This is a genomic window from Paenibacillus sp. FSL R7-0189, from assembly GCF_037969925.1.
Taxonomy (GTDB): domain Bacteria; phylum Bacillota; class Bacilli; order Paenibacillales; family Paenibacillaceae; genus Paenibacillus_AQ; species Paenibacillus_AQ odorifer.
Genome location: NZ_CP150223.1, coordinates 5,767,146 through 5,882,488, shown reverse-complemented (window position 1 = coordinate 5,882,488; position 115,343 = coordinate 5,767,146). Strand labels below are relative to the sequence as shown.

87 protein-coding genes and 1 pseudogene (2 of these 88 cut by a window edge) are annotated in these 115,343 nt (G+C 43.4%); 73 read left to right on the top strand and 15 right to left on the bottom strand.

Features of this window, described 5'->3' with window-relative positions:
- From MKY63_RS25765 to MKY63_RS25745, 5 genes are all read left to right on the top strand, one after another.
- On the top strand, positions 1-384 hold the final stretch of the coding sequence (locus MKY63_RS25765; RefSeq protein WP_339810281.1) for a discoidin domain-containing protein. It extends 2,268 nt beyond the left edge of the window; the window shows 384 of its 2,652 coding nt (coding positions 2,269-2,652); its start codon lies beyond the left edge, outside the window; the stop codon is at positions 382-384.
- Positions 385-669: 285 nt separating this feature from the next.
- The gene (gene ppsA, locus MKY63_RS25760) at positions 670-3,285 is read left to right on the top strand and encodes a phosphoenolpyruvate synthase (protein WP_339810278.1); all 2,616 of its coding nucleotides are present in this window, start codon (positions 670-672) and stop codon (positions 3,283-3,285) included.
- Between the two features lie 91 nt (positions 3,286-3,376).
- Positions 3,377-3,985 (top strand): TetR/AcrR family transcriptional regulator, encoded by a 609-nt coding sequence (locus MKY63_RS25755; protein WP_076133162.1) that lies wholly within the window; start codon positions 3,377-3,379, stop codon positions 3,983-3,985.
- Between the two features lie 173 nt (positions 3,986-4,158).
- Positions 4,159-5,484, top strand: coding sequence for an amidohydrolase family protein (locus MKY63_RS25750; RefSeq protein ID WP_339810274.1), 1,326 nt, complete (start codon positions 4,159-4,161; stop codon positions 5,482-5,484).
- A 138-nt stretch (positions 5,485-5,622) separates the two neighbouring features.
- Entirely contained in the window at positions 5,623-7,443 is a 1,821-nt protein-coding gene (locus MKY63_RS25745) for a M20/M25/M40 family metallo-hydrolase (RefSeq protein WP_076316424.1), read from the top strand.
- A 17-nt stretch (positions 7,444-7,460) separates the two neighbouring features.
- Here the strand turns inward: MKY63_RS25745 and MKY63_RS25740 are convergent, their stop codons facing one another.
- Positions 7,461-8,270 carry a MerR family transcriptional regulator gene (locus MKY63_RS25740; protein ID WP_076316425.1) on the bottom strand — a complete coding sequence of 270 codons (810 nt, stop codon included), beginning with the start codon at positions 8,268-8,270 and terminating at the stop codon, positions 7,461-7,463.
- A 357-nt stretch (positions 8,271-8,627) separates the two neighbouring features.
- On the opposite strand from MKY63_RS25740, the gene MKY63_RS25735 reads away from it, so the two are divergent.
- A complete protein-coding gene (locus MKY63_RS25735) occupies positions 8,628-10,064 on the top strand; it encodes an amino acid permease (RefSeq protein WP_076223656.1) in 1,437 nt (478 codons plus the stop codon).
- On the opposite strand, the gene MKY63_RS25730 is transcribed toward MKY63_RS25735, so the two are convergent.
- Positions 10,061-10,693 (bottom strand): LysE family transporter, encoded by a 633-nt coding sequence (locus MKY63_RS25730; protein WP_038571226.1) that lies wholly within the window; start codon positions 10,691-10,693, stop codon positions 10,061-10,063. The genes MKY63_RS25735 and MKY63_RS25730 overlap by 4 nt on opposite strands.
- A 119-nt stretch (positions 10,694-10,812) precedes the next feature.
- Positions 10,813-11,334, bottom strand: a complete 522-nt coding sequence (locus MKY63_RS25725) for a DUF3231 family protein (RefSeq protein ID WP_076274527.1) — start codon at positions 11,332-11,334, stop codon at positions 10,813-10,815.
- Between the two features lie 702 nt (positions 11,335-12,036).
- Here MKY63_RS25725 and MKY63_RS25720 point away from each other — a divergent pair.
- On the top strand, positions 12,037-12,345 hold the full coding sequence (locus MKY63_RS25720; protein ID WP_038571232.1) for a WGxxGxxG family protein: 309 nt from the start codon (positions 12,037-12,039) through the stop codon (positions 12,343-12,345).
- Positions 12,346-12,796: 451 nt separating this feature from the next.
- Here MKY63_RS25720 and MKY63_RS25715 read toward each other — a convergent pair whose 3' ends face one another.
- On the bottom strand, positions 12,797-13,345 hold the full coding sequence (locus MKY63_RS25715; protein WP_038571236.1) for a TetR/AcrR family transcriptional regulator: 549 nt from the start codon (positions 13,343-13,345) through the stop codon (positions 12,797-12,799).
- Positions 13,346-13,528: 183 nt separating this feature from the next.
- Here MKY63_RS25715 and MKY63_RS25710 point away from each other — a divergent pair, with 183 nt between their 5' ends.
- The 3 genes from MKY63_RS25710 to MKY63_RS25700 all read left to right on the top strand — a co-directional run bounded on the left by MKY63_RS25710 (position 13,529) and on the right by MKY63_RS25700 (position 16,372).
- On the top strand, positions 13,529-14,530 hold the full coding sequence (locus MKY63_RS25710) for an NADP-dependent oxidoreductase (RefSeq protein WP_076274528.1): 1,002 nt from the start codon (positions 13,529-13,531) through the stop codon (positions 14,528-14,530).
- A gap of 234 nt (positions 14,531-14,764) precedes the next feature.
- Positions 14,765-15,517: an SDR family NAD(P)-dependent oxidoreductase gene (locus MKY63_RS25705; RefSeq protein WP_076274529.1), complete on the top strand. Its 753-nt coding sequence runs from the start codon at positions 14,765-14,767 to the stop codon at positions 15,515-15,517.
- A 282-nt stretch (positions 15,518-15,799) separates the two neighbouring features.
- Positions 15,800-16,372, top strand: coding sequence for a TetR/AcrR family transcriptional regulator (locus MKY63_RS25700; protein ID WP_076099173.1), 573 nt, complete (start codon positions 15,800-15,802; stop codon positions 16,370-16,372).
- Between the two features lie 219 nt (positions 16,373-16,591).
- Here MKY63_RS25700 and MKY63_RS25695 read toward each other — a convergent pair whose 3' ends face one another.
- On the bottom strand, positions 16,592-18,301 hold the full coding sequence (locus MKY63_RS25695) for a glycoside hydrolase family 2 TIM barrel-domain containing protein (protein ID WP_076274530.1): 1,710 nt from the start codon (positions 18,299-18,301) through the stop codon (positions 16,592-16,594).
- A 149-nt stretch (positions 18,302-18,450) separates the two neighbouring features.
- Between MKY63_RS25695 and MKY63_RS25690 the strand changes: the two genes are divergently transcribed.
- The 4 genes from MKY63_RS25690 to MKY63_RS25675 all read left to right on the top strand — a co-directional run bounded on the left by MKY63_RS25690 (position 18,451) and on the right by MKY63_RS25675 (position 22,756).
- Positions 18,451-19,293 carry an AraC family transcriptional regulator gene (locus MKY63_RS25690; protein ID WP_076274531.1) on the top strand — a complete coding sequence of 281 codons (843 nt, stop codon included), beginning with the start codon at positions 18,451-18,453 and terminating at the stop codon, positions 19,291-19,293.
- A gap of 114 nt (positions 19,294-19,407) precedes the next feature.
- On the top strand, positions 19,408-20,190 hold the full coding sequence (locus MKY63_RS25685) for an ABC transporter ATP-binding protein (RefSeq protein WP_036677157.1): 783 nt from the start codon (positions 19,408-19,410) through the stop codon (positions 20,188-20,190).
- Between the two features lie 296 nt (positions 20,191-20,486).
- Positions 20,487-21,170 (top strand): MarR family transcriptional regulator, encoded by a 684-nt coding sequence (locus tag MKY63_RS25680; RefSeq protein ID WP_076274532.1) that lies wholly within the window; start codon positions 20,487-20,489, stop codon positions 21,168-21,170.
- A gap of 233 nt (positions 21,171-21,403) precedes the next feature.
- Positions 21,404-22,756 carry an MATE family efflux transporter gene (locus MKY63_RS25675; RefSeq protein ID WP_038571252.1) on the top strand — a complete coding sequence of 451 codons (1,353 nt, stop codon included), beginning with the start codon at positions 21,404-21,406 and terminating at the stop codon, positions 22,754-22,756.
- 130 nt (positions 22,757-22,886) lie between these two features.
- On the opposite strand, the gene MKY63_RS25670 is transcribed toward MKY63_RS25675, so the two are convergent.
- On the bottom strand, positions 22,887-23,864 hold the full coding sequence (locus MKY63_RS25670; protein WP_076274533.1) for a biotin--[acetyl-CoA-carboxylase] ligase: 978 nt from the start codon (positions 23,862-23,864) through the stop codon (positions 22,887-22,889).
- A gap of 247 nt (positions 23,865-24,111) precedes the next feature.
- Here MKY63_RS25670 and MKY63_RS25665 point away from each other — a divergent pair, with 247 nt between their 5' ends.
- From MKY63_RS25665 to MKY63_RS25590, 16 genes are all read left to right on the top strand, one after another.
- Positions 24,112-24,663: a biotin transporter BioY gene (locus tag MKY63_RS25665; RefSeq protein WP_036677150.1), complete on the top strand. Its 552-nt coding sequence runs from the start codon at positions 24,112-24,114 to the stop codon at positions 24,661-24,663.
- A 119-nt stretch (positions 24,664-24,782) separates the two neighbouring features.
- A complete protein-coding gene (locus MKY63_RS25660) occupies positions 24,783-26,216 on the top strand; it encodes a helix-turn-helix domain-containing protein (RefSeq protein WP_036677148.1) in 1,434 nt (477 codons plus the stop codon).
- Between the two features lie 161 nt (positions 26,217-26,377).
- A complete protein-coding gene (gene deoD, locus MKY63_RS25655) occupies positions 26,378-27,085 on the top strand; it encodes a purine-nucleoside phosphorylase (RefSeq protein ID WP_036677145.1) in 708 nt (235 codons plus the stop codon).
- 47 nt (positions 27,086-27,132) lie between these two features.
- Positions 27,133-28,437, top strand: coding sequence for a purine/pyrimidine permease (locus MKY63_RS25650; protein ID WP_076274534.1), 1,305 nt, complete (start codon positions 27,133-27,135; stop codon positions 28,435-28,437).
- Between the two features lie 15 nt (positions 28,438-28,452).
- Positions 28,453-29,634 (top strand): NupC/NupG family nucleoside CNT transporter, encoded by a 1,182-nt coding sequence (locus tag MKY63_RS25645; protein WP_036677141.1) that lies wholly within the window; start codon positions 28,453-28,455, stop codon positions 29,632-29,634.
- Positions 29,635-29,654: 20 nt separating this feature from the next.
- Entirely contained in the window at positions 29,655-30,842 is a 1,188-nt protein-coding gene (gene deoB / locus MKY63_RS25640; protein ID WP_076274535.1) for a phosphopentomutase, read from the top strand.
- 375 nt (positions 30,843-31,217) lie between these two features.
- Entirely contained in the window at positions 31,218-32,921 is a 1,704-nt protein-coding gene (gene treC, locus MKY63_RS25635) for an alpha,alpha-phosphotrehalase (RefSeq protein WP_076274536.1), read from the top strand.
- A gap of 50 nt (positions 32,922-32,971) precedes the next feature.
- The gene (treP, locus tag MKY63_RS25630) at positions 32,972-34,942 is read left to right on the top strand and encodes a PTS system trehalose-specific EIIBC component (protein ID WP_076272597.1); all 1,971 of its coding nucleotides are present in this window, start codon (positions 32,972-32,974) and stop codon (positions 34,940-34,942) included.
- Between the two features lie 164 nt (positions 34,943-35,106).
- Positions 35,107-35,826: a trehalose operon repressor gene (gene treR / locus MKY63_RS25625; RefSeq protein WP_038571269.1), complete on the top strand. Its 720-nt coding sequence runs from the start codon at positions 35,107-35,109 to the stop codon at positions 35,824-35,826.
- Positions 35,827-36,469: 643 nt separating this feature from the next.
- On the top strand, positions 36,470-38,287 hold the full coding sequence (locus MKY63_RS25620; RefSeq protein WP_081389269.1) for a glycosyltransferase: 1,818 nt from the start codon (positions 36,470-36,472) through the stop codon (positions 38,285-38,287).
- Positions 38,288-38,306: 19 nt separating this feature from the next.
- Positions 38,307-40,568 carry an exosporium glycoprotein BclB-related protein gene (locus MKY63_RS25615; protein ID WP_076274537.1) on the top strand — a complete coding sequence of 754 codons (2,262 nt, stop codon included), beginning with the start codon at positions 38,307-38,309 and terminating at the stop codon, positions 40,566-40,568.
- 53 nt (positions 40,569-40,621) lie between these two features.
- On the top strand, positions 40,622-42,451 hold the full coding sequence (locus MKY63_RS25610; protein ID WP_076316434.1) for a fibronectin type III domain-containing protein: 1,830 nt from the start codon (positions 40,622-40,624) through the stop codon (positions 42,449-42,451).
- Positions 42,452-42,611: 160 nt separating this feature from the next.
- Positions 42,612-43,622, top strand: coding sequence for a phosphotransferase (locus tag MKY63_RS25605; protein WP_076296639.1), 1,011 nt, complete (start codon positions 42,612-42,614; stop codon positions 43,620-43,622).
- Positions 43,623-43,759: 137 nt separating this feature from the next.
- The gene (locus MKY63_RS25600; protein WP_076099164.1) at positions 43,760-44,347 is read left to right on the top strand and encodes a DUF1349 domain-containing protein; all 588 of its coding nucleotides are present in this window, start codon (positions 43,760-43,762) and stop codon (positions 44,345-44,347) included.
- Positions 44,348-44,507: 160 nt separating this feature from the next.
- Positions 44,508-44,771: a hypothetical protein gene (locus MKY63_RS25595; protein WP_051490957.1), complete on the top strand. Its 264-nt coding sequence runs from the start codon at positions 44,508-44,510 to the stop codon at positions 44,769-44,771.
- 128 nt (positions 44,772-44,899) lie between these two features.
- Positions 44,900-45,091 (top strand): hypothetical protein, encoded by a 192-nt coding sequence (locus MKY63_RS25590; RefSeq protein WP_036677120.1) that lies wholly within the window; start codon positions 44,900-44,902, stop codon positions 45,089-45,091.
- A gap of 93 nt (positions 45,092-45,184) precedes the next feature.
- Here MKY63_RS25590 and MKY63_RS25585 read toward each other — a convergent pair whose 3' ends face one another.
- Entirely contained in the window at positions 45,185-45,997 is an 813-nt protein-coding gene (locus tag MKY63_RS25585; RefSeq protein WP_038571275.1) for a class I SAM-dependent methyltransferase, read from the bottom strand.
- 224 nt (positions 45,998-46,221) lie between these two features.
- Between MKY63_RS25585 and MKY63_RS25580 the strand changes: the two genes are divergently transcribed.
- Complete coding sequence (locus MKY63_RS25580; protein WP_176462520.1) at positions 46,222-46,365, top strand: hypothetical protein; 144 nt, start codon at positions 46,222-46,224, stop codon at positions 46,363-46,365.
- Between the two features lie 354 nt (positions 46,366-46,719).
- Here MKY63_RS25580 and MKY63_RS25575 read toward each other — a convergent pair whose 3' ends face one another.
- On the bottom strand, positions 46,720-47,265 hold the full coding sequence (locus MKY63_RS25575) for a TetR/AcrR family transcriptional regulator (RefSeq protein ID WP_076099162.1): 546 nt from the start codon (positions 47,263-47,265) through the stop codon (positions 46,720-46,722).
- A 201-nt stretch (positions 47,266-47,466) separates the two neighbouring features.
- Between MKY63_RS25575 and MKY63_RS25570 the strand changes: the two genes are divergently transcribed.
- The 3 genes from MKY63_RS25570 to MKY63_RS25560 all read left to right on the top strand — a co-directional run bounded on the left by MKY63_RS25570 (position 47,467) and on the right by MKY63_RS25560 (position 49,553).
- Entirely contained in the window at positions 47,467-48,450 is a 984-nt protein-coding gene (locus MKY63_RS25570) for an aldo/keto reductase (protein ID WP_076274540.1), read from the top strand.
- A 103-nt stretch (positions 48,451-48,553) separates the two neighbouring features.
- Positions 48,554-49,141 carry an SDR family oxidoreductase gene (locus MKY63_RS25565; RefSeq protein ID WP_076274541.1) on the top strand — a complete coding sequence of 196 codons (588 nt, stop codon included), beginning with the start codon at positions 48,554-48,556 and terminating at the stop codon, positions 49,139-49,141.
- A gap of 49 nt (positions 49,142-49,190) precedes the next feature.
- The gene (locus MKY63_RS25560) at positions 49,191-49,553 is read left to right on the top strand and encodes a cyclophilin-like fold protein (RefSeq protein ID WP_076272605.1); all 363 of its coding nucleotides are present in this window, start codon (positions 49,191-49,193) and stop codon (positions 49,551-49,553) included.
- 100 nt (positions 49,554-49,653) lie between these two features.
- Here the strand turns inward: MKY63_RS25560 and MKY63_RS25555 are convergent, their stop codons facing one another.
- Positions 49,654-50,202 (bottom strand): TetR/AcrR family transcriptional regulator, encoded by a 549-nt coding sequence (locus MKY63_RS25555; RefSeq protein WP_076099158.1) that lies wholly within the window; start codon positions 50,200-50,202, stop codon positions 49,654-49,656.
- Positions 50,203-50,472: 270 nt separating this feature from the next.
- On the opposite strand from MKY63_RS25555, the gene MKY63_RS25550 reads away from it, so the two are divergent.
- The 4 genes from MKY63_RS25550 to MKY63_RS25535 all read left to right on the top strand — a co-directional run bounded on the left by MKY63_RS25550 (position 50,473) and on the right by MKY63_RS25535 (position 54,686).
- Positions 50,473-51,531, top strand: coding sequence for an NAD(P)-dependent alcohol dehydrogenase (locus tag MKY63_RS25550; protein ID WP_076106613.1), 1,059 nt, complete (start codon positions 50,473-50,475; stop codon positions 51,529-51,531).
- 205 nt (positions 51,532-51,736) lie between these two features.
- Positions 51,737-52,495 carry a carboxymuconolactone decarboxylase family protein gene (locus MKY63_RS25545; RefSeq protein WP_076273194.1) on the top strand — a complete coding sequence of 253 codons (759 nt, stop codon included), beginning with the start codon at positions 51,737-51,739 and terminating at the stop codon, positions 52,493-52,495.
- 34 nt (positions 52,496-52,529) lie between these two features.
- Positions 52,530-53,366, top strand: a complete 837-nt coding sequence (locus MKY63_RS25540) for an SDR family oxidoreductase (RefSeq protein WP_076106615.1) — start codon at positions 52,530-52,532, stop codon at positions 53,364-53,366.
- 339 nt (positions 53,367-53,705) lie between these two features.
- Positions 53,706-54,686: an aldo/keto reductase gene (locus tag MKY63_RS25535; RefSeq protein ID WP_076106617.1), complete on the top strand. Its 981-nt coding sequence runs from the start codon at positions 53,706-53,708 to the stop codon at positions 54,684-54,686.
- 244 nt (positions 54,687-54,930) lie between these two features.
- Here MKY63_RS25535 and MKY63_RS25530 read toward each other — a convergent pair whose 3' ends face one another.
- On the bottom strand, positions 54,931-55,581 hold the full coding sequence (locus tag MKY63_RS25530; protein WP_076106619.1) for a metalloregulator ArsR/SmtB family transcription factor: 651 nt from the start codon (positions 55,579-55,581) through the stop codon (positions 54,931-54,933).
- Positions 55,582-55,747: 166 nt separating this feature from the next.
- Between MKY63_RS25530 and MKY63_RS25525 the strand changes: the two genes are divergently transcribed.
- The 9 genes from MKY63_RS25525 to MKY63_RS25485 all read left to right on the top strand — a co-directional run bounded on the left by MKY63_RS25525 (position 55,748) and on the right by MKY63_RS25485 (position 67,979).
- Positions 55,748-57,151 carry an MFS transporter gene (locus tag MKY63_RS25525; protein WP_076274542.1) on the top strand — a complete coding sequence of 468 codons (1,404 nt, stop codon included), beginning with the start codon at positions 55,748-55,750 and terminating at the stop codon, positions 57,149-57,151.
- A 21-nt stretch (positions 57,152-57,172) separates the two neighbouring features.
- Entirely contained in the window at positions 57,173-57,529 is a 357-nt protein-coding gene (locus MKY63_RS25520) for an iron-sulfur cluster assembly accessory protein (RefSeq protein ID WP_036677411.1), read from the top strand.
- 23 nt (positions 57,530-57,552) lie between these two features.
- Positions 57,553-57,837 carry a hypothetical protein gene (locus tag MKY63_RS25515; protein WP_076106624.1) on the top strand — a complete coding sequence of 95 codons (285 nt, stop codon included), beginning with the start codon at positions 57,553-57,555 and terminating at the stop codon, positions 57,835-57,837.
- Positions 57,838-57,981: 144 nt separating this feature from the next.
- The gene (locus MKY63_RS25510) at positions 57,982-58,788 is read left to right on the top strand and encodes an AraC family transcriptional regulator (RefSeq protein WP_038571278.1); all 807 of its coding nucleotides are present in this window, start codon (positions 57,982-57,984) and stop codon (positions 58,786-58,788) included.
- Positions 58,789-58,996: 208 nt separating this feature from the next.
- Entirely contained in the window at positions 58,997-60,307 is a 1,311-nt protein-coding gene (locus tag MKY63_RS25505) for an NtaA/DmoA family FMN-dependent monooxygenase (protein WP_339810249.1), read from the top strand.
- Positions 60,308-60,332: 25 nt separating this feature from the next.
- Positions 60,333-61,382 (top strand): NAD(P)/FAD-dependent oxidoreductase, encoded by a 1,050-nt coding sequence (locus tag MKY63_RS25500; RefSeq protein WP_339810247.1) that lies wholly within the window; start codon positions 60,333-60,335, stop codon positions 61,380-61,382.
- Between the two features lie 25 nt (positions 61,383-61,407).
- The gene (locus MKY63_RS25495) at positions 61,408-62,355 is read left to right on the top strand and encodes an ABC transporter substrate-binding protein (RefSeq protein WP_076213785.1); all 948 of its coding nucleotides are present in this window, start codon (positions 61,408-61,410) and stop codon (positions 62,353-62,355) included.
- A 133-nt stretch (positions 62,356-62,488) separates the two neighbouring features.
- Positions 62,489-64,408 carry an AraC family transcriptional regulator gene (locus MKY63_RS25490; protein ID WP_076274544.1) on the top strand — a complete coding sequence of 640 codons (1,920 nt, stop codon included), beginning with the start codon at positions 62,489-62,491 and terminating at the stop codon, positions 64,406-64,408.
- A 274-nt stretch (positions 64,409-64,682) separates the two neighbouring features.
- Complete coding sequence (locus MKY63_RS25485; protein WP_339810242.1) at positions 64,683-67,979, top strand: chitinase N-terminal domain-containing protein; 3,297 nt, start codon at positions 64,683-64,685, stop codon at positions 67,977-67,979.
- A 135-nt stretch (positions 67,980-68,114) separates the two neighbouring features.
- Here the strand turns inward: MKY63_RS25485 and MKY63_RS25480 are convergent, their stop codons facing one another.
- Positions 68,115-68,819, bottom strand: a complete 705-nt coding sequence (locus MKY63_RS25480; protein ID WP_076274546.1) for a hypothetical protein — start codon at positions 68,817-68,819, stop codon at positions 68,115-68,117.
- A 239-nt stretch (positions 68,820-69,058) separates the two neighbouring features.
- On the opposite strand from MKY63_RS25480, the gene nikB reads away from it, so the two are divergent.
- The 8 genes from nikB to MKY63_RS25440 all read left to right on the top strand — a co-directional run bounded on the left by nikB (position 69,059) and on the right by MKY63_RS25440 (position 76,980).
- A complete protein-coding gene (nikB, locus tag MKY63_RS25475) occupies positions 69,059-69,997 on the top strand; it encodes a nickel ABC transporter permease (protein WP_339810239.1) in 939 nt (312 codons plus the stop codon).
- 83 nt (positions 69,998-70,080) lie between these two features.
- Positions 70,081-70,866 carry a nickel transporter permease gene (gene nikC, locus MKY63_RS25470; RefSeq protein WP_339810237.1) on the top strand — a complete coding sequence of 262 codons (786 nt, stop codon included), beginning with the start codon at positions 70,081-70,083 and terminating at the stop codon, positions 70,864-70,866.
- Entirely contained in the window at positions 70,863-71,648 is a 786-nt protein-coding gene (locus tag MKY63_RS25465; RefSeq protein WP_076106638.1) for an ABC transporter ATP-binding protein, read from the top strand. The genes nikC and MKY63_RS25465 overlap by 4 nt, the downstream gene beginning before the upstream one ends.
- Before the next feature lie 37 nt (positions 71,649-71,685).
- Complete coding sequence (locus MKY63_RS25460) at positions 71,686-72,534, top strand: ATP-binding cassette domain-containing protein (RefSeq protein ID WP_339810234.1); 849 nt, start codon at positions 71,686-71,688, stop codon at positions 72,532-72,534.
- Between the two features lie 18 nt (positions 72,535-72,552).
- Positions 72,553-74,226: a nickel ABC transporter substrate-binding protein gene (locus tag MKY63_RS25455; protein ID WP_051490950.1), complete on the top strand. Its 1,674-nt coding sequence runs from the start codon at positions 72,553-72,555 to the stop codon at positions 74,224-74,226.
- Complete coding sequence (locus MKY63_RS25450; protein WP_038571297.1) at positions 74,226-74,978, top strand: class I SAM-dependent methyltransferase; 753 nt, start codon at positions 74,226-74,228, stop codon at positions 74,976-74,978. Before MKY63_RS25455 ends, MKY63_RS25450 begins: the two co-directional genes overlap by 1 nt.
- A 7-nt stretch (positions 74,979-74,985) precedes the next feature.
- A complete protein-coding gene (locus tag MKY63_RS25445) occupies positions 74,986-75,735 on the top strand; it encodes a class I SAM-dependent methyltransferase (protein ID WP_038571300.1) in 750 nt (249 codons plus the stop codon).
- A gap of 261 nt (positions 75,736-75,996) precedes the next feature.
- Entirely contained in the window at positions 75,997-76,980 is a 984-nt protein-coding gene (locus MKY63_RS25440) for an alpha/beta hydrolase (RefSeq protein WP_339810230.1), read from the top strand.
- Between the two features lie 82 nt (positions 76,981-77,062).
- Here MKY63_RS25440 and MKY63_RS25435 read toward each other — a convergent pair whose 3' ends face one another.
- A complete protein-coding gene (locus MKY63_RS25435; RefSeq protein ID WP_200870205.1) occupies positions 77,063-77,698 on the bottom strand; it encodes a TetR/AcrR family transcriptional regulator in 636 nt (211 codons plus the stop codon).
- 80 nt (positions 77,699-77,778) lie between these two features.
- Here MKY63_RS25435 and MKY63_RS25430 point away from each other — a divergent pair, with 80 nt between their 5' ends.
- From MKY63_RS25430 to MKY63_RS25405, 6 genes are all read left to right on the top strand, one after another.
- Positions 77,779-79,626: a hypothetical protein gene (locus MKY63_RS25430; protein WP_339810228.1), complete on the top strand. Its 1,848-nt coding sequence runs from the start codon at positions 77,779-77,781 to the stop codon at positions 79,624-79,626.
- Positions 79,627-80,191: 565 nt separating this feature from the next.
- A complete protein-coding gene (locus tag MKY63_RS25425; RefSeq protein WP_248548643.1) occupies positions 80,192-81,556 on the top strand; it encodes a cytochrome ubiquinol oxidase subunit I in 1,365 nt (454 codons plus the stop codon).
- Positions 81,553-82,569, top strand: a complete 1,017-nt coding sequence (locus MKY63_RS25420; RefSeq protein WP_339810225.1) for a cytochrome d ubiquinol oxidase subunit II — start codon at positions 81,553-81,555, stop codon at positions 82,567-82,569. Before MKY63_RS25425 ends, MKY63_RS25420 begins: the two co-directional genes overlap by 4 nt.
- Positions 82,570-82,637: 68 nt before the next feature.
- On the top strand, positions 82,638-84,482 hold the full coding sequence (gene cydD / locus MKY63_RS25415; protein WP_339810223.1) for a thiol reductant ABC exporter subunit CydD: 1,845 nt from the start codon (positions 82,638-82,640) through the stop codon (positions 84,480-84,482).
- Positions 84,479-86,206 (top strand): thiol reductant ABC exporter subunit CydC, encoded by a 1,728-nt coding sequence (gene cydC, locus MKY63_RS25410; RefSeq protein ID WP_339810220.1) that lies wholly within the window; start codon positions 84,479-84,481, stop codon positions 86,204-86,206. The genes cydD and cydC overlap by 4 nt, the downstream gene beginning before the upstream one ends.
- 383 nt (positions 86,207-86,589) lie before the next feature.
- Positions 86,590-87,213: a hypothetical protein gene (locus tag MKY63_RS25405; RefSeq protein WP_339810217.1), complete on the top strand. Its 624-nt coding sequence runs from the start codon at positions 86,590-86,592 to the stop codon at positions 87,211-87,213.
- Positions 87,214-87,412: 199 nt separating this feature from the next.
- Here the strand turns inward: MKY63_RS25405 and MKY63_RS25400 are convergent, their stop codons facing one another.
- Positions 87,413-88,435, bottom strand: coding sequence for an MBL fold metallo-hydrolase (locus tag MKY63_RS25400; RefSeq protein ID WP_339810214.1), 1,023 nt, complete (start codon positions 88,433-88,435; stop codon positions 87,413-87,415).
- A 206-nt stretch (positions 88,436-88,641) separates the two neighbouring features.
- On the opposite strand from MKY63_RS25400, the gene MKY63_RS25395 reads away from it, so the two are divergent.
- From MKY63_RS25395 to MKY63_RS25350, 10 genes are all read left to right on the top strand, one after another.
- A complete protein-coding gene (locus tag MKY63_RS25395; protein ID WP_076273214.1) occupies positions 88,642-89,217 on the top strand; it encodes a TetR/AcrR family transcriptional regulator in 576 nt (191 codons plus the stop codon).
- A gap of 373 nt (positions 89,218-89,590) precedes the next feature.
- Entirely contained in the window at positions 89,591-90,538 is a 948-nt protein-coding gene (locus tag MKY63_RS25390; RefSeq protein WP_036677080.1) for an ABC transporter permease subunit, read from the top strand.
- A gap of 13 nt (positions 90,539-90,551) precedes the next feature.
- The gene (locus MKY63_RS25385; RefSeq protein WP_036677077.1) at positions 90,552-91,421 is read left to right on the top strand and encodes a carbohydrate ABC transporter permease; all 870 of its coding nucleotides are present in this window, start codon (positions 90,552-90,554) and stop codon (positions 91,419-91,421) included.
- A 66-nt stretch (positions 91,422-91,487) separates the two neighbouring features.
- Positions 91,488-93,074, top strand: a complete 1,587-nt coding sequence (locus tag MKY63_RS25380) for an extracellular solute-binding protein (protein WP_036677074.1) — start codon at positions 91,488-91,490, stop codon at positions 93,072-93,074.
- A gap of 291 nt (positions 93,075-93,365) precedes the next feature.
- A complete protein-coding gene (locus MKY63_RS25375; RefSeq protein WP_076190274.1) occupies positions 93,366-95,105 on the top strand; it encodes a sensor histidine kinase in 1,740 nt (579 codons plus the stop codon).
- A gap of 2 nt (positions 95,106-95,107) precedes the next feature.
- The gene (locus tag MKY63_RS25370) at positions 95,108-96,727 is read left to right on the top strand and encodes a response regulator (protein ID WP_256717170.1); all 1,620 of its coding nucleotides are present in this window, start codon (positions 95,108-95,110) and stop codon (positions 96,725-96,727) included.
- Positions 96,728-96,811: 84 nt separating this feature from the next.
- The gene (locus MKY63_RS25365) at positions 96,812-99,043 is read left to right on the top strand and encodes an FAD-dependent oxidoreductase (protein WP_339810212.1); all 2,232 of its coding nucleotides are present in this window, start codon (positions 96,812-96,814) and stop codon (positions 99,041-99,043) included.
- Positions 99,044-99,060: 17 nt separating this feature from the next.
- Entirely contained in the window at positions 99,061-100,269 is a 1,209-nt protein-coding gene (locus tag MKY63_RS25360; protein ID WP_339810210.1) for a GDSL-type esterase/lipase family protein, read from the top strand.
- Between the two features lie 296 nt (positions 100,270-100,565).
- Complete coding sequence (locus tag MKY63_RS25355; RefSeq protein ID WP_076274561.1) at positions 100,566-106,172, top strand: hypothetical protein; 5,607 nt, start codon at positions 100,566-100,568, stop codon at positions 106,170-106,172.
- Positions 106,173-106,284: 112 nt separating this feature from the next.
- Positions 106,285-106,458 carry a hypothetical protein gene (locus tag MKY63_RS25350; RefSeq protein ID WP_162164256.1) on the top strand — a complete coding sequence of 58 codons (174 nt, stop codon included), beginning with the start codon at positions 106,285-106,287 and terminating at the stop codon, positions 106,456-106,458.
- Positions 106,459-106,764: 306 nt separating this feature from the next.
- Here the strand turns inward: MKY63_RS25350 and MKY63_RS25345 are convergent, their stop codons facing one another.
- Positions 106,765-107,376, bottom strand: a complete 612-nt coding sequence (locus MKY63_RS25345; protein ID WP_235219396.1) for a discoidin domain-containing protein — start codon at positions 107,374-107,376, stop codon at positions 106,765-106,767.
- 81 nt (positions 107,377-107,457) lie between these two features.
- Positions 107,458-108,606: pseudogene (locus MKY63_RS25340) on the bottom strand (glycosyl hydrolase family 8); the annotation flags it as partial.
- Positions 108,607-109,581: 975 nt separating this feature from the next.
- Here MKY63_RS25340 and MKY63_RS25335 point away from each other — a divergent pair.
- Entirely contained in the window at positions 109,582-110,523 is a 942-nt protein-coding gene (locus MKY63_RS25335) for a hypothetical protein (RefSeq protein ID WP_036677055.1), read from the top strand.
- A gap of 108 nt (positions 110,524-110,631) precedes the next feature.
- Positions 110,632-115,343: the 5' portion of a stalk domain-containing protein gene (locus MKY63_RS25330; RefSeq protein ID WP_036677052.1), read on the top strand. The gene runs 2,086 nt beyond the window's last position; only the first 4,712 of its 6,798 coding nucleotides appear in the window; it begins with the start codon at positions 110,632-110,634; its stop codon lies beyond the right edge, outside the window.

Below are 115,343 nucleotides of genomic sequence, written 5' to 3'. Positions count from 1 at the left end.
CATGCCTGCGGGGAAAAGGAAGGTGCACCTAATGCCGTAGATGGTAAAGTGACGGATAACAGTAAATGGTGCGCAATTGGTAATCTGCCCCATTGGCTTCAGGTAGACCTCGGGGCCGAACATCAACTCAGCACTTTTGTCATCAAGCATGCTGAGAGCGGAGGAGAGTGGTCCGGTTTTAATACCAGTGATTATACGATTCAGGTCAGCAGCGACGGAACGAACTGGACGGATGTCGTCAACGTCCAAGGAAACTCGGCTGCCGAGTCGACTGATTCAATTGCGTTAGTAAAAGCCCGCTATGTAAAATTATTGATTCTCAAACCTACGCAGGGAGCCGATACGGCAGCGCGGATCTATGAGTTTGAAGTGAAGGGATTATAATATACCCTATTACGACATTCTAATATTAAAGCAAATAAACCGTAGCCCACTTGAGGGGCTACGGTTTATTTGCTTTAATACTAATGATAGCTGAAATCAAAAAAAGAACCTGATTTATCTCATCAGATTCTTATATATTGCATGTGAAAAGACACGATGATATAATCAACTAACGCCTGACATCATATAGTTAGGCATAATAATTGCATCTTATATATTTAGTTTATCATGCCGTTAAATTCTTGTCAATTTTTTTCTCAATTTAATAGTTAGGAGCGATAATAAATGCGTTCTTTAGTTCTCGGTTTTCAGGAAGTGGACAATACACAGCTTTTGCTCGTTGGCGGAAAAGGGTTAAATTTAGGGAGATTATCAAAAATAGAAGGAATACAAGTACCAGAAGGATTCTGTATTACAACAGTAGGATATCACCAAGCCCTCGAACAGAACCAAACGTATCATGCTTTGTTGGATCAACTAACTATGCTAAAAGTAGAAGATCGGGATCAAATCGGTGAAATCAGTAGGAAGATTCGGCAAATCATTATGGAAGCAGAAATTCCTTCCGATGTTGTGAAGGCAGTTTCTCACAATCTCACCCAGCTTGGTGATGAACATGCTTATGCAGTGCGTTCTAGTGCCACCGCTGAAGATTTACCACATGCCTCTTTTGCAGGTCAACAAGATACCTATTTAAATATCATCGGCATAGAAGCAATCCTTCAGCATATCAGCAAATGTTGGGCTTCTCTATTTACGGATCGTGCCGTAATCTACCGTATGCAAAATGGATTTGACCACAGTCAAGTTTATTTATCCGTTATCGTTCAAAGGATGGTTTTTCCACAGGCTTCAGGGATTTTATTTACCGCTGATCCGATTACTTCTAACCGGAAACTGCTATCCATCGATGCCAGTTTTGGACTTGGCGAAGCACTGGTCTCTGGCTTAGTATCTGCCGATGGTTATAAAGTACAGCAAGAGAAAATTGTCGATAAGAGAATAGCAACCAAAAAATTGGCTATCTACGGACTAAAAGAAGGCGGAACAGAGACCCGGCAGATCGACCTCGAACAGCAAAAGACTCAAACACTTACTGAACAACAAATTTTACAAATAGCAAGGATAGGCAGACAGATTGAAGCCTATTTTGGTTGCCCACAAGATATCGAATGGTGTTTGGACGAGGATACATTTTATATCGTCCAGAGTCGGCCAATCACGACTTTATTCCCCATCCCTGAAGCGAATGATCAAGAAAACCACGTTTATGTATCTGTTGGTCATCAACAAATGATGACAGATCCCATGAAACCGCTGGGATTGGCTTTTTACCTGTTAACGACTCCTGCACCTATGCGTACAGCTGGCGGAAGATTGTTTGTTGATGTCACATCAAGTCTTGCTTCACCTGGCAGCAGAGAAATGATCATAGAAGCCTTAGGTAAATCTGATCCCCTCATAAAAGACGCACTCATAACCATCGTAGAGCGAGAAGATTTTATAAAATTTTCGGCAGATAATGAAAAAGCTTCTACTCCGAGTAAGAGCAATACAAGCCTGCCACCTAGTGATTCTCAAATACAACTCGAAAATGATCCGACAATCGTTTCTGACCTCATTAAGAGCAACCAAGCATCGATAGAAGAGTTGCAACAAAACATTCAAACCAAATCAGGGGCGGAGTTGTTTGATTTTATTCTGGAAGATATGCAGCAATTAAAGAAGATTCTATTCAACCCACAAAGTATGCGTGTGATTATGGCGGCTATGGATGCTTCAGCATGGATCAACGAAAGAATAAATGAGTGGTTGGGTGAAAAAAACGTAGCGGATACGCTTTCTCAATCTGTACAGGGCAATATAACTTCAGAAATGGGTCTGGCGCTACTCAATCTCGCTGATGTGATTCGGCCTTATCCGGAAGTCATTGATTATTTACAGCAGCTTAAAGATGAAAATTTCTTAAATGAACTGGTTAGCTTTGAGGGTGGGCAGGAAACCCAAGACGCTTTCTATGACTATCTCAGTAAATACGGAATGCGATGTACCGGAGAAATCGATCTTACAAGAACTCGTTGGAGCGAAAAACCAACTACACTTGTCCCCATGATTCTCAGTAATATCAAAAACTTTGAACCTAATGCTGGCCATCGGAAGTTTGAACAAGGTCGACAGGAAGCTTTGAAAAAAGAACTAGAGCTATTAGATCGATTGAAGCAATTACCCGATGGTGAACAAAAGGCGAATGAAACAAAACGAATGATTGATCTCATCCGGAATTTCAGCGGGTTTAGAGAATACCCAAAATACGGCATGGTTAATCGCTACTTCGTTTATAAACAAGCTTTACTGAAAGAAGCAGAACAACTAGTACAAGCGGGAGTTATTCCTGAAAAAGAAGATATATACTATCTCATTTTTGAAGAACTACGCGAAGTCGTAAGCACAAATAAATTGGATTACCAGATCATCAGCAAACGCAAAGAAGAGTACAAATCATTTGAAAAACTAACTCCACCACGTGTTGTTACGTCTGATGGTGAAATCATTGCGGGGAAGTATAAACGAGAAAACCTTCCAGCTGAAGCTATTGTAGGTTTAGCGGTTTCTTCCGGTGTTATAGAGGGACGTGCGCGTGTCATCTTAAACATGGAGGATGCTGATCTGGAAAACGGAGATATATTAGTTACCTTATTTACTGACCCTAGCTGGACTCCATTGTTTGTATCTGTAAAAGGCCTAGTTACTGAAGTTGGTGGACTAATGACCCATGGGGCAGTTATTGCGCGTGAATATGGCTTGCCAGCAGTTGTCGGAGTGGAGAATGCTACCAAATTGATAAAAGACGGGCAACGAATTCGTGTGCATGGAACAGAAGGCTATATCGAGATATTGTAATGACTGAATCACGTATGTGGTTTGACAAATTCAATCTTTTGAATTATTTTTAATAGTGAATTATCAATTCATTATTAAAGGTGATGGCAATATGCAGTCTAAAAAAGATGAAGTTAAACAGGAGATTGAATCCGCCGCTTTAAAGGTATTTTTCCAAAAAGGCTTCTCTGATGCCAAAATGAATGATATTGCCGATGAAATTCAAATTTCTGTTGGAAATATTTATACTTATTTTAAAAATAAAAAAGAATTGTTCTATTCGGTTGTTCCGCCGTCTTTAGTGGACTATTTGAAGAATGTGTTAGTGGAAAATATTCGCATCGATAACCAGACTTTTTTTGATGATGTTAATAATGAGAAAAAATCAGCTATCGTTCAAGAGCAAATAACTATATTAACCCAGTACAGCAGGCAGATTGTCATTATTTTTGAAAAGAATAAAGGGACCGTATATAGCAATGCCAAAAACGAGCTGATCGATCTGATGATCGAAACTAAAAGGCCCTATATTAAGGATCATTATAAAAGATACGAAATCGGAACCGAAGAAAATATGATTCTGCTGAAGATCATCGCGAACAATGTCATCAATATGATTCTGGATTTATTAAAGCACGAGATGAGCGCCGATAGCCGGAAACGGATTTTCGAGGCATTAAGCTTATACTGGCTGCATGGACTAAAAAGCTTAAACGAATAACGTCAATGCGCCGAATTAAGGTGTGGGGTGGAACTGGCGCACAACACTGCAATGAGGGACAACCAAGTGGATATGCACATTTAGCATCTACGAGGGTCCCTATTTTTTTAAATCCAATAATGAATAGTTAATTCATTATTGGATAGTGTAATCATGAAACGGGGGAAGCTACGATGAAGATAGGTTATGCATTTAAGGACTGCAATGTTATTTATGGAGATGCAATAAAAGGCACGGACACCCATATGACTATTTTGATTCATGAAAGCGGATTGATTGAGAAGATCGGGAAAGCAAGCGCTGTAACTGTCCCGACCCATTACCAAACGATCGATTGTTCGGGGGAATATGTGATGCCCGGTCTCATCAATGCGCATGTCCATCTTTTTGCCGATGGGAAGCCGTTTACGCTGTCGGCCAGTGAAGGGCTGCTGAATTTTGCGTTTCATCATATTTTGGATACGAGACTGGGCAGAAACGTGTTGAAGAAACGGATGAAAAAAAATGCCCTAACCGCACTGCATTCCGGAGTAACAACGATGCGTAGTGTAGGTGAATTTTTTTATACTGATGTTCTTTTGAGGGATGAGATTAAGGCAAATCAATTTATTGGACCTAATCTTTTGGTGTCTGGGTATTTCCTGAGCGTAACGGATGGCCACGGTGCACCTTATTTGGCTTTAGTCGGTGATTCACCATGGGAAGGGAGAAGAAATGTAAGAATCAATGTAAAAAACGGAGTAGACCTAATCAAAATATGTGTAACTGGCGGGGTTACCGATGCCAAAAGGGTCGGAGAAGCTGGCCGCTTGCAAATGACGGAAGAAGAGGTGGCTGCGATTTGCGAGGAAGCTCATAAAATTGGGATGCGTGTGGCGGCACATGCAGAAAGTACCGAAGGTGTAAGAGTTGCGTTAAAGGGTGGGGTGGATACTATTGAACACGGCGCGGAGATGGATGAGGAAATGATCAGGCTGTACAAAAATAATCCCAGAGCCTTAAAGGGCTACACCGCTGTGATCCCTACTTTACAAGCAGCTTATCCCAGTGCGAAATTAGATCCGAGCCTGACAAAGTTGAATACAACCGTTAAGGAAAATGCCCGGCTTGTGTATGACTCTATGTTAAAAGGGCTACAGCAGGCTATAGAACATGATATCAAAAATGGTGTGGGAACGGACGCTGCTATGTCCTATGTAACCCACTATGATCTTTGGCGTGAGCTTGATCATTTCATGCGACAAACAAAGCTGAACGCAAGTGAGGTTATTGAACTAGTAACCAAATCAAATGCAGATATTTTGGGAATCGATCACCTGACAGGTTCTATAGATGTGGGCAAATATGCGGATTTAATCATGATGGAGCAAAACCCATTGGAGAACATAAAAGCTTTGTCTGATGTAGCTATGGTTATGGTCAGAGGGAATTTAATACAAACACCATCTGTGACCAGAATTCAAGCAGTGGACGAGCTGCTGGATACGGTTTGGATTTAGGAGTTACTCAGCTATTCCAAAACAAAAGAAAAACCCCCTCTTTACTATGGAGTAACTCCATACCTTATGATACCCTTTGTCAGGACAGATGACCTATGTAAGCCTGCAAATCATCAATCACTCAAAGGAGACAAGGATATGGATCAACAATTGAAGCAAAAGAATCAGTTAAAACAAATTAGCGAGATAATAATGAATTGTGTCGAACGTGATGAGGAGAAGATTGTTCAGTTCTTCTCAAGTCTAGTTAAATGTGAAACCCCTAGCCCTCCAGGTGATACGCGTGAGGCAATGGCGATGGTTCAGAGTTACCTCGACATCGAGGGACTTCCGTACAGGCAAGTCAACGCCAAAGATACCATGCCAAATATCATTTCTTCGGTGCAAATGCCAAGCGAGGGTAGGCATCTGATGTTCAACGGACATCTCGATGTACTGCCTGCTGGAGATGAACCCGGGTGGACTGACGATCCATGGAGCGGAAAGATTGTGAACGGTCGGGTATGGGGACGCGGGACGTCAGATATGAAGGCAGGCGTAACGGCGATGCTTTTCGCCTACACGTATCTATCACAATTACGCGATCAACTGAAGGGCAAACTATCGCTTACCATCGTCTCCGATGAAGAGACTGGATATGGACGGGGCACCGGCTTTATGTTCGAGCAGATCGAAAGCGAAATGGAAGCCGACTGCGTCCTCAGCGCCGAACCCTCTGGAACGGATGCGATTTCGTTCGCCTCGAAGGGTTACATGCAGTTTTCTGTACGAGTGGCGACACGGGGAGCTATATCCGGGTATCCTAACGAAAGCAAAAGCTCGATCCGTATCGCCACCGATATCATCCGCGACCTTGACGAGTTGGAAGGTATCGAGGTAGACGTTCCCTCCTCGATTACGGATATACTCTCTAATCCGCAGCGGCGTGAACAGTACAACGAGTCCAGAGGAGAAGGTGCAGCTGAGATTCTGCCATTAATCACGGTTAATGTTGGTACGATCGAGGGTGGCAATTCACCTAGTGTCATTTCACCTGATTGTATATTCTCGGTATCCGTTGTTCTTCCAGTCGGAGCTGATCCGTATACGATTTTCTCGAAAGCCAGAGATATTGTATCTCGCTATCCCGAAGCAGAAATCAAATTGGAAGGCGTCGATTCGGCGGATGTATCGGATCCAGACAGTGAGATGGCTAGGATCTTGCAGGAGACGGTAGAAGATTTGGGGTGGAACAAACCGGTGCTGGTTCCTGATGTTGCAATTTCCGATTGTCGGTACTGGCGTTATCGTGGTACGCCTGCTTTCTGGTATGGTCCGGACGGAAGCAATTGCAGCGCGGCCAATGAGTCGGTATCGATCAAGGAATTGCTGCATCTGGTTCGCACCCATGCCTTAGCAGCAACACAGTACCTCATGAATAATTATATAGAAGAAGACACAGAAGAAAAAAGTGTTGAAGGATCAGCAGTGTCTGAAGAAAAACCTAAGTTCGCTGCACACAAACCAGAGATCAAATCGCTGCCGGCTCTGCGCGTCGCCCGCATCATGGCAAAAGCGAAGAGCTTTAATCACATCAACCTTATCATTGGTCCAATGTTTAATCAGCTCTACCTCAGCCTTACCCAGGCAGGTGTGATTGTTGGTGCGGTATCGCTAGCCACCTTTGAGGAAGACGTGGACGGTAACGGGTTAATTGTGACTGCCGCATTTCCTGTCGGACCAGAGGTTGTCTCCGGAGACGGATTCGAGGTCGTAGTACTCTCTGGTGTTGAAGCGGCTGTAACGACGGTCCACCGTGGCTCAGAAAGCACTGCTGCCACCTGGAATAATCTCCGACGTTGGATTAGTAGAGAGGGGTATCGGCCTCAGGAAGTATACCGCGAGTTCTACATCGTGGCTCAACCGAATCCGCAAGAGCTCTGGGCTACCGAGTTGCAGCAACTCGTCACACGACGCTAAGCTATAAATTAAATTTTCTACTTTATAGCAAGACTGATTTTCGTGACAAAGTCTTCTTCTCTATTGGATGACAATGCATTGACCAAATATTCTTCATAAGCATTACCGGATACATGAAACCCTCTATCCCTAATTTCATTTAACAGGAACGGATAAACTTCCGTTATGCTCTCATAGCTGCCTTTATGATAAAGAATGGCATAAAGACCTGCGGATTTTAATTCGGCATTCGGAGTTTCAGTGTGAACAAACAAACGTTCAACTCGGTTAAACCGACCATGCAAGATATCCTCTTTGCTAGTCACAGAACCAATGAAAGCTGGACCTTTCATTCCTGTTTGCTCTAAAAAAACTTCATAATCGTAATTCCATTCTTCGTTAGAGGTATCACCGGTACGTGGATTCGGGGCACTATATATCACGTGTTCCTCCGGTAATTCAACGATTGTAACTTCACCTAGTGTGGTATTTATTAATTCTTCTGATATGGATGTCAACTTCGAAAGGAACCAATAAATTTCTTGTAGCTTTTTAATTTCTTCTTCCACCTTTATGAGTTGTTCTTCAGCAAGCTTGGTCAATTTCTCCGAGGAAGGTGAACTGAAATAGCTCTTCAGATCTTTAATAGGAAAGTTCAACGATCGGAGTGATTGTATAGCCCAAAAGGTATCGAGCTGCTGTATAGTGTAATATCGATATCCGTTATCGCTTATTCCTGCTGGTTGAAATAGCTTTATTTTGTCATAGTAGAACAATGTATCTTTTTTGATTCCGAATAGCTTAGCAAATTCACCAGTATAAAAATTCGTTAGATTTTTTCTAATCATGAGTAAATTATCCTTTACTATAGAGTAAGTCCATACCCAATAGTACCATTTATACGGAAAGATATCATTTATACTGCGGTTTAGATTTAGTTACGATTGCCATTCCACAGATCACAGAACAAGAAACTTCCGTAAACATACGAATCGATACAACGATTCCTACCACAAAAAAGCCATACTGATTAACCAGTCTTTTCTTCTTTATTGCATACTACCCGGTATGAATAACTATAAGCCTGTCAGCCTTTCTGGTCGGGAAGCTTATTTATTATGATTCCTGTAAATAACGGACCCGCCTGAAGGGAATTCTAGAGATGAGAGATATCTCAAATTCTAATCAGGATGAGGACGGAATTCATGAAGCAACCTTCCAGTAAAACTGAAGAAGACGATAAACTGAAATGGTGGCAACTAAGCTTGTTAGGCATAGCAGGCACTATAGGAACCGGGTACTTTCTTGGCTCAGGTCTAGCAATTTCTATGGGAGGGCCAGCAGTGCTGCTAGCCTACATTTTAGCTGCTATTGGAACATATGTCGTATTTGATGCACTGGCTCAGATGACAGCGGAAGATCCGGAGCAGGGTTCATTTCGATCCTATGCAAAAAAAGCATTTGGAAATTGGGCAGGGTTCGGGAGCGGCTGGGTATATTGGTTTTCGGAACTGTTGATTATGGGAAGTCAGCTCACAGCATTGTCCATATTCTCGCGTTTTTGGTTCCCGGCCGTACCGATGTGGGTATTTGCTGCCAGCTTTGCGGCCGTGAGCCTATTGATTGTGTTTTTTGGTAATAAGGGCTTTGACAGGGTTGAAAATATACTGGCCATCATTAAAGTGGCGGCTATACTAATGTTCCTTGTTATTGCTGCCGTACTTCTGACGGGTTGGATCGGCGGTTCTAAGTTCTCACCGAAAGTTCCACTTGGGTTTAAAGCGTTGTTTCCATCTGGAGGTATTGGGTTGTGGTCTGCCTTTATTTTTGCTTTTTATGCCTATGGTGGCATTGAGGTGCTGGGAATTATGTCCTACAGGCTAAAGAAACCTGAGGAAGCTCCAAAAGCAGGAAAGGTGATGTTGCTGGGACTGGCTACAGTATACGTTCTCTCAATCGGGCTTGCAGTAATCATGGTGCCGCTTAGTGCTTTTAATCCAAAAGAAAGTCCTTTTGTGCTCGCGCTCAGCAGCGACCATCTGACCTTTATACCGCATTTGTTTAACGGGGTGTTGATCATAGCTGGGTTCTCCACGATGACAGCTTCGCTTTATGCCATTACCTCGATGATGATCACTCTTTCACAGGAAGGGGATGCACCCAAGGTTTTTTCGAAGAAATGGAAGGATAAATATCCGTTTTTTGCCCTTTGTTTAATAGCTGGAGGTTTAGGGGGTGCCATTATGATGTCATTGTGGTTGCCAGGAAAAGTATACGAATACATTACAACAGCTGCCGGACTGATGATCCTCTATAACTGGTCCTTTATATTGCTCTCCTCCCGCAAGCTGCTTAAGCCCAGTCTTCTAAACGGGGTGAAACGCTGGCTAGGCTTAGTGCTGATCGCTACTGCTGTAGCAGGTACGCTATTTCATGCGCTCAGTCGTCCAGGCTTCTACATCAGCCTGCTAATTGTTTCGCTGATTGCCTTGAGTGATTGGATCGTTCAACACATCCGTAATAAGAAGGACAGTTATGTTATGGGGCATGGGGCGGACGAACAGACCCATGAATATCATTCTTTACCGGGCGGTCCTGAATTTCGGATTAAGGGCATAAGGATGCGAAAAAACAAGGTTTAATGAAAAAAGAGAAGTCGGGCAGCCTGTACACCAAAATAAAAACCAAATCCAATCAGCGACAGACCTGACAGAACGGAGATCGCCTTCAATACCCGAACGGTTAGAAATTTACGAAAGAGACTGGAGGCGGCAGCCATGGTTACATCCCAGAAAAGAATCCCTAGTACGATTGCTCCGCTATAGATCAATAATTGCTGCATCGGATACTCGCTGACCGCCTTGGCTAATATTGAGCCGTAAATACCCAACCAAAAAAGGATCGAGAGGGGATTGAACAAGGACATGAGAAATCCCGACAGATAAGATTTGGATAGTGAGGTATCGTTGCCCCTCAGCCCGTCAGCTGAAATGTCACCTGTATTTTTAATGCTGTCTACACCTGAATAGACGAGGACAAAGAATCCGAACAACCATAAAAACACTTTAACAAACGGAGCATCCAGCAGATGAATGAGGCCAAAATAAACAAGCAGCATGTAGATGATATCGGCACTAACCGCCCCTAAACCGACTATCCAGGCAGGCATAAATCCTCCGCGGAGTCCCTTGTCCAGCTGTGCTGCATTAATGGGTCCGAGAGGTGCCGAGAGGGATAATCCTATAATCATATAACCTATAAATACGTTAATGTTGTCCTCCTCCTTTATATAGATAGCTTATTCTGATAAAGGCAGTGGTAGGACAACCAAAAAAAGGCCCGCGGAAGATCGCGGGCCTTCTTTTATAAGAAACTAAAGAGTGAGTAGAATTACGCCTTCACGGATTCAGGTCTTTTAACAAGAAGAGGTGGAGGAATCAACCAGCCCTTTTTCTTAGTCAAATGTAGAATTTTAAGGCCGATGGCTGCTTTGGTAAGGTGATATTTAGCAAACAAAGCCCCTATATCTTCTCTGATCGATTGTCCCATTGCCTGACTACATGCCACAAGTCCAACAGCATTATCAGCTGCAAGTTTGACTGCAATTTCAGGATCTGTGAAACGTGCCCCTACAGGAATATCTTCAAGTTTAGCATCGGGCCGATTTGGCATTACTGGTGCAGATGCAATACCTTGCTCTGAGAGCAGTGTATCACACTCACTGATTTCAAGCTCCGCTTGATCAATTAAAGCTCCTAATATTTTTTTCAGGTCATTGTCGCCCGCGTGGTACATATAAGCTCTGTAACAAGAGAGGGCTCCCTTTGCGACCATTGAGGCTTGCCAAACCGTAAAAATCTCTCCATAATGCATCGGTTCTTCTTTGGGGTTACCGCCTAGAATCCCTGTCATAAATAGTCTCCTTTATTGTTGGATTTGAACAAACATTAGCATGCCCACAACAACAAGAAAATTGCAGCTTTTCACATAAAATAGGTATGTCAATTTGAGGCTTCGACATCCGTGCATGTTTAAGGATAAATAGCACTAATTTTCTCATAATAGGATAAATGTGAAAATAAGGAACGATAAAATTGAACACGAGTTGTGGAGGAATCAAATGTTTTTCATCGTGATGATTGGATAGATACTTCCATGGACGATGGCAGATACTATTTTAGAGAGGACTTATCAGTAATCATTCTAACGGACCGCTTGCAAGTATAATTGCCTTTGCATTCAATGAAGTTGGTTATCACTGGAGAGAGTCGAGTGTATCTCCATCGAGGCAGGGATGGAATGGGAGTCATTGCTTCCAACACCTTTGGTAAAATGTTAAGCCCTGTCCTCGGCGCTTATTTAGGTACATTGTTATAGTTTGCACCCTTGAAGGAATTGAAAAAGAAATCGAGGCACGATCACTTCTTTATATAGCAGCCGTAGGGGCGGAACGTGACTGCTATCCTTATTCGCTGTTACTCCAAGCGAGGGAAAGACAGGAGGGAAGAACAATCAGAAGCAAAGCTATTCCTCAAAATTCTCGGATAGGAAGGATTAAATAGGGGAAAATAGCAATGGGTGCTGCCTGCCCAATATTGTTCTGGAGGGAAAAAAATGAAGAAGATTGCTACTTTTGCATCAGTTGCATGTCTTAGTTTACTTTTAAGTATTCCAGCATTTGCGAACCAAGATGAAGCAAACCTAGGGATACAAACACATTACTCGGCTAATCAAACAAATGATAACCTGAATGCAAGGAATGTTAATGCAACGGGTAATCATAATTCAACAGCGGTCGAGAATGGAAATTACCGAGCGCAGGCAGTCGGGGATGAGAATCGAGGCACTAATTGGAGCTGGTTGGGTCTCTTAGGGTTGCTTGGACTTACAGGCTTGCGGAATAGAAGCCGAGAAAAAAGCTAAACTTTTTAGAGTTAAAGGGAACTATAGGGACCATTTTTATGATTAGAACTGAGGACTGCATTTACAGACTCGGCAAAAAATTTATACCTTTAATTTGTTCTAAATAAAAAGCCGGTTTCAGGATGATCCTGAATAACCGGCTTTACATTTTTTTAGCAAACCATTTTTAGGAGAGATTTAAAGATAATCGCACTTGAATTTGCCATTCACCAGCCACAGGTTCCAGAAGTCGTCCGTAACCCGCACATATTGGCATGCTCAGTGAGGAATTCAGGAATTCCGCGTATTCCACCAAAACAGGACTTCGTAATGATAATTTTATTCCATGTTTTACGAAAATTGGGGAACCGGACAAAAGTGGGAGAGCAACGGCAGTACTTCAGAAGACAGAAGCTTCTGGACCATGTTTATGATTGAAGAATAATTTTTTTAAAAACTAGAGGATTTGAATTCATAGGCCCTGTTTGATTAAACTCCAGATGCGTTCAAACCTGTCTTGGTAGTCAGGTAAATTCCAGGATTCTTTGAAGGATGGGAGGCTAAATACTGCAAACGCAGAGAGAATCGCCTCAGCCCGTTCCAAGTGGGGATCGTGATAGTCCATGAAGCCGTCAATAATTTGGTAGGAATCCCAGAGAACATCGCGTAATACCAGTGGATTGCTATCCACGTATTGAGTATTCAAGGCAAACATCTTGGGATTCTCGTTATAAGCCCGTTTTTTTGCGTTAACAAATGCCCATAACCAATCGTGAAGCAATTCTTGCGGTTTAGTTAAACTAGTCATATCTAATTTAATTTGTTCTGAAATCATCCGGTTGAACCAGCTCTTAGATACGGCTGCCCAGAGCTCTTGCTTATTTTTAAAGTGCTTATAGAGCGCTGCATGGGTGATACTTAATTCATCCGCAATTTGTGAGAGTGTCACTTCGGATTTTTCCGTGCGTTTAATTAATGCCTCAGCTGTTTCAATAATGAGCTCTTGTGTGATTTTAGCCACAGTACTGCCAACCCTTCTTTCTTCAATAAATTCCTTTTTATCATTAATACACTTGCGAATATTTTAACATATAAAATAATCAGTAACAATTATTGATTTTTGTAACTTATTGCTTTATGCTTATTGTATAAGTTACAAAAATAAATAAATGTTACTTTTTTAACGCATAGGAGGTCATTAATTATGAAAGCAGCACAGATCACCAAATATTCAAAAAAGTTCATAGTAAAAGTGAACGATATTCCAATCCCAGAAATAAGTGATAACGAAGTCTTGGTCCAGGTGAAAGCAGCAGCAGTTAATCATTTGGAATTGCTCATTGGTACCGGAAGCGTAAAGCTGATTCAGGATTATGAATTCCCATTGGTACTTGGTAACGAGCTGACGGGTGTTATTGAAAAAGTGGGTAAGAAGGTGCAAGGCTTCAAAGTTGGCGATGCAATTTATTCACGTCTGCCACTACAAAAAATCGGTGCCTTTGCGGAATACGCGGCAATTAATGCAAATGCCATCGGGCACCTACCCGCTAATTTGAATTTTGTGACTGGTGCAGCTGCGCCATTAACAGGATTGACAGCCTATCAAGGATTAAATGAAGAATTAGATGCTAAAGCTGGCGAAATCGTGTTTATCCCTGGAGGTTCTGGTTCATTTGGCCAAATGGCCATTCCTATCGCCAAAAGTATGGGGCTCAAGGTCATCATCAGTGGAAATCCAGAAGCACGTGAACGGACAATGGCCGCTGGTGCAGACCAATATATTGATTATACGACTGAGAACTATTGGGAACAGCTTGGTGATGTAGATTATGTGATTGATACCTTGGGACCAAGCGAATTTGATCATGAGCTTTCAATTATTAAAGCAGGAGGCCGCCTTCTTTCTCTGCGTACCGGTCCTAACAAACGTTTTGCAGAAGATCTGGGCTTCTCTGGCTGGAAAAAAAAGCTCTTCACCATCGCCGGGGCTAGGTATGATCATAAAGCGAAGAAAAAGAAGATTCAATATCATTTCATTTTTGTTCGCAGTGATGGCGAACAATTAAAGAAAATCACGAAGATTATTGAAGATAATGGGATTGTACCAGCAGTGGACCCAACAGAATTCCACATAGAAGAGATTAACGAAGCACTGAATTTTGTTGCTGAAGGTCATCCTAAAGGGAAAGTTATTATCAGATTTTAAGGAGTATATCTAAATTGGTTGTCGAAAAATTCTTTACTGATCATTCTAGAATTGATATACTGATTTAAATTAGAGTTAATAGTGTAGTTTTTTTGCCGTAACTAGAATGATCGTTCTTGAATATTTCGAAGAAATTTATTAAGGGAGGGATGAACGAGATACAAGTTTAATCGTGAACAAAACTCTATCGAAATGTTGTTAAATGATCAAAAAACTTAAAAGGGAGAGAATAATATGAAATATACAGTGATTACAGGAGCAAGCTCAGGAATTGGGTATGAAACAGCATTGGCGTTTGCTGCACGCGGTAAAAATTTAATTTTGGTAGCTAGAAGATTAGATAAATTAGAAGAACTTAAATCAACAATTCAGAATATTGATCCTAATGTAAATGTTCTTGTTCGTTCAAGTGATCTGTCTGTTACAGAGCAGGCTTACACACTGTATAACACTTTGAAGGAATACCAAATAGAAACCTGGATTAATAATGCAGGACTTGGTGAAGCTTCTTTTGTGGTAGAACAGAATTTAGATAAAGTTGAAACTATGTTACGTGTTAACATCGAATCCTTGACGATCCTTTCTACACTATTTGTGCGAGATTATACTGATGTTGAAGGAACTCAGTTAATTAACGTATCATCCGCACTCGGATATGCCATTGCTGTTGGGAGCGTTGCTTATTCTGCATCTAAATATTATGTTAGTGCCTTCACCGAAGGGCTTGCAAAAGAACTAGAGCTTAAAGGCGCGAAATTAAAAGCAAAAGTTTTAGCTCCAGCAATAACTGAAACGGAATTTGTGAAGAAATCAATAGATGCTGAAGAATTTGATTACAAAGCAAACATGCCTAAGTACCACACTGCCAAACAAATGGCGAGTTTCATGGTAGAACTTTATAATAGCAATGATATGATAGGGATTGTTGACCAGAACTATAACTTCAATCTGAGAGATCAAATCTATCCAATTATATCTGAGTTTTAAATCGAATTAGATATTAGTCACGAAAACGATCTTCGAAGAAACTGGAGCAAAAAGAACTGGCTTCCCTATTCTTAAACGTAGGGTACAACTTTTGCACACGCTGGAAAAAGATTGGACTCTGGATTGTTTAAAAACAGCCAAAGTAAGAATCCAATGGTAAGCATCAGTTCAGTTATCATGTTATGAATAAAATCAAGCATCTTGCTTGATTTTATTTACGTTTTATATATTAGTTTGCGGATCGTTTACTTAAATGTATAATGATTGCTTGAGGTGATTACAATGGCAAGAAGCAAAGAATTTGAAATTAATGAAGTACTAGATAAAGCGATACAACTATTTTGGATGCAAGGTTACGAGAAAACTTCAATGCAAGATTTGGTAGACTGTATGGGAATTCACAGAAGAAGTATCTATGATACATTTGGTGATAAGCACGCCTTATATTTGACGGCACTCCAACGGTACGAATCTACTCAAAACAAAAAAATGAGATTCTTGGTTGAGAAGCAAGAACCGGTAAAGGAGATCATTCGACAATTTCTAGAATCCTCGATGAGGAGCGAAGGAGAACCTCAAGGATGTTTCATAGTTAATTCGGGTGTGGAGCTGGGAGTACTGGATCCGGAGGTTGCATCCTTTGTTGAGAATAGCTATTCAAAAACGGAGAAGTTGTTATATGACCTCGTTCAGACTGGCCAGCAAAGAGGTGAACTTAGAATTTCACTGGAGCCCGAGGCCATTTCTCATTATTTAATGAATGCCTGGTTAGGACTGCGTACAATGGTAAAAACGGCAACGGATCATAAAAAATTAACAAGTATTATTCATACCATACTGATCACTCTAGATTAAAACTCCTTTATCTATCTGCAATGTAAGAGGAGAAGCACTTGTATCGAATGCCGAAAATAGTCAATCAACTTACTGCTACCCGAGTACGCAAAGAATAGAACCGGCTTAATACGCCCAGCTTAACTATATATACGGCATCCGAAACCAGCTGTAAGGATCTAAGAATGCAGACACTAAAAAAACCCATGCTGACGATGGGCTTCTTAGTCAATGTGGATATTAATCTGTCCAAGATCGGTAGATACGGCGCACTTCACGAAAGGATTGTTTGGGTTTACGGTATTCATTAACCAGACCCTTATTGTTGAAGCCGCGGGCCCGGTCGCGGAAGTTCTTACTGCTGCTCTTCAGATCGCCGCGGATGTCTGCAAACTGCCAGATGTAGGTCCCGCCAATTTTCGAATCATTCTTGAAGATTGCCAGCGCTTCAGTCACAATATCTGCCTGATAATCCTCGCTGAACAATCTCGGCTCCCAGCCCACATCCCCGAATAGTCCAGCACCACCGAATTCGGTCATGAGCACAACCTTGTTACCGGCTCCCATCTGCTCCGCACGCACATGGAACTGTTCCAGCATGTCTTTGAAGCTGGCTGTATCGCCTTCGTACCAGCCAAAATATTTATTTATACCGATAACATCGAATAATGGAAGTAGAATATCTTCGAGTGGATGCATCGTAGCGTAGGTGACAAGCCTAGTGCTGTCGAGTTTCTTCACCAATCCGACTAGAGCTTGTGTGAAAGCATATGCTTCTTGAGTCCGGGTATCAATCTCATTATGAACGGACCAGAAGATCACACTTGGGTGATGAAAATGCAGGCCAATCATTTCTTCAATCATAGACAGTGCACGCTCCTGGAAGAGCGGCTCACTTACCGTTTCGTTCGGCAGAAAGGCTCCCCATATCGGAATTTCGCTCCAGTATACAATCCCTTGCTCATCGAGTAGATCAAGCCAATATGGGCTCTGGGGATAATGCGAGCCCCGGACGGAGTTGCAACCTAACTCCAAAATGATACTGAGCTCCTTGTGCATCAGCTTCGGAGGGAAGGCAAAACCCCACTCAGGATGCTCTTCATGTCGGTTCACCCCCTTAAGATATACGGGTGAACCGTTAATTAGAATCCGATGATCCTTTGTTTCAATACAGCGAAAACCGATCCGTTCAATTTTGTCGTCTTCCTCTGTCCGCAGTTGAAAGGTATACAGTTCTGGAAGACCTACGTTCCACAAACGTATTTCAGGCATAAGCAACTTGAACGTATGACTGAGGGTTTGGCCAGTCTCAATCTGTACTTCTTCCGAGTGCAATTCATGTCCGCTTTCGGAGAATGTGATCTTGGTAGTATGCTGCTCCTTATGGAAGGAATGGAGCTGCACCTGAACAGTAACATCTGCATCTGATCCATGCAGTGCATAATCAATCTTCAGCTGTTCGATGTAAATATCAGGCAAATATTGCAGCTCCACCGACCGTATGATACCCCCGTAATGATACCAATCCACCTGCTCTGTCGGAATCGTAAGTAGGTCCAAGGTGCTGTCCGTCCGGACGATAATCTCATGTTCTCCTGCCCCTAAGGAAGGAACAATAAATTCAAAAGGTGTAAATCCGCCATAGTGATACCCAAGGTGCCGCCCGTCCAAATAGACATCGGCATGGCCCAGCACGGCATGAAAGATGAGTCTGACATGCTGCGAATTCACAATCTGTATTTTTTTACGATACCAACCGACACCTTCATAATCGTACATTCCCAGTTCATTATTCCAGCACGAGGGCACATAAAGAGACTGCCTAGAATGTGGAAATCGCTCAAACCATTTTTCTTGAACACCCGTATTTAACGGATCCTTCATGAAATCCCAAGGCCCATCCAACAGCTCAGCTCTCCGAATTTGATACTCGCTAAAAGTCCTTAACAAGTGTGTTCCTCCTTTTTTTCCTGTAATGTATTGAGAATTTCAGACATCTTGATAATATGGATAGTAACATTTGGAGTTTAAGCATTGAATAGAAAAAAACGTTATCGTCTTGTTTAAATCGCTCTTTTAGCAGCAGGAGGGGATATTAATTGGAAGAAAATGATTACAAGCTGAATGACCTCACCGTGCATATCCATTTTGTACTCGACAAAGCTACTTATCCCGGCTGGGAGGACATCCGTAACATGGTAAATGTGCACAGCTTGTACTGGATTCATGAAGGTAAAGGGGTTTTCCTGACCAATGTTGAGCACAAAGTAGAGGCTGGAATGCTAATCTATTTAAAACCAGGCCTTAAACTGTCCATGCGCTCGCAGATGGATGCTCCACTTCGCATAACGATGCTGCTCTTCGATTGTGCAGAGCTTGGTTATGATGCGGTATGGAAGGAAGTCAAGCCAATCGGAAAACTGAGACTTCCCTTCTTAAGCCAATATAATCAACAGGAAGCTGAGGAAATTAGCAAGCTGGTCTGGGGGATTCACCAGGACTGGCTGCCCGGACTAACCGATGGCATAGCTGTATCCCGGGCTAAAATGCAGATCCTGCTGCATATGCTGCACCAGACCGTACAACCGGACTGGAATCTGATGGAGTCTGGAGCTTTCGCCGCCTTCGAACAGATCAAGAAAACACTCGAGAACGACTATAAGGATCATCACCGGATCGAGAAATTGGCGGAGAAATACGGCATTTCGCCATCTTACTTGCGTAAGATGTTCCTAAAATTTACGGGGATGGGGCCTAAGGAATACCATATGCACATACAGAACCAGCAAGCTTGCCGTTATCTAGTCTTTACCGATTATCCAGTTAAGGAAATAGCCAAATTATGCGGGTACTACGAAGAATATCATTTCAGCAAGATTTTTAAACAGCTTAACGGGATCCCTCCGACAGTATACCGAAACAAACAGAGAATCAAAGATTAATTGTCCGTAGAACCACTGGTAAAAAAATCTTGAGGTTATGGTTTTTTTACGGGAAGGGCTGTACCATGATAGTATTGAACTCATTGAAGCATGTATAAGGAGGGAAAATTGGGCATGATTATATCACTCAAAAATGTATCATGGCAACGTGATACGACAATGATCTTACGCGATATGAATTGGGAAGTGAAGCAGGGACAACACTGGTGTATCGTCGGTCTGAACGGTTCAGGAAAAACGACGATGCTAAATGTAGTGAACGGCTATATCTGGCCGACAACAGGACAAGTCGAGGTGCTGGACCATCGCTTCGGCGATGTGGACTTGAGAGAGCTACGCAAACGAATCGGTTGGGTAAGCACCTCCTTGCAGCAGAAGCTGTACGGCCATCAGACTGCCCTGAACATCGTCCTAAGCGGAAAATTTGCGACCATTGGTCTGTATGATAAGACAAATGAAGAGGATCAAAAACAAGCCGAAGAGTTAATGGAATTTCTAGACTGCTCTTCCTTAGTTAGTCGTACATATGATACCTTGTCGCAAGGACAGCGGCAGAAAGTCCTCATAGCACGCGCACTAATGGCCAATCCAGATCTACTAATTCTTGATGAGCCATGCACGGGACTTGATATTTTTGCCCGAGAACAGCTGCTGCAGATGATCGAGAAGATAACAAAGCAACCCGGTGGACCAACCTTGCTGTATGTAACCCATCATATCGAAGAGATAACACCATGCTTTACGCACACGCTGCTGGTAAAGAGCGGCGAAATCTACAAAGGGGATGAGACAGTAAACTGCTTGCAGTCGGATGTCTTGAGCGATTTCTTCGATACCCCTGTTGAAGTACAGGAACATCATAACCGCAAGTGGCTTACACTTGCCGGTGATAAGTAGAATATCAAGGCACATCGAATAGGCGAGCAAACCGTTCTGAAGTGGTTTGAAGGATTGCTTGCAGATATATAAAATGAAAACTGATCACAATATAATTTTAAAATAACCCGCGCGGGGCGCGGGTTTTGTATTTTTTTGCAAGCTTATAAGCCACCTCCCAGAAACAGCGGAACAACATACTAACGGTACCTGCAAAAAACATTTTGACATATCTAACAGGTACCGTTATAATACAAATCAACAGGTACCGTCACAAAGAGCAACAGGTACCGTAAAAATTCAACGGAGGATTCATTATGGACATGAATGATGAGTTATACGAAAAACTCGCGAAACTGCAATGGCTGTTGCAAAGGCAACACTTGAAAACTCACGCCGCGGTTGGTCCTATGGCCGACGCATCACGTGGGCAAGGCAGGATATTAGCATTTCTTCGGATGAAAGACGGTATCAGCACCAAAGACTTATCCTATATGCTGGACATCCGTGTATCATCCCTCAATGAATTGCTTGGTAAACTGGAGAAAGCAGAATACATCACCCGTAAGCCCTCAGAAACAGACAAACGTATCATGTTGATTTACCTAACGCAAAAAGGGCAAGAGGAAGAGAAACAAGAGATAAACAGCGGCAACATATTTTCTCGCTTATCGCCAGAAGAGCAGATAGCTTTCGGGGATTACCTAACTCGCGTCATTACAGCTGTGGAGGAAGAACTTGGAACGGACGGAGAACGTGATGTGATGGCTATGTGGATGGAGGCCGCAAAGGAGCGTATGGGAACAGAGGAATTTGAAAAACTGATGGCTATGCGCGGACAAATGCACAAAATGTGGGGAAATTCTAGGGACGAACGCTTTAGCGGCAGATTCCCTGGGTTTGGCGGAGAAGGGCATGGTGACATGCGCGGATTCGGCTGGCCTTCCAGAGATGACAGTAATTCGTCACCTGACAAGTCACATGGCCCGGACGATAAGTAATTAGAGTCTTTTAGCAAACAGTAGCTGAGGCGCTGCCTTTTCACCAGAGAAAGATGAACGGCAAAGGCAGCGTAATGTGAAACTGAAGAATAGTCAAATTTCGTACGCCAAATCTGAGACTCGACGTTAGGGTACAGGTTTGCTTGTTGCTGCGTCACGGTTCATATTGGACCGATAGTTAGAATTCTAAGTAATTTCAAAAAACAAAATAAAGAAAGATAGTGGTGAACCCTATGGATGCAGAAAACCTCCATTACTTTGAAAAAGCACCTGTCGCAAAAGCCGTAGCTCACTTCGCAGTACCGATGATGCTAGGCATGTCGATGAGTGTCATATACTCCATTTTGAACGCCTATTTCCTTGGTACACTGGGCAATACTGCGATGTTAACCGCACTCGCACTAACTTTACCGTTATTTGCCGCCATAATGGCGCTTGGTAACTTGATTGGCATCGGTAGCAGTGCATTTATCTCCCGTTTGTTGGGAGAGAAAAAATATGATGATGTAAAGCATGTGTCTTCATTCGCCTTTTACAGCAGTTTAGTTCTCGGTCTTATTTTGATGGCTGCCGGCATCCCATTGATCGATTCAATCGTTCATGGCTTGGGAGCGACGCCTGACTCCTTCGGATTCACGAAGGACTATGTCACGATTATGCTTATTGGTTCACCTTTCGTCGTTCTATTCTTCACGCTGGAGAATATCGTGCGCTCGGAGGGGGCAGCAATCACTTCGATGATCGGTATGCTTCTCAGTGTTGTTGTGAATATTATTCTCGATGCGCTAGTCATTTTCGTCTTCCATTGGGACGTGATCGGGGTTGCATCTGCTACAGTCATTTCTAACTTGGTTGCAAGTGCATTCTACGCCTTCCACATGGGATATAAGAGCCAATTCTTAACCATCTCCGTAAAATGGTTCAAAGCTTCCAAAGACATTCTCAGCAATGTATTTAAAATTGGAGTTCCAGTCTTTGTTATGAGTCTCTTCATGGGTGCAATGTCACTCATCTTTAACCGTTTTCTGGTCGAATATGGGGAGCAGGCCATTGCGGCCTTCGGGATTTCATCACGTTTATTACAATTTCCAGAGGTTATCCTGATGGGCTTATGTGAGGGAGTCGTGCCGCTGATTGCCTTCTCTTTTACAGCTAACAAATTACGCATGAAGCACACCATTACTTTTACAATCAAAGTGACTGTGGCATTAGCAGCCGTGTTCGGCATTATTGTATATCTGATTTCAGACCACTTAATCGGTTTATTTACGAATGACCCTCAATTAATTGAACTGGGCAGCTACATTCTTCATGTAACGTTCTTATCCCTGTTCATTTCAGGAACGACCGCGTTGTTTACAGGTATCTTCCAAGCGACAGCACAAGGAACCGCCGCCTTTATTATGTCAATTATTCAAGGTATTACTCTGATTCCAGTATTGTATATCGCTAATCGAATGAACGGTTTCCACGGAGTAGTCTGGTCGCTCGTCATTTCGGATGCTGTTGCGTTCCTTGTGGGTGCCATCATGCTGTATGTTCTGCGGAACAAATTGCAGCCTGATTTAGATACTTTAGTACAGTAAAATCCTAAGCTTTAAGTTGATACTTTAAGTTCATCTAAAAAAACCTTGGATCAGCAAGGTTTTTTTGGCTCGTATGATGACGCAGCCTGCCATGAGGCAGCACATAGCTGCTTTGGAGGCGAAGCTCCAGTTAAATTTTAATGCTGACTTCTCCACTTGAAAGATACTCCTCGTCACCATTCTCATATCTGACTTTCAGATGGCAATCGTCATCGATATCAATGGCTGTTGCTTTACGGTGTTCATTATCCTTTATCACGGTCACAGGTTCTCCAAGTGAAATTAACCTTTTTTTGTATTCGGAAAGAAACAATCTGTCCGTTAAATGCTCATAATATCTCATGAAATTGTTTAGTACTTCTGCAACGAGACGGTTGCGGAGATCACCATAAGGATTGTTTTCGGAGATTACAGTTGTTGCAATCTCGGTAAGATCAGTGGGAAAGCCTTCGGAAGGGAGGACTACATTGATACCGATGCCGAGAACAGCATAATCAAGCCAGCCGTTTTCCAGTGACACGGATGCTTCGGTAAGAATCCCGCACACTTTTTTCCCTTCCATGAAAACGTCATTTACCCATTTAATCTGCGTTTCTTTACTGGATACTCTCTCGATAGAAAGGGCTACAGCTACTGCGGCGCAAGTGGTCAATAAAGCTGAGTCTGTTGCGGACAGTTTGGGACGCAGCAGGATGCTCATATAGATACCCGTTCCAGGTGGAGAAAAGAACTTCCGGCCCATTCGCCCGCGACCAGCTGTTTGTTCTTCCGAAAGAATCACCTTACCTTCAGCTTCTCCATTTGAGGCAAGGTTTTTTACGGCTTCATTCGTGGAAGATATGGTCTTAAAGACTTCAACTCGTAACTTTTGCCCCCGAGTATCCAGGTACTTTGAAATTGCACTGGCTGATAAGATATCCGTTTGTGGTGACATGGAATATCCTTTATTGGTTACAGCTTGTATGGAATAACCGTCTGTCTGTAAAGATTTTATGGCTTTCCAGACCGCGCTGCGCGTCACGGATAACTGAACGGCTATTTCCTCGCCGGAAAAATATTCACCCTTATTACTGTCGAGTAAGGCAAGAATATGTTCTTTTACTGTCATGAACTTAAACCTCCAAAAGTATAACTCTCCGACCAAAACCCATTGAATAGATTAACATCCAACGATTGCGACTGAATACTCTAATTCTATATAACAATAGGAAAAACTCAAGCATGGTATTTTATTCTATTGTAAACCATATAATATTTCATGGTTTACAATAAAGAATATCTCCATTATAATTCAGCTTACTGGACGTATTTACTAACCAGAATACAATCATTGATATCCAATGGAGGTCATTTTTTTGAAGACAAAAGAACTTATTTATGCTGCATTATTCGCAGCACTTATCGCGGTGTTGGGGATGATACCGCCCATCCCACTCGGCTTCATCCCCGTTCCGATCACTGCCCAGACACTTGGCGTCATGTTGGCTGGATGTTTTCTGGGGAAACGGATGGGCGCTCTCAGTCTAATTATTTTCATCATACTAGTAGCCATTGGGCTGCCTGTACTGACCGGCGGTCGCGGCGGAATCTCGGTGCTAGTTGGACCTTCTGCAGGATACATATTTAGCTTTCCAATTGCGGCCGGCCTTATTGGCTGGTATTCCGAAAAAATCTGGCCGAAGGTTCGAACTTGGAAGCTGGTAGCTATCAACATAATCTTCGGTGTATTACTAGTGAGTCTGATTGGTGCCCCTGTCATGGCATTGATAACCAATACTTCGATCTGGGCTGGTCTTGTCGGAGCGTTGGCCTTTCTTCCGGGAGACATCATCAAAGCCGTTATTGCAGCCGTCATAACGATGCAGCTGAAAGCAATTAGCCCTATTGAAGAAAAAACACAAATATAATGTGATGTGAAACTCGGGTAAATAAAACCCGGGTTTTTTTATTGAAAAATAATAGGGTTATGGTTGCGAATTTGTTTATACTATAAAAATTAAAACGAAATTGAAGTGGGTGTAGAAAAATGGATAAGGGATTTAATTTAGCTAGTCAACTATTAACGCTGCTTGATACGGAACATAGATGGTTTACCTTAGCGGAAATTGAAAAAAGTTTAGGGATCTCTGATAAGACCATCCGGAAGATGGTGGAGGAAATCAGCAAGCAATTACCATCTACTGTAACCATTGAGGTTTCTAGAGGAAAGGGAATAGTTCTTCAACGTGATGGGCGAAGTACGATTAGTGAAGTGATTTCTTCTATGTTCAGACAAACCATCTTTTATCGGCTGATGGATTTTTTGTTTACGAATGTAGGGCGACTGTCTGTGGAGGAGCTCTCCGAAGCCATGTTTATGAGTACCTCGTCTTTGAAGAAATTGATTGTGCAATTAAATAATGATGATCTAAAAGCTTATAAGCTACGCATTAGTTTTTCTACCCCCATGATCAAAGGGAATGAAATGAATATTCGATATTTTTATTGGAAGTTATATTGTGATGCGTATGAGTTTACAGGCTGGCCCTTTGCGAATGTTGATTTTGCTTATATTAATCAGTTAATCACAAATATAGAAAATGAGAATAACATTGTATATTTTATCAATTCCAAAAGGAGATTATCGTTTTTGTTGGCCATTGTTATAGAAAGAGTGGCTAAAGGAAAATGTGTGAAAATCGACGAAAATGCTTACCCTTGGGAAAAGGGGATGTTTTATTTTCCAGTGAAAACTATTGCAAAACGTCTTGAGGACAAGCTGTCCCTTAAATTTCCAAACAGTGAAATATTCTTTATGCAATCCATGGTTAGTCTCAGCCAATATCATTATTATGAAGGGTCAGAGATCACTCCGATGAAAGAAGTAGAATTACATAAGGATAAAGAAGAATATCAAATGGGGAATCTGCTTCTAATGTTATTAGCAAAGGTATACCCGAACTTGCATATGCAAGAACGGTTTATTTTGGAGATTTACGGGTTCTTTGACAAGCTATTAATCGAAAATGCCATTCCTGAATGGATGATGATTTCAACAAGTCATTTAACAACATATGTTCAAAAGGAGTGCCAGCAGATTTATCAAGAATTGCAAACCTGTATGCAAACGTGGAATAAAACTTACCCTTCTGTTTTGTTTAATCACTTTCATTTAACAAAGCTAACCTTAATTGTCCGCTCGAGTTTACGTTACAAAAGTAAGAGGGCTTTTTTAGTGATCGGGGAAGAATTTTCAATTCGTCATTACATAGCAGATTTGATAAAAAAAGAAATTGGGGATCAGTTGATCCTTAATACTTCCATAATGAAAGGCCTGACCGACGAGATCATGCAGCAAAATAATATCGATCTTGTCATTAGTAATATCCCGGTTGCATTAAAGACAGTGCCTGTTGTTATTATTTCTACGATCCCCTCTAAAAGAGACTTAGACAACATTCGTAAAGAACTGCTTTTATAATTTGACCAATTATTTTCCGTAAGCTCCGTAAGTTTTTGGTCTAGTTTGTAATGTTAAAAAACCTTATGCTCAATCTAGTTTCGAAACTGATTTTACTTGACGGCAAGTGGAAAGCGATTTCGGTAAACCTCAGTTTACTATTAAAAGTTGGAGGAAGAACTATGAGTAGGCATTTAGGTGCAAATAAGGGAGAAATAGCAGAGCTCGTTTTGCTCCCAGGAGATCCCTTGCGTGCAAAGTTTGTGGCAGAACACTTTTTAGAGGAGGCTTATTGTTATAACGAAGTAAGAGGGATGTATGGATACACTGGATTATACAAGGGTGTGCCTGTGTCGGTTCAGGGTACAGGGATGGGAAATCCATCGATGAGTATCTACGCGACAGAATTGATCGTCGATTATGAAGTTAAGAAATTGATTCGCATTGGTACATGTGGCGCGATGCAGGAAGAAATCAATATCCGCGATATTATATTAGCCCAAGCAGTATCTTCAGACAGTAATATGACGGAAAAGATCTTTCATGGCTGTAATTTTGCACCAACGGCAGATTTCTCATTGCTAATGAAAGCATATCAACAAGCACAAGCTAAAAATGCCAATGTGTTTGTTGGTAACATCTATAATTCTGATGAATTTTATCGTGAAAATTTAGATCGGCTTCACAAGTTTATGGATTTCGGTGTATTAGCTGTAGAAATGGAAAGTACCGCCCTATACACTTTAGCCGCTAAATATGGTGTAAAAGCTTTATCGATTTTGACCGTCGGCAGTCAATTGTTAAGACAGGAACACCTAACTCATAAAGAAAGTGAACAATCCTTTTATGAAATGGTCGAAGTAGCTCTTAACACAGTCATTGAAGGCTGATTTATTGATAAGAGTGTAGTGTTGTTAGAAAAGAGAGTGAGAAAGAAATGAAGGTAATACTGTCAGGATTGCAGTGGATGATTTTTATGATCGCTGGTGCAATTGCTGCACCCATTGCTATCGCAGATTTATATAACTTAACACCCATAGAGACTTCCGGACTCATTCAGAGCACCATGATTACTTTAGCAATAGCTGGATTTTCACAAGGCCTGATGGGTCATAAATTCCCTATTCATGAAGGTCCGGCAGGGTTATGGTGGAGCATTTTTACCATTTACGCGAGTTTAGTGGGGGGACTATATTCCTCTAACAACGGCGCTTTACAGGCTTTAAGTGGAGCGATGATCATTAGCGGAGTGTTATTTATCCTAATTTCAGCATTTAAGCTAATGGATAAAATCGCTCGTCTATTTACTCCCACCATCACCTTTATTTATTTACTTTTATTGATCTTTCAATTAAGCGGATCTTTTATGAAAGGGATGATGGGGATTACCATATCCCACACCATGTTAGATGTTAAAGTATTCATCCTTAGTGTGATTGTGGTCTGCATTACCTTTTGGTTAGGCAACAGCCGCTTTGTATTACTCAGCCAGTTTTCAATAATTTTCAGTATAGTGATAGGCTGCCTATTATTTATAATCTGCGGTAGTATGCCGGCGGTTTCTCGTGCGGATACTCTATTTAAGCTGCCGGAAATATTCCCATTTGGAAAACCCCGATTCGATGCCGGGACAATTACTACTGCATTTTTACTAACCCTATTATTAATAACCAATGCAGTGGCATCCATCCGTTTGATGGAGACCGTTATGAAACCCAAGCAAGGGGATCATCGTCGTTATTTGCGCGCCGGGTTTACTTCTGGAATTACGCATCTTATTAGTGGTGGTTTAGGAGCGATCGGCTCAGTCCCTATTTCGGGAGCGGCGGGATATGTTGAACAAACAGGGATGAGGGAGCGCAGATCATTTTTAATAGGCTGCAGCTTAGTGATCTCAATATCCTTGTTTCCGCCTATGATGAATTTCATATCTGCGATTCCAGCTCCCATAGGCTATTCTGTTACCTTCGTCATTTTTGTGAAGATGGTCGGACTAGCGCTAAAGGAATTGAAAAAGGTTATTCATGAAGAGCGAACATTTATTGTCAGTGGGCTTTCCCTTTTAGTGGGTGTAGGTTTAATGTTTATTCCTGCATCAGCTACGGCCCATTTATCTCCGATCGTGATAGCCATTTTAAATAATGGATTAATATGCGGAAGCCTGTTAGCGATTATTTTGGAACAAGGGTTAATGTGGAAAGATGCATTTCGATATGAGGATTCCAAGAAAATTAACCGATAATTTGGAGGGCTAAAAATGCATTATCTAATTTCTATTGCTGGTCTGGTTATTGTTCTATTACTGGCATGGCTAGGAAGTAACAATAAGAAAAAGATTAAATATCGTCCAATCATTGTAATGATTGCTATTCAGATAGGTTTGGGATTAATTATCCTAAAAACGAGCATTGGAGAATTTTTGATTAAAGGGTTTGCTGATAGTTTTGCAAAATTACTTGGATACGCCAATGAAGGTACTGACTTTGTGTTTGGCGGGATTGCAAATGAAGGGGCGCATACATTTTTCCTTTATGTTTTGATGCCCATTGTTTTTATGTCAGCATTGATAGGGATTTTGCAACATTACAAAATACTGCCATTCATTATAAAGTATATTGGACTGGTACTGAGTAAAATAAATGGCATGGGTAAATTGGAATCTTATAATGCAGTTGCAGCCGCAATTGTCGGACAAAATGAAGTGTTTATTTCAGTGAAAAACCAGCTTGGACTATTGCCGAAACATCGCTTGTATACATTATGTGCGTCTGCAATGTCTACGGTATCCATGTCAATCGTTGGTTCCTATATGACGATGCTAGAACCTCGGTATGTAGTAGCTGCATTGATATTGAACCTATTTGGCGGATTTATCATTTCATCCATCATTAATCCGTATGAAGTTACACCTGAAGAAGATATTGTTGAAGTTCAGGTAGAAGAAAAACAAACGTTTTTTGAAATGCTGGGCGAATATATTATGGATGGCTTTAAAGTAGCCATAGTAGTTGGGGTAATGTTAGTTGGTTTTGTGGGAATCATTGCTTTGATTAACGGGGTCTTCAGTGGCATATTCGGAATCTCGTTCCAAGGAGTGTTAGGCTACGTCTTTGCACCCATCGCCTTTCTTATCGGTGTGCCATGGCATGAAGCTGTTGAGGCCGGTAGTATTATGGCGACAAAGCTTGTTGCGAATGAATTCGTTGCTATGCTTGACTTTGTTAAGATTCAAGAAGGTTTAAGTGGCCGTACTACAGCCATTGTCTCCGTTTTTCTAATCTCATTTGCTAACTTTGGGTCGATTGGTACCATTGTGGGTGCAGTGAAGGGATTGAATGAAAAGCAAGGGAATATCGTCGCACGATTTGGATTAAAGCTGTTATTTGGCGCCACACTTGTAAGCGTTTTATCAGCTTTGATTATCGGTATCATATTCTAGTTGTAGCAAGGAGTATTAACATGAAACAAACACCCCGGTTTAAGCGGATTTTCGTCATCGTTATGGATTCTGTAGGCATTGGTGAAGCTCCAGATGCTGAAAAGTTTGGGGATGCAGGATCACATACATTACGGCATATTGCAGAAAAAATGAATGGGCTACATGTTCCTGCGTTATCCAAGCTAGGGTTAAGTCATATTGACCCAATACCCGGAGTTCCCAAAGTAGAGCGCCCTTTAGCTTATTGGACCAAAATGCAGGAAGCTTCTAATGGAAAGGATACGATGACAGGTCACTGGGAAATCATGGGCCTACGAATTGACGTTCCTTTCAAAGTGTTTCCTGAAGGATTTCCTTATGAATTAATTAATGAATTAGAAGAAAGAACAGGACGAAAGGTGATTGGGAATAAACCCGCTAGTGGCACAGCTATTCTCGATGAGCTTGGACAAGAGCATATGAACACAGGTGCACTCATTGTCTATACTTCAGCAGATTCCGTGATTCAGATTGCGGCTCATGAAGAGGTTATTCCTTTAGAAGAACTGTATCAAATCTGCGAGATTACCAGAGAGATTACTTTACGTGAGGAGTACATGCTAGGCAGAGTGATTGCTAGACCATTCCTCGGGCAGCCCGGAAATTTCAAAAGAACATCGAACCGTCATGATTATGCCTTGAAGCCTTATGGAAGAACCGTGATGAATGAGCTCAAGGATGCCGGGTTCGATGTACTAGCGATTGGCAAGATCTCAGATATATACGATGGGGAGGGTGTCACCAAGTCTTTGCGTACAGTGTCTAACATGGATGGCATGGATAAACTTTTGGAGACCCTTCATACTGATTTTACAGGACTTAGTTTCTTGAATCTTGTTGATTTTGATGCACTTTATGGCCATCGTAGAGATCCGATCGGGTATGGGAAAGCGCTAGAAGGATTTGACGATCGATTACATGAAGTTCTAGCGGAGCTATGTGAAGATGATCTTCTTATAATTACGGCAGACCATGGGAATGATCCCATTCATGCGGGCACGGATCACACCCGTGAATATGTTCCTTTACTCCTCTACAGTAAGAGTTTCAATCGACAAGGTGAGTTGCCTATATCGAAGACTTTTTCGGATATTGGAGCAACAGTTGCTGATAACTTTGTTGTGACCATGCCCCAATTTGGTCAGAGTCTCCTACAGGAGCTTAAATAAACTTAATTTGAATAGACACTTTGAATAGAAACAGGGTACCTAACTTGTATTAGTAAAAGGTATCCTGTTTGTTTTTTTATCTACATATCTTCGTATCTAAAAAGCTGCCGAGTAAGCGGCTTTTTTTGTTATTACGGATCAATTATTAGGGTAATAATCAATTATTAAAGGGGTTAATTTTATAGCCACCTGTCGTTAATCCTTTTTTCGATGAATCGCATTCTAATACAACGTTATAAATAATCTAGTTTCTACTCATGCCACTCCTTCGATAGTAATAGTGTTGACAACCTGTATATACAGGTTTAAAGTGTTTGAACTTGTATATACAGGTTTAATGGTTGAAATAAAGAATTCTTTTTGGAGGTGTTCAACTTGAGTCAGTCCCAGTATTCGGAATGGTGGCGCCGCTCCACGGTGTATCAGGTGTACCCGAAGAGCTTTAAGGACACTACAGGCAACGGAACAGGAGATATTAAAGGACTTATTGAGAAATTAGATTATTTGCAGAAGCTTGGAATCGATATTGTCTGGTTACAGCCGGTTTATGTTTCGCCGCAACATGATAACGGTTACGATGTAGCAGATTATGAAAATATCAACCCGGATTTCGGTACGATGGAGGATTTTGACGAGCTAGTACAGGAATTGCATAGACGCGAAATGAAGCTAATGATCGATATCGTGGTTAACCATACTTCGACTGAACATGAGTGGTTCAAACAGTCCATTTCAAGCAGGAACAACCCTTACCGTGATTACTATATCTGGAAGGATCCGGCTCCGGACGGGGGCTTACCCAACAACTGGCAGTCGAAGTTCGGGGGTCCTGCCTGGCAGTTCGACGAAACTTCGGGACAATATTATCTTACTCTCTTCGATAAAACCCAGGCGGATCTGAATTGGGAGAATGAGAAGGTACGTAGAGCAGTGAATGATATGATGTTATTCTGGGCTAAAAAGGGTGTCGACGGCTTCCGCATGGATGTAATTAATTTAATCTCCAAAGATCAGCGCTTCCCTAACGATGACGGGAGTGTTCCACCGGGGGATGGACGTAAATTCTATACTGACGGTCCACAGGTCCATGAATACATCAAAGCAATGTATAAAGAGGTGTTTGGTCCGTTTGAGATGGTGACTGTAGGAGAGATGTCCTCAACTACACTGGAGCATTGTATCCGGTACTCAAGTCCCGAAGAGCGGGAATTTTCCATGACCTTCAATTTTCATCATTTAAAAGTCGACTATCCGAATGGACAGAAGTGGGAACTGATGCCTTATGATTTCGAGGCAATGAAACGGTTGTTCTCGCAGTGGCAGACTGGAATGCAGAAAGGCGGAGGCTGGAACGCACTATTTTTTAACAATCATGATCAACCACGTGCCCTTTCCAGATTCACTGATGATAAGGTTTACCGTGTGGAAAGCGCCAAGCTGCTCGCGACAACTCTGCATGGCCTTCAGGGAACACCTTATGTATATCAAGGGGAAGAAATCGGTATGCCGAATCCGGTATGGAAAAGCATCGATGAGTTCCGCGACATTGAGTCACTAAATATGTACCGCATTCTGTGTGAACAGGGGAAAAGCCCGGAGGTTGCTCTCAGCATTCTCCAAGAACGTTCGCGGGACAATTCACGTACGCCGATGCAGTGGGATGACAGCCGGAATGCCGGATTTACCACTGGTACTCCATGGTTGAAGGTAGATGAGCGGTATCCAAACATCAATGTGCAGAAGGAGCTGGAAAATACTGGTTCCATCTTCCACCATTACCGTAAACTGATTGCACTACGCAAGGAATATGAAATATTTATAGAAGGTATTTTCAAGAGACTCGATGAAGGTCATCCCGAAGTATTCGCATACGCCAGAACAGGCGATGAAGAGACACTTGTTGTGGTCTCGAACTTCAGTAGTAAAGAGATCTCTTTCCGCTTTGAAGATAATCACTGGTCTGAATTGTCGCCAAGTGGTAAGGACGAGCTTCTGATTGGGAATACAGCAGATGCACCTAAATTAACACAAAAGCTTCAGCTTAGTCCTTATGCTTCCTACATGTGGTTAGTCCGCTAACGAGGTGTACTTAAGAAGGAGCACACATCAATTTTGTAAGGAGTGAAGATATGGCTATAGACCGCAAAAATGTTGAAGATATTGTACGGGCGGTTGGGGGCAAGGAGAATATTGAAGTTGCGACGCATTGTGTAACCCGGCTGAGATTCTCGCTGTATGACGAGAACAAGGTGGATTCGGAAGCCCTGGACCGTAACGAACTCGTAAAAGGACAATTCTCTACGCAGGGGCAGTTCCAGATCGTTATCGGACCAGGAACTGTAGATAAAGTATACGATGAAATGATTCAGATCACTGGTGGTGCCCGCTCTTCCAAGGATGACGTGAAATCAGCGGCAGCACGGAAACAGAATCCACTGCAGCGGGCGATCAAAACACTGGCTGATATTTTTATTCCGATTCTTCCGGCCATCGTAACCGCAGGTTTGCTGCTTGGGATTAATAATATTTTGACCGGACCTGGTATCTTTTTTGATAGTAAGTCATTGGTAGATGTCTATCCTGCATGGAAAGACATTGCTGCGATTATTAACACGATTGCCAGCACAGCCTTCACCTTTTTACCAGCACTTATCGGTTGGGCAGCTGTTACACGTTTCGGGGGCAGTCCTCTGCTCGGGATCGTGCTAGGTCTCATTCTCGTACACCCGGATCTATTAAGTGCCTACAGTTATGCAAGTGCTTCAACTGAGGGAACCGTTCCGACCTGGAATTTGTTCGGCTGGCATTTGGAGAAGATCGGTTATCAGGGGCAAGTATTGCCTGTACTGGTTTCGGCCTATATTCTGGCTAGACTGGAGAAGTTCCTCAACCGTCGGGTGCTTGATTCCATTAAACTACTGGTCGTTGCTCCAGTGACCCTGCTGGTTACAGGTTTTCTGGCCTTCACCATTATCGGACCGGTTACGTTCGCCATTGCCAATGCTATCACCTCGGGTTTGATCTATGTATTTGATCATTTTGCGCTCCTTGGTGGTTTGATCTATGGTGGATTCTATGCACTTCTGGTCATCACTGGGATGCATCATACTTTCCTGGCAGTCGATGTACAGCTCATCGGCAGTGAGGGGGGCACCTTCCTCTGGCCGATGCTGGCGCTCTCCAATATTGCACAAGGCGCTGCGGCACTGGCGATGATGTTCGTTGTTAGAGAACAAAAGGCAAAAGGTTTGGCAGCTACGTCTTCCGTCTCTGCATTCCTCGGCGTGACTGAACCGGCAATCTTTGGGGTGAATATCCGCTATCGCTACCCTTTCATCTTCGGGATGATCGGCTCAGCAATTGCCGGTATGCTCCTTACCGTTAACCAGGTTCGCGCTTCATCCATTGGCGTAGGGGGAATTCCCGGTTTCCTTTCGATTTTCCCGAACCAGTGGGGCGTATTCTTTATAGGTATGGTTATTGTTCTCGTTGTGCCATTTGCCGCCACAGTATTGTACGGACGTTCTGTAGTGGGTCGTTCCGAAAAGAACACAGCTACAGAGGCTTCTAGTACTACGAGCGAACCAGAGGAATTGAGCAGCCGTCATTCAGTTCAAGGGTCACAGGAATCAGTTAATATTCTGGAGCTTGTCTCCCCGCTTAGTGGAACTGCAGTATCGCTAGAACAGGTACCCGATCCTGCCTTTGCTGAAAAGCAAATGGGTGAGGGAATTGCAATCGAACCTTCTGAGGGGAAAGTATATGCTCCCTTTGATGCTACAGTAGCTCATGTGATTAAGAGCAAACATGCGCTTATACTGGAGCATGCCAGCGGTGTTCAGGTATTAATCCACGTTGGAATTAACACGGTGGCGCTTAAAGGTAGCGGTTTTACCAGCCTGAAGAATATTGGTGATAAGGTGCAGGCAGGCGAGCTTCTACTAGAATTTGATATGGAAGCTATCCGCGCAGCAGGTTACCCGGTGATTACTCCAATCATCATTCCTGCAGGTCAGGAGATGGTCGAGAAGATTGAAGAGAAGACCGGACCAGCTACGGCCAAACAAACAAGCGTCTTGACTATTCATCTCAAGGGTTGATAAAGGCTATATTGGCAAAGACTTTATACTATAGAAAGACAGCCCCTTGGGGGCTGTTTTTCTATAAATATAAGAATTTATATGTTCAACGCTATGAATTCCCCTCCAATTGAATCGATGCTTCCAAAGGCATGACGTGATACAATAAAGGGCGGTGATCAAAATTGAGAGAAAATAAATATTTGCAAATTTATAATGAATACAGCAACCAAATCCATTCTGGACAACTGCTGCCGGGAACCAAGCTGCCTTCCGAAAGTGAACTCGCCGAAGCTTACGCCACTTCACGAGAGACCGTGCGCAAAGCGCTGAATCTACTTTTCCGAGAAGGATATATTCACAAAATTAAGGGAAGAGGCTCCTTTGTGCTTGACATGACCCGAATGGATTTCCCCGTTACCGGTTTGATTTCATTTAAAGAGATGGCCGATACACTGGGTACTGCCTCGCGGACACTGGTAGAGCGGACGATACAAGAGCCGGCAGGCTCCGCTCTCGCCAGACATCTGCAGATTCCACCTGAAACTCTGGTTTGGAAGGTTGTTCGTGCCAGAGAGATTGAAGGTGAACGGATCATTTTGGATAAGGATTATTTTCGTGCGGATATCGTTTCCTTCCTGAGTGCGGAAATCGCCGAGGGCTCAATCTATGAATATCTGGAGCTGGAATTGGGCCTTAAGATCAGTTATGCGAAGAAGCTGATATCTGTTGAACCTTCCACAGAGGAGGATCATAGACTGCTCGATTTGAAGAATTTTACGCATATTGTAGTAGTACGAAACTATGTTTATTTGGAGAACACGGTGCTTTACCAATATACCGAGTCTAGACACCGGCTGGATAAATTTCAGTTTGTGGATTTTGCTCGGAGGGTGAGACGATAAGCTAATCAGAGGGTGTCCCAGTTTGGGATACCCTTTTTTTTATGAGAGTTTCCTGAGAAAAAATACAATCCGAATATGAAATATGAAATCTCTATCCATTTCAATCATTATCAGGTGTGTTGGAGTTATATAGCCAATACTGTGCAAATTTTCGATTCAAGAGCGCTTTAGAGGTTCATTCTCACCGTTCGCAAAAACGATATATTAAGAAAAAAACTGCCCTCAGAGGCAGTTTTTTTCTGTAAGACGATCGAATGTTGAATCTCAATAGGAACAGATAAATGATTAACGACTCATGTAAAACCCATTAAATACCATATTGTCATATGACAAAAGTGATGACAACCCACACTATTTAAATGTTCTTTATACATATATATTGTTGGAATATGGAAACAGCGATACCTTCGTTGCCAGTCGTAACAAATACGGTATACGTTGCATGCCGGAATTAGTAGGTGGAAATTTCCTGCATTCTGTAAAAATTATTTATTGCATTAATAGAGCAGAGTTGCATACCCGGCTGTCTTTTTAAGCTTATCATTATTTGTGAAACTGGCTAATAGCAACTTTGGTTGTCTTGAATGCAACGCTAATAGAATGGTAGATTTAGGGAAAATGTCGAATATAGGAGGAAAAGCGATTGAATATTAGCATTATATTGTTGGCTCAGCACTTTAACCTGACCGTACAATGTCTGGATCGGATTAAGAAATATACGTCTATGTCCTATGAGCTGATTGTCGTCTCGGATAACGAATCTGCCGAAGTGTCGAATTACCTTGCGTATGAATACGGCGTTCATGTCATTCATAGCCGGAGCAAAGGGGTTGCAGCAGCATTCAATCTGGGCGCGGTGTCATCTTCGGGAGATCATCTTGTATTCATCCGCGATCAGATTATGGTTAACGAGGGATGGTTAGAACAGTTGTCGGGCTGTCTGGACCATCATTCCAATGCTGCAATCGTGGGTCCGAGGATGAATGATGTTAGCGGCGCTCAACGGATTCCGATTGTATATCAGAACATGGAGCAACTCTATCAGTCGTCATCGATGCTTTCCATCGGGAAATCAATGTCTTGGACCCGGGTTCCTAGACTTGTCAGTTTACTAATGATGATACCCCGTCGCTACTTTGAGCAGATCGGGTCCTTTGATGAGCGATTTGAGGTCGAATCTTACGAGGATGACGATCTGTGTTATCGCACGTTATCTATGAACCTGGATATTTACATAGCCGAAGGATGCGTAGTCTTCCGGAATGAACCTCCTTCAGTAGATCCCAATGATCCTGATTGGTACAATAACCGATTAATCTTAAATCGTGCTATGGCCATAAGCAAGTGGGGATTCGATTTAACTTCTTCCTTGTATAGTGGCACAAGGAAAGTCACTGTCAGCCTATGCATGATCGTAAAAAACGAAGAGTACACCTTAGGGCGTTGTTTATCCAGCGTGAGGGAGCTTGTCGATGAGATCATTATTGTGGATACAGGTTCGAGTGATGGAACCAAAGAGCTCGCGACATCTTATGGAGCACGGGTTTATGATTTCGAATGGGTGAACGATTTCTCCAAAGCAAGAAATTATGCCTTCAGTCTCGCTACTCAAGAGTACCTGCTGTGGTTGGATGCGGACGATTATCTGCAGTTAGAGGATGCAAAGGCTCTCCAGTCCATCGTATCCGATCTACCATGGGATATCGATGCTGTATCGATGCATTATTATCTCGACCGTGACAAAGACGGAAGTGTAACTTCGAGCTTGAGACGTAATCGCCTTCTAAGACGAAATTGTGAATTCCGTTGGATTGGAGTCGTTCATGAGTACCTTGAGGTCGCAGGCAATGTGTTCTATGCCGAGTTAGGCATAACACATGATCGAAAGCATACGCAGTCCTCGCGTAATCTTCTCATCTATGAGGGGATGTTGAAAGCGCAAACGAGGTTCACTCCGCGGGATTTATTTTATTATGCCAACGAGCTATACGATCACGGCCAATGGCAGCGAGCGATAGAGCAATACGATGCCTTCATTGCCATGCCGAATGGCTGGTTGGAGGACAAGCTACTTGCGAGTCGGCGTGCCGGAGATGCATTGTCACAATTAGGTCTCTTTCAAGAAGCCAAGCTTAAAGTACTTCAAGCTTTTGCCTTGTCGCCTCCCCGAGCCGAAGCCTGTTGTCAATTAGGGTCTTATGAGCTAATCGAACAACGGTTCGAGAATGCTGCTTTTTGGTACAAGCTAGCCACGGAAGTACCAAAGCCGACTGAGCCTAACGCTAGAGTAGACCTTCCGGCATGGACGTGGCTGCCGCATTTGCAATTATGCGTCTGTTACGATCGCTTAGGACAATACGAACAAGCGCATTATCACAATGAGATAGCTGGGGGCTATGTACCGGATTATCCGAGCGTCATGGTTAATCGCGATTATTTGAAGCAATACATAACTTTATAAATTTGAGGGGGATTTAGTAATGGCAAGATTAAAGAGGACGAAGGCAAGTGGCAAGAAAAGTGGCAAGCAGTTAGCTTACAAGAGCTCAATGGCATTTATTCTGATGAGTCAATTGATTGCGCCCTTGAGTCCTGCTTATAGCAGTATTCTGCCCCGGGCAAGCGCAGCAGCTTACAGTGATGTCGATTCTACCTCATGGGCATATCAGTATATCACTAAAGCTTCCGCGCTTGGGGTAATCGAAGGAGACGGTTCCGGAAACTTTAGCCCTAACCGACCAGTCACGAATCAGGAAGCGGTTGTTATGGTGCTCAGGTTCATGGGATATGAGCAACCTAAGGCTATTAGCGGCAGCCTGCCATTCACCGTAGATTCTTGGGCTACTGTTTGGATTCAGCAAGCGATTGACATTGGCCTCGTGATTCCAAGCGAGGAAGTGAGACCCAACACCGTCATCTGGGGAAAAGAGCAAGCAAGTCGAGAGTGGATAACACGTCTAATTATTCGTGCTGCAGGCAAAGAATCCGAAGCTATCGAGTTTAGGGATAGCGACATAGGTTTCTCGGATGCATCAGACGCATCGGACTGGGCAGCAGGCTACATTAATGCCGCAGTTAACCGCAAGGTCATATCTGGCTTCCCTAATAATACTTTCAAGCCTAAGCAGACGGCTACTCGCGCCGAGTTTGCAGCTATCTTGTCTAAGACTGAAATATTTGCGAGCAAGGTATCCGATCGGATTATCCATGGCTCTGTCGTCTCGATGTCCAAAAATTCGATCGAACTCTTAAGCAGCAGCGATCAGACAGAGAAGTTCGAAATCAATAGCAAATCTGTTCTGTTCGGGGACAATGGCAAGGGCGTGTTTCCTGCGGGGTCTTTGGTGACGCTTATTCATAATGGAGGAATGGCATCCTTCGTTGAAGTGTTGGGATTAGGGGCTGTAGGCCAGACTAGTTCGAAAGGGGAAAAAGGAGACACAGGTGCTACCGGCCCAGCGGGTCAAAATGGGGCATCTGGTTCAAGTGGACCGCAAGGTGTCACTGGTGCAACCGGAGCTGTCGGGGCAATTGGGGTTGTTGGAGCTACTGGCGCAACTGGAGCTACTGGGGCTACTGGTGCTGTCGGAGCTACTGGGGCTGTTGGAGCTACTGGCGCAACTGGAGCAACTGGTGCTGTCGGGGCTACTGGGGCTGTTGGAGCTACTGGCGCAACTGGAGCAGCTGGTGCTGTCGGGGCTACTGGAGCAGCCGGAGCAAATGGGGCAACTGGTGCCACGGGTGCTAACGGTGCAACTGGCGCTAATGGAGCGATGGGGTCAACTGGCGTAACGGGTGCACAGGGTATTCAAGGGATAACCGGTGCTCCCGGATCGACTGGCGCAACTGGCATTGGTCTTGATAGCATTGCTCCGTTCAATTCAGCGACTTCCTATCATGCAGGACAAGTCGTTACTTATTTAGGAAGTATCTACATCGTTACTATAAACAACCCATCTGGAGTACCTTCTGATATAAATAACGACTTTACCCTGCTTGTCTCTAAAGGTGAAACCGGAGCTACCGGGGCACAAGGAGTTCAGGGAATTCAAGGCGTAATTGGCGATACAGGCGCACAAGGAGTTCAAGGGGTGACTGGAACTAGCGGAGCTACAGGTGCAATAGGAGTTCAAGGAGTAACTGGCGCAACCGGAGCTACGGGAGTACAAGGAATTCAAGGGGTAACCGGAGCTACCGGGGCATCTGGCGCATCAACTATAATTCCATTCTCTTCCGGATCACCAATTACTGTAACAACAATCGTCGGGGGATTAAAAGGTACAGTTGCGATGCTTGGATTTGGCAGTTCGTACTCAGGAGCTAGTATAGTAGGTGGAAAAATAGATTTAACCAGAAGTAATGGTTCTGATCCTACAAAAGATCCGTACAACCAAGCGTTTATCGTTCCACGTAATGGTACGATCACTTCAATATATGCTTTTTTCAGCCCAACTTTAGCGTTTTCTTTAATAGGCACGACCATAAACGTTCAAGCAGAAATATATAAAGCGGATAGTAATAGCAACAGTTTTACACCTATTATTGGTTCAGCAGTATCCTTGGCGCCTAGTTTGACAGGAATAATTTCTATTGGATCTACTAGTGACGGATCAGTCAAAGGCATAAATACGGCTGTTCAGGCTGGCGATCGCTTAATGTTAGTGTTCTCTTCGACGGCTTCCGGTCTAAGCTTGATAAATACTGTAACAGGTTATGCCAGCGCCGGAATTGAGATTAAGTAATTCAAGATTTGAGGTAGGAACCATCCATTTTATTTGATAGGAAGTGATTAAAAATGGCAAGGAAGCTATTTCCGATAAAAAAATTGAGCTTAATGTTGGTGTTAGTTCTTATATTTCCATCCGTCATTCAATTCCCGTCTGTAGGAGATGCAAAAGGATGCTCTTTTGAACAAGTAAAGCTATTGGCTGCACCAGCGAATCTGGCAGTCAGCGATTCAACCTCCACAAGCATTCGCCTTACCTGGGATGCCGTAGAGGGAACCTCTAACACGGATGTGAGTTATAAGGTAAATCTAATGGAGTCTACCAATCCTAGCGTAACCGATGTGGTCTATACCTTCGATTCAGGCGAATTAACGGAGTATACGGTGAAGGGATTGGTTTCCGACCGGAGCTATACATTTACGGTCCAAGCCGTAAACATATCCGGACCCGTGTCAAAAACAAGTCCACCTTTAACCGCAAGTACGCTTCCAGCGGAAGCGTACCCACCAACAACGAAGGAAGAGGAACTCCCTCTAGCCGATCAAGAATCACCGAGTACGCCCGAGCTAACTCTTTTCAGTCGCACATCAGATAGCATTAGCTTGGCATGGACTTCATCCGAGGATAATGTCGGAGTTGCGGAATATGTTCTATATAAGGACTCTGATCTGTTGGCAGAAGTAACAGTTAGCACAACGGTCTACACGGCCGTCGACTTGAAGGCTGGACAGGAGTATACCTTTGTAGTACAAGCTATAGACGAAGCAGGGAAAAAATCAGCAATTAGTAACGAGTTGAAGGTTAGTACACTTGATGTTGTAAGTAATGTTGGTCCCATTATGAGCATGGGCAACGGGAATTCCTTTCATACATTGACTGTACAGCCGGATGGTACCGTATGGGCTTGGGGCAATAATAGGATGGGCCAGCTCGGTGATAGCACAACCATTGCTCGTAATAAGCCTGTGCGAATTGTTGGCTTGCCGGAGATAAGCGCCACATCCGTTGGACAAGACCATTCCATCGCGCTCGCGACGGACGGAACGATTTGGACATGGGGAAGCAATAGCGTGGGCCAGCTGGGTAATGGTACGTCGGCGCCCCAGCTTGTGCCGCAGCAAGTGACTGGATTAGTGAATGTCATAGCGGTTCAAGCAGGTGAGCAGCATTCGTTAGCGTTGTTGTCCGATGGAACGGTGTGGGCATGGGGACTTAACACATATGGTCAGCTTGGAGATGGAACCACCGAGGATAGTGCATTACCGGTGCAGGTTGCAGGTTTGGACTCAATCGCATCGATCTCAGCCGGAGCCTTTCATAATCTAGCGGTTAGCCACGATGGTCAGGTTTATGCATGGGGGTTCAATGCCTACGGTCAGCTCGGAGATAACACAAAAATCGACCACGTGACCCCAGTGCAGGTTGCTGAGTTAAGCAGCGTTACTTCCGTATCTGCCGGCTTTTATCACAGCATGGCAGTGAAAAAGGACGGAACCGTATGGAGCTGGGGAACGAACGTTAAGGGAATCTTGGGGGATGGGACAACCGAAGATCATTATACTCCCGTTCAAGCCTTGGATCTTGGTTCAGTTATCAGTGTATCCGCTGGCGCCTTGCATAGCATGGCTCTGAAAAGCGATGGAAACGTATGGTTATGGGGAGCGAACAATGAGGGCCAGCTCGGTGGTAGTGCTGAGTCGGAGCGTTCCCTCGCTTCTAAGCTCAACATTGGCAGTCGTATCGTCGCTATTAGTGCAGGTTATATGAGCGGCGGTGCGGTTAGTGAGGAGGGGACCTTGCTGACCTGGGGGTATAATGGGTTAGCTCAGCTTGGTGATGGCACTTATACTAATGTCATAGAACCTGTTGCAATTTCGCTTGTAGAAGAATCTTATTAGATTTGAAGAGTAGGGAATTTCATGCCTAAATGGAATGAATTCCCTATTTTTATAGGTGAGTCAAAAAGAGAAAACTCTTTTCATATTCATACTTTATTATTACAGCTATCCGTCTAGACTGTTAAAATGATGGAAGTATGGTAGACAAAGGAGATAAGCAATGAATAACGGTTTTCAGATCAATACTGAGGAGAATCGACTCCGAACTCTGAGACAAGTAAAGCAAGCGGCCTTTCATGCTTTGCAGGAATACGAAATAGACTGGAACTCCATTCACTTTATTCAAGTATCCGAACATGTCACCTTCCGCATTGTAAGCGAAGTGGGGGAACAGTTCTTGCTCCGTATTCACCCGAATAACAAACAACGCGAAGGAACCATTTCAGAAATAGAGTGGTTGTTCGCATTGAAGAGTAAGGGCCTCATCTTGCCCGAAGCTGTAATCAATCGTGAAGGGGCCTTTATTACGGAAACGTCGGTGTGTGACGGACAACGGTTTTATTCGAGCTTAATGAGATGGGTCGAGGGAAAGCATGTAGACAAAAGCGAACTAACGGAGGAAGGCATCCGTAAAACAGGATCATTGATGGCAAAGCTTCATGAGGCCAGCTCTGATTTTAGTCCTTCCAGCGGCTTTACTCGTCCTTCTTGGGGTGCACTGAGCTTTAAACGGGACTGGGATCACCTAAGTCTACATCGCAAACATTTCATATCGGATGAGGGTTTTAAGTTGTATTCCGTAGCTGCCACTAAAGTGGCAACATGTCTCGAAACGATCACAAGACATGAACAAAATTATGGGATGATCCACGCGGACTTACATAATGGAAATGTCATTTTTCAGGATAATGAACCGTACCCTATTGATTTTGGCAGGTGTGGCTTCGGCTACCATCTTTACGATATAGCTCAGGCTATTATGGGATTATACCCAACACAAAGAGCTTATTTCGTCGAAGGATATCAGAGAATCAGAAAGCTGGAAGATGAACATATAATGAAGCTAGAGTGCTTCTTAGTCATGGCAATAATCGAAGCCTATAGCTTTCATGCAGAGAATCCGCTAGAGACCGAGGGTTTGATTGAAGAGCAGCCATATGCTCAAGCGATTTTGAGAGCTTATGTGAACGGGACAACCTTTTTATTTAATTCTCTGGATACTTCAATATAAAAGATTAGAAAATGATGTGCGTTATATTCTTCAAATGGTATTATTAGGATGAACTGCTGAAAACTATTTAAATTGTATTTGGAATCTTAGCAATGAAAATGGTTGACAAAACTTTATAAAAAGTGAGGAGTAGAGCAATGAACTTTAATAAAGAACAGCTTTTTTGGATAAATCCAATCAATGATTATTCTATTACAGAAAACAGGATTGAATTTGTAACGATGCCGAATACAGATTTTTGGCAACGAACCTATTATGGTTTTAGAAATGATAATTCACCTGCACTGTTAATGAAAACTGCTGAGAAGTATTTTTCATTTATAGTAAGAACAGATTATGATAGTGCAAATAGATACGAGCAGTGTGGGATAGTCATCTATCAGGACAGTGACAATTGGTTCAAGGCATCGGTAGAATATGAAAATGAGGAATTCCAAAGACTTGGAAGTGTGGTTACAAATCACGGATATTCAGATTGGGCAACAACAGATATCGATGCAAACATTAAAACAATGTATTATAGACTAAGTCGACGTGAAAGTGATTTCTGTATTGAAAGCTCTTTGGATGGAACTACATTTGAACAGATGCGTATTTTTCATTTGTTTGAAGGGAATGAGGAAATAAATTTTGGCTTATATGCTTGTAGCCCAGAGAATTCTTCATTTAAAGGTGTTTTCACGGAAATGGAAATTACTGAGTGTAAGTGGTTGGAGCATAAATAGTCGTTCACACAGCTGAAAGTGAATATTACTCAATAATGGCCTTCCTATAAAGGGAAGGTCTTTTTTTAGTGGAGCGGTTATAAAGTTGTCATCAGTTTCCGATTTCTACATTTACTCATGTGGTAAAATTAAGATAAGTGGATCTTGGGAGGAGAGGACATTGAGTCTTGTGATGATCATTTTGTTACTGTTCTTAAATATTCCAGTATATAGATTTTTGTTTCGTGTGTTCTTCGTGGATAATGATGATTATAACGAATCGATTAGGCATACTTTTACGCCTAACATCATTTCTTTATTCCGGGGAGAGTATTGGAAGGATAGAATGAATACGGCAAGACTTCAGTTTTTTATACTCATTTGCGGTGGGATTGTTGTTTTGGAATACCTTGTTTTGCATAAAATAATTGATATTTTTCGTTAAATAGAACTTCATTTAGAAACTTCTGCTTATGGTGAGCAGGAGTTTTTTTATCTTGCATAAGCACCGCTCTATTATGGAAAACTTATGTAGTGCGAATAAACAGCATGAATCCATTTTGCGAGGTGATAATGATGACAAATCAAGATCCGCAGGAGCTTCTTAAAAGTAAACATAAGCTAGATGAGCAGAAGAGGCAGTTCACAAATTTTGCCCGAAGTGCTTCCGGTCATGGTGAAGTAGAAGCAGGCCAGGAATTCAGTAATGACCGAGTGCCAGATGATCAAAACCGTATGAAATCTGTTGAGAACAGGCAAGATTGATCTTAACAAAGCTATCAAATAAGCCGATCCTTTTCTGGATCGGCTTAGAATAATAATTATTACGTTGTAAGGTTGTTCAATAGGTATCGGATGCTAGAGTTTTCTTGCTTTAATTACAAAAGTTACAGGAAGCATCTTTGCTTTTTTTGCAAAATCGCTTTTATCGTCCCGCGACTGCATAAGTTCATCATCAGATTGCTCAATCATTTGCTCAATAACAAATCCAGCTTTAGAGAGCGCATTCACATAGGTTGATAATTTACGATCCGATAAGGTTAGCGTACTTTCTTCAAGAGATACTGAATACCAAGATTCATCGAAATAACATTTTTTGAAAACAAGCATATCATTTTCTGCAACAACACATTTGTGTATAGGGTGAGACCAGCTGAAAATAAATGATCCATCTTTTTTAAGGTAAGAAGCAATCCGGCTAAAAGTACCCTCAAGGTCTGTTGTCCAGCCTATGGCATAAACCGAATAAACAAAGTCAAAATAATCCTCTGGCAGGCCACATTCTTCTTCCATGGGAGAACAGATCAAATTTGCTGAAAGTCCGTGCGCCGTCAAAAGTTGCCTAGTCTTTTCGATTTGATTCTCTGATATATCCGTACCCCATAGTTCAGATGCATTGCGTTCCCCCAAATATTGCAAAGATTGACCGCTTCCACAGCCTATCTCCAGCAACTTTTTCCCTGAGACATCACCAAAAAGTTGACATTGTTCTTCTGAGACAAATGCTCCATATAAAGGTAGTGCGGTAGCTCCTAAAACATCATTTCCTTTTGTATCCCAAAATAAGCTGTTTGTTTCATGAATAGCATTCGTATTCATATCGACCGAGATGGCGACGCCAACCTCACCCGCGCCTATAACGTTTGTTCTATGACCAGAATTTTTGTCCATGCAGACACCCGCCCCAAATATAGATTATATAAGCCTAAACATATCTCCCGACTTGCGCGTAATCCTAATAACATATATCGAACACGAACAAGCTGAGGTATCAACCATAGAATAATCTACCATTTTTCTGTGAACATATCTACCCAAAATTTTCCATTAAAACTTCCATTTATAATAAAGCATGAATTTCTGTTTCACTCGCAGGGGGAGAAGAATACGTATGAATGGAACGATATATGAATTACGGTCAGGATCAATTTTTCTTGCTGCTCCATTCGCTAGAATGGCGATTCTATCATCAGGACTTATACGAGGTGATCTCAATAAATTATTTTGCCAATCTGGATGCCTATGGGTTTGTTCACTAAATAGCGTAAGTATCCTGGTTGTCCGTTTGGCTGCAGATCAAGCGACGTTAAAGTTATTGGATGTACGCCATATTGAAAACTATAACAAACTCCGAATAATAGGAACCTATTCAAGTTACTCCAATTGCATCGTTTATATCTGAATATGATTTTTCAGGAAAAACCATCGTACCTTTTATTACTCATGTGGATATGGACCTGGACAGAGCTTTGAAATGATCAGAGAGCTTGTCCCGGAGGCAAAACGTCTTAGAAGGCTTTGATATAGAGTGTAATGAAGTGACAACTGCACAAGAAGCTGTATCTGAATGGCTACGTGAAATTGGGATAATTCATCCTTGTTTAAGATACTGACTATACAATCCTCTCTATCAATATTCCCACTTGTTTGGCCATTTCACGAGGTGGATAAGGCATTTCATTCTTAAACCACCATTCCACTACCTCTACATAAGCCGCTGCAATAAATCGAAGAATTACCTCTTCATTGAACCCCTCATTTTTCCCTTCTTCTATAGTCACTTCATCCTTTAAACCTTCCATGACAAATTCAAGGAATCTATTACGAAAAGAGAGGGCGCCTTGACTGGCTAACATCGTCGAGAAGAATAAATAATTGCTTTCTAGGTATTCAAACCAAATCAAACCTCCATCTATAAAATCCATTTCAACTGATGCATTACGTAGTTCTTCTAGTTCATTAATATGTTCTTCAATAAGCTTATCCAGCAGATCAAATTTATCTAGATAATGAAGGTAAATCGTTCTACGACTTACGTTTGCTTTGTCGGAAATATCCTGTATCGTAATCTGATTAAAGTTTTTTTCGGAAATAAGTTCAATAACCGCTTGTTTTATCGCTTCTTTAGATTTAAGTATTCTTCTATCTACTTTAGGCATATGAGGATCACTGCTTTCTATAAATATTAGCTATTTTGAATCAATCTGTGAACTAATGCACAAATATCGGTCAATTAGTAATTGTAGACCTTTAATATCTATATATAATAATACACAGATGTAACCTAACAGAGCAACTTTCAAGTTAATTTATACGGTACATCTAAAAAATATAACGAAATGAAAGTGAGGAACTATAGAATGGAATATGTAAAACTTGGAAATACAGGTTTGGATGTATCACGAATTTGTCTTGGAGGGATGAGTTTTGGTATAGGAGAACGAGGCGATTTTCCGTGGGCACTTAATGAAGAACGCAGTCGTCCTATGATTAGAAAAGCACTTGATGTAGGAATCAATTTTTTTGATACTGCGAACGTCTACTCGGGCGGAACGAGTGAAGAAATCATTGGACGGCTCCTAAAGGAGTATGGCAACCGGGATGAAATCGTCCTAGCATCTAAAGTTTTTTACCCAACGAGTGAAGGTCCAAATGGTAGTGGGCTTTCCCGCAAAGCTATTATGAGTGAAATTGATAAAACACTTAAGCGTCTAGGAACCGATTATGTCGATCTCTATTATACCCACCGTTGGGATTACAATACGCCTATAGAAGAGACTATGGAAGCTTTGCATGATGTCGTGAAGGCAGGTAAGGCTAGATATATTGGCGCTTCCACGATGTATGCTTGGCAGTTCTTAAAAGCACAACATGCTGCTGACCGTAATGGTTGGACCAAGTTTGTAGCTATGCAGGATCATTACAATCTCTTATACCGAGAAGAGGAGAGAGAGATGATGCCACTATGTAAGGAAAATAAAATCGCAGTAATGCCTTGGAGTCCGCTGGCTGCTGGAAGATTGGCAAGACCTTGGGGGGAAACGGACGAGCGTGCCAAAGTTGATGCAATCGCAACAGCGATATATTCCTCAACAGCTGATTCAGATCGACTAGTCGTTGAACATGTAGCCGAAGTTGCTGCAACAAGGGGGGTACCGATGTCACAAATCGCACTTGCTTGGTTGCTTCACAAGGAGCCCGTTACATCTACAATTGTTGGAACAACTGAAATCTCTCATATTGAAGACGCAGTAGCTGCACTTTCGATTAAGTTGACACCTGAAGAAATGGACTTATTGGAAGAATCTTATGTGCCACATCCAGTTCTGGGTATGACGTTCTAATCTAAGTTCGGGTATAAACGAGTCCTCAAAAGTAATGTTCGATACAGATTTGTTATTGATATGCCGAAGCTATAACTTTTAAAGATGAAAGGGAGTATTAATTATGACCAAAGTATTGATTCTTGGAGCAAACGGAGGAATTGCTGGTTATGCTATCGATTTATTCCTCAAAAAAACGGATGCTGAGTTAACGCTTTTCCTACGGAATGCTGGCAACCTAAGAAAACTTGATCCGTATCGCACTCGTGTCATTGAAGGCGATGTTATGGATATGGAAACATTAAAAAAAGCAATGGCAGGCCAAGACGTTGTCTATGCTAATCTAGCTGGCAACCTCGAAAAAATGGCTAAGAACATTGTAGAAGCTATGAATGCGAGCAGCGTAAAACGCCTAATTTTCATCAATTCTATGGGCATTTATGATGAAGTTCCAGGGGAGAAATATGGTAGCATTTTAAACCCATATCGAAAGTCAGCTCAAGTCATTGAGGCTTCAAATCTTGACTATACGATATTGCGACCCGCATGGTTTACCAATAAGAATGAAATCGACTATGAAACAACTCAGAAAGGCGAATTGTTTAAGGGGTCGGAAGTATCACGTAAGAGTGTTGCTGATTTAATTGTTAAATTAGCTGTAACGCCGGGATTGGAAGTCCGTAGTAGCTTGGGTGTGAATAAGCCTGAGTAAGTTTAGAATACGATGGGCTTCTGAATTCATCAGGAGAGTGGAGAGAGCAATGGGGAAGTCAATAAAATTAACTTTAGATGGAAAAGAATATACAGCAACATTAAACAGTAACCGTACAGTAGAAGATATACTAAATATGTTACCAATGGAATTAACCCTAGAACGATATGCAGGTCACGAATACTACAGTTCACTTCCTAACAAGCCATCAATTCAGGGAGTTCCTATGACTTCAGATGCACATGCAGGTGGCATATACTACTATGATGGCTGGAGTGCTTTTACAGTGCTTTTTGATGACGCACATATTGCTCCTTATGAGGTCGTGCATATCGGAGATGTAAATGAGGATGTCATCCTACCGTTATCCGTAGCGGGTGCTACTGTAAAGGCTAAAGTTGAGATAAACTAGTGAAAAATAAAATATTAAATATACTGTACGAAATCCGCGCCCAGCGCGGATTTTCTGTTTTATGGGTACAATCTTTGATTAAGCCAAGAACTTGCACCTATTACTCACAAATTCTATCCAACAAGGCCCCTAACTGTTCTGCTAATACTTGATGAGTTACAGGCCTTTTGTTCGTAAACCACCATTCAACTACGCCCACATACGAGGAAGCCACAAATCGTACGACAAGATCTTTATTTAGCCCTTCGTTTTTCCCCTTTGTGTTATCTACTTCATCTTTGAACTCTTCAATCAAAAATTCAAGGAACCGGTTGCGAAAGAAAGGCGCTCCTTTACTCGCTAACATCATGGAGAAAAAATCGTAATTACTTTCGAAGTATTCCGTCCAAATCAGAGACCCAGTTACAAAATCCAAATCAGCTGCCGCTTCGCATCTCTCCTGTAGCTCATTAATATGGTTTTCAATAAGTTTATCCAACAAATCGTATTTATCCATGTAGTGGAGGTAAATCGTCCCACGGCTGACATTTGCTTGATCCGAAAGATCTTGAATGGTTATATCATCAAAATTTTTCTCAGCCATTAGTTTAATTACTGCTGTTTTTAATGCTTCCTGGGTTTTAAGAATTCTTCTATCGACCTTAGTCATTTTGCCCACCGAACTTTCTTTATCATCATAAATATAGAGAAAATACATTTTTGTACTTGTTTTTAATTATTAACAAATGTTTATTATTTTTCAATATAAATCAGTAAATAATAAACAAATTCAATCATTCTATTTATTAATGCACAAATCACTTGAAATTGACAATAGACCTCAAATGCAAATCAATTATAATAATAGACATAAGTTCATTAAGATAATTATGAACATTAATTATGGAATTCATCTTTTATTAGAAAGGATTGTTGTAATATGTGTAACAATCATAACAACATTACTACTCGAGTACTATGTGTTCCAGCGGCAAAGACACCATTTGAACTAACAACCATAGAACGTAGAGATTTAAGGCCAGATGATGTTTTAATAGATATTAAATATTGTGGTATCTGCCATTCTGATATTCACAATGCTCATGATGATTTTGGCAGCGGAGTTTTCCCGATGGTTCCGGGTCATGAGATTGCAGGTGTTGTTACTGCTGTAGGTAGTAGTGTGACAAAATTCACTGCTGGCGATCGTGTTGGCGTAGGCTGCTTTGTTGACTCGTGCGGGGAATGTGACTTCTGTCTCAGAGGAGAAGAGCAGTTTTGTAAGAAAGGTGTCGTCGTCGTATTTAATTCTATAGATTACGACGGAAATCTAACATATGGTGGATATAGTCAGAAAATCGTTGTGAAAGATAAGTTTGTTGTACGTATTCCGGATGCCTTAGAACTGGATGTGGCAAGCCCACTGTTGTGTGCAGGCATTACCACTTACTCGCCTCTTAGACATTGGAACGCTGGACCAGGTAAGAAGGTTGCGATTGTGGGAATGGGAGGACTTGGTCATCTGGCAGTTCAGTTTGCCCATATGATGGGCACTGAAGTAACTGTCCTAAGTCATAATTTGAACAAAAAAGAAGAAGCCTTTGCATTTGGTGCAAATCACTATTATCGAACGAATGATCCCGCCACATTTACTGAGTTGGCAGGTCAATTTGATCTAATTTTAAACACAGTTTCTGCGAATATAGATGTCGATGCCTTTCTATCCATACTTAATGTGGACGGAGCATTAGTTAATTTGGGTCTGCCAAACAAACCAGATCAATACAATGTTTTTTCCTTATTTGCTGGGCGTCGGAGCATTACTGCATCAAACGTTGGTGGTATCAAAGAAACTCAAGAGATGCTCGACTTTTCGGCTGAGCACGGAATCGCTCCAATGATCGAAGTCATTCGTGCGGACCAAGTTGACGAGGCATATGAACATGTCCTTCGTGGTGATGTACGATATCGGTTTGTAATCGATATGTCTACATTGTAATTGTTTATTCTGATGAAGTATGGGTCAATCAAAGGATTGACTCATCTTTAGTTTATCTGTAACTTTCATACCGTTATTCGGGTAGATAAGTCGACTATGAAATAACCGAAAAAGATAAACTTTTAATAGGAATCGAGATCTCACGGAAAAGTATCTACAGAAAGCGATAAACCAGCTTTTATTAAATTAAGAGGAGGTTTGAATCATGAGAATAACGGAGGCAGCAAATAAGTACCATGAAAGAATGTTCCCGGGCTATGAATCCAAATTATTAACAACAGATCCAGAGTTTATTGAACGGTTCGATAACTTTGCTTTTGATGAAGTGGTAAATCAGGACGATTTGGATGATCGTACTCGTATGATGGTCATTCTGTCTGTTTTAATTGGGTGTCAAGGGATTGACGAGTTTAAAGCCATGCTTCCAGCAGCACTAAACTTTGGTGTTACTCCTGTGGAAGCGAAGGAAATTGTCTATCAGTCAGTGCCTTACCTTGGCATTGGAAGGGTATTTCCCTTTCTGCATGCGGTAAATGATATTTTGACTGCCGGAGGTGTGGAACTACCTTTACCTAGTCAGGCAACTACAACCACAGAGAATCGTTTAGAAGCAGGAATTCAAGCACAAGTAGAAATTTTTGGAGAAAGCATGGAACAATTCTGGAAATCCGGTCCGGAAGAGAGTCGACACATTAATCATTGGCTTGCTGCTAACTGCTTTGGCGATTACTATACCCGAAAAGGACTCGACTACAAACAAAGAGAGATGATTACATTCTGCTTTCTCTTTGCCCAGGGTGGGTGTGAACCTCAGTTAACCAGCCATGCGGCCGCCAATATCAGGCTTGGAAATGATAAGTCATTCCTGATCAAAATTATATCTCAATGCCTACCTTTCATAGGTTACCCGCGCAGTCTGAATGCTCTACGATGTGTGAATGAAGCAGCAGCGAAATCTAATTAAAAAAGAACGAAATAAAATTTTGGAGGAATTAATTATGAGTACATGGCTTATTACTGGTGTTAGTAGTGGCTTTGGTTATGAGATGACAAAACAGCTTCTTGAGAAGGGTGACAAGGTTATCGGAACTGCCCGTAACAAAAACAAGGTCGCCGAATTCATCGAGAATTATCCCGATACCTTCACTTGCGAGACACTGGATGTAACCGATGTTCCTGCTATTCATAAACTTGTTGACGGCTCTTTTGAGAAGTTTGGACATATCGACGTTATCGTAAGCAATGCAGGTTATGGCCTTTTCGGTGCAGCCGAGGAACTCTCAGACGCCGAGATTGATCATATCATCGCGACTAACCTAACTGGATCCATCCAGCTAATTCGGTCATCTCTGCCGCATCTGCGTGTTCAGGGTGGCGGGCGAATTATTCAGATCTCCTCCTATGGTGGGCAGGTTGCCTTTCCAGGTAATTCAATGTACCATGCCACCAAATTTGGTATTGAGGGATTTTGCGAATCGGTCGCTCAAGAGGTTGCACCGTTTAACATTGGTATTACATTGGTTGAGCCAGGAGGCGCCCGTACCGAGTTTCGATATGGCAGTGCACAGGTAGCGAACCTGATGCCAGAATACGATGAAAATCCGGCGCACAGCTTCTTGAATATGCTCGACCCTTCCAATGGACTAGCTCCCGGTGATCCAGTGCGTATGGTTTCCCGAATCATTGAGAGCGTTGATCAAGAACCTGCGCCAATGAGAATGGTACTCGGTTCTCAAGCACTGGCAAACACCGTTTCGACCTTGAAAGCCCGTATTGCTGACTACGAGACGCAGACTGAACTGGCCGCTTCAACTGACTTTTCTGCGGGAGAATAAGAGGATAACAGTACCATTTTTCCGTTAGGGGAAAAAGTTAAAGCAAACTTTACGGGTGATGCTTATTTGCAAATGGTGTTTACAGATCCTACTCCACTTAATACTGCAATTGGAAATGTAACCTTTGCTCCAGGTGCTCGCAATAATTGGCACGCTCATCACGTTGGACAAGTTCTGTTAATTACTGGCGGCAACGGGTGGTATCAAGAAGAAGGAAAATCTGCCCAATTACTTAAAACAGGTGACTCCAGGGGAAACAGAATGGTTTGAAGCTGTCGATGATGAATGGTTTGAACAACTGTAGAAATTAATCTATATAAATAGAAGGAGGTTTACATTGTGGAATATATTAAATTTGGAAATACAGGTATGGATGTCTCTCGGATTTGCCTAGGCTGTATGAGCTTTGGAGATGTGCAGCCAGAAGGGCATCAATGGGTGCTTAATGAGGAGAACAGCCGTCCTATTATAAAAAGAGCGCTGGACCTCGGCATCAACTTTTTTGATACAGCGAATATCTATGCAAGTGGAACCAGTGAAGAGATTATAGGACGAGCTCTAAAGGATTATGCAAATCGGGATGAAATTGTCCTCGCAACAAAGGTTTGGGGGCGCATGCATCAAGGTCCAAACGGTGCTGGGCTTTCCCGAAAAGCTATAATGAGCGAGATAGATAAAAGTCTAAAGAGACTAGGGACCGATTATGTAGATCTCTATATCACCCATCGTTGGGATTACAACACGCCAATTGAAGAAACCATGGAAGCTATGCATGATGTGGTGAAGTCTGGAAAGGCCAGATATATCGGTGCTTCTGCTATGTATGCATGGCAATTTCAAAAAGCAATACATGTGGCTGAGAAAAATGGATGGACTCGTTTTGTATCCATGCAAAATCACCTGAATCTCATCTACCGCGAAGAGGAAAGGGAGATGATGCCACTTTGTAAGGACCAAAAAATTGCGGTGACTCCCTATAGTCCATTAGCATCTGGAAGACTGATTCGCGACTGGTCGGAAACCACGCAACGATCCGAAACAGATCTAATTCAAAAAGCAAAATATGATTCTACTATTGATGCAGATCGATTGATCATTGAGCGAGTGGCGTCAATTGCAGAGAAGCGCGGTGTACCCCGTATTCATATTGCGCTTGCATGGCTGCTGCAAAAAGAATCTGTAGCTGCTCCTATTGTAGGTGCTACGAAAATTTCTCAACTCGAAGATTCAGTAGAAGCTCTATCTGTGAAATTAACCTCTGAAGAAATTTCATCACTAGAAGAACTATATGTTCCGCATTCTATAGTGGGAGCTCAGTGAACCTATTTTTTCTGAATAAGGGATATCGTAGTTAAATTGAGGAAGAAATGAAATGGAATATGTAACATTAAATAACGGGGTAAAGTTAAACTAAAACAACCCACAGCCAAGATCATTTTTATTATAAATCTTGGCTGTGGGTTGTTATCTATTTGTAATGAATATTATGATAATGGTTCATATCGCTAGTCATTGGATGCTCATGTGTGACATGGCAGGCGTTTGGAAAGTGCCACAGCAATTGTCAGATTCTAACCGTATATACACAGTTTCTTCCTCCCGCTAATATGTACTCCCCCCGTTCAATATGAACATTATTACCTAGAACAGTTTTAAATAGATGTAACTCATTTTTGCATAACCCGGTACATACAGCAGCAGCTTCACAGATCGGGCAATGTTTCTCAATGAATAAAAGACTGCCATCATCCTGCTCCTTAACCTCGGCCATATAGCCTTCATTTGTTCGAATCTCGGCCAGTTTCTCCAGCTTCCCTCTAACGTCTGCTGTATCACCAAGTTGCTGAAGATATTGTTCTTGCATATTTTTATTTCGAACAGCCAGCAGCTTGTCCAGCCCCTCGTTTCCGAAAGCTTCTTTCATGGAATGGATCAGACTGACGGATAAATCCGAATATCCGCTTGGAAAAAACCGATCGGCCGCGGGGGTTAAGATCCATAGCTTGGTGGGCCGCCCCATGGGACGGGCCTCTTCTTTATTAGTAACCAGCCCTTCTTCTTTCAGCGCATTCAAATGTTGACGAATAGCCATTCCAGATAGCGAAAACTGCGAGGAGAGTGCCATAACATCCATTCCCCCTTGCTGCTTTAACAGATCAATGATCGCTCTTCGGGTCTTGGTTGAGACATCCTTTTTGGTTTGATTTCGGCTCAAGGTGCACCTCCTTTTGAAGCAACTAAATCTACATCACAGACTACATTTTAAACAAAAATGTTGACAAAGTCAAAGCTGAACTGTAGCTTAGACATTATAAACAAAATTGTTTACTAAGTGTCCGGATACGATGTATACATACCAATTTTCTTGGAGGTCACATTTCATGTCGTCTAATCATCAAAGTATTTTCAGCCCACGTTATTTTGCACTATCCATAGGTATTATTCTGTCAGTGATGGCCGTTGGATTCGAAGGTCTGTCAGTAACCACCATTGCCCCTTCAATTGCTGGAGATTTGAAAGGCCTTAGCCTGTTTGGCTGGATATTCAGTACTTATCTGCTTGCGCAGATTATCGGAACTCTGGTCGTCGGTCGAATCATAGATAGAAGAGGACCTGCAGTACCGTTCACTATCGCACTACTTTTGTTTATCGTTGGGTTGATCGCTGCCGCAACATCAGGCGATATGTATACCATGATAGGATCACGGGCCATGCAGGGTTTGGGTGCCGGAGCTATGATGACTTGTGTGTACACAGCAATATCCTTAAGCTACCCGGATGAATTACGCGCCAAAATACTAGGAGCATTTGGTACGGCCTATGTTCTTCCGTCCATGCTCGGTCCATACGTTGCAGGTCTTATCGCAGATCAGTGGTCCTGGCGGTTTGTTTTCTGGGGAATATTACCGATCCTGATAATTTCAGCGCTGCTTAGTTTACCTGCGTTCACGAAATTAAAAACACCGAAGACACAAGGGGATATCGGAGCTTCATCGACTTGGATGGCTTTACTGTTAACGATGGGTACAGGGATTTTCTTGGTTGGTCTAAGCATGCTTCCGAGTATTATGGGATTTGTTTTAGTCCTTATCGGCTTAGTACTGATGATATTTCCGCTCCGCAAACTGCTGCCGAAGGGAACTCTTACGCTTCGAAGAGGCATGCCAGCTATTCTGGCAACACGTGGGCTGTTCTTCGCTGCCTATACCAGCACACAGAATTTCTTGGTATTGGCTCTAATCGATGTGAAGGGAATAACGCCTTCTCAGGCCGGATTGATTGTAGCGAGTGCTGCGTTGAGTTGGTGCGTCATAGCGTATCTGCAAGGACGGTGGGATTCGGCAGATCAGGGGCGTGGACGGCATACGCGAATTATTCTGGGTGTATTGCTGCTTGCCATAGGGATTACTATCGTATTTTGGATACCCGTGGTGACCGTTACCGTTGCAGTTTTTGGACAGATCATCGCTGGAATCGGCATTGGATTGGCGCATCCGATTAGCGGTGTTGTGGCGTTTTCTCAGACAAGAGAAGGAGGTGTCGGCAACACCTCGGCAAATCTGCAATTTGCGGATTCTTTTACACCCGGTGTAGTTATCGGGATCGGCGGTTCCATTCTTGTGGTTTGTCAGGCTGGCGGAATGTCACTCCAATCCGGATTAATTGTAGCAATGGGTTTCCATCTCTTGTTGATTGTAATGAGTTTATTTGCGAGCACTCGGATCTCACCAGTAGCTGAACAGATAGGAACGGGTATCCAATCTTTAGGTTTGAAAAACAAATAAACGAAGGAGGAGTTCACAATGATCATCGAGGTCAGTGATAAGGCATCAGAAAAAATCGCCGAAATCTTATTAAGTGCGAATATCCGAAATCCATTCCTTAGAGTGGGTGTTGATGAAGGGGGATGCAGTGGATTATCCTATACCCTAGTCGTAGATGAACAGCAGGCAGAAGAGGATATTGTATTAAATAAAAAGGATTTTAGTATATTGGTTCACCCGAATAGTATTCCTTATATTGACGGTCTTGAAATTGACTATGAAGAGAGTGGAATGGTAGGCGGATTCACTATGAATAACCCTAATGCAAAAGCTTCATGTGGATGCGGAGCCAGTTTCAGAATGGCCAATTATCGTGGCGAAATAAAAAAATGTGATTGAACAGCAGAAAGGAGAGAAGAGGAATGATATCATTTGCAGTATCCGAAAAAGCATTGGATTCATTTAAGAATGAATGGGGTTTGGAAGAGGACCAATATGTAAGAATTTATGCAAAATATGCCGGTGGAGGCTCAAATGCCTTCACTGTTGGAATTAATGCAAGTGCTACACCGATCGATCCCGCATGGGTTCAATCCATTGGCGGATTTCATTTCTTTGTTGAAAAAACTGATGTTTGGATTTTACAGGATGAACTTCTTCAAATTGATTGTAATGAAAACGGCATATTTTCAACCAAAATCTCCTGAGCATCTTCTTGGGTACAATGTACATTAGAATATCTACTACACTTCTAGCAATTTCGCACACTATTGTCTATACTGTTTTAAATAAATATCAGAATTGGATCTGATCTTAAAAGAAGCATGGTGCTAGGAAGCAGGTGCAGAACATTGATAAATTTGGACAAATTAGCAAAGGCATTTACTAAAGGTGTCTATGAAATAGAAGATAGAAGCCGCTTAGTCATCCAGCCCAAAAGCTTATTAAGTGAATTCACCACCGTTAAGCATGGATTTCTATTTATCATTCGCGGGGGAGCCAGAATACGTGTGAATGGAACGGTATATGAATTACGGCCAGGATCAGTTTTTCATGCTGCTCCGGGCATGCAGATGGATTCACAGGTTATAGGACAATCTGAGCTCGAGTATTACTCACTTTTTTATAAATTGGATATGCCGGAAGAAATGAATAGTACTCACGAATTTGACTCTCATTTCAAGCTGGAGCCGGGAGCGAATCTAAAGATTATTGAATTACTAATTATGCTCCATCAGAATGCCCATCCATCCGGAGAAATTGGGAAGCTGCGTATCAAGGAGTTGTTCTTAAGCCTGATGCATCAGGTTCTGATTGCGTGCAGTTACAGAGAGAACGATAGTTCTCCGAATCAAAGAATGGTAGACGAAGCTCTTGCGTATATTAAACTTCATTATATGAATTCACTTACACTCGGTGAGTTAGCGGAACAGCATGCAATGAGTGCCAACCGCTTCTCTTACCTCTTTCATAAATATACGGGACTACGACCAATCGACTATGTCGTTAATTATCGTTTGGAACGGGCCTGTGAATTACTCAAAGCAGGTAATTTTCCTATCCGCGAGATTGCTGACCGTGTTGGTTATGACAATCCACTATATTTCAGCCGATTATTCAAAAAGAAATTCGGTGTTTCTCCCTCTGCTTATAAATAATGTACATAATGAGCTTCTTTTACTTGAACTACGTCTGCAGCTACTGGTGATAAGCCAGAAGTGCAGACTTTTTTTATTTAGATTAAATAATGATGCATGCTGGATTTGAGATTTGTACATTTGAATTTATTTAAATTTTTGATAAACTCACCTTTGTAACTGAGAATCATTATCAGTAAATTGATTTATAAATGAAAGGCTGGTAGATATGACAGAAAAAAGACCAAGACAATTATGTATTGGCCTGTCCTTAAATGCAACCTGGATGAAAGGAGACGGCTGGCGACACCCGGATAGCGGAGTAGAGAAGATGGAGTCTATTGATTACTATATTAATTTGGCAAAAATGGCTGAGAATTCAAAGCTCGATTTTCTTTTCAGGGCTGATTATCTGTATGTTAGCCCGCAGATGTTAGGAGACTCCTCAAATTTCGGCAGCCCCGACCCTGCATTGTTTTTTGCAGCGATAGCTCGTGAAACCGAGCGGATCGGACTGGTAACGACGATTTCCACTACTTTTAATCCGCCGTATGTTGTTGCAAGGCAGCTGCAGTCCTTACACTGGCTGAGCAATGGACGCGCCGGCTGGAATATTGTCACTTCTATTGAAGGCGCCGATAATTTCAGCGCCTCACCCATGCCGTCACCGGAAGAGAGATATGCCATGGCTATGGAGTTCACGGATGTTGTATGCAAGCTTTGGGAGAGTTTTCCGAATGAAGCGATTGTTATCGACCGTCAGTCAGGTATGTTTTCGGATAAGGATAAAGTGACTGCCATTAATCATTCCGGGGAATTTTTCAGTGTAAAAGGGCCGCTTACTTTGCCTGCTCACAAGTCAGGAACGCCGCCGCTATTCCAAGCTGGGGCTTCGGATATTGGACGGAATTTCGCCTCATCTGTAGCTGATGCTATTTTTGCCGCAATGCCGGATATCGAATCGGGAGTGGAACTAAGGAATGATCTGAGAAGAAGAGCGGCTGAGCAGGGCCGTGATCCGGATGCTATCAAAGTTTTGCCGGGCTTATATTTTTTCCTGGCCGATACGCGCGAAGAAGCACTTGAATTACATAAGGCTGCACATGCGAATTTAAGCCTTGAACGCAGACATGCTTCGCTTAAATCGGTGCTGGGTCTTGATTTAAGCGGTTATCCCTTAGATAAGCGAGTAACTGCCGATATGTTACCCGATTCCAGTCAGGCCGTCCGCAGCCGGACTCATGCTGAGTTGTTACGGCGGTATATTATTAAAAATCAGCCTACAGTGAAAGAAATCTTGGACAGGCCGGAGGTTGTCGGATCTGCACATTGGGTATCTGTCGGGACAGTCGAGGATGTGCTGAACGATATTATTGAACGGTTTGAAGCGGGGGCTATAGATGGCTTCATCGCCCTGCCAGGCGGTTCGGAACAATCTATGGAGCTGTTTTTTGAGAAGTTGGTACCGCAGCTGGTTGAAAGAGACTTATTCCGGAGCGAATATACGGGTAGCACTTTCCGTGAGCATTTAGGGATTTAAAAAAGAGAAATGAGGCGATTGAACGATGCATGAAGAGGAATTGTTTGATGTTACGATTATTGGCGGCGGTCCGGCTGGATTATTTGCTGCATTTTATAGCGGACTCCGTGAAATGAAAACCAAAATTATAGAATTCCAACCTGTGCTTGGCGGCAAAGTGCATGTCTATCCGGAAAAGATGATCTGGGACGTGGGAGGCTTACAGCCTATTCTTGGCTCGCAGCTTATTGAACAAATGGTTGGTCAAGGGATGACTTTCCAACCGGAGGTTGCCTTTAATGAAAAGGTCACATCCATCTCGCAAGATGAAGCAGGTTACTTTATTTTACACACGGCCGCAAACCGGAAGCATTTCACTAAAACTGTCATATTGGCCATTGGAGGAGGCATTCTGAAGCCGGTCAAGCTCGAAATCAAGGGTGCCGAAAGATTCGAAATCACAAATTTGCATTATACGGTGAAGTCACTTGCCCGCTTTAAAGAGAAGACTGTCCTAATATCGGGAGGCGGTCATTCTGCTGTAGACTGGGCGAATGAACTGGCTCCGATTGCCAAAAAGGTGTTTCTGACGTACCGGAAAGAGAACTTAAAGGGGCATGAAGCCGATATTTCACGCTTGGCAAACAATGGCGTAGAGTGCTTGTTAAATACTTCAATCGAAAAGTTGATTGCCACACCGGATCACGAAAGAATAGGGACTGTACTGCTGAAAAGTAATGACAACGGAGAGGCATTTGAGCTGTCTGTCGATGAGGTCATCATTAATCACGGTTATGAGCGCGACAAAGAACTGCTGGTGAACAGTGAAATTAAAATGGATCTGTGGGAACATCAGATTTCAGGATCAGTAACGAGCGGGACATCCGTGCCGGGTATTTATGCGGCAGGTGATGTTCTACACCATGATGGGAAACTGCACCTGATCGCGGGGGCATTCCAGGATGCTGCCAATGCGGTAAACCAAGCCAAACAATACATCACACCGGAGGCAAATTCGTCCGGGATGGTGTCTTCACATAATGACCTGTTCACGCAGAAAAACCGTGATTTAATGAAGCATTTATACAGACAGTAATGATAACAACTCAAGGGGGAGCCAAATGAAAAGACTATATGGATGGATTGCATCCTTAATTATACTTGCAGGATTACTGGCTGGATGTTCCGAAACTTCAGTCACGCCTACACCGGAAGCCGGCAAGATCGATGAAGCGGGATGGCCAAGAACAATTGCGGATGCCAGCGACAATGGAGTGGTGCTTAAGACACGTCCTGAGCGTATAGCGGTTTTGCATCCCTTGTATTTAGATTACTTTTTTGCTCTAGATACGCCTCCAATCGCATCAACCAATGCAGCGGAAGCGATGAAGGATTTTGCTACTTTACAGCCTTATGCTGGAACTGCTGAAATTATTGATTTGGGCAGCAGCAATGCGAACCTGGAAATGATCATGGATGCAAAGCCAGATGTGATTGTAACCTTCAAGGGTTCTGTTGATAGCAATTATGAAGAGTTGAATAAGATTGCACCAGTCATCTTAATTGACTACACCGATACCTGGGAAAAAACGGCCATGCTGTGTGCTCAGATTGTTGGTAAAGAGACATTAGCGGAACAAGCCATTAAGGAAACCCAAGAAATGATTGCAAAAACAAAAGAACAGTTAAGTAGTCTTGAGAATAAAACATTTGCTTTACTACGGGTCGACGGAAAAGCCAATTTTAATGCTCAAGGCTCTAAAAACACGATGTACTACAATCAAACTGTAGGCTTTGGGTTGTTGCCACCAAAGGGATATCCTGAAGAGGGAGGGGCACTTTCTCTGGAGGGAATATACAGCATGAATCCAGATTATATTATTATCCAGCATGATATGGATATCGCAAAGGCAGCCATCAAGGACAAGGAAACTTCGAACGTGTGGAACTCACTGGAAGCAGTGAAAAACAATCATGTACTTATCTTTGATAACTCACTCAATAGCGCAAGTATCCTGGCTGTCCGTTTGGCTGCAGATCATTTTCTGCAATTGGCGTCTGAACAATAAAATTATATTACAAAATCCGATTGCACCTTTTAGGGCAATCGGATTTTTGTTATTAAGTTAAATATCTTGACTGTTATTGATAATGGTTATCATTTATGATGAGTATTAGACAGATAACGGAGGGGTAGTCATTATGCACAAAAGCAATCAAATATTGCTTTGGGACCAAGCGACGGTCAAGTTATTGGATGTGCGCCGTATTGAAAGGGTTCGGGGCGAAATTCTTCATAAATATAAGATTCCTGCCAGTATATTTTTACTTTCGGTACAAGGGAGCGCTCAAGTTCAATTAGATCAGTCTGAATTTTCTTTTACAGGATTTCAAGTCCTGCATAGCGGGAAAGGAGCGACCCTTAATATTGTTCCGACAAGCAAGAATTTTGTTTACTATATCATTTATTACCGTGCATGGATGCAAGAGGAGGATCTGTTCCAAACACAATATTGTTTTTCCCCAGATGCACCCATTTTACTTTATAACAAAATGCAATTGATGTATCAAAAATGGAACGAGCAAGAAGAGAGACTCAATGTAAAATCACTTTTTTATCAATTCATTCATCAGGTTTTAAAAGAATTACATAGAAAAGAGACTGAAGTGAAACAAACAAGTGTTGCAGTCCAGGTAATCACCTATATCCAGGAGTACTATGCGGAGCCAATTACATTAGATTCGCTTGCGGAAGTATTTAATTTCAGTGCTTATCATTTGTCATCCTTGTTTAAAGAGCACACAGGTATGAGTCCGATTGATTACTTAATTCGGTTTCGGCTTGAACTTGCAACGGAGCTTTTAATGACAACAGATGCTTCGGTCGGGGAAATATCAGCAAGTGTTGGTTATAAAGACGTATATTATTTCAGCCGAATTTTCAAGAAAAGAAAAGGTGTATCCCCTGCACATTTTAGAACAAGAGAGTTTCAGCGGCCTAAAGTTGCTGAAAGTCCATTAAACTTCCCCACATCCTCTATTTTTGAACCCATCGTTGAACAGTATATTAATAATGATAATCATTATCATAATACAGAAAAAGGGGAATTACCTATGTTTAAAATGACAAAATCTCAGACGACGGCAGCTTTACTGCTTTGCAGTTCTCTATTATTAGGTGCTTGCTCAAGCGGGACGGGTACTGCTACGAAGGAACAAAGTAATGGGAATGGAACCGTAAATCAAGCAACATCAGAAGAAAGTACGAACACTCGAATAGTATCAACGCCTAAGGGAGATGTGGAAGTACCAGCAGAGCCGAAAAGAGTGGCGGCTGACCAATATATGGGGCATTTATTGAAATTAGGAATTATACCCATCGGAGCAAGAACGTTTATGCTGGATGAAGGGTGGATGGAAAAAGCGGACATACCCAAAGAAACGATCGAGAAAATTGAGGATTTAGGGGATTTTCCTTTAAATTTGGAAAAATTAACGATGCTAGATCCGGACTTAATTATCGGTTCGATCGATGAGAACATAGAACAATATGAGAAAATTGGGACCACTGTTTTTCTGCCTTATTGGGAGGGGTTAAAGACAGCAGGGCCGCTTGATAAATTTAGGAGTGTAAGCAAAATATTCGGAAAAGAAAAAGAAGCAGAAGAATGGATTACGGAATATGAACTGAAAGTAGCTGAAGCAAAGTCGAAACTTGCCGGGGTTATCAAGGAAGGGGAAACCGTTTCAATTGTTCAGTTTTCACAAAAGGCCGTGTACGTCTTAGCGGCAAAGGGAGGAAATTATGGTTCTTCCACTATATACAATATGCTGAAGCTGCCTCCAACAGAAAGTGCCAAAAATATGGCGGAGGGGTTTGAATCCATTTCACTTGAAGTGCTTCCAGAATACTTAGGTGATTATGTTTTTGTATATAATGGCGATGCGGATGCAACCAATAAAGCAATGGAAAGTAACATATGGAAAGGCATCCCTGCAGTGAAAAATGGCAAAGTTTATTTGTATGGCGATAATTATCATGATGAATTCGTAATGGAGGACCCTTTTTCATTAGAGCTTCAGCTTGATACGATTGTGAATTTGTTACTTGGTTATCAGTAACTTAGGAGAGAGCGAAACGGAGCATTTATCCGTTTCGCTTTTTTTGTACTAATATCCAGATAGCCCAATCCTTCATCATGAGCCTCAGCAACTGTGACTTTTTTCATAATACCCTTTCTATATTCGACCCGTTTTATAGGCCAAAAGTATAATTTTTACAGCAGTTTACATAAATCTATCTTTTTTTTAATTGTTTTGAGATAGGATAGTAGATGTCAAGCAGGTGGGTATTTATGGTAATTACTCACCGGACTATTTCTTGAGGAGGAAGGGTATGAAGGAGAAGAATTCAGTTTGGAAAAAGAGGCTGATGAACAGCACTCTAGCTGTGGCGGTGGCCGTACCACTTCAGCTGTTCACGTTCGGAGCCGGTTCGGCGGTATTCGCAGAAGGACCAAACGATCCTGCACCGTACATTGAGGCCAAAGTGGTCAATGAGCATGCAGGCCAGAAGATCCTGTTTGACAACACCCATGAGCAGACTGCGGGAGCAGCCGATTGGGTGATTGACGGCGCTTTTTCAGACTTTGGGAATGCCCTTGCCCAGGAAGGCTATTATGTCAAAGAACTCCGCAAGACGACTCCAATTACTTTGAGTGATCTTTCCGATTATGATGTCTACATCGTCGCCGAATCCAACGTGCCCTACAAAGCAAGCGAGCAGCTTGCGATGGCAGAATATGTGGAGGATGGCGGCAGTATTTTCTTCATCGGCGACCATTATAACGCCGACCGCAACAAAAACCGCTGGGATGGTTCTGAAGCTTTCAACGGCTACCGCCGTGGAGCGTGGGACAATCCAGCCAAAGGCATGAATGCCGATGAGGTCGCTTCTGCAGCCATGCAGGGTGTGGTTAGCTCTGACTGGCTGGCGGACGAGTTCGGTGTCCGTTTCCGCTACAATGCGCTTGGCGACATTAACGCAACCAACATCGTGGCTCCCGATCAAGCCTTCGGCATTACAACGGGCGTATCGGCGGTAGCTATGCATGCCGGTTCCACGCTGGCCATTCTAGACCCAGCCCGTGCGAAAGGTATCGTCTACCTGCCGCAAACCAATGCTGCCTGGGCCAATGCCGTAGACCAGGGGGTCTATAACGGCGGCGGTGTGGCAGAAGGTCCTTATGTGGCAGTTGCGAAAAAAGGCGCCGGCAAGGCAGCCTTCATCGGTGACTCATCTCCTGTAGAGGATGCAACACCGAAATACCTGCGCGAAGATACCGGCACCAAGAAAACAACTTACGATGGCTTCAAGGAAGTGGACGATGCCACACTGCTGGTTAACACCGTCAACTGGCTCGCTGAGCAGGAGAGTTATACGGATTTCACCCAGGTGAATGGCCTGATGCTAGATCAGCCTACAGCACTGCTGCCTTTCGAGGAGCCAGCGCTGTCCACTGAGCCGCAGCCGGAGCCTTGGGCTCAACCTAATGCTGGCTACAAATGGTATGATCGCAGCACCTTCAAAGCAGGCTCCTACGGCGGACCGGCAGCCACTGCAAGTGCGGTTTATAACTTCACGCACCAGGCTGTGCTGCCAAATGCACAGAATTTTCAGATTCGGGTGAGTGCAGATAATCTTCCAGCAGGCACAAGCGTTTCCGGCTTCCAGGTAGGTGTCTACCAGGTAAGCAGCGGCGCCCAAATCGCCAAGATTCAGAACAGCGACGGCACCTGGCCAAGCAGCTACGGCTATAGCTCCTCATTCAATCTGACGGCTGATCAGAACGGTCATGCCTACAAGGACCTGACGATTCAGATCAAGCCGGGCACCACAGCTGCATCCAATCTGCGCCTCCGCCAGAACAGTACAAACCTCAAGACTGAATCGGTGACGCTGGGCAATGTTCCTGCTGAACCGCTTCCGGCTGAGGAAGATCCCATTCCGGCTGCAATCTCTATCGGCGATTCCCGGTCTAAGGCAGCCGGATCACTGGTAACGGTGGAGGGGACCGTGACGACCGAGCCGGGTATCTTTGGCGGACAGTCCTTCTATCTCCAAGATGGAACCGGTGGGGTTTATGTCTTCCAGAGTCAGAGCGGCTTCCACGTGGGCGATAAGGTCAAGGTAACAGCGTCCACCGCACTGTACAACACAGAGCTGGAGCTGACCGAAGCAGTACAAATTGCGAAGACGGGCACGGCGGCACTGCCGCAGCCGATTGCGGCGAACATGGTGAATGATGCCAACCAAGGCCAATTGGTTCAACTGAACGGTGTGACAGTGGCGAACATTATCAACGCTACGCCAAGCGGCTCCTTTGAATTCGACGCAGTCAACGCCGACGGGACAAGCAATCATGTGCGCGTGGATGCCCGGACAGGCATTACTAAGGATATCTTCCCTTATACTGAGGGACAAAAACTTAATATCACAGGTGTTGCCGCAATTTTTAAAGGCATCTACCAGCTCAAGCCGAGAAGCCTCGATGACTTCGCCGCAGCAGAAGAAGAGGGGGCTCCGGTGACAACGGCGACGCTGTCTGCCGAGCCTAATGCTTCCGGCTGGTTTAACCAGCCGGTCACCGTTACCCTGAAGGTTAATACAGATACAGCTAATATTTATTACTCGCTTAACGGCAACAAGGAAGCTGAGTACAGTACACCTGTGGACCTGAAGGAAGACGGGCGGCATACATTGACATACCATGCTGTGCCGGGAAAAGGCAAAGCGGAAGATCCCAAGATGTTGAACCTCAATATTGATACGGCTCCACCGGTTGCCGAACTGAAGGAATCCGGCCATGAGGTGAGAGATGTAGAAGAAGGAGCGCAGCTTTACTTTGAATTGACTGCTGACGATGTATTGTCAGGTGTCACCTCGAAACAGCTTCTATTAGATGGGAAAACGATTGCCGAGGGCCAGACCCTGAGCGCCGCCGATTTAGGGGCCGGCTCCCACACCGTGAAATACACCGTGCAGGATGCGGCCAGCAATACGACTGAAAAGAGCTATACTTTCCAGGTTATTGGCGGCCAGGTGATTGCGACTGGTAAGCCAGGACAGGCTGATCTTTCCTCCAACAGCAGCTATGCTAATGGACTTAGTGATGGTAACTATACGGTCACCATGAACCTATGGTGGGGTAATAACGGCACGAGCTACAAACTCTATGAGAACGGCACACTGATTGATTCTAAGACACTGAAGGATGTATCGCCGGCTGCCCAGACGGCAAGCACAGAGCTTCATGGCAAGGTGAACGGCACTTATGTATACACTGCGGAGTTAACCAACAAATATGGCACGACCAAGATCGATTCGCTTACGGTCACCATAAGTGACTCTGCGCCGGGCAAGCCGATTCTGTCCGAAGATAACTGGGACGGAGATGGCACCTATAAGGTGTCGATGAATCTTTGGTGGGGAACTAACGCTACAGAGTACCGCCTATATGAGAACGGGGAGCTCATCGACTCACAGCCGCTGAATGCCCATACACCTTCGGCGCAAAGTGCAGCAACCACCATCAGCGGACGCACTGCCGGTGTGTACGAATATCGGGCGGAGCTGGTCAACGCGGCGGGAGTAACTGCCAGTGATACGATCAAGGTAACGGTCATCCGCTAAACTGAATGGCAGTAACAATAACAGTAAAAACGAAGAGCGCCGGATTCCAGGCCGCTCTTCGTTTTTTACATTACCATTAGTTCATTGTGCCTCGCAAAAAGCTCTGGTTCGCACCAGGGCTGCAAATCATATGGATTATAGGCCGCTATCATCGGTAGTTTCGTAACCATAGTCGAAGGTCTCGATAGTACCATCATCATATTGAAGTGTGAGCTGGTCAATAATAATCGTATGTATTGTATTCTGATATGTAAAATCACTGAAAATAAATAAAGTATCATTGGGCTCAACCGGCCCCACATATTTAAGCGAAAAGCTGCTCTTGCCGTTCAGCTGATCATTGGAAGGATCGCCTACTGGATTAAACGTGCTGATGTGGGCTGTGTAATAATTGATCCTTTTACCGGTTAAGTTGTCAGCTTCCCAGGTCAGCTTAACAGCATCGGCAGAGTTCGTACTATACTTGAATTCTAATGGCGCACCAATCCCTTGCCCGGATGGGGTATCTGCTGCTGGCAGATCTTCAGCTTCATCATCGGCGGGTCCGGTATCATCGTCCGAAGGCATATCTTCCAAGACAACGGCTTCCGGGGAAGGTGAAGATTCAGTAGGATCTGATTCAGTAGGATCTGATTCAATAGAATTGGACCCAGTAGTGTTGGATTCAGCAGCAATAGCAGCTTTATCTGCGGTACTAGGTGGTATTTCTTCGATAACGGGATTACTTGCCACATTCTGCCCATTCAAGCGTGTTTCAACGCTAGGGGCCACGTAAATTCCTAAAAGAAAAGCTATCATGATGGATAAAACATAGATGAGGACTAAATTGAACCGATTCAAATACACACTTCCTTTATTGTTATTTTTAATATGAACCTACTTATAATGACATGATTATTAAGGATTTGACAATATTATTGCAAAAAAAAGTTGCGACTGTGCAGAGGCCAAATGTTTAAAGATCAACTCATTTAATATGGGTTGATTTTTTTATGTCCTACATGAAATAAATCAAATTAAGACTATTAATTTAAAAAGATTATGCTATAATCGTAATTATTACGATTAAGATCTTGGAGTTGAATGCCATCAATCGATACTTGTTGCAACGCTTATTGCAGCTCATCCCCGTGCTGCTCGGTATCTCTTGCATTACCTTTGCGCTGATGCACTTAACGCCAGGTGATCCAGCGGAGATCATGCTGCGTGCTGACGGCATTAAACCCACGCAGGAAGCTATTGAGGTGACCAGACATGCACTTGGTCTGGATGGTCCTGTACATAAGCAATATTTTCATTGGTTGAACCGGGTGTCCCATCTCGATTTAGGCCTATCTTACAGCAGCGGTCGTCCAGTATTCACAGAGCTAATGAGTCGCTTTCCGGCAACTATACTGCTCAGTGCCTGTTCCGTATTGTCCGCTATTCTTATTGCCTTGCCTATAGGAGTGGGATCTGCACTATATCCGGGTAAATTGCTTGATCGACTGGGAAGAGTATGTGCACTGCTCAGTGTTTCAATGCCGGGATACTGGCTAAGTCTGCTCCTAATTTATTATGGTGCGGTGAAGTTTAAGCTATTTCCTGTGATGGGAATGGATGGGGTATCCAGTGTCATTCTACCTGCCCTCACACTAGGATTTGGAATGGCAGGAGTCTACATCCGCTTGATTCGTTCCAGTCTTCTAGACGTTTTGGGCAAGCGGTACATCACAGCAGCTAGAGCTAAGGGGCTGCAGGAATGGAGAATAATCATTCGGCATGTACTTCGTAATGCGCTTCTTCCGAGTCTTACCCTCCTTGGAGTTAACATAGCGGGGCTATTGGGCGGTTCCGTTATTGTTGAAACTATATTTTCTTGGCCGGGAATCGGTAAGTATGCCATTGAGGCGATTTTTGCGAAAGACTATATTGTCATTCAGGGTTACGTATTATGGATGGCTGTTGTCGTTGTCCTGATTAACTTGACAGTGGATTTATTACATCTGCTGCTGGATCCGCGAATCAGGCTGCGGTGACGATTTAGAAGGAGCGGATTGTCATATTTCGTATTAGCTTATTTAAGAATGAGGGAGCAAGGTTAGGAGCGGGCATAGTACTTTTGTTCATATGCGTTGGACTCTTTGCCCCATGGCTTTCACCTTCCGATCCGCTGCAGATTCACATGGAACACAAACTGGCTATGCCTTCCTGGCAATACCCGCTCGGTACGGATCATCTGGGACGCTGTGTCTTATCCCGATTAATCTATGGGACCCGAACCTCCCTGAATTATTCGTTTATGGTGTTGATCGTTGTTTTTGCGATTAGCATCCCCGTTGGTTTACTGGCGGGTTACGCTGGCGGCAAGATCGATCATTTGATTATGCGGATCATAGATATATTGCTTGCCTTTCCCAGCTTAATCCTATCCCTTGCGATTACAGCCATGCTAGGTCCCAGTATGAAGAATCTGCTAATCGCATTTGCTGCTGTCTGGTGGACGGGGTATGCCAGAGTGATACGCAGCATGGTCCTTCAAATCAAGGAAAGTGAATATATTACAGCGGCCAAAGCGTCAGGCACTTCTCATTTACAAATTATTTTCAGGCATATTCTGCTGAACGCAGCCCGGCCTATTCTGGTTCTTGCTTCTATGGAAGTGGGTACGATTATGCTCTCCATTGCGGGTTTGTCCTTTCTGGGTTTGGGAGCTCAGCCGCCTACACCGGAATGGGGAGTAATGCTGAACGACAGCCGTGCCTATATTCAAACGGAGCCGCGGTTGATGCTATTTCCGGGAATGATGATCATGCTGGCGGTTCTGGGCTTTAATCTGTTGGGAGAAGGCTTGCGACAACCAGAGCGTGTTTTCGATTCTGCAGTGAAGTGGGGGGCCAGAACATGATGGTAGAGTCTCCACTGCTGAAGGTCAATCATTTACGCACCTGCTTTCACACAGGCAGTTATAAAGTTACGGCAGTTGATGATGTCAGTATCGAGGTGAAATCCCGGCAGATTGTCGCACTTGTAGGCGAGAGCGGCAGCGGTAAAAGTGTTACGGCAATGTCCATATTAGGATTATTAGATTCTCCAGGCTTAGTTGAGAGTGGAGAAATCTGGCTTAAGGGTAACAATCTTCGTGAGTGCTCCAGCCGTCAGTTACGGAAACTTCGGGGAACAGAAATGGCCGTAATCTTTCAAGATCCTATGAACGCGCTGAATCCGGTACTTACTATTGGCAGGCAGATCACGGAGACGATTAAACTGCATAAGCGGGTGTCGGGAAAAGAAGCAAGATTACTTGCCATGAAGCAGATGGAGCAAGCAGGGCTCAGCGATCCTGAATTGCTTTTCAATAAATATCCTTTTCAAATTAGCGGTGGTATGTGTCAAAGAGTAATGATTGCCATCGCACTGGTATCCGGTGCAAAATTATTAATTGCAGATGAGCCTACAACGGCATTGGATGTAACCATTCAAGCCCAGATTCTTAAAGAGCTGGACCGAATCAGATGGACGAACAATGTCGGCATCCTATTAATTACCCATGATCTAGGCGTTGTTGCGGAGCTTGCAGATTATGTATATGTGATGAAGTCCGGGAAGATCGTGGAATCAGGCAATGTGTTTGAACTCTTTTCTAATCCCGTGCATCCCTATACTCAATACTTAATGGAGTGCAGATAACAACGGTAATATTACATTTTTCAGGGACGTGGTGATCTTGAAGTTATTGGAAGCGGTAAGCCTGAACAAGAAATATGGGATGGAAAGGGGGTGGTTCACACGTAATGCCAGAAGTGTTCATGCCGTCAACAACCTGTCTCTCAGTCTGGAGAGCGGCGAAACCCTTGGATTAGTGGGGGAAAGTGGCTGTGGTAAGAGCACTTTGGCCAGACTTCTGCTGGGACTGGAGAAACCATCCTCCGGAAGAGTTATGTACCGGAACGAGGATTATACGGACTGGAGCTTCAGCGAAATGCGCATGATCCGCAGGAAGATGCAGATGGTGTTTCAGAACAGTCTGGCTTCATTTAATCCGTTGTTTACGGTAGAGCAGATTATCGGGGAGCCTCTTCGAAACTATGGAGAGAGGAAGGCTGGAGCCCGCAGGGTTACGGTAGCAGACACACTTGAGCTTGTGGGACTTGAACGGCGGCATATTCACCGCTATCCGCATGAACTCAGCGGCGGACAGCAGCAAAGGGTCGGAATTGCACGAGCGATCTCCTTGCGGCCGGAGCTGATTATCTGTGATGAACCTTTCTCGAGTCTCGATGTCACCCTGCGAAAGCAAATGATGGATCTGCTGCAGGAGTTGAAGCATGAGCTGGGATTATCCTATGTATTCATTACACATGACTTGTCAGTTGTAAATCGTTTTTGCGACAGTGTGGCAGTGATGTGTCAAGGGGAAATAGTAGAGAAGCAATCAGGTGCAACTATGTTGCAGCAAGCAGACCACCCTTATACAAGAACATTACTCTCTTCGGTACCCGTGCAGGACCCCCGCTTAAGGAAAAAGAGACTGGGCACAGAGTGGCAACCCAGCCATTCCTATGATGTTAAGTAGAGAAAGGATGTACCAAGAATGAGAACGAACCTTAAGACAAAAAGCCTATTATCAAAATCGTTATTCTTTATGCTTCTTGTGGTAGTTATGGTGATATCAGGTTGCGGTAACAGTAATAACAGCAATTCTACGGCTAGAGCCAATAATACCGCCAATAATGAAGCTGCACAAGGATCTGAAGCTCAGGACAAGACAGTCACTGTTGCTATATCGTCCGATGCCGGTATAGACCGATTGGATGCCGGTGCCTATGATGGTTCGATGAATGTGCACGCGATGATATATGAGGGGTTAGTGGAGTATGGTGAAAAAGGCGAAATACTGCCGTCGCTTGCGGAGTCTTGGGATATTTCAGAAGATGGGAAAGTATATACGTTCCATCTTCGCCATGACGTCAAATTCTCTGACGGTACGGAGTTTAATGCCGACGCGGTTAAATTCTCCTTCGAACGCTGGATTAAGGATCCCGCCAATTCGTTAAATGTGGCAACTGCGATGCAATCCCTTGTTGTTGTGGACGAACATACGATTACAATGACATTCAACAAAGCGTATTATCCCTTCTTAACCGAGTTATCCTTTGCAAGACCGGTCCGAATTATCAGCCCTTCCGCTGTGGAACCCGCAGGAGATATTACGGGTAAATTCATCAAAGCGATTGGAACTGGCGCATGGATGGCTGAGAGCTACAAAACAGATCAGGAAGCCGTACTCGTCAGAAATCCGAATTATTGGGGAGAAATGCCGAAGCTGTCGAAAATTATTTTAAAGGTAATCCCTGATCCACAGTCCAGAGTACTAGCGCTGCAAGCTGGAGATGTTGACATTGCCGGGGGACAAATGGGAAAGATTCCAGTCGAAAGCGTGCCAGTGATTGAAGCGGTTTCTTCACTGACCTTGCAAAAAGCACAAGGAACAAACTCTCATTTCATGATCTTTAACTACAAAACGCCTGCACTTCAAGATCTGAATGTGCGCAAAGCTATCAATTTGGCAATTAATAAAAAAAGCATTGTCGATGATCTTATGGACGGTATCGGCAGTGAAGCCCAAGGTCTGTTCCCGTTGACGGTTCCTTATGTGACGGAATCCAATAATACCTGGTACGGCTTCGATCCGCTGGAAGCGAAGCAGCTGCTAGCAACTGCCGGTTACACGGATTCGGACGGAGATGGAATGGTACAGAAGGACGGAGCGCAGCTTGAGCTTAATTTCGTGCTGCAGCAGGCTGAGTATCCCGAATGGAAGTCCATCAGTGAACTGGTTCAGTCTGAGTTAAAGGAGATTGGCATTAGAGTGAATCTTCAGGTTCTTGAACCGAATGCCTATTACGATGCCTTATGGACAAGCAAAGCCTATGATCTAATTATGTACCGGACTTATGACGATGCCTATAATCCGCATGCATTCTTGCTCTCCTTATTTCATAAAACAGCTGATGCATCTGCTGTGGTATGGTCTGATCCTGCACTAGAATCTCAAATTGACACAGCAGTAGGAACAACCGATATTCAGGAACGTCAGACCGCATATGACTCCATTTTTTCCAAATTGTATCAGGAGGCTATGTTTGCAGCTATTTATTTCCCTGACGATATCTTGGCAGTAAATAATAGAGTGACTGGATTTAAACCGGGGTACTCCACCTTTATGCCGGTCTTCTGGAATCTACTCGACATAGGAGAAAAATGATGTTAAAAGAGATTTCGAAATACTGGACATCAAGCTCGGAGAGTTATGACAAAGTCATACAGACTCAATTCCGCAGTAAAAAAACTATAAACCTCTGGAAACAACTGCTTATTAAAGGGTTGGGAACAACTCCCCAGCAAAAGGTGCTGGATGTGGGAACAGGACCTGGCTTTTTCTCCATACTCTTATCACAGATGGGTCATCTGCCTACAGCGGTGGATGCCTCTCAGGGAATGATAGATAGAGCTTCACGAAATTTTGAGAGTTATGGATACAAAGTTCCAGCTTATGTCGCTGATGCTGCCGACTTGCATATGGAGCTAGAGAATAGCTTTGATGCAGTGGTCTGCAGGGATGTAGTATGGACGCTGCCTGATCCACAGAGGGCTTATGCTGAATGGTACCGGATTCTAAAACCGGGCGGGACTCTGATTATTTTTGACGGCAACTATTTATATAAAGAGAGCAAGACTGTATTCCGTAAACTTTGGTATGCTTTGTCCTGGACGCTGATTCTGCTCACAGAACAAAGAATCCGCCAGCGAAGCAGTCAAGATAAAAGCCTGCTAAGCGAGTTGCCATTTGTTAATGTATTACGGCCTGAAGCTGACGAGACAGCGCTGAAACAGGCCGGGTTCCGAACCATAGATGTTCACCGAAACTTTATCCCTGCCCGTGCGATGCCGCTAGATTATTTGAAATACGGTTACCAGAATGTAAACCGGTTCATGATACTTGCCAAGAAGGAGTGAATGATAAATGGGTATACAACAAGAGGTGGAAATGTATTGGGAAGGCGAAGCTGAGCTGTACAGCGAAGGCATTCAGAAGGAACTGAACGGATTCCAGCGGGAGGCCTGGCTGAAGCTTATCCTCGCTAACGCACCACAGAAGGAAAGATTGCAGGTTCTAGATATTGGCTGCGGGCCTGGCTTCTTCTCTGTGATTCTCTCAAGTGCCGGGCATCTGGTTACTGCGATCGATTGTACCGACAATATGCTGGAAGAAGCACGTTCCCACTCCAGTCGGGAAGGTGTCACCGTTACTTTCCGCAAGATGGATTCGCACAAGCTTGACTTTGCTGCGGAGAATTTCGATCTGATCGTGTGCCGCAATGTTACCTGGAGCCTTACCGATCCGCAGTCAGCTTACAAAGAGTGGAAAAGAGTACTTAAGCCTGGGGGACGGCTACTGGTTTTTGATGCCAACTGGAATCGCCATCTCTGGGACGAAGAGATGCAGCAAAAGCGAGTAGAGGATCAGAAAGTCTATGTAGATAAGGGCTTTGGTGAGCTCCCGCATCATAAGGACATAGAGGAGACAGACCGTCTGAGTCTTGTATTGCCACTGACCAGAGAGTGGCGTCCCGAATGGGATATACGGACTCTCAAGGAAGAAGGATTCACCACTATTTTTGCTGAAGAGAATTTGAACGCCAAAGTACTGGATGAGAAACAGCAAGTCTTAAACCGGTCAACACCGATGTTCATGATTTGTGCTGAAAAATAATATAATAGTGAGAACCTACACATAATTAAATGAAGTAACAATAAAAAGCAGCGATCCTCTAAATGAGAGGCGCTGCTTTTTGAGTAAAGGACAAGAACATTATTTCATTTCCGATTTGATGTTGATCTAAAACCTCTTTTTTGGCTTGTTCATATTCCGTTCATATTGTCGTCACGAAGAGTACATCTTGATTGATTACACTTTGAATATGTCGTCAAGGCGGCACTTCAGATACAGGGACAAGGAAGGGAAGAGATCAACGTGGCAAATAAGGTGGAAATAAAAACAACTGGGACTAAGAGCCACAAGAAACGGAACCTATGGTTAAAAATAATCGGAGGTATTGTAGGGGCGCTAGTGTTGTTCATGGGCATCGTTTTTATCGTTGATGCAATCAGCGACGGGGTAGAGAAAAAGAAAATCGAATCGTATGGCCAGTATGTCAATGTGGATGGGAAAAAGATGAATGTGCTTATTCAAGGCAGCGGAGAACAAACGGTTGTACTCCTACCAGGACAAGGAACCCCGACGCCTGCTCTTGATTTCAAATTACTGATCGATGAAATTACCCCTAATTATAAAGTCGTAGTGGTCGAGCCTTTCGGTTATGGTTTGAGCGATGAAACCGAGAAGGAAAGAACTACGGAAAATATAGTAAGTGAGGTTCACGAAGCTTTGCAGCAGCTGGGTGTAGAGCGTTACATTCTAATGGGACATTCCATCGCGGGACTTTACGGAGCGACCTATGTGAACACATATCCGGATGAAGTTCTTGCTTTTGTCGGCATCGATAGCAGCGTTCCCAATCAACCCGGAATGGATGTCAAATTACCTTTGAAAGCCATGCAATTTCTTCAAAAATCAGGTCTAATGAGATTGGTCCAAAAAGTGAGCGGAGATCCGTATGAATCGCTTGCATTCGATGAGCATACCAAAGAACAAATGCGTTTGATTTCGAATCAAGTCGCGACCAATCCAACGTTGATGAATGAACTGAGCCACCTCGGTTCCAATTTCAAAAATGGAGAAAAAATCACAATGCCAAATGACTTGCCGTTGCTTCTCTTCGTTCAATCGAATAACGAGCACAATAAACAGTGGATTCCGCTGCATGAGGAGCAAGTCAAACAATCCGCACAGGGCAAAATGATCCCAATGGAAGGTTCACATTATCTGCATCATACAAAATATAAAGAAATCGCTGAGGCATTCAAAGAGTACATGAAACAAATTCAAATTCAATAGTAGGGTTGATAATTAAACTGCGGAGCCGAACTTGGTTCCGTGGTTTCTTTGTTTTTTCATTTATAAACACGATTTTTAAACCTTATTCCTGGGACATTGGAGTATGGTATACCTCAAGACAAATTTTGGTCATTTCGTCAATGGATTTTGCAAAGTCTGATTGTATCCATTTAAGGAGAACATTATAGAGGGCCCCTGCTTTAAAGTATATTCGGTACACATTCTCGTCGCTTTTGTCATGAGCAGTAGAAAGCATCATTTCATTCAAGCAATCCAGAATTACATGATCAAATTTTGCACTTTGAAGTGCTTTGTAGATGTTCCGCTGCTGAAAAATAACTTCAAAAAGCACTTTGATAAATTTTTGAGGTTCTTTAGCTTTGCCTGTTAATTCATTGGTGTAAGGTAAGAGTTTTTGATTAATTTCGAAAATAAGCGAATCGACCAAATCCACCAGGATCTCTTGCTTGGAGGAATAGTTGTTGTAATAGGCCGTTCGAGAAACCCCTGCGCGTTTCACAATATCGGTGATGGTGATTTTACTAAAAGACTGTTCCTGGATCAAGAAGACTAATGCCGTGCAGATGGCTTCTCTTGTCAAACGGTTAGTTTCTTTATTGGAACGATGCTGAGAGGTATTTGGACTGTATAATTCATGATTTGAGATGACATTTCCCCTCCGTTTGTACATTCTGATGTTCGTTTCATTGTTTTTCATGAGTCTTTTCAATATGCTAAAACCATAAGGCATTACAAATGTAATGTCAAAATAATCGTTAGTTAAAATGGGAGGGCGTCATGTTAGAAATCTTATATAGACGATTGTCAGCGGTCCTGCTTTTGATCCTAGCACTCTGTGCTACGGTATTCATTGGCAAAGAAACGGTAATCTCGATCGTGACCATTATCTTTTTGTTAGCAGAATTAGGCATCTCTTTTTTACTTTTAAAGAAACGTGAGAAGGTACATGTGGTTTTTATTAGTGTGATGGTGGCAGAAGGGCTATTCTTACTAACAAGAGAATTTTGGCTGCTTGCGCTTTCTATCCTGCTGCTGATCGTAGCGGGCATATGTAGAGGACTCTTTGGGCAATCGGGGAGCAGAAGAGTCACTCCGTTTCTAGCCGTTCGTAAAGTGTTATTCAGCATTACTGCACTTATCGTTACTGCACTTTGGGGGATTGGAATCTATGCAAAACCTATTACAACACCTGTGGCATTATCAGCTGATGCGGCTATGACGATCGATGAACGTAAATTGGATTCTGCAGCAATGATGCTGAAAGATATTGAAGTAATGAATTCTTTTGGAAGCCGTACAACCGGCTCTGAGGGTCACAATCAGTTTATTGCTTGGCTGGAGCAGCAGGTAACGGATATGGGGCTGCAAGTATATCGTGATCGCTATACTTTTGACCGATGGGAAGAAAAGAACAGTGCTTTAATGATTGATCAGCAGGCAATTCATGTCTCTTCAGCTTTTCCCTATTCCGGGGAAACTGACGAAAAAGGTGTGACAGGGGAGCTGGTGTATACGAAGCGTGGTGAATATGGCCAGGCCAGTGGAAAAATTGCTGTCATTGAAATTGAGAATTTTAGAAATTTTCCAAGTGGGATCGTTATGAATATGCGGGCTTCATCTCCAATGGACAACCAAATTGCCCCAAATGAAGGCGATCTGGTCCTCACTACAGCTTTAAAAGAAGCTAAATTGGAGCAAGCGACGGAAATGGGCGTAAAAGCTGTTGTTTTAGTCTGGAAAGGGGTATCTGACGATAAGGTTGAAGAGCAATATGTGCCTTTTACCACCGATTATGCAGGAATCCCTGCAATCTGGGTTAATGAAACGGAAGGGAAAAAGGTGATCAGCGCAGCTCAGGAGCATAAAGAAGGTACGGTTATTTTAGAAGCGGAAATTCAAAAAGATGCCCCAACAGAATCCTTTTATGTGAAAATTGACGGTAAGAATAAAGACGAAGCGATTATCGTAAATACCCATACGGATGGGATAAATGTAGTGGAGGAGAATGGCGCTGTGGGCATGCTGTCTATGATTCGTTACTTACAGCAGGAGCAGCCGGAACGTACGATGATTTTCGCTTTTGTGACAGGACATTTTAGATTACCGGAGTTCAAAGGGTCCTCTCAGGCAACTTCCACCTGGATGGAGGGGCATCGAGAGCTGTGGGATGGCAAGAATGGTCATTTAAAAGCTGTAGCTGGAATTACGGTTGAGCATTTAGGCAGCATGGAGTGGAAGGACGATGATACGGGTCATTATGGTCCAACTGGACAAATAAGTACAGAATATACGTATGCAGGCAATGAAATGATGGCAGCCATTTGGCTGAAGGCTATTGAAAAGACAGATAGCACACGTACTGTATTATTGCGTGGACATAACAAGTTTGAGTTTGGAGAGAGTCAGCCCTTATTTGAAGCAGGGATACCGGTGATTGGATTCATTCCAATGCCCGACTATCTGCTCGTGGATAGTGACAACAGAGAGATGGACAAATTTGATGCAAAGCTAATGCATACGCAAATTGTATCGTTGCTGAAAGCGGTCAAGCTAGTGGACGGAACGGAGACGACTAAACTCGGGAAGTCAGATGGGTATTCTTTTTTCTACGGTCGTACTAAATGATGGTGGCAGTTCAAGATTTGTCATGACGAAGATGAAATTAGCTTGAATTCAAAAACACTGATGATTTAAGTCAGTGTTTTTTTGTTGCAAAAAGGGGGTATATTACGGCTTAAAATGGGAAAATTTCGTTTTTTTGTTAGCATCAAAGTAGGAGGAAACTTGTGACATCACATATACGCTAATCAATCAATAGCTCCTTCGGGTGCTTTTTGTGTTATTCACTGAGTTGTTAGAAAGATTTGTCCCTTTCTTGAACGTTTAGGGATTAAGAGATGTCGATGATTGAAATACTTAAAATTTAAGATAAGATAACTTTAATTATTAGGCCACGTTATTAATTTGACTGCTCAGTAACAGGTAAATCAGGTTCGCCAACTCTTGCTTTGTGAAATATTTCTCTTTTTACATAGCAAAGAACGAGGAATGTCATACTAAAACGAACAGGAAACGATGTCGCTGAGCCTTGCTAAACCTGATATTGAATGCAGCCTACAGTTAGCGGGCCTAATCATAAGTATCAACTTAAGACGAAAAATGAACAGAGTTTTGAAGGGAGCAGTAAAGAATGGCAATTGATACGGTGCTATGGAGCAGGCTAGTGACAGGCTTGACTCTCGGGTTCCACGTTATTTTTGCGACGATTGGCGTCGGTATACCGCTAATGATCGCTATAGCAGAGTTTATCGGGATTCGGAAGAAGGACCCCCATTATACACTTATGGCAAAGCGGTGGTCTCGAGGATTTGTCATTTCTGTGGCGGTTGGTGTCGTGACCGGTACAGCGATTTCACTACAGCTGGCCCTGGTATGGCCGAATTTTATGAAACTGGCTGGGAATGTCATTGCACTTCCGTTATTCATGGAGGTGTTCGCGTTCTTTTTTGAAGCTATCTTCTTGGGCATTTATTTGTATACGTGGGATCGCTTCAAAAATCCGTATATCCATTGGCTGCTGACGATTCCGATTGTCGCCGGGGCAGGCATGTCTGCCGTTTTTATTACGACGGTGAACGGATTCATGAACCAGCCTGAGGGCTTTGTCATGGAAGCAGGCCAATTCACAGCGATTAACCCGGTGCAAGCGATGCTGAATACGGCGACGTTCTCCAAAGTGTTCCATGTATTAAGCTCGGCCTATTTGACAGGAGCTGCCTTGTTAGCCGGGATTGCAGCCTTCGCGATGCTGAGAAAAGGTGTGTCCGCATACCACAAAAAATCTTTAAATCTCATGATGGCGGTTGTTTTACTATTCGGTTTGCTGAACACGTTAGCCGGTGATGTGTCCGCCAAGTTTTTGGCCGAGCATCAGCCAGAGAAGCTTGCAGCGGCAGAGTGGCATTTTGAGACGAGCAGCAGTGTGGATTTGGTACTATTGGGATGGCTGAATGCAGAGCATGAAGTTCTAGGGGCTCTTCATCTGCCGAAGCTGCTCAGCTTCCTGGCCTTTGGTGACTTTAATGCAGAGGTGACGGGGCTCGAGGAATTCCCCAAGGAAGAATGGCCACCGCTTCTCGTTCATTATCTGTTTGATTTAATGGTCGGAATTGGATTTACTCTGCTCGCGATTTCGTTTCTATATTTTCTGTTTGTGTTCTGGAAAAAGCGTAATGAGCTTAACAAATGGATGCTTCGCATCATCGCACTGAGCGCCCCTCTCGCTTTTCTGGCTGTTGAGCTGGGATGGTTTTATGCGGAGGTTGGCCGACAGCCGTGGATTATCCGTGGATATATGCGTGTTGAGGAGGCGGCCACGTCTTCACCGAATGTAAGAATTATATTCTTCGCCTTATTGCTCTTGTACATCGTACTCGGCAGTATGTGTGTAATCGTGCTAAGACGCTTGTTCAACAATAATCCGGCAGAAGCTGAGATGGAGAAATGGATGAAGGATCATCCTAATCAATCTGCGGAAAAGGGGGGCACTGAATGATGTGTTACGAATTGATTGGCATCTCGGTGCTCTGGCTGTTTTTGTACGGCTATTTAATTATAGCTTCCATTGATTTCGGAGCGGGCTTCTTCGCCTTTTATGCACGTTTAACGAAGCAGGATCATCTCATTAATCGTCTGATTTCCCGATATTTATCACCCGTATGGGAGATTACAAATGTATTTTTTATCTTTTTCTATATTGGCATCGTCGGATTTTTTCCGGACACAGCCTATTATTATGGCTCCGCGTTACTTGTTCCGGGAAGCATTGCAGTGATTCTTCTTGCGATTCGCGGTTCATTCTATGCTTTTGAAAATTACGGTTCCAAGAAAAACATAGTATATCTTTTTTTGTACGGAGCTACAGGTTTGCTTATTCCAGCATCGTTGTCAGTGGCGCTAACTTTGTCTGAAGGCGGCTTTATCGTGAAGCAGGGGGAGACGGTTTCTCTGGATTACTGGGCGCTGTTTACCAATCCGTTATCGTGGAGTATCGTTGGACTGGCAATCGTGTCCGTTTTGTTCATTAGCGGCTCATTTCTGACATTTTACGCTTCTCGGGCGGAGGATCATTCCGCGTTGAAGCTGATGCGCAACTACGCCCTGTTTTGGAGCACACCGACGATAATCCTCGCACTGACAGCATTTATCTATTTGGGTCAACACAATGAGCGCCATTTTCAAAATATGATGGATTTATGGTGGTTGCTGGCACTTTCCGTTGCTTTCTTTATGATCGCGATGTGGCTGTTATATAACGGACGCCGTTACGGATTAGCTTTTATATGCGTCATGTTGCAGTTTTTCTGTGCCTTTTTCGCTTATGGGATTGGGCAATACCCTTATATTCTTGATCCGTATATCACGATTCAGAGCAGTGCAACTTCACCGGCAATGGGTTTAGCGTTAGTAATTGTGTTTATCGGCGGTCTATGCCTGTTGATCCCATCCCTTATTCTGGTCTTCAAACTCTTCCTGTTTGATGCGGATTATGTAAAAGGGAAAAAATAAAGCTGTTTAATCCATTACGGCATGTTTGAGGTTTCCCTACAAGCCTATAGATAAAGGAGGTGTGATCTGTGAAGAGGAAATCCAGTCTGATTTCTCAACAAATGTCTTCACAAAGGAAAAACAGGGCTCTCCTCGCAATCATTTCGCTCGCGCTCGGTATAGCTATTGTGAGTCAGGCTGGACTGCTTGCTGAAGCAGTCCATCGGATTTTTGTCGAGAAAGCTTCATTTTCATCGGTTATCCTGTTGCTCGGCATACTTCTAACTGTTATGGCTGTACGCACACTGTTGTCTTATGGAAACGGTATAGTTGGCTTACATATGGCTGCCACTGCTAAGACAAATATGCGCGCTGCCGTGCTGCAAAACTTGACTCATGCCTCCATGCCTTCAACCCTTCGTGGACAGACGGGAGGAAAGGTCAGTATTGCTCTGGATGCTGTGGATGAGGCTGATAGTTATTTCAGTCAATACATGCCGCGTATGATGGAAGCTGCTATCATCCCGGTTCTGATTTTGGTCGTTACATTTATCCAACATGCCAACACAGGTTTCATTCTATTGTTTACTGCTCCGTTCATCCCGCTGTTCATGATTTTGGTAGGGCTGAAAACGAAGAACAAGTCCGAAGAAAAATACGCGCAACTGGCTGAGTTTTCAGGGACGTTTCTAGACTCTCTTCAAGGACTGGTGACATTGAAAATATTTGGACGGGCTCACCGTCAGCAACAGGAGATTGAGCGTAGTAGCTTGGGTTATCGTGATGCCACAATGGGCATTTTGAAGATTGCGTTTACGAATACCTTCATGCTGGAATCGATCGTGATGCTAAGCATTGGCATTGTCGCTCTTGAACTGGCCATCCAGTTGCTCGTTTTCAAATCTATGACGTTCCACACCGCCTTTCTCGTTTTGCTGCTCGTTCCCGAGTTTTACAACCTGTTAAAGAATACGGGAACGGCCTTTCACAGCGGCCGGACAAGTATGGGTGCGGTTCGTAAGGTAGAACAGATGCTTGAGGAAACGGCAGGGGGGAGCAGGGACGCTAATGGCATTGAAGGAGCATTAACAACCGATGGAATCGACGAGATCGACAGCATGGATAAGGTCGGTGATAGGACCGACAGAATAAGCAAATTGGAACTCACCCATTCTGGAGACCTTTTAATACCGCCGTCCATCGTAATTGACCAACTCCGGTTTCAGTATGCTCCAGATTCTTTCGAGCTTAAGACGGGGCGGATCCAGCTTAGTCCAGGAGAACACATTGCCATTGTTGGCAAAAGCGGTTCCGGCAAAACGACTTTGCTACATCTCATTGCCGGTCTGCTGAAACCAGAATCGGGAACGCTTCTGGTGAATGGAAGTCCACTCTCGCAATACGATGAAACCGAATGGTTCGAACATGTTAGCTACATTACACAGCATCCGTATATTTTTGCAGGCACATTTTCTGAAAATATTGCGATTGGTGCTCGTAGGAGCATCTCCAGAGCAGAAATTGAGCGGGCGGGGGAGGAAGCCGGACTCGCTGCGCTTACAGCCCAATTAGAGCATGGATTTGATACCTTTGTTGGTGAAGGAGGCCGGGGACTGTCTGGTGGGGAAAAGCAGCGGCTTGCCTTAGCACGCGCTTTTTTGAAGCGTCCTGCTATCATTTTGTTTGATGAACCCACAGTTGGACTGGATTTGCACACCGAGCGGGTACTGCAACGCTCCATAGCCAAACTGGCAAAAACGGCTACGATGATTACGGTGGCTCACCGATTATATACGATTCAACAAGCCGACAAGATTTTGTTTATGGACAATGGAGTGTTGGTGGACTCGGGACGACATGACGAGCTTCTGGAGCGCCTGCCTCAGTATGCCGAGATGATTGATGTAGAGCGGAAAGGGGGGATATCCTCATGAATGAACTGGCTGTTCTGTCAAAGGCGATGATTCAGGAGCGCAAGGATATCATTCTTTCGATTTTGGGTGGATTTATTGCCGGCATAGCCGGTGTGGCACTCTTTTCTGCGAGCGGGTATCTGATTTCGCAAACGATATTTGCGCCACCGCTTTATACTTTAATTGTACTCACCTCCATGGTCAAACTGCTGGGTCTGCTTCGGGCGGCGAGTCGTTATGGAGAACGCTTGTATTCTCACCGGGCGACATTCTCCATGCTTAGCCGTTTACGTACATCCTTTTTTGCCAAGCTTATTCCTTTAACGCCTGGTATATTGAACAAAAATCGAAGCGGGGATCTGCTTGCGCGGATCGTTGGGGATGTGGAAAGTTTGCAAAATTATTTTTTGCGAGTCGCTTATCCTCCGATCATGGTCGTCATGGTATTTTTGGCTACGGTGCTGTTTACTTCTACCTTTTCGATCTGGATTGCCGTTTTGTTTGTAATAGGTATGCTGGTAACGGCATTCGTTGTACCGGGAATTGTGTTACTCGGGCAGCGGAGAACACATGGACGCGTTCGTGAGCAGAGGGCGCAGCTGTCCACGGAAGTTACCGAAGTGTTGTACGGTTTCCGGGATTTGAAAGTATATGGTCAATTGGCACAGCGGGAGGAGCAGCTTCAGCATGCTTCCGCTGTATTAGCAACTGAACAGCAACGAGCAGCCGGGCACTTGCTGCGCGGGCAATCGATGCACACTTTTGTTACATTTCTCGTTTCCTGGGGAGTGCTGACGCTCGGCGCCTATTTAATTATGGAAGGAGCGCTTGCAGGCGTATTTCTTGCCATGTTGGTTATGGCATCACAAACCGTATTTGAAGAAGCGGCGGCTATGGCCACATTACCCGCGTATAAAGAGGATAGCGAACACGCAGCCAAACGACTGACGGAAACAGTTCAGACTTTTGATGAGCAGTCTTCGCAACCAAGTGGCACATTGCCTGTTAATCATGCTGTTACGATGGAACTATCCAATGTTACATTTCAATATGAAGGGGAGTGGAGACCGGCACTCAGGGATATGTCCCTGCACATTTTACCTGGCTCCAAAACGGCAATAGTCGGGCCGAGTGGGTCAGGAAAATCAACAATTATCGAATTGCTGCTCAAACTGCGAACACCAACGGCTGGCGAGATACGATTAAACGGTATTTCGGTGAAGGAACTGGACGAGACGAGCATTTGGCAAACGGCTAATGTGGTATTTCAGCAAAGTCATTTCTTCCGGGGAACGATTCGGGACAACCTGCTGCTGAATGGAGAAGAACACGCTGACGAACAATTGTTGGATATGCTAGCTAAAATGCAGCTGCCCGATACATCGTTGACCGATATGGTGTATGAAAAAGGGGAGAATCTGTCAGACGGCGAGAAGCAGAGGTTGGCTATGGCGCGAGCGATGCTCCGCAAAGGACGGGTATGGCTTCTGGACGAACCAACTTCATCGCTGGATTATGTGACAGAGCATCACGTATTGAAGCATCTCTACGCACAGGCGGCTAATGATACGCTTCTCCTAATTTGTCATCGGCTAACCGGATTAGAAGAGATGGACCAGATTGTGGTCATGGACCAAGGCAGGGTAGTCGAAACGGGGTCCTATTCGGAGTTGATGGAGCAAAAAGGCTATTTTTATGAGATGAAACAAATCGAACAGCAAATGATCGGAGAAGTTGAAGTGTAAATATAGACCAAACACATCAACTTGTTGCAAATGTCACTTCTCAGATTCCGATGGTTTATGCACGATTGATTCAAAAAATGGTTAAGATAATAACTAAAGGTTGATCTTGTTTGGTATTATCCCCTTCAAGTAGACACTCGAAAAAACCTGCATGTTATCATGGAGGTTCGTGTGACACTTGGAGGGGATATTTTTATGCCGAAAAAAGGACAAACATTCCAACGGAAAAGGGCCACACAAGCTCCTTGCGAAGCTCGATTTAGATTGTAATGATCTTTATTGCTGTCACATTTTGGGTCGAGCTCTTCGTTGTATAGAGCGTAAAAACAGAATCGAAAGATGAGGCAGATCGTTTCAAGGCATTTTTTGAACTTAAGGAAAAGGTGCTAAAGAACGGGGAAGCTGGGCTGTTCTATATGGTTGCCAATAACCCGAATCATCAAACAGATCTTGGAACAAAGTTGACTATCTTCCACAATCCATCTCAATTGCGCGATAAGATTACGGATAAATCCATTAAGATCGCAGACAACATCAATGGAAATTATACTTTCCAAAAGGCGGACGTAATCTTTAAAAATGCTCAGGAAGTGAATCCTCCTTCTTCGGAAGAAAAAAAGAAAATGGCAGAAAAGCTGAGAAAACAGGCGGAAGAGTCCAATAAGGGCTATGCAATGATGTCTGTTGAAATGACAGATCAGTTTTCTCTTCTCAATGTTACATATCAAAATGGCGAAGATAAAATCGGGGTTATGATCAATAATCTGAGCGGGAAAAGCGACCCAACATCGTATATTGACGAGAAAGTTGAATTTAAGCAGGAGAAGGTTCAAGTGAAGGGTGTAGAAATGCTGCATACAGAATTTGGTCCTTCGCAGTGGCACGAGCTGAAATGGGTATACGAGAGCCCAGACAAAAAGGTGAAATACGCCTATACTATACAAGGAGACTTGAATAAGGTAAGCAAAGAAACCTTGATGAAACTTGTCGAAGGCTATTTGGAATAATAAGTCCAACAACAACGGGAATCTTCTCCAATCCAAATGAGGGGATACCCTCTAGTAAGTCATAGTCCTTCTCCATTTTTTATCACAATCGTTTCTAAGCACCGTTTTTAATTCCGTGGAACAATTCAAAAGAACGGCCGCTGTTCGCATCATTTGCGACAGGGCGGTTCTTTTGTTTTCATAGGTTAGCTGTAAATTGCTATTCTTGCCAAACACTCATAGGGTCCCATGGCTTGATCTGATTGTCATATTTTGCAGCCAAAAAAGCTTTCATGTCTTCCAGCTTAGCAGGCACCTCGTTCCAAATTGGAAGGGGTGGTAACCCTCGTTTGCTTTTCAATAGGATATCCACTGTAACATACAAGCGTTCTGGCTGAATCCAATGAAGAAAGCGGGAAATCTCCATTTGCTTGGTCAGGGACAAGGAATCGATTTCATCATTGTAATGCTTGTTGAACTCGCTGATCAGGTTCAAGAGGTAGTCTCTCTGTTCCTTCACGAAATCCAAGCCGCAAATGGCGCCATGCCCTGGAACAACGATTTCGGGTTTAATTTCATCAATAATGCGATCAAGCACTTTAACCCAATTGAGGGTTCCCTCTTCGCTGTATGCCGTACAACCATTAAACACGACATCGCCAGCGAACAGCACTTTTTCTTTTGGCATCCACAACAGTAAGTCACTATCAGAATGGGCTGGAGCTACGTTGTGAATCATAACTTCTGTATCGCCAAGACGGATGTTGATATCGTCCTTTATCTCAATACTCGGGAGCACCCATTCTACGCCTTCCAGGTCGAATCCTTCAAATTCCGCTGCAAAAAACCGCTCACCCGGAGTCGATTCCGGAGAATTCTTTCCTCTTCTGATGACGCTGTCCATCCAAGCGATATTTTCGGTGAGACGCTCTCTGGAGGCTTCCTTGTGCATAATAATACAAGCATCTTCAAACACTTTGTTTCCCCAGGCGTGGTCGCTGTTATAGTGCGAGTTCACCACATATGCGGGAGAGCCGCCGTTGCTTACTTCCATAAAAACCTCCCGCATTTCCCGCGCATGGAACAAATCGAAGAACGTGTCATACACCAACCCATCACCCTTGTTGATGAACCCGGCATTGGCCCAACTGATCCCACGATACGGCGAAATACCAGCAAAGACGCCATCTGCGACTTCAAAAAATTTAACGCGAGGTTTTTGGATAATACGTCCATACTTCATAAAAATTCTCCTTTACGTATATGTTTTTAGGATAAGGCATACTGACTAAGTCATTATTATAGAGAATGAAAAGAATATATGCAAGCGAGTACTTGCTTGCATATATTCTTTTCGATATGATAGTAAAAGAGCATGCTCACGCAAGTGGTACCTGACTGCAAAACTTGTAGTAGAATAGGATTAACATATGCAAAAGGAGAACTACAATGCAAACTTCAGACAGAATCATTGAAGCCGCGACACGTCTCATCAAAAAGAATGGCTATCGGGGTGTAAGCACCAAAGCCATTGCAACGGAAGCTAAAGTAAATGAATCTACGATTTTCCGGCAATTCGGAAGCAAGCAAGGGATATTGGAAGCCATCATTCAAAGACATTCGGATATTCCGCAATTTGAGAAGCTGTTAAAAGAGGAAGCGACCGATAATCCGGAAGTCGATCTGCTGAATGTAAGTCAGCAGTACCGTTTATTTTTCCATAAAAATGCGGACATCATTTTGATTGGCATCCGCGACAAAGGAATGCTTCCCGAATTAGACAGAGTGCTGGCCGATCCGCCGGCGAAACTTCACTCCTTGCTGGTTGAATATTTTGAACGCTTGCAGAAGAAAAAAGTTATCGCCAGGCAGGATGAGCGTCTTGTCGCAATGTCTTTTCTCTCGATGTGTTACGGATTTCAGATGAGCGAGCTGATTCATCGGCAATATCAATCCCAATTCGTTACCGAGGAAGAGTTCTACAAGCATAGTGTCTCATTGTTTGTTAAAGGAATTTTGGTCTAGTCATAAGCATTATTGATTTATATATTGAGAACTCTAAACTTACGCTGGAGGATGACTTTTGTTCATGAATGTAGTTTTTATTAATGGAAAATAAAATACGTGGATGCATTATATAAAAACAGACTCATTAAATTAAGCCCATTTTTTTCTAGGGCTTTTTTTGTTTGGGACCTCAGGATTGTATTTGGTCTATACTCAAACTTTCGTGTCAGAGTTATTGTACGAGCTTTAATGCAAGACAATCATGCCTATTGTATTCGAATTATCCGAGGCTGTACTTACTTAATATCTTATAAGAAATTCTTGAAATTACAGAAATTTATCCAATAACGAGATGCTATTATACAAATACAAATAAAGACGAGGTGATGATATGCAAGCAAAATTGGCAGCGGACGCCATTCCCCTCCCCAAAAAGCGGAACTCATGGATAAGGACGATAAAAAAGTATAAAGTGATGTACGCTCTCTTGTTCCCGGCATTAGTTTACTTTGCCGTATTCAAATACATTCCTATGGCGGGAATCATTATTGCCTTTAAAAACTATAACCTAGCTTTGGGACTATGGGATAGCCCATGGGTGGGATTTAGAAATTTCACAGATTTTATGAACGGCGTTTATTTCTGGGACATCATGAGAAATACGATTATCATATCCCTGTATAAGCTGTTGTTCGGTTTCTCAGCTCCTATCATACTTGCTTTGCTGCTCAATGAAGTTTATACCCAATGGTTTAAGAAAATCGTACAAACGATCACTTATTTACCCCACTTTCTATCATGGGTCATTGTTTATGGAATGATGGTGGCATTACTAGCCCCAGGGGATGGTCTTTTTAACATGATTTTGAAGGAAACTGGAGTTGAACCCATCTCATTCCTAACGGAACCTGCCTGGGGCAGACTGCTGATCATCTTATCTGAAATATGGAAGGATATTGGATGGGGAGCGATATTGTACCTTGCAGCATTAGCAGGAATCGATCCAAGCTTATATGAAGCGGCTAGAATTGATGGCGCTTCCAAGTGGAGACAGCTATGGCATGTAACACTTCCCGGCATTCGAGGCGTTATGATTCTGATGCTGATCCTTAAATTAAGCCATATTCTGGATGCTGGTTTTGACCAAATATTCATGTTTGCCAACAGCTTTAATCAGGAGAAGATCGACATTATCGACACATGGGTATACCGTGAAGGGCTCGAGCGACTTAAGATTGGCTTGGCTACTGCTGTGGGATTATTTAAAGCGGTCATCGGATTTGTTTTAGTGTTGGCAGCGAATAAGCTCGCCAAAAAATTCGATGGGCAAATTTGGTGAGGTGGTTATCAAAATGATCAATTTGACAATCGGAGAAAAGGTCTGGCAAGCATTCGTTTATTTTATTCTTATTTTGCTAGCTCTACTTTGCTTACTACCCTTTCTATATGTGGTTGCTGTTTCAGTAACGCCAGAATCGGAAGTGCTAAGAAGAGGAATTGTTATTATACCAGAAACCTTTACCTTTCTAGCCTATAAAGAAGTATTTATTTCTCATGGTATTGGGCAGGCGTATAAAATTACATTGTTTCGAACGATTGTGGGCACTGCTCTCAATGTGTTCTTTACGGTAATCGCGGCATATCCGTTATCCAAAAAATATTTGCCGGGTCGCAGCCCATTTTTACTATTCATTGTCTTTACGATGATGTTTGGGGGAGGATTAATTCCGACTTATTTACTAGTCCGCTCTCTGGGATTGCTAAACAGCCCGTGGGTATTGATTATTCCAAATCTCATTAGTGCATTTAATCTGGTGATCATTAAAGGCTTTTTCGAGCAATTGCCTGCTGAAATCGAGGAATCAGCGAGGGTAGACGGTGCAAGTGAACTTCAGTCACTATGGCGGATCATCTTACCTCTGTCCTTGCCCGTCCTATCCACAATTTCTTTATTTTACGCAGTCGGGCATTGGAACAGTTACTTCGATGCTATTGTTTATATCAATGATTCCAACTTAATGCCGCTTCAAGTGATCTTGCGCAACATCCTGCTTAACGTCGCAACACAAAGTGCTGATTCGCTTGCCAATACCGGAGCTGTTAGTACGTTCGCTATACAAATGGCAGCAGTTGTCGTGACTACAGTTCCGATTTTGATCGTTTACCCATTTATGCAAAAGCATTTTACCAAAGGTGTGCTCTTGGGATCGGTTAAAGGTTAAAAAGATATTCCAACCTGAGTTGTTACGGGGAAACCGTGATAATATAGAAGCAAAGGAGAGGTCATTATGCAACGTAAAGCGATTACATTTGCTATTCTGACAGCAATGGTCGGTGTGGGAACAGTATTGTCAGGCTGTGGGGAACAAAAAGAGGTTACATCGACAGCTTCGGGTAATTCACAAGGCCAGTCTAGTCCCTTTGAAACCAAATTGAAAATTTCGATGTTTAACCAAGGAACTTTCAATGCTGCTGCTCCGATTCCTCCCCGTGAAGAAGATATCCAACGCCAAATGTTGGAGAAAGCAGTAAATATCGACTTGGAAATGATGATTCCTCAATCAGGGCAAGCAACGACTAAATTAAATACGCTCATTGCTGGCGGAGATATTCCAGATTTGATCTTCTTAAAGAGCCGGGCTGATCTTGCACAATATTATGACCAGGGCGTTCTTGCGGATTTGACACCGTATCTGGATCAATTTCCTGAATTGCAGAAACGTTTTAGCAACGACTCCTGGGAGGCGATGTCCTATCAGGGAAAAACCATTGGGGTTCCAGGTTATGATAACGTAAACGGTATTAGTCGAAGCTTCTTTATCCGTAATGATTGGCTGAAAAAGCTGAATATGGAAGTGCCAACAACACCCGACGAGCTATTTGAAGTTATGAAAGCCTTTACAGAAAAAGACCCGGACGGCAATGGCAAAAATGATACGTACGGATTCATAGGCGGTATGAATAAAGAAGGTAATCTGCAAACCTACGGCTTCGATAGTTTGATGTGGATGTTTGGTGTCAATCCTCCCTCAGCCATTGATGTGAAAGACAATGAACCGGTGTTCCTGTTTACCGACCCAAAAATGAAAGAAGCACTCGCTTATATCAATAAAATGATGGAAGCTAAAGTTGTAGATCCAGACTGGGTGACGATGAATACTCCCGATTTATTGGACCAAAAGTTATTTAAGGGTAAAGTTGGCTTCATGATAAGAGATGCCCGCAGGCTGGAACCAGATTATCAGCAAAAAATGAAAGAAATCAGTGGAGAGGTGCCGGAATGGATCGTCATTCCTCCAATGACAGGTCCTTATGGTGATCAAATTGTAGAGAGAAAATCGTTCCAAGGCAATTCATGGGCCATATCCAAGAAAGCGGATAAGGACAAAATCATTCGGATCTTGTCCATGCTAAATTATCTCTTTACGGACAAAGAAGCATATCCGAATTTTGCATACGGAATTAAAGGGATTCATTGGGATTTGGTAGACGGCAAGATCAAAAATAAAACCTCCGAATTATCAAAGGAGATGAAAGAAAAGTACTTATGGGTCGATCATTATAGAATGCCGCGTCGTGGTGATGATGCTGAGTACTTCAGCTTCCAGAATCCTAAGACGGCAGAAGCTTTTGAGAACAACCAGAAATACGTGGCGGCTACGTTGCCCGGGAATTTATTGACTGAAGACCCGAACGATTCATTGGCAGCTGACCGCCAACGTTACATTAATGAAAGCTTGGTCAAATTTATGACTGGCAAAGAGCCTCTTTCGAACTGGGACAATTTCCTCAATACATTGGAAACTAAGTTTGACATGCAGAAGTATAAAGACTCAGTAATCAAGCAATTTAAAGAAGCAGGCTTAATCAAGTAAATCAAGTAGAAACGGCTTCGCCGTCCTTTTAAAGGGCGGTACCGTTTCAGCGAGAAAGATAAGGAACATTTATGCGCGAAGCATATAAATGTTCCTTATCTTTTAAACGAAGAGAGCGGCTATAATTAGCCCCTCTCTTTATTGAAATATAAGAAAGTATAAGTTTTACTTTATACTTTATCCTTCTATTTTTCGAAGAAACGCTTATCGTCCTTAAAAAGGACGCCGAAGGCGTTTCTTCTTATCATATGCTATTATTTGTTTATTACAGATTTAAAAGGAAGATGATCGATGCGAAGAAGAATCAGCTTGCCTTTAAAACTTTTTTTTATCGTGTTTGCATTTGTATTAAGCTGCATAATCTTGATAAGCCAATTGTCTTATCGTTATGTCCAAAAGGAAATAAGAACCTCTGACATTTATTACACCAACCAAATACTTGATAAGATTGATCAGTATTTCACAGTTAATTTTTCCTCCTTCCAGACGATGCTGTTCTCGGTCGAGTCATCGGTGAAAGCCAACATTGACAATCCGGACGTGATTAAAAAGCAATTAAGAGAGCTCTATGAACTCAACAGTAATTACGTCAGTAATATTTATTTGATCAAAAACGATTTATCTATTCTAGGCGGAAGTACACCTACCCGAATATTTGATGAACCTTTAGCTGAAAGAGAACCATTGTTTGATGCAGCTGACAAGAATAGAAGGATTACATTTGTCAGTGATCCTTACAAATCTAAATATTCCGGCTGGACAGTTACGATGGTCCGATATCTGAACAGTGCTCCGTTTCCTATGGCCATTGCAGTAGATTTAGATCTAAATGCCATTGAAGATACCTTGTTCAAGATTAATAAAAAAGAACAAATGAATCTGGCTCTAATCACCGCATCGGGAAAAATCATTGCCGGATTTTCGGAAAATAAAGGCCCCCTGAATGTTCAAGATCATACTTTTTCAATCGGTGAAACGTCAGCAGAAGAAATTCTGGATACTACAGAAACAAACCTTCAACTGCACACCAAGGAGGGGATTCAAGTTTCCCTTCTAAAAAAACCGACTGAAAAATTCAACTGGACCATCATCTCAATCAACGATGAATCACGCTTGAAAGCTGCTTTATCCAGATTGGAAACCTATTATATCGAGCTTCTAGCTGCTGGTTTTCTCTTAAGTCTGTTCGTTTCCTTCTTTATTGCCAAATATATAAGGAACCCGCTCTATGCACTCAAAACAAAAATGAAGCGGGTGGAGCAAGGCTCCCTCACAACTACAATATCGATTAACCGAAATGATGAGTTTGGAGATCTCTCCCGAGCATTCGATCGTATGCTGCAGCAAATTGTGGAACTGATTCGGGGAGCAGAGCTTCATAACGAACTTGAACGAAAACTGGAAATTCAAGTGCTGCAGTCTCAAATAAACCCTCATTTTCTGTATAACACGCTTGGTTCTATCAGTAATGTCATACGACTCGGACAAATAGAGAAAGTAGATGTGGTGATCGAGTCTCTCATTTCAATATTGGAATATGGGATAGCTGACGCTTCGGAGAAGGTATCACTGCGTCAGGAATTGCAAAATGTATCAGACTATATCGCGATCCAGAACATCCGCTATAACCGAAACTTCCACTTAATCGAAAATATTGAAGCAGGGCTAATAGATTTTCCGGTTTTTCGAATGCTGTTGCAGCCCCTTGTGGAGAATAGTATCTTCCATGGTTATAACGGAGGGGGGATCGAAGGCCCTATTACTATTCATGCGTACAGGGAGGGTGGCAACGTCATCATAGAAGTAGTTGATCAGGGCGAGGGAATTCCAACTGATAAAATAAAGCATATTTTAATTTCAGAACCGGGGGATGTGGAATTGAAAAGGAAAAGAATCGGGTTAAACAATATTCATGACCGAATCAGACTTCACTACGGAGAACAGTTCGGGCTCCAAATCATAAGCATACCTAAGGAAATAACCCGGGTTCGCGCCTTATTCCCAGCAGGCTTGTTTAAAGGAGATGCATGATGATGAGAGACTACACCTGCTTCATTGTTGACGATGAAGATCTAATCATTCAGAGATTGGAATTGTTTTTTCACGAGCGCTCCCTTAGGGATAAGCGATTTCATTTAGTGGGAAAAGCGAATAATGGGCTGAAGGGGATAGAGGAGATCGTAAAGCTTAAGCCGGATATCGTAATATCTGATATCGTCATGCCGCGAATGGATGGGATTTCCATGATTGAGCAGCTAAAGCCAAAGCTTCCCCATACCCAATTCATTCTTTTGACCGCTTATTCATCCTTTGAATACGCCCAGAGAGCTATTCAAGCCAACGTATTGGAATACATTGTTAAGGTTCCGCTCAGAGATGCGGATTTGGATCGAGCTTTAGATAAGGCAGCCGGGATTTTAAATGAAGTTAAGAAAAAAGAAGCGGAATTTCAATCTTTAAACGTATCCGTGCTTGAAAATAAATATCGAGTCCGCAAGCAATTTTTTAACGAGCTTATCAGAGGCGAAATCCCTTCTCATCGGGCATCAGATTTTGCCAATCGTATGCAGTTCCATTTCTTTCAAGCCAACTATCGCTGCTTTATTGTCGAAATGAATATGTATGAAAGTTTCCGAAATGATTATTCAGCGTCTGATCAGAACATATTGAGGTATGCGATTACAAATATAATCGAAGAAACGGTGATGAATGGTGGCAGTGGTGTAGCTGCGGATCTATCCGATAATCGTTTTATTGGTTTTCTATCCTGGGAAAATAATCGTAGTGACTTGGAAACGGAATATGATTGCCAGACATTGGGGGGGCAGATCGTCTCCCATTTGCATCAATATTTGAATCAAAGGGTATCCGTCGCTTTTGGAGGTCCACACCGAGGCTGGGAATCCATCAAACAAGCTTACACGGAAGCACAAAATGTGAGTGATGATTTCTATTATCATACAGAGAAAGTAGTAAAAACACCCATGCATCGGTTCCATTACCATAATGACAGAAAAGAAGAATTTCAGCAGAAATTGGCTGATTTTCTTGCTGGGGTGAAAAGAAAGGTTTCCAAGGAAGAGCTGGAGAAAGCATTTGCTGATCTGAACCAATTTGTTACGGACCATAAAATCCATAAGTCCATCATGGCGCCTATGTTAAGAGACTTGTACAGAGACATTATTGTGAAGTTTAAATCGGGGAACAAGTTGGCCACGGAAGTAGCAGAGTTTCCCATAGAATTTTTAGCTTTTCGGGAGCAGCTTGCCTATATTGGCGACTTTACCTTCGAATATGTACACGCTGGCCAACTTTTACATCGTATAGAAATCATGAGTGCTATGCGGTTTATAGAGAAAAACCTGAAACAGCGATTAACGCTCGAGGCGATTGCCGAGGAAGTGAATTTAGCTCCATCGTATTTTAGCAGCTTATTCAAAAAAACAATGAACGAAGGCGTTATCAGCTACATCAATCGTAAAAAAATCCAATTAGCTCTCGAGCTGTTAAATGTACAGGATTATTCTATATTGGAATTGTGCGAAGAAGTTGGAATTGTGAATGAAGGTTATTTTTGCAAATTATTTAAAGAATATACGGGTGATACTCCTAAGCAATATCGGATAAAAATGACACGGTATGAATCCAATTAAGGTTGCAAAAAATGTGTGATTTTTTCGCGAAATCATGTAAAAAAAAAGGGAGCAAAAGGATTACCATGATAGAAGGATCTAATCATGGAGGTTATCAAAATGGAGCTTATTAAAGCAGATGTAACCGTCGTCGGCGGAGGTATTGCTGGGATATGCGCTGCAATTGCTGCCGCACGCCAAGGGCTGCAAGTGTCACTTATTAATGATCGACCGGTTCTTGGGGGAAATGCGAGCAGCGAGGTCAGGGTTCATATCAACGGGTCGGCTTATCTCGGAAACAGTCCATCCTATTATGCACGCGAAGGAGGGTTGGTGGAAGAACTCAAGTTGAAGATTTTCCACTATAATCCGTTATACAACAAGAAGCTGATGCTTTCGCTTTCGGATACGGTCTTGTTGGATATGGTCTATGCTGAGCCTAACATTTCTCTATTTCTGAATACATGCGTGCATGAGACGGGCATGGAGAACGGCAGAATTAAATGGGTGGATGGTCTTCAATTGGCTTCCGAAAGGAAATTTCGTTTTGAAAGCCGAACCTATATCGATTGCTCCGGAGATGGAGTTGTCGGATATCAGGCAGGTGCTCTCTTCCGATGGGGGAGAGAAGCGAAACATGAATACAAGGAAGAATTGGCTCCTGAAGTGGCGGACCATTACACCATGGGTGATACGATCCTGTTTCAAGCCCGTGACGTAGGGTATTCCGTTCCATACAAAAGACCTGGCTTTGCGTATGATATTACGAAGTTGACCTTTTTCGATAGTATCAGAAAAGGCTTAAATCATCGGGCTTTTCCAAGAAAAATCAACGGGCTTGGCGGATTGTGGTGGCTGGAATACGGTGGACATATGGATATTATCAAAAATAATGAAGACATCGCGTTGGAGCTGCGGAAATTGGTATACGGGATTTGGGATTATCTCAAAAATAGCGGTGAATTTGATGATGTAGACAATCTCATTTTGGATTATGTATGCCCGATCCCGGGAAAGCGGGAGTCGAGGCGGTTTATTGGGGATCACATGTTGTCTCAGAACGATCTCACAGCAAAGCCGCATTTCGAAGATGCTGTATCGGTCGGTGGATGGTATATGGATTTACATGCTAATAAGGGCATCTACGATGAGGGGCCGGCTACAGCTTGGAATTTCGTGCCTGGATTGTACAATATCCCTTTCCGCAGCTTATATTCACGAAATATTCCTAATCTCATGTTCGCTGGTCGCAATATAAGTGCTACCCATGTGGCTTTCGGATCTACAAGGGTTATGGCAACCTGCGGTTGTATGGGGCAGGCGGTTGGAACAGCTGCTTCGTTGTGCTCGAAATATGAGGTAGACCCTGCGGCTATAGTCGAAGCTCATATGGGGGAGCTGCAGGCGCTATTGCTTCGAGACGGACAAACCATTGTAGGCCTTCAAGAGGAATTGGATCCTTACTTCGCTGACGGATTAACTATTCGTGCCTCGTCTCAGCGCAGCTATGACAATCTTCATCCAACCGAAGAGATTTCCTTGGAGAAAGGGTTATGTTTGGTCTTGCCGATTCAGACATCCGTGGCTGAAAGCGTACGGTTTAAAATTAAAAATAGCTCCAAGCATTCGGAAACTCTACATGTGAAGCTGTTTGGCGGGGAACGGAAGGAAAACTACATTCCAACCAGCGAGTTGAGAGACTACCACTTGGTTATTGCAGCCGGTCATAACGACTGGATTACGCTAGACTTGGACTGCAAGAACCCGGCTGACGACAAAATCTACATCATATTGGAGGGCACGGCGAGCCTTGCCATATACGGTAATGAAGAGAAATTGACAGGAGCGGTCAGCTTCCACTATAGGCCGGAAGAGCCGTCCAGGCTGAAGAAATTCAATAAGAGCATTTGCTTTAAGGACCTGGTGCCAGCTCAGAATATGTATAGTCCTGAGAATGTTGTCAATGGCTACTCCAGACCTTATGGCCAACCGAATGGCTGGATTTCTGAACATTCGGAAGGACAGGAATGGTTGGAATTCTGTTTTGCAAGCCCCAAAAATCTGGACGAAATCCATCTTGTTTTTAATACGCAGCTGGATTTGGAGCATTTCAACGACCCGATTGAGTCTCTTATCCAAGATTATGATATGACCTTGACCTTAGAAGACGGAACCGAGAGGACAATCATAACTCGTGGAAATTATCTCACGTTGAATAAACATAAGATAGATGCGAACGGTGTAACCCGAATCCGGATTAATTTCTGCACAACTTATGGTTCGCCTTATTTTGAAGTGTTTGCTGTAAAATTGTTTGCTCCTAAAATCGATAAATGAGGACAGGTGAAGTCACGATGAAGGAATTATTCCCTCGTAAAGGGCTCCCCAATATAATTCAAAAATTGGAAAATGGGGATACCGTAACAATCGTCTATTTCGGCGGCAGTAATACACGTTCTGAAGGCTACAGGGTTATGACGGCGGATTGGCTTCGTAAGCAATATCCTAAGGCAGATATCCGCTCTGTGAATGCAGGCATTGATGGGACAGGATCGGATTTGGGCTGTGCCCGTTTGGAGACAGATGTACTGCGTCATCGACCTGATCTAGTATTTGTTGAATTTGTCGGTAATGATGGCGGAGATCCCGAATCCAAGGCGCGGATCGAAGGGATTGTCCGTCAGATCCGCAAGCGGAGCCGGTTTACTGATATCCTGTTCGTTTATACGCTGAAGGAGCGGGATGTGGCCTTATTTCAGTCTGGAGAATACCAGAAGGGGGCTCTAATGCAAGAGGAAGTGGCCGACTATTACGGTATTCCTTCGATTCATCTGGGCGTAGCGGTTAGTCACTTGGTGTCGGAGGGAAAACTCGTTTTCACCTCAAGGGAAGATGTGTCCATTTCCGGAGCCGTTGTTTTTACACATGATTCGATCCATCCGACTATTCCCGAAGGACATCAGATTTACACGGATACGATCACCCGGTCATTTGAGAAAATTAGAGAACTTCAGGATCATCCAGGAAGGTCAGTACATCACTTACCTCAGAATCCGTTGGTCCCGGCTAATCCTTGGGAATATGCGAGCATGCTGCCATTGGATAGTCTTACCGATTTTTCCGCAGGATGGTCTTACATGACTCCCGATGATTGTGCTTTAGTACGCGAGTACAATTGGTTGTTCCCCGGCCTGTGGCGAGCAGTCGATCCTGGAGAGGCTATTACGGTGCAGTTCGAGGGAACCCATATCGGGTTATTCGATATCGGGGGGCCTGATTCTGGCAGATTGAAGGTATCGGTGGATGGTGGGGAACCCTTTATTGTCGATCGATTCACACTACACAACGATCATAATCGTAATCAGTATGTATTCTTGCCGGAGCTCCCGAATGGGAAACATACGGTGCGCTTCGAAGTCGATACCGAAAAGACAGACAAAGCGGCTGTATTTGAGGCATGTGGCAATGAACGAAGTATTGAGCATGTTCGGCAGCATCCAGATTGGTATGATCAAACGGTGATCCAGCTTGGGAAGTTGTTATTGGTGCAGCCGCCATTATAATTAATCATAAGGTTTTCTCCAATTGAAAGACCTATATCATACTGACTGCAGTTGAGCGGCCAGTTATGATGTAGGTCTCTTTTTTAAAGGAAGACAAAGTCGTTTCTTCTTGCTTAAAATCTTATAAGAAATTCTTGAAATCAAAGAAATTTCACAGTTATGTGACATGCTATGATAAAAACGACGGAGCGGGATTAGCCAGAAGAATACGGCTGATTGCTTCTTTATGATCTTCGAACAAAGGAGGGTTTTATTATTTTGAAAGCGTTATCAACTTAAGGGAGGCTGTGAGTTGTATGATAAAAAGGAAGCTGTTTTTCTTAATCGTTTTCATCGTGACGATATTAGTTCCTTTCAGCCTAGACGGAATAAAGACCGCTTATGCAGAGACCTTACCGTATAAGACGATTATTATCGATGACGGGAGCATCACGATCAATGATGTTGTGACACCTGATGTGGGTAACGAGAACAACGGATATTCGGCTCCGAATTGGACCACAAGTACAGGGGTGAAGGGGTATGATAACTCCAGCTCCAAATATACGAGTACAGCAGGCAGAACGATATCATGGAATCCACGATTGGAAGCGGGAACGGCGAGAATTTCGTTATACAAGCTTAACTGGGAAGATAAAGCGGATAGCAATGTAAAAATTGAAATCGTCCACAATGGAACGACGGATGTTCTCTTTATGGATTTGAGACCTTCATTTGGCGCTTCTGTGGGATGGGTTGATTTGGGAGAGTACTATTTTTCCGGAGTTGGTAACGAATTCGTTAGATTAACTCGGTCTACCAGCACAACCAGCACGATACTTACTCGTGCAGATGCGGTCAAGTTCGAAGGGAATATTCAGCAAAAAGAGCCTCATAAGACGATCATCATTGATGATGGAAGCCTCACGATTGATGATGTCGTCACCACTGATGTAGATAACGCAAATAACGGGTTCTCCGCTCCTGATTGGACTACAAGTACGGGAGTGAAGGGATATAATAATTCCAGTTCCAAATTTACCGATGCAGTAGGAAGAAGCATCACATGGAATCCGCGATTAGAAGCAGGGACAGCGAAAATTTCATTCAACAAGCTTGATTGGGCGGATAAAGCAGACAGTAATGTTAAAATCGAAATTGTTCACAATGGGATTACGGATGTCATGTTTATGGATCTGAGACCCTCGTCGGGGCCATCGGCCGGATGGGTTGATTTGGGGTCCTATTATTTCAGTGGTGATGATAGCGAATTTGTCAGACTGACTCGAACACAACCTACGACCGGAAAAATCATTACGCGGGCCGATGCGGTCAAATTTGAAGGGAATATACGGCAGCAAGCTCCGCCGTTGCCTCCGCTGCGCAGTCGTACATTGGCGAATCTCAGTTACACGAAAAAAGGTAGCATCGAGAATGCCAGCTATAAGGCTACTTTTTATGAAGCTGCTTGGGATGAAGGCAAAACCATCGTTCGTGATCTGTTCTACAAGGATACGGATACGGGGAACTGGGTGCCTGTCAATAATGTGGCGGAAAGACTTGAAGAACAATGGGTCTTATTGGATGGGAATGCGGGGAGTCGAACCAATTATTACGATACGATGAACAAACGCTGGATTACATTCGACGAGATCAATTTCCCAGACAGCCACACGGCGATATTAACCGATTCTTCACATGAAAGCGATTACGATTTACAAGTGAACTGGTCCATGTCAGGGGACAAACCTGATGTTTCCTTCGCCTTTACACCTCGCAAGGATGGCAATTATGTAATCGGTTATCAGTCCTTCACAACAGAGCAAATCTCAGACGTCAATGAAGTGTTAAATGGTTTTAGATCACACGCCAAAATGGTAGGTTCAGTGGAATCAACAAGCTTAAGGGAACTAAGCGCTCCGATGAGTCTAATTGAGAAGAATGACGGTTCGGGGAATCCATTGACATATGGGGTATTTGTACCGTCGGATGAGCTTCCGGTTGAATTTGAACCAACGGGAGGCGTTACGAAGCAAAGGCTTGGCATGAGCCTTGTCAACAACGAAGGCAGCGTGCAGCCAATCTTGTATGCTCCTCAATTAGGGACCTATTCGCAAATGAACGCAGAAAGCACTTATCAATTTCATATGGGACTAATCGCTCAAAAAAGCAAATTGTATGAGTCCTACGCGGATATTCTTCGCAAAGAGTACGGTTATTCTGCATACCGGGAAAATGTATCAGATCAGTCGCTTACTGACGCGATGTTCAATATGATCGATTTACTTAAGATAGAGCCGCAAGGGGATGACTCTGTTGATTATGTCCCGTCACCCAGCGGGTGGTGGAGCCGTGCCAAGGGCTTTATTGACATCGAAAACGAGGATAGCGTTCGAACAAGCTCGAATGCGGTTCTTTTGGGGGCTTACTATTTGACTGGGGATGACCAGCTCTACGATACGAGAGCATTGCCGTCCGTCCAGTATGGCTTATCGCGAAATGGTATAGGCTGGTCGCCGACGCAAAAGCCAGTATACGGTGTGCCGTCGTTATGGAAAATGGCAACCTTGCCGTTTGATTTTTCAAGCGTAACCGCTGTCAATCAGATGATGGGTACTTCGGCAGGAATTGGGGCGCTGGCACAAGAAGAGTACCTCGTACGTGATCCTGACCAGAAAGACCGGGGTCCTGTTATTCAGCCCCTGATGATGTATCGTATGACGGGAGATACGCAGTATTTACAGGCTGCCAAGGATGCAGCCGACAGCTATATCATGCAGCATATTGATACGCCTGCATCTGTTAATGTTAGTAAAAATGAGTTCATTTATTATTATAGCAAGCTGTGGATGGAGATCTTGGAGCTTTACGAGGAAACTCAGGATCCCAAATACTTGAATGCTGCTTATAAGGAAGCCAAACGGTATGCAACGATGTTCGTTGCTCGTCCGGTTCCTGAAGGTAGCGTTACGATTCCGCAGCCTGAGACGTATAATTACGCGGAGTCGTTCCATTGGCCGGAAAGTGGTAAATATCAATATCCTCGGATCAAGCTCCCAGAAGATGTAGCCGGAGGCGTACAAGCGGATAGTTGGCTTGTTTCTCCCAATGGATTGACGTTTGAAGCGGGAAGTACAACTGGCTATTATCGGATGAATGCTCAGGAAGCTCCATTCATGCTGAGATTGTCGCTCTATACAGGTGATAAACTGCTGCAGGATATTGCTCATAATGCAGTTATTGGACGATATTCTAGTTATCCAGGTTATTACTATAAGGGCTTCGCCGTTAGCCAACTTGAGCCAGAGTTTCCTCTGGAAGGCCCAAGCGGGGCTACATCCATCTATTATCACCATATCCCGGGACAGCTCGGGCAAACGATGGATTATTTGATCAGCGAACAAACGTTGAAATCGAATGGTAGTATTACATTTCCTTCTGTTTTTGAAACTAATTTTTTATGGTTCAAATATCACCTCTATGGAAATAAACCAGGGAATTTTTACGGTAATTCCGACGTTTGGCTCTGGATGCCCAAGGGGATTATCAAGACCAACCATCCTCAATTGAACTGGATAACGGGAGAGAGCGGGAATAAATTCTACATCGGGTTAAGTAACGAATCGTCAGCTGAAGTCCAGACTCCGATCGAATTGAATGCGCAAATCATTGGGTTCAACCCGGCACAAGATTATACCGTAACCATCATCCGCGACAATGGCATACCAGAGCAAGCGGTTATGAGTGGCGGAATCATTCAAGCCACGGTTTCAAGCAAGGGAATAACCGCTATCATTGTAGAAGGACTCAACATTGATGTGCCGCTGCACCAGGTCAGAACTGCTGATACATCGGATGCAAGCTATTTCTTCGATATCCACAGTCCAATAGATGCGGTTAAAGGTATGCTGATCGTCAAGCCCGACGAAACGGTCTATGATGCTTATGTGCAGGCAAAAACGACAAAACCAGCGACGATCCATTATTCCTTGGATGGCGGAGTAACGTATACAACCATTCCAGATACGATCTATCCGATGGAATGGTCGATACGGGTAAACGATTTATCCCAAACCTTCACTTATTATGTGGAATCGGATGGGAAACAGACCCGCAAGCGGACACTCTATTTGCCTGATCAAGTACAAGAAACTCCAGTTCAACCGGATTGGCAGGAGAGTTCATCGATCATTGTGGATAATAAGGAGGCAGAGACAGAAGGCGTCTGGATACGGGATACAACGGCTAACGACTATTACTATGATAACTATGTGTACGCCAAATCGGCTGCCGGCACAGCGACAAGCAGAATTAAATGGCGGCCTGAGCTGCCGGAAAGTGTTACTTACAGTGTGTATTACAAGCTTCCGCAAATAACCGCTACAAGTGAAAATTGGGCAACAAATGCCTCATTTACCGTTTATTATAGTGGAGGCTCCGAGACGGTTACCGTTGATGAGACAACGGCCAATGGGACTTGGGTGCACCTGGGAGATTATCCTTTTGCAGCAGGCGATAGCGGATATGTCGAATTAGCCAATAAGGCCAACAAGTCACGGGTAGTTGCCGATGCGATGATGTGGGTGGATCCAAACAGTATGCCGCAATTGGAGTCTGTGGTGATCCTGTCGGATCGGGGTGAACTGCAAATGACTCAAACCGCACAACTAAGCGTAACCGGCTATTTGGATAACGGTCTGATTGGTGATCTATCACAGGCAAATGTGCAGTATTTCGTTGATCGAACCGATCTGGCTGAAGTGGACAGTAGCGGTATGTTGACCCTTCTAAGTCTCGACGGAGAAACGGATCATATTGAGGTATGGGCCACTGTAACGATTGACGGGGTGACCTTAACAACACCTTCTATGACAATTGCGATCAGGGACTTAACGGTTATTGTCGACAGCACGAATACGACTGGGTTATACACGACAGAAGGATCTTGGAGCCAAAGCAATTTAGCTGGATACAAAATTGGGGTTAAGTCCCGTTATTCTACCGTTCAAGGTTCATCAGCGACGTGGAAAGGCCAGTTCCCAGAGGGGAAATATACGGTCTCCATTTACAAGCTCGTCCATACGACGGCAAACGATAACTATGTCAAAGTGGAAGTGAAGCATCAGTCGGTTACCGAGGTTACGTATATTGATGTAACCGTCGGCTCATCAGGTTGGGTTAATCTAGGAACGTTCGACTTTACTGGAGACGGCAGCGAGTACGTTCGTCTAACCAGGGTTACTCCGACAACGGTAGATCCGCCAACTCTACCTGCCGATATGATTTATACGAGGGCTGATGCAGTCAAGTTCGAACGGCATTCCGTTAGCCCGGAATTGCTTGCAAATGGGGTGCCAGGTAAACCGGCACTTTCGAATAATAGCGGTGTTGCCACAGGCATAAATGATGGCAATTACGAAGTTACGATGAATATGTGGTGGGGAAACAATGGCTCACTGTATAAGTTGTACGAGAATGGCCAATTGATCCAAACGAAGTCACTGGCCGATGTTTCGCCTGCTGCCCAGACTTCCATTATTCCTATTCAAGGAAAGCCGAATGGAACCTATGTGTATACATGTGAGTTATCGAATTTGTATGGAACGACTTCATGTGATCCACACACCGTCACCGTGACTGAGGCGAATCCCGGCAAACCTGTGTTGTCTAGTGACAACTGGGATCAAGATGGGGACTATAACATTACTGCTAATATGTGGTGGGGCACGAACGCAGCACAATATCGATTATATGAAAATGGCGAACTCATTGAAACGCAATCTTTATCTTCACAAACACCAAGTGCTCAATCGGCCATTACACAAATCTCAGGGAAAACTCCTGGCATTTATCAATATCACTGTGAGTTTATGAATGGAAGTGGAACTACGGAAAGTGATACTATACAGATTATTGTAAAATAAACCTATGAGCTGAGTGGATGAGAACGATCCATTCGGCTTTTTATTTCTAGGAATTTAGTATTGAATTATGCAAATCACTTGTAAAACGATGATGTAAGAAGACAGTACATTTTTGGAACATATGCCGGAGCATCCGATCGTATTTAATCTAATCTTTCAAAGCTCACAACTGGGTGATATTTACACGATACTGCTCATGCTAGATCAGCAGGGCGATTTCAGCCAACCGTATTATTTTGAACGTGAGATGTGCCAGATTAAAAAATATAACTATGTGCATCCTTGAAAAATCAATTACGGCTTTGATCGGCCCCTCCGGTTGCTAGAAATCAACCTTGTTGCGAACGATAAATCGAATAAATGATCAAGATCAGGATATGAGAGTGGAGGGAGGCATCCAGATTTCGGGATATTTAATCTTTAATAAAGAGATACGAGCAAATGTCGCAATGGAAATGGTTCTTATTCTCCTATAATCGAAATGAAGTCCATATAGCTGCACATCCAGTGATACTACGGTTTATAGAACCGTCGCTGCCCTAAGCAAAAGTAACAAAGCCTGACGGATTCATATCCGCCAGGCTTTGTTCAATTAAGAGCCGTAAACCTCGAAATCGAATATTGAATAACCGTATACGGTCCCTCTAGCAGTACACAGCACTCTGACGTAACGTCCGCTATTTGCGGTAAATGTAATATCGTCAATAGAACCATTACCGGTCGTTGTTACGTAAGTATCCGTCCATGTTGTTGCGTCGTTAGACACCTGAACTTTGTAGCCTTTAGCGTAAGCATCTTCCCAATTCAACTTGACGCGGTTCACACTTTGGGTTGCACCCAGATCGACGTAAATCCATTCATTGTTGCTTCCTTCCATGCTCGCCCAACGGGTAGTGGAGTTGCCGTCTGTTGCCTTGGAAGCTTCAAATCCTGCACCTTCGATAGAGCTGGCTACCGCTGTCTTACCTAGCGCAAGGTTGGTGTTGTCAGGAGAAGTTGCACTTGTAGTTGCTGTTGCGGTATTGCTGTTAGCAGACAGGTTGCCTGCGGCATCGACAGCTTTCACCGTAAAGCTGTAAGCTGTCGATGCGGTAAGTCCGGTATCGCTGAAGGATGTGTCTGTAGGTGCGCCTACTTCCACGCCGCCACGGAAAACCCGATAGCCTGTTACACCGACATTATCTGTGGAAGCAGTCCAACTCAGATTAATTTGGCTGCTTGAAGCTGCTGTTGCGGTCAGATTCGTTGGATCCGAGGGTGCTTGTGCATCCGCTGCACTGTAGGTAGGCTTCCACCAGTTCCCCGAGATGAACAGTAGGTTCAGCATGTTAAAGGAGTCGCTGAAGTAACTTTCCTTTTTGTTCTTCATCCAGTCCCAACCGGCATTGACCCAAGCTTGATGCGTGCTGGTAGTCGTCGCTGCGGAGATGAAAGGCGCTACGAATACCGCTGTTGCATAAGTACCGCGATTCGAACCGTTCAGTTGGTAACCGTCCTTCACATTGTTCGGATTGTTGCCTGTTTTTCCTTTGATCCATACCACCATTTTATTAGCGATATCCTTACCGCGGGTATCTCCGTACAAGGCGTAATCCATTACGATCCGAAGTGGTACACGGCTTGCATTGTAGTTGTATTCATTTGTTTCAGGGAACTCTTCCAAATAGTTTGGGGGAGCCGGCTTAGGCGGGTTGCCTACCACGAAGTCCGATATCAGACCTGTGCTAGACGAATAAGCTGCTGTAAATTGGCTGTATACGTTATACAGATTGTTGATGACATTTAGCCAAGTTGAATCTCCAGTTACTTCATTGAAAGCCCGTAGATGGCTGAGCATCCAGTCGGAGGGACGGGTATTCAAGGCGCTCTTCGTATCCCAGTCACCAAGGTTGAGCCTGTTGTTAGTTGTCACATTGCTAAGCTTAATAGCGCCAATCATCTTTTTGGCTTCAGCCAAATAATTGATCGTTCCGGTCGAGCCCCATTGGCGATCAGCTAGAATAAGGGAGTAAGCGATATCGAGGTCCCCGTCTGTTGCCGAACCGAAGTGCCCTTGAGCCCCAGTACTATCTGCTACTACCCATCCCATCAGGTTCGGGTTGTTAGAGCTCTTGAACGCTCTAGCCGTTTTGAACAAACCGTCATAGATTGTTCTGGAATTCGTATCGTAACCGGCCATAAGCACGGTAATGACCATACCGTATCCTTGGCCTTCCGATGTGCCTAGCGGATCGAAGCCGTCCGCTTCGCCAGTAATGTCACCTTTTACATAGTATCCTCCAGGCAGCGAGGACAGGTTGTTTTTAAGATAAGTAGCCTTCCAGTAGTCATAGTAGGAAGCTACAGAACTATTCAACGAGGATTGACTGACGTGGTTTGGTTTAATGATACCCGGATAGCTGACTTGTTGAGGAAACGGTTTCAATTCACCCGCTCCATGAGCTTTTGGTTGAAGCGGTGCAGGTGCGGCTAATGTCGATAGAAGCATAACCGCCGAAAGCATAACAAGTAACATCACTTTCATTGTGCCTGAGGTCGATTTCAATGAGTACATAAAAATTCCTCCTTAAGTGATGGTTAGTTTAATTAACGTCAATGAATTCTCCTTCCCTATAGAATGATCTCCAAAGTAAAACGCTTAACAATAAGTGCTACACACGCTTATAATGTTTAAGCGCTTTAACTTTAGGGCGGAAGTGACATTTACTTATATGCTGAAAAAGATATGGAGATACGTGCTTCATTAGGGAATCATCGCATCCTCAACGTTACTATTAACACTTTCATTGTGCCCGAGGTCGATTTCAATGAGTGCACAAAAATTTCTCCTTAAGTGACGGTTTTTAATTAACGTCAATGAATCCTCCTTCCCTATAGTCTGATCTCCAAAGTAACACGCTTAACAATAGATGTTATTTAAGCCTATAAAGTTTAAGCGCTTTAACTTTAGGGCGAAAGTGACATTTGACTTATATGCTGAAGAGATTTGAAGATATGCGCTTCAATAGGAAATCATCGCATCCTCAACGTCACTTTTCACCTATAGGTAGAAATTGCTAACCCAGCAGCATTACTTATGCTCAAATGTATCACAACTATTTTCGCCGTGTCTAGGTGTTTGTGAATAAAATTTAAAAATTAATATCCATAAATAAAAGCGTTTACACCAAACGACAGTTCCTTTTTAAGATATTGATCCCCTAGTACACACAAAGTTGCGAACTAGGACTGTTTTTTTATAAGTCAAATTTGTTCTAATTCAGTCTAAATAAGCGCTTACATTAGGGGGTGGCTAAACTTACAATAATGTCTAACCATTTAAATTTGGGAACTTCTCCTGCAACGGGGAAGAATTTCACTGTCATGGCTTTCATGCAAAGCTAGGTTGAATATTGGAAAGGGGGCTGTCATGGGGATTACAAGACGAAAACCAACAGTGATTATCTTGTTTACCGCTCTGATTGTTCTTGCTTTACTCATGTTGGGCTTAACTAACAAAAAGGCGGAGCTGCCTGAAAACTGGATATTTACCGTAGATGGATATGCAGTAACAGAGGAAGAATTTCATTTCTATGTAACAGAGCAAAGAGCTGTAACAGCAGACTATTTCTTCAGAACTTATGGGGCTCAAGTAGATGAGGGCTTCTGGACACGTAAATACGGCAAAAATCATGAAACCCCCTCTGAATACGCCAAAAATTCTGCGATGACTGCATTGCTAAAAACCAAGCAGGAGCAATTTATTGCAGATGAGCGGGGGATCGCCCCTTATAAAAGCTTTGATGAGCTAGAATCCGACATGGATGATGAAAATGTTAAGCGAGCTAAGATGGATGATTCAGGAGAGACATACTATGGGCTGCCTCAGTTTGATTTATATCAATACATGCAATATTTAAGTGGCGCCCGTTGGCCGGATTTGGTAGAAACCCAGGTTAAGAAAACGAAAATGAGCAACGCGGAGTTACAAGTTGAGTATGCATCAAAAAGTGCGGAATATACTCGTGTTGCTGATAAATTAACGGCTGCGTTAGCGACAACGGGGCAGGCCAAGGAAGAGAAAGTGCTAAATCGTTTGGATATATCCAAAGAAGATACCGAGTCTCTTAAGTTCTGGGAGTCATTAGCTGCTGCTTCTGTAGGTGAGACAGTAATCGGTAAATATATGGACGAGGATGTCATTGCCACATTAATCACAAAACCGGAAATCACCAAGCTTAAACTGGAAGAAGTGAAAGATTCCATTATATACGAATGGGCGGAATCTGACTTGCGAGCGTTAATTACAAATACGAATAAATTGAAGATCGTGTATAACGGTAATCGATTCAGTGAATTAGTAGTGAACTAGAATAGTTAGTTTTTAAGTTTATAAAAATCTATGTCTATTGAGATTTCCATAGATACAGATTTTTTATAAAGTATAAATTTATTAATTTCAAAGGGAGGAAATTTTGGAATGATACGATCGAAATGGATGCAAAAAGCTTTGTCGATAGTTACGGCAACAACGTTGGCATTCCCTGGTCTGTTCGGCTTGGCGCCTTCATCTGAAGTATCAGCTGCGGGAGGGGGCGAATCTTTTGACTCCGTTGTACTAGAATTGACACAAGCCGCAGGTCAGGCAGGCAGGGTAAATCTTTCCTATAAAGGTTCGCCTTTAAGCAGTCTGGTTAAAGGACCGGTTATTGACGAGGTAAGTTATGATTCCAGCAATTCGCATCTTTTAACTGTTAATAATCAGGGTAACATTACTTTATCTAACGGTTATACATTTGCGTCGCCAGGTGCCCCGGGCGTCCCGGTGACAATCACGGCCACGGCAGGTTATTACCCTGACTCAGAAGTGTTATTCATGGAGGACTTCGAGAACAACGATGGTCCGATGACATCTATGAGCAAATTAGGCTCGTCATTCACGCTGTCCGATGCACAGTCCCGCTCTGGATTGAAAGCGATTACACCATCGGATGATACGAATAATGAAAAGGTAGCCCAGGACGTGGCATTGCCGGCTGGCAGCAATTATAAGATGACGGCATGGTATTTTGACCCGTATCCTAATGAGGAGAAGACTGCGACGGATAGAACGCAATTTGCTATTGTAGATGGCAAAAATGCCACCTTTGCCGGGACATTCTATCAAAGTTCAGAGGCTGATGTTATTCATAACCCGACGAAATATACTTGGGCTTATGAACCATCATCAGCGGGTACAGCAGGCAACCGTTGGAAAGATAGCGGGGCTTTACGTTCCACAGGCTGGCATAAATTCGAGTGGCTTATTACACCGAATGGTGCGACGTTACAAATAGACGGAACATTAATATCCGATTCAGCGCAAAGTGATATTTACAAAGCTATGAAGAGCGGTACAACCATTCAGCCTAAAATAGCTGGAGGATGGAATAGCCAGTCAGGGAACAAAGCTTATATTAAAAATAAACATCTAATTGACGATTTTTATGTTGTAAAAGATGTGGCTACAACAACAGGTACCAGAACATTAACAGTGAATTTGGTACCTCCCGGCGGATTGCCAAATTTAGAAATAATCACTCAGCCAACAAGGGCAGAAGTGAAACAAAGTGAAACAGCAACATTTAGCATTACGGCAACAGCCGCTGCTACTGCTTATCAATGGTATGTATCTGATGACGAGACTGGCTTGAGCGGGACAAAAGTCAGCGGAGCTGATAAGGCAGTATTAACACTTTCCAATGTGGACGCAGCTTCACAACAAGGCAATTTTTATTATTGCGAAGTCTCCTCGGCAGAGGGAGTTGTGGTGAAATCCCATGCTGTACCGTTGTTGATAACCACCAATACGCAGGTGAATGCACCAATTAATCCAACGCTTGACTCGGATACGGGTATTTATAATGGCGCTTCCAATTACGGCGATACCCTTGTAACACTGTTCAAAGACGGTGGACCTGTTGGTTATTATTTATCGAAAAATGGGGGGCCCGACCAGCCTAACAATCATGAAAGGCATCATGTTCTGCCCTATGCAAGGGCACTGGGAGTGGGCAACTACACTGTTACAGCTATTGTCATAAATAATGCGGGAGATATCAGTGAAGAAGTTGCAGCATCCGGAATATTGAAAATCGAGAAATTGCCTACACCGGCAAATGCCAGATGGAACGGCACATACGCTACATGGGATCGCGTCGCTAACGCATCTGCCTATTCGGTTCAACTCTTCAGTAATGGAGTGGTTAATGGAAGCCCGATTGCAGCGACAAGCAATGATACGGCTTTGTCTCCGACTTTAAACGATACCTTTAAAGTAAAGGCAAACGGCAACGCAACGTCACGATTCTTGGACTCTGATGAATCAGGGGAGAGTGCACAATATTCAGCGAACATTGCGCTAATTCGCCAGAACGATACATTACGGGCAGGAGATAGAACGCGGTTAATGGTTGACACAGCTGATGTGTTCGTTGCTGATAACATCAGCTTCAGTCCGGCGGATCAAGACAAGAATAAGATTGAAGTTGATGATGCCGGATTCGTGACGGTTAAGAAAGGTTATATTCCGACAGGGAACGAAGAAGTTACTGTACATGTGAGCGTTGATTACTTCAATAAGGCTGACACTAAATTTTACGATGGATTTGAAGGGGAGAAGAAATTTTCAAATGGTGCGAACGGATATATTCACAGCGATGTGATGTCCCGTACCGGAGGAAAGGCCGCGACATCAAGCGGCGCCGGTCAGGTGGCGACTGTTCCAGGTACCTATAATTACGCCCCTGCAACCGGTAAGACAACAATCGTTACTGCTTGGTACTATGATGATGGCAGAGCCGCTTCCAATGACCACGCTGTCTTTGGCTTAACCCCATCGTCCAATGAACATATCGCAATAAATTATGGCAATGGAGATGGTGACTGGACGGCAAATCTGACCAATTACGCAGTCAGACCCGGTTCATCCGGGAGATTCTATCCTGTAGATGTCAAGCGAAGTGAAGGCTGGCATAAATTTCAATGGTTCGTTACATCAACAGGAACAACCTATAAAATTGACGGACAAGACATTCAAAGGCAATCAACAGATGGCGGAAATTTTGATACCCTAGTTAAGAACAATATTTCCAAGATCGATGCATTGCAGCTTGCTACGAACTGGGGCAACAAGGCTGGAACGGTTAAGGATATACAGAACAGGCACTTTATCGATGACGTATATGTTATCGATAGTGGAATAACAGCCCAAACCGGAACATCTTCTATTACGCTAAAGCTTTTGCCCAAAGAGTATAGCCACTTGGAAGACAGCACATATGTTATGGGTCTGGACGACTATAATATCACCGTAAATCCTGATTTAGCAGATCTAGCTGGAGTGGAGATCGGCGCTGTAACACTGCAGCGGGATGTGGATTATACGGTTAGCGGTAATGTATTGAAAATTAACAAAGAATCATTCGCAAGAAATAATATCGTGCCGGGGAAATATACCGTTAGACTTGATCTGTATCCTGCCGAAATCACATTCGAGTTGAACATTGTACCCCTTGAAGTCCGTGATTATTATTTCTCCAATAACGGTGACGATCATGCAGATGGACGCACACCGGCTACAGCATGGAAATCAATCTCCAAAATTAATGAATATGTATTTATGCCAGGTTCAACCATTTATCTGGATGCGAATAGCGTATGGAATGAACAAATCAGACTGCGTGGCAATGGTGAGGAAGGAAATCCGATTACGCTTACAAAATATAATACGACCGACCCTAACAAACGCCCGGTAATTAATGGTGGAGGAACAGCGTCGAGCCCATCTGGCATTTCCTTAAACGGTACCATTGAGTTATATGACGTTAACTATTGGATTGTCAGTGGAATTGAAGTAACGAACATCGGCAATGCGGCAGGTGACGGCCGTTCCGGTATCGCTGTAATGTCACGGATTTCCAAGCTGGGACAAGGACAGTTTAATATTCAAGATTATGCTGATGCTCGTATGCAAGGAATCGTCATTCGAGATAACTATGTTCATGATGTTAATGGGCTGCACCAAGCAAATGGAGCAAGTAAGGTATCCGGCGGCATCATTATTAATGGTTATGTAGATATATTGGTTGAAGGCAACAAAACCCTTCGTTGTGATAACGAAGGTATTCGCAATAATGCCTACGGGCCAAGCAATCCAGGGACTAATAACACAGGTATTACTTGGAGTAACTCAAGCTATCCTTGGGCATCCAACGCTGTGTTTAGAAACAACTGGGTTTCTAGTTCGGTTGGAGATGGCATTGTCATGTCCGGCGGGAACAACTCCCTTGTGGAACGAAATGTGGTCACAGACAACGGTTATAGCTATTTAAGCGATAAGAGCGGCAATCTGGTTACGAACTGGGGTCCAAATAATACAACACCAACATATCTAGGTTCGCAAAACTATGCAGCAGCGTGGATTATGGCAAGTAAAGGCACCATCTTCCGCTATAATGAAGCTGTGGATAACCCTTATCATGCAAGTAATGACGGTATGGCTTGGGACATTGACAACTATTGTCAGGACAATGTGTATGAATACAATTACAGCCGAAATAACTATGGTGGTTGGTACTTACAGATGAACGCTGCCAAGGGCAATATCGTTCGCTATAATATTAGCGTGAACGACGGCCGCAGCCCGGATTTTAACAAGAGTTTTAACAGTCTAATATTGCTTGCAGGAGGTTCTTCAACGAGCGAGGAATTAAGTGGCTTATACTATAACAATGTTATCGTCACACCATTGAAGAATAGCAGTTCGTTAGTATTTGACCCGACAGCCTCCAACTTGCACATTTATTTCCAAAATAATATATTTGCCTACACTGGGGCAAACAACCAGGTTGGTCTGAAAGGCGGGGGAACATCAGCTCCATTTGCAACCGGACGGTTTACAAACAACATTGTATATCCGGCTAATCTTTTTGGTAGCATGAACGCAGGTGGTGGCGGGTATCTAGGTGCAGGCGTAACAGCAACAGACAACCGCTATGTAACGGAAGAGGAACTAAATTCTATATTAAATGATTATAAATCTGCTCCGGAACATTGGATTACCAACAGCGGAACAGCGGATGCCAAACTTGATTATAGTGCGATGAACGGGTTCCGTCTTGCTGACGGTAATAACCTGGCCTATGGTGCAGG

Bases quoted from the DNA above. Each gene is read 5' to 3' on its own strand.
- ppsA (WP_339810278.1), top strand. From the start codon at position 670: ATGCGTTCTTTAGTTCTCGGTTTTCAGGAAGTGGACAATACACAGCTT.
- MKY63_RS25755 (WP_076133162.1), top strand. From the start codon at position 3,377: ATGCAGTCTAAAAAAGATGAAGTTAAACAGGAGATTGAATCCGCCGCT.
- MKY63_RS25750 (WP_339810274.1), top strand. From the start codon at position 4,159: ATGAAGATAGGTTATGCATTTAAGGACTGCAATGTTATTTATGGAGAT.
- MKY63_RS25745 (WP_076316424.1), top strand. From the start codon at position 5,623: ATGGATCAACAATTGAAGCAAAAGAATCAGTTAAAACAAATTAGCGAG.
- MKY63_RS25740 (WP_076316425.1), bottom strand. From the start codon at position 8,270: ATGATTAGAAAAAATCTAACGAATTTTTATACTGGTGAATTTGCTAAG.
- MKY63_RS25735 (WP_076223656.1), top strand. From the start codon at position 8,628: ATGAAGCAACCTTCCAGTAAAACTGAAGAAGACGATAAACTGAAATGG.
- MKY63_RS25725 (WP_076274527.1), bottom strand. From the start codon at position 11,334: ATGACAGGGATTCTAGGCGGTAACCCCAAAGAAGAACCGATGCATTAT.
- MKY63_RS25720 (WP_038571232.1), top strand. From the start codon at position 12,037: ATGAAGAAGATTGCTACTTTTGCATCAGTTGCATGTCTTAGTTTACTT.
- MKY63_RS25710 (WP_076274528.1), top strand. From the start codon at position 13,529: ATGAAAGCAGCACAGATCACCAAATATTCAAAAAAGTTCATAGTAAAA.
- MKY63_RS25705 (WP_076274529.1), top strand. From the start codon at position 14,765: ATGAAATATACAGTGATTACAGGAGCAAGCTCAGGAATTGGGTATGAA.
- MKY63_RS25700 (WP_076099173.1), top strand. From the start codon at position 15,800: ATGGCAAGAAGCAAAGAATTTGAAATTAATGAAGTACTAGATAAAGCG.
- MKY63_RS25685 (WP_036677157.1), top strand. From the start codon at position 19,408: ATGATTATATCACTCAAAAATGTATCATGGCAACGTGATACGACAATG.
- MKY63_RS25680 (WP_076274532.1), top strand. From the start codon at position 20,487: ATGGACATGAATGATGAGTTATACGAAAAACTCGCGAAACTGCAATGG.
- MKY63_RS25675 (WP_038571252.1), top strand. From the start codon at position 21,404: ATGGATGCAGAAAACCTCCATTACTTTGAAAAAGCACCTGTCGCAAAA.
- MKY63_RS25670 (WP_076274533.1), bottom strand. From the start codon at position 23,864: ATGACAGTAAAAGAACATATTCTTGCCTTACTCGACAGTAATAAGGGT.
- MKY63_RS25660 (WP_036677148.1), top strand. From the start codon at position 24,783: ATGGATAAGGGATTTAATTTAGCTAGTCAACTATTAACGCTGCTTGAT.
- deoD (WP_036677145.1), top strand. From the start codon at position 26,378: ATGAGTAGGCATTTAGGTGCAAATAAGGGAGAAATAGCAGAGCTCGTT.
- MKY63_RS25650 (WP_076274534.1), top strand. From the start codon at position 27,133: ATGAAGGTAATACTGTCAGGATTGCAGTGGATGATTTTTATGATCGCT.
- MKY63_RS25645 (WP_036677141.1), top strand. From the start codon at position 28,453: ATGCATTATCTAATTTCTATTGCTGGTCTGGTTATTGTTCTATTACTG.
- deoB (WP_076274535.1), top strand. From the start codon at position 29,655: ATGAAACAAACACCCCGGTTTAAGCGGATTTTCGTCATCGTTATGGAT.
- treP (WP_076272597.1), top strand. From the start codon at position 32,972: ATGGCTATAGACCGCAAAAATGTTGAAGATATTGTACGGGCGGTTGGG.
- MKY63_RS25615 (WP_076274537.1), top strand. From the start codon at position 38,307: ATGGCAAGATTAAAGAGGACGAAGGCAAGTGGCAAGAAAAGTGGCAAG.
- MKY63_RS25610 (WP_076316434.1), top strand. From the start codon at position 40,622: ATGGCAAGGAAGCTATTTCCGATAAAAAAATTGAGCTTAATGTTGGTG.
- MKY63_RS25605 (WP_076296639.1), top strand. From the start codon at position 42,612: ATGAATAACGGTTTTCAGATCAATACTGAGGAGAATCGACTCCGAACT.
- MKY63_RS25600 (WP_076099164.1), top strand. From the start codon at position 43,760: ATGAACTTTAATAAAGAACAGCTTTTTTGGATAAATCCAATCAATGAT.
- MKY63_RS25590 (WP_036677120.1), top strand. From the start codon at position 44,900: ATGATGACAAATCAAGATCCGCAGGAGCTTCTTAAAAGTAAACATAAG.
- MKY63_RS25585 (WP_038571275.1), bottom strand. From the start codon at position 45,997: ATGGACAAAAATTCTGGTCATAGAACAAACGTTATAGGCGCGGGTGAG.
- MKY63_RS25580 (WP_176462520.1), top strand. From the start codon at position 46,222: ATGGAACGATATATGAATTACGGTCAGGATCAATTTTTCTTGCTGCTC.
- MKY63_RS25575 (WP_076099162.1), bottom strand. From the start codon at position 47,265: ATGCCTAAAGTAGATAGAAGAATACTTAAATCTAAAGAAGCGATAAAA.
- MKY63_RS25570 (WP_076274540.1), top strand. From the start codon at position 47,467: ATGGAATATGTAAAACTTGGAAATACAGGTTTGGATGTATCACGAATT.
- MKY63_RS25565 (WP_076274541.1), top strand. From the start codon at position 48,554: ATGACCAAAGTATTGATTCTTGGAGCAAACGGAGGAATTGCTGGTTAT.
- MKY63_RS25560 (WP_076272605.1), top strand. From the start codon at position 49,191: ATGGGGAAGTCAATAAAATTAACTTTAGATGGAAAAGAATATACAGCA.
- MKY63_RS25555 (WP_076099158.1), bottom strand. From the start codon at position 50,202: ATGACTAAGGTCGATAGAAGAATTCTTAAAACCCAGGAAGCATTAAAA.
- MKY63_RS25550 (WP_076106613.1), top strand. From the start codon at position 50,473: ATGTGTAACAATCATAACAACATTACTACTCGAGTACTATGTGTTCCA.
- MKY63_RS25545 (WP_076273194.1), top strand. From the start codon at position 51,737: ATGAGAATAACGGAGGCAGCAAATAAGTACCATGAAAGAATGTTCCCG.
- MKY63_RS25540 (WP_076106615.1), top strand. From the start codon at position 52,530: ATGAGTACATGGCTTATTACTGGTGTTAGTAGTGGCTTTGGTTATGAG.
- MKY63_RS25525 (WP_076274542.1), top strand. From the start codon at position 55,748: ATGTCGTCTAATCATCAAAGTATTTTCAGCCCACGTTATTTTGCACTA.
- MKY63_RS25515 (WP_076106624.1), top strand. From the start codon at position 57,553: ATGATATCATTTGCAGTATCCGAAAAAGCATTGGATTCATTTAAGAAT.
- MKY63_RS25505 (WP_339810249.1), top strand. From the start codon at position 58,997: ATGACAGAAAAAAGACCAAGACAATTATGTATTGGCCTGTCCTTAAAT.
- MKY63_RS25500 (WP_339810247.1), top strand. From the start codon at position 60,333: ATGCATGAAGAGGAATTGTTTGATGTTACGATTATTGGCGGCGGTCCG.
- MKY63_RS25495 (WP_076213785.1), top strand. From the start codon at position 61,408: ATGAAAAGACTATATGGATGGATTGCATCCTTAATTATACTTGCAGGA.
- MKY63_RS25490 (WP_076274544.1), top strand. From the start codon at position 62,489: ATGCACAAAAGCAATCAAATATTGCTTTGGGACCAAGCGACGGTCAAG.
- MKY63_RS25485 (WP_339810242.1), top strand. From the start codon at position 64,683: ATGAAGGAGAAGAATTCAGTTTGGAAAAAGAGGCTGATGAACAGCACT.
- MKY63_RS25465 (WP_076106638.1), top strand. From the start codon at position 70,863: ATGATGGTAGAGTCTCCACTGCTGAAGGTCAATCATTTACGCACCTGC.
- MKY63_RS25455 (WP_051490950.1), top strand. From the start codon at position 72,553: ATGAGAACGAACCTTAAGACAAAAAGCCTATTATCAAAATCGTTATTC.
- MKY63_RS25450 (WP_038571297.1), top strand. From the start codon at position 74,226: ATGTTAAAAGAGATTTCGAAATACTGGACATCAAGCTCGGAGAGTTAT.
- MKY63_RS25445 (WP_038571300.1), top strand. From the start codon at position 74,986: ATGGGTATACAACAAGAGGTGGAAATGTATTGGGAAGGCGAAGCTGAG.
- MKY63_RS25435 (WP_200870205.1), bottom strand. From the start codon at position 77,698: ATGAAAAACAATGAAACGAACATCAGAATGTACAAACGGAGGGGAAAT.
- MKY63_RS25430 (WP_339810228.1), top strand. From the start codon at position 77,779: ATGTTAGAAATCTTATATAGACGATTGTCAGCGGTCCTGCTTTTGATC.
- MKY63_RS25425 (WP_248548643.1), top strand. From the start codon at position 80,192: ATGGCAATTGATACGGTGCTATGGAGCAGGCTAGTGACAGGCTTGACT.
- MKY63_RS25420 (WP_339810225.1), top strand. From the start codon at position 81,553: ATGATGTGTTACGAATTGATTGGCATCTCGGTGCTCTGGCTGTTTTTG.
- cydC (WP_339810220.1), top strand. From the start codon at position 84,479: ATGAATGAACTGGCTGTTCTGTCAAAGGCGATGATTCAGGAGCGCAAG.
- MKY63_RS25400 (WP_339810214.1), bottom strand. From the start codon at position 88,435: ATGAAGTATGGACGTATTATCCAAAAACCTCGCGTTAAATTTTTTGAA.
- MKY63_RS25395 (WP_076273214.1), top strand. From the start codon at position 88,642: ATGCAAACTTCAGACAGAATCATTGAAGCCGCGACACGTCTCATCAAA.
- MKY63_RS25390 (WP_036677080.1), top strand. From the start codon at position 89,591: ATGCAAGCAAAATTGGCAGCGGACGCCATTCCCCTCCCCAAAAAGCGG.
- MKY63_RS25385 (WP_036677077.1), top strand. From the start codon at position 90,552: ATGATCAATTTGACAATCGGAGAAAAGGTCTGGCAAGCATTCGTTTAT.
- MKY63_RS25380 (WP_036677074.1), top strand. From the start codon at position 91,488: ATGCAACGTAAAGCGATTACATTTGCTATTCTGACAGCAATGGTCGGT.
- MKY63_RS25375 (WP_076190274.1), top strand. From the start codon at position 93,366: ATGCGAAGAAGAATCAGCTTGCCTTTAAAACTTTTTTTTATCGTGTTT.
- MKY63_RS25370 (WP_256717170.1), top strand. From the start codon at position 95,108: ATGAGAGACTACACCTGCTTCATTGTTGACGATGAAGATCTAATCATT.
- MKY63_RS25365 (WP_339810212.1), top strand. From the start codon at position 96,812: ATGGAGGTTATCAAAATGGAGCTTATTAAAGCAGATGTAACCGTCGTC.
- MKY63_RS25360 (WP_339810210.1), top strand. From the start codon at position 99,061: ATGAAGGAATTATTCCCTCGTAAAGGGCTCCCCAATATAATTCAAAAA.
- MKY63_RS25355 (WP_076274561.1), top strand. From the start codon at position 100,566: ATGATAAAAAGGAAGCTGTTTTTCTTAATCGTTTTCATCGTGACGATA.
- MKY63_RS25335 (WP_036677055.1), top strand. From the start codon at position 109,582: ATGGGGATTACAAGACGAAAACCAACAGTGATTATCTTGTTTACCGCT.